General features: G+C 68.0%; 112 protein-coding genes (1 of these 112 cut by a window edge). 44 read left to right on the top strand and 68 right to left on the bottom strand.

Going from position 1 to position 113701, the window contains the following annotated elements:
- Positions 1 to 277: the 3' portion of a TetR/AcrR family transcriptional regulator gene (locus ACAM49_RS01240; RefSeq protein ID WP_369633569.1), read on the top strand. The gene continues 287 nt to the left of window position 1, outside the view; 277 of the gene's 564 nt are visible here — the last part of the coding sequence; its start codon lies off the left edge, out of view; it ends in the stop codon at positions 275 to 277.
- A 6-nt stretch (positions 278 to 283) separates the two neighbouring features.
- Here ACAM49_RS01240 and ACAM49_RS01235 read toward each other — a convergent pair whose 3' ends face one another.
- The 4 genes from ACAM49_RS01235 to ACAM49_RS01220 form a co-directional block, all read right to left on the bottom strand.
- The gene (locus tag ACAM49_RS01235; RefSeq protein WP_369633568.1) at positions 284 to 1348 is read right to left on the bottom strand and encodes a methionine synthase; all 1065 of its coding nucleotides are present in this window, start codon (positions 1346 to 1348) and stop codon (positions 284 to 286) included.
- Between the two features lie 244 nt (positions 1349 to 1592).
- A complete protein-coding gene (locus ACAM49_RS01230; RefSeq protein ID WP_369633567.1) occupies positions 1593 to 1988 on the bottom strand; it encodes a hypothetical protein in 396 nt (131 codons plus the stop codon).
- A gap of 89 nt (positions 1989 to 2077) precedes the next feature.
- Complete coding sequence (mnmA, locus tag ACAM49_RS01225) at positions 2078 to 3199, bottom strand: tRNA 2-thiouridine(34) synthase MnmA (RefSeq protein WP_369633566.1); 1122 nt, start codon at positions 3197 to 3199, stop codon at positions 2078 to 2080.
- Positions 3200 to 4420 (bottom strand): cysteine desulfurase family protein, encoded by a 1221-nt coding sequence (locus tag ACAM49_RS01220; protein ID WP_369633565.1) that lies wholly within the window; start codon positions 4418 to 4420, stop codon positions 3200 to 3202.
- A gap of 325 nt (positions 4421 to 4745) precedes the next feature.
- On the opposite strand from ACAM49_RS01220, the gene ACAM49_RS01215 reads away from it, so the two are divergent.
- Complete coding sequence (locus tag ACAM49_RS01215) at positions 4746 to 5030, top strand: sigma factor-like helix-turn-helix DNA-binding protein (RefSeq protein ID WP_369633564.1); 285 nt, start codon at positions 4746 to 4748, stop codon at positions 5028 to 5030.
- On the opposite strand, the gene ACAM49_RS01210 is transcribed toward ACAM49_RS01215, so the two are convergent.
- On the bottom strand, positions 5023 to 5658 hold the full coding sequence (locus tag ACAM49_RS01210) for a class F sortase (protein ID WP_369633563.1): 636 nt from the start codon (positions 5656 to 5658) through the stop codon (positions 5023 to 5025). The genes ACAM49_RS01215 and ACAM49_RS01210 overlap by 8 nt on opposite strands.
- Positions 5655 to 6608, bottom strand: a complete 954-nt coding sequence (locus ACAM49_RS01205) for a hypothetical protein (RefSeq protein WP_369633562.1) — start codon at positions 6606 to 6608, stop codon at positions 5655 to 5657. Before ACAM49_RS01205 ends, ACAM49_RS01210 begins: the two co-directional genes overlap by 4 nt.
- 198 nt (positions 6609 to 6806) lie before the next feature.
- On the opposite strand from ACAM49_RS01205, the gene ACAM49_RS01200 reads away from it, so the two are divergent.
- A complete protein-coding gene (locus ACAM49_RS01200) occupies positions 6807 to 7223 on the top strand; it encodes a DUF6153 family protein (RefSeq protein ID WP_369633561.1) in 417 nt (138 codons plus the stop codon).
- Between the two features lie 46 nt (positions 7224 to 7269).
- Positions 7270 to 8820, top strand: a complete 1551-nt coding sequence (locus ACAM49_RS01195; RefSeq protein ID WP_369633560.1) for a multicopper oxidase family protein — start codon at positions 7270 to 7272, stop codon at positions 8818 to 8820.
- On the opposite strand, the gene ACAM49_RS01190 is transcribed toward ACAM49_RS01195, so the two are convergent.
- The 8 genes from ACAM49_RS01190 to ACAM49_RS01155 form a co-directional block, all read right to left on the bottom strand.
- Positions 8808 to 9752 carry a lysophospholipid acyltransferase family protein gene (locus ACAM49_RS01190; RefSeq protein WP_369633559.1) on the bottom strand — a complete coding sequence of 315 codons (945 nt, stop codon included), beginning with the start codon at positions 9750 to 9752 and terminating at the stop codon, positions 8808 to 8810. The genes ACAM49_RS01195 and ACAM49_RS01190 overlap by 13 nt on opposite strands.
- 18 nt (positions 9753 to 9770) lie before the next feature.
- A complete protein-coding gene (locus ACAM49_RS01185) occupies positions 9771 to 10619 on the bottom strand; it encodes a GNAT family N-acetyltransferase (protein ID WP_369633558.1) in 849 nt (282 codons plus the stop codon).
- A gap of 277 nt (positions 10620 to 10896) precedes the next feature.
- The gene (locus ACAM49_RS01180) at positions 10897 to 11934 is read right to left on the bottom strand and encodes an S-adenosylmethionine:tRNA ribosyltransferase-isomerase (RefSeq protein ID WP_369633557.1); all 1038 of its coding nucleotides are present in this window, start codon (positions 11932 to 11934) and stop codon (positions 10897 to 10899) included.
- Complete coding sequence (locus tag ACAM49_RS01175; RefSeq protein ID WP_369633556.1) at positions 11931 to 12620, bottom strand: SDR family NAD(P)-dependent oxidoreductase; 690 nt, start codon at positions 12618 to 12620, stop codon at positions 11931 to 11933. The genes ACAM49_RS01180 and ACAM49_RS01175 overlap by 4 nt, the downstream gene beginning before the upstream one ends.
- 70 nt (positions 12621 to 12690) lie before the next feature.
- Complete coding sequence (locus tag ACAM49_RS01170; RefSeq protein ID WP_369633555.1) at positions 12691 to 13452, bottom strand: ABC transporter permease; 762 nt, start codon at positions 13450 to 13452, stop codon at positions 12691 to 12693.
- Complete coding sequence (locus tag ACAM49_RS01165; protein WP_369633554.1) at positions 13449 to 14465, bottom strand: ATP-binding cassette domain-containing protein; 1017 nt, start codon at positions 14463 to 14465, stop codon at positions 13449 to 13451. Before ACAM49_RS01165 ends, ACAM49_RS01170 begins: the two co-directional genes overlap by 4 nt.
- A 73-nt stretch (positions 14466 to 14538) precedes the next feature.
- Positions 14539 to 15147 (bottom strand): PadR family transcriptional regulator, encoded by a 609-nt coding sequence (locus ACAM49_RS01160; RefSeq protein ID WP_369633553.1) that lies wholly within the window; start codon positions 15145 to 15147, stop codon positions 14539 to 14541.
- Positions 15148 to 15225: 78 nt separating this feature from the next.
- The gene (locus ACAM49_RS01155) at positions 15226 to 16521 is read right to left on the bottom strand and encodes an NAD(P)/FAD-dependent oxidoreductase (RefSeq protein ID WP_369633552.1); all 1296 of its coding nucleotides are present in this window, start codon (positions 16519 to 16521) and stop codon (positions 15226 to 15228) included.
- Between the two features lie 113 nt (positions 16522 to 16634).
- On the opposite strand from ACAM49_RS01155, the gene ACAM49_RS01150 reads away from it, so the two are divergent.
- Together ACAM49_RS01150 and ACAM49_RS01145 are read left to right on the top strand one after the other, a co-directional pair.
- Positions 16635 to 17495: a LysR family transcriptional regulator gene (locus ACAM49_RS01150; protein ID WP_369633578.1), complete on the top strand. Its 861-nt coding sequence runs from the start codon at positions 16635 to 16637 to the stop codon at positions 17493 to 17495.
- Between the two features lie 67 nt (positions 17496 to 17562).
- Positions 17563 to 17997, top strand: a complete 435-nt coding sequence (locus ACAM49_RS01145) for a DUF1707 domain-containing protein (protein WP_369633551.1) — start codon at positions 17563 to 17565, stop codon at positions 17995 to 17997.
- 25 nt (positions 17998 to 18022) lie between these two features.
- On the opposite strand, the gene ACAM49_RS01140 is transcribed toward ACAM49_RS01145, so the two are convergent.
- From ACAM49_RS01140 to ACAM49_RS01125, 4 genes are all read right to left on the bottom strand, one after another.
- Positions 18023 to 18964, bottom strand: coding sequence for an aminoglycoside phosphotransferase family protein (locus ACAM49_RS01140; RefSeq protein WP_369633550.1), 942 nt, complete (start codon positions 18962 to 18964; stop codon positions 18023 to 18025).
- Positions 18964 to 19542, bottom strand: coding sequence for a hypothetical protein (locus tag ACAM49_RS01135; protein WP_369633549.1), 579 nt, complete (start codon positions 19540 to 19542; stop codon positions 18964 to 18966). Before ACAM49_RS01135 ends, ACAM49_RS01140 begins: the two co-directional genes overlap by 1 nt.
- A 108-nt stretch (positions 19543 to 19650) precedes the next feature.
- Complete coding sequence (locus tag ACAM49_RS01130; protein ID WP_369633548.1) at positions 19651 to 20610, bottom strand: electron transfer flavoprotein subunit alpha/FixB family protein; 960 nt, start codon at positions 20608 to 20610, stop codon at positions 19651 to 19653.
- A 36-nt stretch (positions 20611 to 20646) separates the two neighbouring features.
- Positions 20647 to 21432 carry an electron transfer flavoprotein subunit beta/FixA family protein gene (locus ACAM49_RS01125; RefSeq protein ID WP_040811281.1) on the bottom strand — a complete coding sequence of 262 codons (786 nt, stop codon included), beginning with the start codon at positions 21430 to 21432 and terminating at the stop codon, positions 20647 to 20649.
- Between the two features lie 190 nt (positions 21433 to 21622).
- Here ACAM49_RS01125 and ACAM49_RS01120 point away from each other — a divergent pair, with 190 nt between their 5' ends.
- The 4 genes from ACAM49_RS01120 (at position 21623) to ACAM49_RS01105 (ending at position 26345) form a co-directional block, all read left to right on the top strand.
- The gene (locus ACAM49_RS01120; protein WP_369633547.1) at positions 21623 to 22405 is read left to right on the top strand and encodes a class I SAM-dependent methyltransferase; all 783 of its coding nucleotides are present in this window, start codon (positions 21623 to 21625) and stop codon (positions 22403 to 22405) included.
- Complete coding sequence (locus tag ACAM49_RS01115; RefSeq protein ID WP_369633546.1) at positions 22402 to 23934, top strand: 1,4-alpha-glucan branching protein domain-containing protein; 1533 nt, start codon at positions 22402 to 22404, stop codon at positions 23932 to 23934. Before ACAM49_RS01120 ends, ACAM49_RS01115 begins: the two co-directional genes overlap by 4 nt.
- Positions 23931 to 25193, top strand: a complete 1263-nt coding sequence (locus ACAM49_RS01110) for a glycosyltransferase family 4 protein (protein WP_369633545.1) — start codon at positions 23931 to 23933, stop codon at positions 25191 to 25193. Before ACAM49_RS01115 ends, ACAM49_RS01110 begins: the two co-directional genes overlap by 4 nt.
- Positions 25194 to 25448: 255 nt before the next feature.
- Positions 25449 to 26345, top strand: coding sequence for a hypothetical protein (locus ACAM49_RS01105; protein WP_369633544.1), 897 nt, complete (start codon positions 25449 to 25451; stop codon positions 26343 to 26345).
- Between the two features lie 31 nt (positions 26346 to 26376).
- On the opposite strand, the gene ACAM49_RS01100 is transcribed toward ACAM49_RS01105, so the two are convergent.
- The 3 genes from ACAM49_RS01100 to ACAM49_RS01090 all read right to left on the bottom strand — a co-directional run bounded on the left by ACAM49_RS01100 (position 26377) and on the right by ACAM49_RS01090 (position 28171).
- Complete coding sequence (locus ACAM49_RS01100; RefSeq protein WP_369633543.1) at positions 26377 to 26751, bottom strand: cupin domain-containing protein; 375 nt, start codon at positions 26749 to 26751, stop codon at positions 26377 to 26379.
- A gap of 106 nt (positions 26752 to 26857) precedes the next feature.
- The gene (locus ACAM49_RS01095; RefSeq protein ID WP_369633542.1) at positions 26858 to 27400 is read right to left on the bottom strand and encodes a DUF1697 domain-containing protein; all 543 of its coding nucleotides are present in this window, start codon (positions 27398 to 27400) and stop codon (positions 26858 to 26860) included.
- 33 nt (positions 27401 to 27433) lie between these two features.
- Entirely contained in the window at positions 27434 to 28171 is a 738-nt protein-coding gene (locus tag ACAM49_RS01090; protein WP_040811289.1) for an acyltransferase, read from the bottom strand.
- Positions 28172 to 28320: 149 nt separating this feature from the next.
- Between ACAM49_RS01090 and ACAM49_RS01085 the strand changes: the two genes are divergently transcribed.
- From ACAM49_RS01085 to ACAM49_RS01075, 3 genes are all read left to right on the top strand, one after another.
- The gene (locus ACAM49_RS01085) at positions 28321 to 29658 is read left to right on the top strand and encodes a PQQ-binding-like beta-propeller repeat protein (protein ID WP_369633541.1); all 1338 of its coding nucleotides are present in this window, start codon (positions 28321 to 28323) and stop codon (positions 29656 to 29658) included.
- Positions 29659 to 29755: 97 nt separating this feature from the next.
- The gene (locus ACAM49_RS01080; protein ID WP_369633540.1) at positions 29756 to 30193 is read left to right on the top strand and encodes a DUF1048 domain-containing protein; all 438 of its coding nucleotides are present in this window, start codon (positions 29756 to 29758) and stop codon (positions 30191 to 30193) included.
- Between the two features lie 22 nt (positions 30194 to 30215).
- Entirely contained in the window at positions 30216 to 31016 is an 801-nt protein-coding gene (locus tag ACAM49_RS01075) for a MerR family transcriptional regulator (protein ID WP_369633539.1), read from the top strand.
- A 14-nt stretch (positions 31017 to 31030) separates the two neighbouring features.
- Here ACAM49_RS01075 and ACAM49_RS01070 read toward each other — a convergent pair whose 3' ends face one another.
- Positions 31031 to 31462, bottom strand: coding sequence for a hypothetical protein (locus ACAM49_RS01070; RefSeq protein WP_369633538.1), 432 nt, complete (start codon positions 31460 to 31462; stop codon positions 31031 to 31033).
- A 68-nt stretch (positions 31463 to 31530) separates the two neighbouring features.
- On the opposite strand from ACAM49_RS01070, the gene ACAM49_RS01065 reads away from it, so the two are divergent.
- On the top strand, positions 31531 to 32013 hold the full coding sequence (locus ACAM49_RS01065) for a MarR family winged helix-turn-helix transcriptional regulator (protein WP_369633537.1): 483 nt from the start codon (positions 31531 to 31533) through the stop codon (positions 32011 to 32013).
- Positions 32014 to 32040: 27 nt separating this feature from the next.
- Here the strand turns inward: ACAM49_RS01065 and ACAM49_RS01060 are convergent, their stop codons facing one another.
- A complete protein-coding gene (locus tag ACAM49_RS01060) occupies positions 32041 to 32475 on the bottom strand; it encodes a MarR family winged helix-turn-helix transcriptional regulator (RefSeq protein WP_369633577.1) in 435 nt (144 codons plus the stop codon).
- Positions 32476 to 32586: 111 nt separating this feature from the next.
- Between ACAM49_RS01060 and ACAM49_RS01055 the strand changes: the two genes are divergently transcribed.
- The 3 genes from ACAM49_RS01055 (at position 32587) to ACAM49_RS01045 (ending at position 34446) form a co-directional block, all read left to right on the top strand.
- Positions 32587 to 32985 carry a PPOX class F420-dependent oxidoreductase gene (locus ACAM49_RS01055; protein ID WP_369633536.1) on the top strand — a complete coding sequence of 133 codons (399 nt, stop codon included), beginning with the start codon at positions 32587 to 32589 and terminating at the stop codon, positions 32983 to 32985.
- Between the two features lie 152 nt (positions 32986 to 33137).
- Positions 33138 to 34007, top strand: a complete 870-nt coding sequence (locus ACAM49_RS01050) for an FAD-binding oxidoreductase (protein ID WP_369633535.1) — start codon at positions 33138 to 33140, stop codon at positions 34005 to 34007.
- Between the two features lie 79 nt (positions 34008 to 34086).
- On the top strand, positions 34087 to 34446 hold the full coding sequence (locus tag ACAM49_RS01045; protein WP_369633534.1) for a hypothetical protein: 360 nt from the start codon (positions 34087 to 34089) through the stop codon (positions 34444 to 34446).
- 11 nt (positions 34447 to 34457) lie between these two features.
- Here the strand turns inward: ACAM49_RS01045 and ACAM49_RS01040 are convergent, their stop codons facing one another.
- From ACAM49_RS01040 to ctaD, 10 genes are all read right to left on the bottom strand, one after another.
- On the bottom strand, positions 34458 to 35621 hold the full coding sequence (locus ACAM49_RS01040; RefSeq protein WP_369633533.1) for a class I SAM-dependent methyltransferase: 1164 nt from the start codon (positions 35619 to 35621) through the stop codon (positions 34458 to 34460).
- Between the two features lie 19 nt (positions 35622 to 35640).
- Positions 35641 to 36618 (bottom strand): class I SAM-dependent methyltransferase, encoded by a 978-nt coding sequence (locus ACAM49_RS01035; protein ID WP_369633532.1) that lies wholly within the window; start codon positions 36616 to 36618, stop codon positions 35641 to 35643.
- Between the two features lie 47 nt (positions 36619 to 36665).
- The gene (locus ACAM49_RS01030; protein ID WP_369633531.1) at positions 36666 to 37433 is read right to left on the bottom strand and encodes an enoyl-CoA hydratase-related protein; all 768 of its coding nucleotides are present in this window, start codon (positions 37431 to 37433) and stop codon (positions 36666 to 36668) included.
- Between the two features lie 34 nt (positions 37434 to 37467).
- Positions 37468 to 38241 (bottom strand): NUDIX hydrolase, encoded by a 774-nt coding sequence (locus ACAM49_RS01025; RefSeq protein ID WP_369633576.1) that lies wholly within the window; start codon positions 38239 to 38241, stop codon positions 37468 to 37470.
- 117 nt (positions 38242 to 38358) lie between these two features.
- Positions 38359 to 38805 (bottom strand): MoaF N-terminal domain-containing protein, encoded by a 447-nt coding sequence (locus ACAM49_RS01020; RefSeq protein WP_369633530.1) that lies wholly within the window; start codon positions 38803 to 38805, stop codon positions 38359 to 38361.
- An 85-nt stretch (positions 38806 to 38890) separates the two neighbouring features.
- Positions 38891 to 39724 carry an ABC transporter ATP-binding protein gene (locus tag ACAM49_RS01015; protein WP_369633529.1) on the bottom strand — a complete coding sequence of 278 codons (834 nt, stop codon included), beginning with the start codon at positions 39722 to 39724 and terminating at the stop codon, positions 38891 to 38893.
- Between the two features lie 371 nt (positions 39725 to 40095).
- Positions 40096 to 40839, bottom strand: coding sequence for an aminoacyl-tRNA hydrolase (locus ACAM49_RS01010; protein WP_369633528.1), 744 nt, complete (start codon positions 40837 to 40839; stop codon positions 40096 to 40098).
- A gap of 14 nt (positions 40840 to 40853) precedes the next feature.
- Positions 40854 to 41327 carry a protease inhibitor I42 family protein gene (locus tag ACAM49_RS01005; protein WP_369633527.1) on the bottom strand — a complete coding sequence of 158 codons (474 nt, stop codon included), beginning with the start codon at positions 41325 to 41327 and terminating at the stop codon, positions 40854 to 40856.
- Positions 41328 to 41406: 79 nt separating this feature from the next.
- On the bottom strand, positions 41407 to 42636 hold the full coding sequence (gene serB / locus ACAM49_RS01000) for a phosphoserine phosphatase SerB (RefSeq protein WP_369633526.1): 1230 nt from the start codon (positions 42634 to 42636) through the stop codon (positions 41407 to 41409).
- Between the two features lie 118 nt (positions 42637 to 42754).
- Positions 42755 to 44491, bottom strand: coding sequence for a cytochrome c oxidase subunit I (ctaD, locus tag ACAM49_RS00995; protein ID WP_369633525.1), 1737 nt, complete (start codon positions 44489 to 44491; stop codon positions 42755 to 42757).
- A 179-nt stretch (positions 44492 to 44670) separates the two neighbouring features.
- Here ctaD and ACAM49_RS00990 point away from each other — a divergent pair, with 179 nt between their 5' ends.
- Entirely contained in the window at positions 44671 to 45771 is a 1101-nt protein-coding gene (locus tag ACAM49_RS00990) for an ABC transporter substrate-binding protein (protein ID WP_369633524.1), read from the top strand.
- Between the two features lie 7 nt (positions 45772 to 45778).
- Here the strand turns inward: ACAM49_RS00990 and ACAM49_RS00985 are convergent, their stop codons facing one another.
- The 3 genes from ACAM49_RS00985 to mgtE form a co-directional block, all read right to left on the bottom strand.
- On the bottom strand, positions 45779 to 46606 hold the full coding sequence (locus ACAM49_RS00985; protein WP_369633523.1) for a DUF6585 family protein: 828 nt from the start codon (positions 46604 to 46606) through the stop codon (positions 45779 to 45781).
- Between the two features lie 102 nt (positions 46607 to 46708).
- Positions 46709 to 47671 carry a class 1b ribonucleoside-diphosphate reductase subunit beta gene (gene nrdF, locus ACAM49_RS00980; protein WP_369633522.1) on the bottom strand — a complete coding sequence of 321 codons (963 nt, stop codon included), beginning with the start codon at positions 47669 to 47671 and terminating at the stop codon, positions 46709 to 46711.
- A 244-nt stretch (positions 47672 to 47915) separates the two neighbouring features.
- Positions 47916 to 49325: a magnesium transporter gene (mgtE, locus tag ACAM49_RS00975; protein WP_369633521.1), complete on the bottom strand. Its 1410-nt coding sequence runs from the start codon at positions 49323 to 49325 to the stop codon at positions 47916 to 47918.
- A gap of 433 nt (positions 49326 to 49758) precedes the next feature.
- On the opposite strand from mgtE, the gene ACAM49_RS00970 reads away from it, so the two are divergent.
- Together ACAM49_RS00970 and ACAM49_RS00965 are read left to right on the top strand one after the other, a co-directional pair.
- Complete coding sequence (locus ACAM49_RS00970) at positions 49759 to 50427, top strand: response regulator transcription factor (protein ID WP_369633520.1); 669 nt, start codon at positions 49759 to 49761, stop codon at positions 50425 to 50427.
- Positions 50424 to 51722: a sensor histidine kinase gene (locus tag ACAM49_RS00965; protein ID WP_369633519.1), complete on the top strand. Its 1299-nt coding sequence runs from the start codon at positions 50424 to 50426 to the stop codon at positions 51720 to 51722. The genes ACAM49_RS00970 and ACAM49_RS00965 overlap by 4 nt, the downstream gene beginning before the upstream one ends.
- Here ACAM49_RS00965 and ACAM49_RS00960 read toward each other — a convergent pair.
- A complete protein-coding gene (locus tag ACAM49_RS00960; protein ID WP_369633518.1) occupies positions 51694 to 52944 on the bottom strand; it encodes an MFS transporter in 1251 nt (416 codons plus the stop codon). The two genes, ACAM49_RS00965 and ACAM49_RS00960, sit on opposite strands and share 29 nt — an antisense overlap.
- Before the next feature lie 58 nt (positions 52945 to 53002).
- Between ACAM49_RS00960 and ACAM49_RS00955 the strand changes: the two genes are divergently transcribed.
- Complete coding sequence (locus tag ACAM49_RS00955) at positions 53003 to 53665, top strand: histidine phosphatase family protein (RefSeq protein ID WP_369633517.1); 663 nt, start codon at positions 53003 to 53005, stop codon at positions 53663 to 53665.
- A gap of 3 nt (positions 53666 to 53668) precedes the next feature.
- On the opposite strand, the gene ACAM49_RS00950 is transcribed toward ACAM49_RS00955, so the two are convergent.
- A complete protein-coding gene (locus tag ACAM49_RS00950) occupies positions 53669 to 54331 on the bottom strand; it encodes a DJ-1/PfpI family protein (RefSeq protein ID WP_369633516.1) in 663 nt (220 codons plus the stop codon).
- Between the two features lie 195 nt (positions 54332 to 54526).
- Between ACAM49_RS00950 and ACAM49_RS00945 the strand changes: the two genes are divergently transcribed.
- Positions 54527 to 55801 carry a PucR family transcriptional regulator gene (locus tag ACAM49_RS00945; RefSeq protein WP_369633515.1) on the top strand — a complete coding sequence of 425 codons (1275 nt, stop codon included), beginning with the start codon at positions 54527 to 54529 and terminating at the stop codon, positions 55799 to 55801.
- Between the two features lie 4 nt (positions 55802 to 55805).
- Here the strand turns inward: ACAM49_RS00945 and ACAM49_RS00940 are convergent, their stop codons facing one another.
- Positions 55806 to 57017, bottom strand: a complete 1212-nt coding sequence (locus ACAM49_RS00940) for a lipase family protein (RefSeq protein ID WP_369633514.1) — start codon at positions 57015 to 57017, stop codon at positions 55806 to 55808.
- Positions 57018 to 57273: 256 nt separating this feature from the next.
- Between ACAM49_RS00940 and ACAM49_RS00935 the strand changes: the two genes are divergently transcribed.
- A complete protein-coding gene (locus ACAM49_RS00935) occupies positions 57274 to 57516 on the top strand; it encodes a hypothetical protein (protein ID WP_369633513.1) in 243 nt (80 codons plus the stop codon).
- A 35-nt stretch (positions 57517 to 57551) separates the two neighbouring features.
- Here the strand turns inward: ACAM49_RS00935 and ACAM49_RS00930 are convergent, their stop codons facing one another.
- Positions 57552 to 58544, bottom strand: a complete 993-nt coding sequence (locus tag ACAM49_RS00930; RefSeq protein ID WP_369633512.1) for an alpha/beta hydrolase — start codon at positions 58542 to 58544, stop codon at positions 57552 to 57554.
- 504 nt (positions 58545 to 59048) lie between these two features.
- Between ACAM49_RS00930 and ACAM49_RS00925 the strand changes: the two genes are divergently transcribed.
- On the top strand, positions 59049 to 59894 hold the full coding sequence (locus tag ACAM49_RS00925; RefSeq protein WP_369633575.1) for an EamA family transporter: 846 nt from the start codon (positions 59049 to 59051) through the stop codon (positions 59892 to 59894).
- An 85-nt stretch (positions 59895 to 59979) separates the two neighbouring features.
- Positions 59980 to 60495 (top strand): hypothetical protein, encoded by a 516-nt coding sequence (locus ACAM49_RS00920; protein WP_369633511.1) that lies wholly within the window; start codon positions 59980 to 59982, stop codon positions 60493 to 60495.
- Positions 60496 to 60581: 86 nt separating this feature from the next.
- Here the strand turns inward: ACAM49_RS00920 and ACAM49_RS00915 are convergent, their stop codons facing one another.
- From ACAM49_RS00915 to ACAM49_RS00890, 6 genes are all read right to left on the bottom strand, one after another.
- On the bottom strand, positions 60582 to 61547 hold the full coding sequence (locus tag ACAM49_RS00915) for a DUF2332 domain-containing protein (RefSeq protein WP_369633510.1): 966 nt from the start codon (positions 61545 to 61547) through the stop codon (positions 60582 to 60584).
- Positions 61548 to 61646: 99 nt separating this feature from the next.
- Complete coding sequence (nrdE, locus tag ACAM49_RS00910) at positions 61647 to 63728, bottom strand: class 1b ribonucleoside-diphosphate reductase subunit alpha (RefSeq protein ID WP_369633574.1); 2082 nt, start codon at positions 63726 to 63728, stop codon at positions 61647 to 61649.
- Positions 63729 to 63790: 62 nt separating this feature from the next.
- Positions 63791 to 64261: a class Ib ribonucleoside-diphosphate reductase assembly flavoprotein NrdI gene (gene nrdI, locus ACAM49_RS00905; RefSeq protein ID WP_369633509.1), complete on the bottom strand. Its 471-nt coding sequence runs from the start codon at positions 64259 to 64261 to the stop codon at positions 63791 to 63793.
- Between the two features lie 43 nt (positions 64262 to 64304).
- Positions 64305 to 64544 (bottom strand): redoxin NrdH, encoded by a 240-nt coding sequence (locus tag ACAM49_RS00900; protein WP_369633508.1) that lies wholly within the window; start codon positions 64542 to 64544, stop codon positions 64305 to 64307.
- A gap of 449 nt (positions 64545 to 64993) precedes the next feature.
- On the bottom strand, positions 64994 to 65917 hold the full coding sequence (locus ACAM49_RS00895) for a G1 family glutamic endopeptidase (RefSeq protein WP_369633507.1): 924 nt from the start codon (positions 65915 to 65917) through the stop codon (positions 64994 to 64996).
- A gap of 119 nt (positions 65918 to 66036) precedes the next feature.
- Positions 66037 to 66603 (bottom strand): NAD(P)H-dependent oxidoreductase, encoded by a 567-nt coding sequence (locus tag ACAM49_RS00890; protein ID WP_369633506.1) that lies wholly within the window; start codon positions 66601 to 66603, stop codon positions 66037 to 66039.
- A 241-nt stretch (positions 66604 to 66844) separates the two neighbouring features.
- Here ACAM49_RS00890 and ACAM49_RS00885 point away from each other — a divergent pair, with 241 nt between their 5' ends.
- From ACAM49_RS00885 to ACAM49_RS00875, 3 genes are all read left to right on the top strand, one after another.
- Positions 66845 to 67423, top strand: a complete 579-nt coding sequence (locus tag ACAM49_RS00885; protein ID WP_369633573.1) for a TetR/AcrR family transcriptional regulator — start codon at positions 66845 to 66847, stop codon at positions 67421 to 67423.
- A 20-nt stretch (positions 67424 to 67443) separates the two neighbouring features.
- A complete protein-coding gene (gene nadE, locus ACAM49_RS00880) occupies positions 67444 to 68280 on the top strand; it encodes an ammonia-dependent NAD(+) synthetase (protein WP_369633505.1) in 837 nt (278 codons plus the stop codon).
- A 108-nt stretch (positions 68281 to 68388) separates the two neighbouring features.
- Positions 68389 to 69162 carry a phosphotransferase gene (locus ACAM49_RS00875; protein WP_369633504.1) on the top strand — a complete coding sequence of 258 codons (774 nt, stop codon included), beginning with the start codon at positions 68389 to 68391 and terminating at the stop codon, positions 69160 to 69162.
- 9 nt (positions 69163 to 69171) lie between these two features.
- Here ACAM49_RS00875 and ACAM49_RS00870 read toward each other — a convergent pair whose 3' ends face one another.
- The 3 genes from ACAM49_RS00870 to moaA all read right to left on the bottom strand — a co-directional run bounded on the left by ACAM49_RS00870 (position 69172) and on the right by moaA (position 70948).
- Positions 69172 to 69582 (bottom strand): DUF1003 domain-containing protein, encoded by a 411-nt coding sequence (locus ACAM49_RS00870; RefSeq protein ID WP_369633503.1) that lies wholly within the window; start codon positions 69580 to 69582, stop codon positions 69172 to 69174.
- A 72-nt stretch (positions 69583 to 69654) separates the two neighbouring features.
- Positions 69655 to 69897 (bottom strand): MoaD/ThiS family protein, encoded by a 243-nt coding sequence (locus tag ACAM49_RS00865; RefSeq protein ID WP_369633502.1) that lies wholly within the window; start codon positions 69895 to 69897, stop codon positions 69655 to 69657.
- Positions 69890 to 70948: a GTP 3',8-cyclase MoaA gene (gene moaA, locus ACAM49_RS00860; RefSeq protein ID WP_040811366.1), complete on the bottom strand. Its 1059-nt coding sequence runs from the start codon at positions 70946 to 70948 to the stop codon at positions 69890 to 69892. Before moaA ends, ACAM49_RS00865 begins: the two co-directional genes overlap by 8 nt.
- A 107-nt stretch (positions 70949 to 71055) precedes the next feature.
- On the opposite strand from moaA, the gene glp reads away from it, so the two are divergent.
- Genes glp through ACAM49_RS00845 form a run of 3 tightly spaced genes read left to right on the top strand, consistent with a single transcriptional unit; the run spans position 71056 to position 73702 of the window.
- Entirely contained in the window at positions 71056 to 72261 is a 1206-nt protein-coding gene (glp, locus tag ACAM49_RS00855) for a gephyrin-like molybdotransferase Glp (protein ID WP_369633501.1), read from the top strand.
- Between the two features lie 12 nt (positions 72262 to 72273).
- The gene (moaCB, locus tag ACAM49_RS00850; protein ID WP_369633500.1) at positions 72274 to 73290 is read left to right on the top strand and encodes a bifunctional molybdenum cofactor biosynthesis protein MoaC/MoaB; all 1017 of its coding nucleotides are present in this window, start codon (positions 72274 to 72276) and stop codon (positions 73288 to 73290) included.
- Positions 73283 to 73702 (top strand): molybdenum cofactor biosynthesis protein MoaE, encoded by a 420-nt coding sequence (locus ACAM49_RS00845; protein ID WP_369633499.1) that lies wholly within the window; start codon positions 73283 to 73285, stop codon positions 73700 to 73702. Before moaCB ends, ACAM49_RS00845 begins: the two co-directional genes overlap by 8 nt.
- Before the next feature lie 72 nt (positions 73703 to 73774).
- Here the strand turns inward: ACAM49_RS00845 and ACAM49_RS00840 are convergent, their stop codons facing one another.
- Complete coding sequence (locus ACAM49_RS00840) at positions 73775 to 75163, bottom strand: uracil-xanthine permease family protein (protein WP_369633498.1); 1389 nt, start codon at positions 75161 to 75163, stop codon at positions 73775 to 73777.
- Between the two features lie 157 nt (positions 75164 to 75320).
- Here ACAM49_RS00840 and pucL point away from each other — a divergent pair, with 157 nt between their 5' ends.
- Positions 75321 to 76241 (top strand): factor-independent urate hydroxylase, encoded by a 921-nt coding sequence (pucL, locus tag ACAM49_RS00835; protein ID WP_369633497.1) that lies wholly within the window; start codon positions 75321 to 75323, stop codon positions 76239 to 76241.
- On the opposite strand, the gene ACAM49_RS00830 is transcribed toward pucL, so the two are convergent.
- The gene (locus ACAM49_RS00830; protein WP_369633496.1) at positions 76223 to 77923 is read right to left on the bottom strand and encodes a helix-turn-helix domain-containing protein; all 1701 of its coding nucleotides are present in this window, start codon (positions 77921 to 77923) and stop codon (positions 76223 to 76225) included. The two genes, pucL and ACAM49_RS00830, sit on opposite strands and share 19 nt — an antisense overlap.
- 74 nt (positions 77924 to 77997) lie before the next feature.
- Between ACAM49_RS00830 and ACAM49_RS00825 the strand changes: the two genes are divergently transcribed.
- The 3 genes from ACAM49_RS00825 (at position 77998) to ACAM49_RS00815 (ending at position 83329) form a co-directional block, all read left to right on the top strand.
- Positions 77998 to 79074: a GTP-binding protein gene (locus tag ACAM49_RS00825; protein WP_369633495.1), complete on the top strand. Its 1077-nt coding sequence runs from the start codon at positions 77998 to 78000 to the stop codon at positions 79072 to 79074.
- Positions 79075 to 79678: 604 nt separating this feature from the next.
- On the top strand, positions 79679 to 80092 hold the full coding sequence (locus ACAM49_RS00820) for a nuclear transport factor 2 family protein (RefSeq protein WP_369633494.1): 414 nt from the start codon (positions 79679 to 79681) through the stop codon (positions 80090 to 80092).
- Between the two features lie 57 nt (positions 80093 to 80149).
- Positions 80150 to 83329, top strand: a complete 3180-nt coding sequence (locus ACAM49_RS00815; RefSeq protein ID WP_369633493.1) for a carboxyl transferase domain-containing protein — start codon at positions 80150 to 80152, stop codon at positions 83327 to 83329.
- Here the strand turns inward: ACAM49_RS00815 and ACAM49_RS00810 are convergent.
- From ACAM49_RS00810 to ACAM49_RS00785, 6 genes are all read right to left on the bottom strand, one after another.
- Entirely contained in the window at positions 83321 to 84883 is a 1563-nt protein-coding gene (locus ACAM49_RS00810; protein ID WP_369633492.1) for a flavin-containing monooxygenase, read from the bottom strand. The two genes, ACAM49_RS00815 and ACAM49_RS00810, sit on opposite strands and share 9 nt — an antisense overlap.
- A 149-nt stretch (positions 84884 to 85032) precedes the next feature.
- A complete protein-coding gene (locus ACAM49_RS00805) occupies positions 85033 to 86061 on the bottom strand; it encodes a sulfate/molybdate ABC transporter ATP-binding protein (RefSeq protein ID WP_369633491.1) in 1029 nt (342 codons plus the stop codon).
- The gene (gene cysW / locus ACAM49_RS00800; RefSeq protein WP_369633490.1) at positions 86058 to 86867 is read right to left on the bottom strand and encodes a sulfate ABC transporter permease subunit CysW; all 810 of its coding nucleotides are present in this window, start codon (positions 86865 to 86867) and stop codon (positions 86058 to 86060) included. Before cysW ends, ACAM49_RS00805 begins: the two co-directional genes overlap by 4 nt.
- On the bottom strand, positions 86868 to 87665 hold the full coding sequence (gene cysT / locus ACAM49_RS00795) for a sulfate ABC transporter permease subunit CysT (RefSeq protein WP_369633572.1): 798 nt from the start codon (positions 87663 to 87665) through the stop codon (positions 86868 to 86870).
- A gap of 137 nt (positions 87666 to 87802) precedes the next feature.
- Positions 87803 to 88840 carry a sulfate ABC transporter substrate-binding protein gene (locus ACAM49_RS00790; RefSeq protein ID WP_369633489.1) on the bottom strand — a complete coding sequence of 346 codons (1038 nt, stop codon included), beginning with the start codon at positions 88838 to 88840 and terminating at the stop codon, positions 87803 to 87805.
- Positions 88841 to 89029: 189 nt separating this feature from the next.
- Positions 89030 to 89119, bottom strand: coding sequence for an Ms4533A family Cys-rich leader peptide (locus tag ACAM49_RS00785; protein ID WP_310736047.1), 90 nt, complete (start codon positions 89117 to 89119; stop codon positions 89030 to 89032).
- 167 nt (positions 89120 to 89286) lie between these two features.
- Between ACAM49_RS00785 and ACAM49_RS00780 the strand changes: the two genes are divergently transcribed.
- Complete coding sequence (locus ACAM49_RS00780) at positions 89287 to 90330, top strand: M48 family metallopeptidase (protein WP_369633488.1); 1044 nt, start codon at positions 89287 to 89289, stop codon at positions 90328 to 90330.
- Here the strand turns inward: ACAM49_RS00780 and ACAM49_RS00775 are convergent.
- Positions 90327 to 90584, bottom strand: a complete 258-nt coding sequence (locus ACAM49_RS00775; protein ID WP_326311866.1) for a hypothetical protein — start codon at positions 90582 to 90584, stop codon at positions 90327 to 90329. The two genes, ACAM49_RS00780 and ACAM49_RS00775, sit on opposite strands and share 4 nt — an antisense overlap.
- 128 nt (positions 90585 to 90712) lie before the next feature.
- The gene (locus ACAM49_RS00770; RefSeq protein WP_369633487.1) at positions 90713 to 90949 is read right to left on the bottom strand and encodes a hypothetical protein; all 237 of its coding nucleotides are present in this window, start codon (positions 90947 to 90949) and stop codon (positions 90713 to 90715) included.
- Between the two features lie 200 nt (positions 90950 to 91149).
- Between ACAM49_RS00770 and ACAM49_RS00765 the strand changes: the two genes are divergently transcribed.
- The gene (locus ACAM49_RS00765) at positions 91150 to 93084 is read left to right on the top strand and encodes a glycoside hydrolase family 15 protein (RefSeq protein WP_369633571.1); all 1935 of its coding nucleotides are present in this window, start codon (positions 91150 to 91152) and stop codon (positions 93082 to 93084) included.
- A gap of 48 nt (positions 93085 to 93132) precedes the next feature.
- Here ACAM49_RS00765 and ACAM49_RS00760 read toward each other — a convergent pair whose 3' ends face one another.
- From ACAM49_RS00760 to lepA, 3 genes are all read right to left on the bottom strand, one after another.
- Positions 93133 to 94947: a hypothetical protein gene (locus ACAM49_RS00760; RefSeq protein ID WP_369633486.1), complete on the bottom strand. Its 1815-nt coding sequence runs from the start codon at positions 94945 to 94947 to the stop codon at positions 93133 to 93135.
- On the bottom strand, positions 94944 to 97202 hold the full coding sequence (locus tag ACAM49_RS00755; RefSeq protein WP_369633485.1) for a hypothetical protein: 2259 nt from the start codon (positions 97200 to 97202) through the stop codon (positions 94944 to 94946). Before ACAM49_RS00755 ends, ACAM49_RS00760 begins: the two co-directional genes overlap by 4 nt.
- Positions 97203 to 97546: 344 nt before the next feature.
- Positions 97547 to 99394, bottom strand: a complete 1848-nt coding sequence (lepA, locus tag ACAM49_RS00750; RefSeq protein ID WP_369633484.1) for a translation elongation factor 4 — start codon at positions 99392 to 99394, stop codon at positions 97547 to 97549.
- Positions 99395 to 99550: 156 nt separating this feature from the next.
- On the opposite strand from lepA, the gene ACAM49_RS00745 reads away from it, so the two are divergent.
- The 5 genes from ACAM49_RS00745 to ACAM49_RS00725 all read left to right on the top strand — a co-directional run bounded on the left by ACAM49_RS00745 (position 99551) and on the right by ACAM49_RS00725 (position 105698).
- On the top strand, positions 99551 to 100132 hold the full coding sequence (locus tag ACAM49_RS00745; protein ID WP_369633483.1) for a type II toxin-antitoxin system PemK/MazF family toxin: 582 nt from the start codon (positions 99551 to 99553) through the stop codon (positions 100130 to 100132).
- A 93-nt stretch (positions 100133 to 100225) separates the two neighbouring features.
- Positions 100226 to 101710 (top strand): serine/threonine-protein kinase, encoded by a 1485-nt coding sequence (locus tag ACAM49_RS00740; protein WP_369633482.1) that lies wholly within the window; start codon positions 100226 to 100228, stop codon positions 101708 to 101710.
- The gene (locus ACAM49_RS00735) at positions 101697 to 102941 is read left to right on the top strand and encodes a hypothetical protein (RefSeq protein WP_369633481.1); all 1245 of its coding nucleotides are present in this window, start codon (positions 101697 to 101699) and stop codon (positions 102939 to 102941) included. The genes ACAM49_RS00740 and ACAM49_RS00735 overlap by 14 nt, the downstream gene beginning before the upstream one ends.
- 7 nt (positions 102942 to 102948) lie before the next feature.
- Entirely contained in the window at positions 102949 to 104418 is a 1470-nt protein-coding gene (locus ACAM49_RS00730; protein WP_369633480.1) for a serine/threonine-protein kinase, read from the top strand.
- On the top strand, positions 104418 to 105698 hold the full coding sequence (locus tag ACAM49_RS00725) for a hypothetical protein (protein ID WP_369633479.1): 1281 nt from the start codon (positions 104418 to 104420) through the stop codon (positions 105696 to 105698). The genes ACAM49_RS00730 and ACAM49_RS00725 overlap by 1 nt, the downstream gene beginning before the upstream one ends.
- A gap of 15 nt (positions 105699 to 105713) precedes the next feature.
- Here ACAM49_RS00725 and ACAM49_RS00720 read toward each other — a convergent pair whose 3' ends face one another.
- The 4 genes from ACAM49_RS00720 to ACAM49_RS00705 form a co-directional block, all read right to left on the bottom strand.
- On the bottom strand, positions 105714 to 106493 hold the full coding sequence (locus tag ACAM49_RS00720; protein WP_369633478.1) for an aquaporin: 780 nt from the start codon (positions 106491 to 106493) through the stop codon (positions 105714 to 105716).
- Positions 106494 to 106570: 77 nt separating this feature from the next.
- On the bottom strand, positions 106571 to 107413 hold the full coding sequence (locus tag ACAM49_RS00715; protein WP_369633477.1) for a transglutaminase domain-containing protein: 843 nt from the start codon (positions 107411 to 107413) through the stop codon (positions 106571 to 106573).
- The gene (locus ACAM49_RS00710; RefSeq protein ID WP_369633476.1) at positions 107410 to 108381 is read right to left on the bottom strand and encodes an alpha-E domain-containing protein; all 972 of its coding nucleotides are present in this window, start codon (positions 108379 to 108381) and stop codon (positions 107410 to 107412) included. Before ACAM49_RS00710 ends, ACAM49_RS00715 begins: the two co-directional genes overlap by 4 nt.
- 66 nt (positions 108382 to 108447) lie before the next feature.
- On the bottom strand, positions 108448 to 110010 hold the full coding sequence (locus ACAM49_RS00705; protein ID WP_369633475.1) for a circularly permuted type 2 ATP-grasp protein: 1563 nt from the start codon (positions 110008 to 110010) through the stop codon (positions 108448 to 108450).
- A gap of 228 nt (positions 110011 to 110238) precedes the next feature.
- Here ACAM49_RS00705 and rpsT point away from each other — a divergent pair, with 228 nt between their 5' ends.
- Together rpsT and ACAM49_RS00695 are read left to right on the top strand one after the other, a co-directional pair.
- Entirely contained in the window at positions 110239 to 110502 is a 264-nt protein-coding gene (gene rpsT / locus ACAM49_RS00700) for a 30S ribosomal protein S20 (RefSeq protein ID WP_033086444.1), read from the top strand.
- A 170-nt stretch (positions 110503 to 110672) separates the two neighbouring features.
- Positions 110673 to 111419 (top strand): LGFP repeat-containing protein, encoded by a 747-nt coding sequence (locus ACAM49_RS00695; RefSeq protein ID WP_369633474.1) that lies wholly within the window; start codon positions 110673 to 110675, stop codon positions 111417 to 111419.
- A gap of 50 nt (positions 111420 to 111469) precedes the next feature.
- On the opposite strand, the gene holA is transcribed toward ACAM49_RS00695, so the two are convergent.
- Together holA and ACAM49_RS00685 are read right to left on the bottom strand one after the other, a co-directional pair.
- Entirely contained in the window at positions 111470 to 112444 is a 975-nt protein-coding gene (gene holA, locus ACAM49_RS00690; protein ID WP_369633473.1) for a DNA polymerase III subunit delta, read from the bottom strand.
- 9 nt (positions 112445 to 112453) lie between these two features.
- On the bottom strand, positions 112454 to 113701 hold a 1248-nt coding region (locus tag ACAM49_RS00685; protein ID WP_369633472.1), incomplete at its 5' end, for a ComEC/Rec2 family competence protein.

Here is a 113701-nt window from a genome sequence, read left to right as displayed (position 1 = left end):
CCTGGGCAAGGACATGATCCGGTTCTGGCACGAAAACCAGCCCGCGTTCCGGGATCTCGGATTCGGCACCAGCCTGCGCTACCAGTTCCGCGTGCTGGCCGATCTCATGGCCGAGCCGAGCCGCGAGCCGATCACCGTCTTCCATGCCCGGCAGGCGCTGCTGGCCATCAGCTGGAGCCTGTCGATGATGGGCGATCTGGAACTGTCCGATGACGAGAGCAATGCGGCGTCGGTCGCCATCGCGATGGACATCCTCGCGCGGATGCCATCTCGCTGAGAGAGCTCACCCGAAGGTGAGCGACTCCGGATCCTCCGCGTAGGCGCGCGCGGTCTCGGCGGCCAGGTTCAGTGCGCGCCGAGCCCAGGGCAGTGGAGCTCCGGCCAGCCCGCAGGCCGGGGAGACCAGGATCTGCTCGGCGAGCAGCCGGCGGCGGAAGCCGAGACGATCGATCAGTCGCACACCGGGTTCGGCGATATCGCGCCAGGTGGTCGGCGGCGCGGGGACGGCGGACGAGGATGCGGGCGGCGTGGTGGGCACCAGGCCGAGCACCAGATGCTTTCCGCCGTCCAGCAATTCGCCGATGCGGTCCAGATCGGAGGTGCCGATGGTGGCCATGTCGAAGCCGACGGCGGCCGCCGCGCTCTTGCGCAGAAACCCGAGCGCGGGCTTGTCGGCGCAGGTGTGCACGATCACCGGCACCGATTGGCTCCCGACCACCGTGTCCAGCACGTGCAGCGCCTCGGGTTCGGGCATGGCGCGCACGGTGTTCAGCACGCTCACCCCCTTCAACGTCCCGTCCAGCACCGCCGTCAGCTGCGGCTCGTCGATCTGCAGCACGACCTGCGCGCCCAGCCGCTTCCCCACCTCGGCGACATGTTTGGCCACCCCCTCGGCCAGCGATTCCGAAAGATCCCGCAGCGCACCGGAATCCGTGAGCACCCGATGCCCACCCGGCAACTCCACCTCCGCCGCCACCGACAGCGGCCCGGCCACCTGCACCTTCACCGAATGCCCCACCCCCGCGAAACCACCGGTTTCCCAAGCCTCTTCGAGCGCATCCAGATCCGTCCGCAACAGATCCCGCGCCCGCCGCGACACCGCCCCCGGCCGCGCCGCCAGCCGATACCCCCGCACCGTCCCGTCGAACCGCATATCCACCAGCAGCGGCGAAACCCGCCCGACCATATCCGCGCCGACACCCCGTCCCGGCAACTCCACCAGATGCGGCAGCTGCCCCAACTCCCCCACCACGGTCGCCGCCGCTTCCCGTGCGTCGGTGCCCGGCCACGACCCCACCCCGGTCGCGACTCCACCGCGCAGCACGGCCGCGCCCGACTCTCCAGTCATCCCAGCCTCAGTCATCCCAGCCCCGATTCATCCGGCCGTGCGCTCAAAAATCACAGTCCAGCACCAAATTCGCGCCCGCGTGGCCGGCCATTCGACCGAAAACCCGCCACTCCCCGACGTGAGCCGATGTCGAATACCGCCACCGGCCGCGGCCACGCCGCAGCGTGGGGGGCGGAACGGTCTGCCGCGCCGGGCGAGTCGTCCCCCCGGCGCTTGGTCCGCGCGGCCGCGCGATCGGATGCCGTCACTCCTCGGCATCGTCGCGATCGGCCCGGCCGGGCGAATTCGCGTACCAGTCCCAGGCTGTCGCGTTGACGAACCAGTCCCAGGTTTTCCCCGCGCGGTCGGTCGCCTCGGCGGGCACGCCGGTGCCGGTCGTGATCCGGGTGCCGCGTTCGGTGTAGGGCGCGACCGCGACGACCACGCGCTTGCGGCCCGAAGCGTCGGTGCCGCGCGCGACAGCCGGTCCGGTGGCCGCGTCGTGCGGACCCTCCGGACCCGGTTGTGCTTCGCCCGGCTGGAATTCGCCGGTATCGGTGCGGGCGGGCTGGATCGGCTGTTCGGCGCCGCGGGCGCCCCATTTGCCGAGCCGGGCCTTGCCGGGCGCGCGTCGCGGTCGCAGGCTCGCCGGTTGCGGCATTCCGGTGCGCCACACTACGCGGCCCCGCAGGATCGGCCGGATCTGTTGTCCCCTATATGACTTCGCGTCTCCGCGCGAATGACGGCTGCTCACCGGGCGCTATCCGAGACCAGTTCGCTTGCGTACGAATGTAATTCGCGTTCGGTGCCGGAGATCGTTCCACTGCCGAGCACCTCGTCGCCCGCCTCGTCGGGGCGGTAGAGCACCACGGCCTGGCCGCGGGCCACGCCGGTCAGCGGCTCGCGCAGCCGCACCACCAGACCGCCGTCGACCGCCTCGGCGACCGCGGGGGCGGTGCCGCCGTGGGCGCGCACCTGGGCGATGCATTCGACCGGGCCGGAAGGGGTTTCGCCGGAAGTCCAGATGGCGCGGTCGGCGAGCACCGTCCACACCTCGAGGTCCTTGGCCGACCCGACGTGGACATTGCCCGTCTCCGGGTCGATATCGGTCACGTAGCGCGGCTTGCCGTCGGCGGCCGGGCCGGGCAGGCCCAGACCCTTGCGCTGGCCGATCGTGAACCCGTGCACGCCTTCGTGATCGGCGAGCTTGGTGCCGTCGGCGTCGAGCACCGCGCCCGGCCGGATGCCGATCTTCGCGCCCAGGAACGCCTGGGTGTCACCGGAGGGGATGAAGCAGATGTCGTGGCTGTCGGGCTTGTTGGCCACGGCCAGCCCGCGCGCGGCCGCCTCCTCGCGGATCTGCGGCTTGGGGGTGTCGCCGACCGGGAACATGGCGCGCGAAAGCTGTTCGGCGGTAAGCACGGCCAGCACGTAGGACTGGTCCTTGTCCGCGTCCACGGCCCGGCGCAGCACGCCGTCCTCGAGGCGCGCGTAATGCCCGGTGACCACGGCGTCGAAGCCCAGCGCCACCGCGCGGTCGGCCAGCGCCGAGAACTTGATCTTCTCGTTGCAGCGCAGGCACGGGTTGGGGGTCTCACCGGCGGCGTACGCGGCGACGAAGTCGTCGATCACGTCCTCCTTGAACCGGTCGGCGAAATCCCAGACGTAGAACGGGATTCCGAGCACGTCGGCGGCCCGGCGGGCATCGCCGGAGTCCTCCTTCGAGCAGCAGCCCCGCGATCCCGTGCGTAGCGTGCCCGGGTTCGCCGACAGCGCCAGGTGCACGCCGACCACCTCGTGTCCGGCGTCCACGGCGCGGGCGGCCGCCACGGCGGAATCCACGCCACCACTCATCGCGGCAAGTACTCGCATCTAGAAGCCTCCCTTCGCTCCGGCCAGTCCGGCCGCCTTCGCCCGCTCCACCACCTGCGGCAGCGCGGCCAGCAGGGCATCGATATCGGCGTCGGTCGAATTGTGTCCCAATGTGAATCGCAACGATCCGCGCGCCAGCGCCGGTTCCACACCCATGGCCAGCAGCACATGGGAGGGTCCGGCCACGCCGGCATTGCACGCGGATCCGGTCGAGCATTCGATCCCGGCGGCGTCGAGCAGCATGAGCAGCGAATCGCCCTCGCAGCCGGGGAACGTGAAGTGGGCATTGCCCGGCAGGCGCAGCTCGCCGGTCGCGCCGTTGAGCACCGCGTCCGGCACGGCGGCGCGCACGCCGTCGATGAGCCGATCCCGCAGCCGCTCCAATTCCAGTGTGCGCACGGTCAGTCCGGCGACGGTCTCGCGGATCGCGGCCGCCAGCCCGGCCGCCGCGGGCACATCCGAGGTGCCCGAGCGCAGGTCACGCTCGTGCCCGCCGCCGTGCAGCAGCGGCACCGCGGGCACCGTCCGGCCCAGCAGCAGTACGCCCGCGCCGTGCGGTCCGCCGACCTTGTGCCCCGCGAACGAGGCCGCGGCCAGCCCGCTGCGCGCGAAATCGATGGGCAGCTGCGCCGCCGCCTGCACCGCGTCGGAGTGCATGGGCACGTCGAATTCCTGTGCCACCGCGGCCAATTCCTCGATCGGCTGGATGGTGCCGACCTCGTTATTGGCCCACATGACGCTGACCAGCGCCGTCTCCTCGGCGAACTCGGCCAGCGCGGCACGCAAGGTCCGCGGCGAGACGATGCCCTGGGCATCGCACTCCAGCCACGTGATCCGCGCGCCCTCGTGCTGCTCGAGCCACTCCACGGTGTCGAGCACCGCGTGATGTTCCACCGAGCTCACCAGAATCCGGTTCCGCTTCGGATCGGCGTCGCGCCGCGCCCAGTAGATCCCCTTGACGGCCAGATTGTCGCTCTCGGTCCCGCCCGAGGTGAAGATCACCTCCGAGGGCCGCGCCCCCAGCCCCGCCGCGATCGACTCCCGAGCCTCCTCCAGCAGCCGCCGCGCTGCCCGCCCCGACCCGTGCAACGACGACGCGTTCCCCGTGGTCCCCAGCGCAGCGCACATCGCCTCGACAGCGACCGGGAACATGGGTGTAGTGGCCGCGTGATCGAGGTAGACCGTCTGGGCACCGACCGGACCCGGGAAAGCCGACTTCATGACCGTCCAAGGATAGCCGCCACGGTCGAGACGATATTCCCGCCATCCCCGCACCAGCAATCCGGGGAGGCGCCTCCAGGCCCGAGTCTCCACCCTCCGCCTCCGCTCCCGGCGGCGTCACCGGCCGCCGAACCCGCGACACATCCCCTCGCCGATAACCACGAACCCCCGCTCAATCGGGTTCGCCTGTGACGCGGCTCATGCAGGTGGGCGAGGTCTATCCATTTCCTAACCAATGACTATCCGCTGGTGAAATGTTCTTTTCTTAGGCTGGATACAGACGGATTTCGCGGCGACGATTCGCCGACTGCTTTCAGGAGCCCCCATGACCGGACAATGCGGACCACCGCGTTCGGCGGCCATACGCGGATCCGGCTCGAGCGACATACTCGGTGTGCTGAGCCCGGTTCACCACACCGTGTTGTACCTGCGAATCGGAATGGGCTGGACGGTCGAGCGCACCGCGGAGGCCATGGGCATCGCGCCCGAGGCCATCCGCGTCATGCAGCATCGCGCGCTCACCAGACTTCGCGAGCAACTGTCCCAGCGTCCGACCGGCGCGGCAGGTCGTTCAGCCGGGTCCGGTCGGTTCGATCACCGCGCTAGGTGACCGAGTCGAGGGAGGAGTAGACCACCACGTTGGATTCGTAGCTCTTGGCGGCCTGGTCGAAATTGCCTCCGCAGGTGACGATTTGGAGGGTGGCGCCGCCGCGGGGGCCGAAGACCAGTTGGTCGGGGAATTGGGATTTGAGGTACATACGGACGTCGGTGACCTTGAAGTGGGCGGTTTTGCCGTCGGCGCGGGTGACGTCGATGAGGTCGCCGGGCTTGGACTTCTTGAGGTTGAAGAAGACGCCTTCGCCCTTGTAGGAGTCGACGTGGCCGAGGATGACGGCCGAGCCCTGTTCGCCCGGGGCGGGGCCCTTTTGGTACCAGCCCGCCTGCTGGTAGTCGGCTGGGACCTGGACCGTTCCGTCGGCGTTGAGGCCGACGGAGATCAGGGAGCCCTGCGCCTTGATCGCGGGGAAGGAGAAGGAGACCGGGGTGGATCGGGTGATCGCGGCCGCGGTCTGCACCGTCGGGACGGTCGCGGGGGCGGTGGTGGTCGCGGCCTTCGGGCTGTCCGAGGACGAGCAGCCCGCGACCAGGGGTGCGGCGACCGCGAGCACCGCGGCCAGCGCGCCGAACAGGGTGCGCCGGATTCGCAAGGTGCCCACGGTGTTTCGAGCAGCGGTCACTTGGCGCTCACCGCGTTCGCCATGCCGCCCGCGCCGGTTTCCGGTGCGCCCTTGGGGATTACGTAGCCGCCGGCCGGGACCTGATCGGTGACCGCGATGCCGCCGAGGATGCCGGTGGTCGCGCCGACCGGAATCGCCATGCTCTGCACCACATCCGCACCGGCCGCCCCGGCTCCCGCGACCACCAGGTCGACGCCGCCCAGGCCACCGCCCTGCACAGTGCCGCCGATATTGGTGTTGCCGCCGACCTGGACACCGCCGTTGGCATTGCCGCCGATGTTGGTATTACCGCCGATCTGCACGCCACCATTGGCATCCCCGCCGATGTTGGTGTTCCCGCCTACCTGCACACCACCATTGGCATTGCCGCCGGTCTGCACGCCGCCGCCGACCTGCACGCCGCCATTGGCGTCACCGCCGATATTCGTGTTGCCGCCGATCTGCACGCCACCGTTGGCATCCCCGCCGACGTTCGTGTTCCCGCCGACCTGCACGCCACCGTTCGCATTGCCGCCGACATTCGTGTTGCCGCCCACCTGCACACCGCCATTGGCGTCACCGCCGACATTGGTGTTCCCGCCGACCTGCACACCACCGTTGGCATCCCCACCAACGTTGGAGTTCCCGCCGACCTGCACACCGCCATTGGCATTGCCGCCGGCCTGCGTACCGCCGCCGACCTGCACGCCGCCGCCCACCTGCGCGCCGCCGTTCGCATTGCCGCCCGGTGCGGTGGTCGGCACCTGGGGCGTCGCCCCGCCGCCGACGCCGACCTGCGTATCGACGCCGATCTTCACACCACCGGGACCGATGCCGACCTCGACGCCAACACCGGCGTCGGCGCCCGGTGCGGGGGTCGTGGTCGTGGTGGGATCCGCGGCGGCCGACGACGCGCAGAGAGCAACGGCGGCCGCGGCGAGCGCGGCAGCCGTGAATGTCCTTGCCGACATTGTGAGTTCGCTTCCAGAAGATGTTGTTGTCGCTCTTCCCGTCGAATGGACCGACCGGTGTGTTACCCCTAATTCCGGACGCCGGTCAGACGGCGAAATCCCCTAATGCGCCCCCACCGCCGCGCGCCAAGTCACCCACCCAACCGGCCCGGAGCGTGACGCAGGATACCCCGTGGGGGTTCCGGTAGAGTGGGGTTCGTGGCTGCTCAGCGCGCATCGCGACGAGCCTCCGGATTGGTCCGGTGGCTCGGGGTGCTGGCGCTGTTGGCCGGTATCGCGGCCATGCATGCCGGGGTGTTCTCCGTCGTCTCGCACGAGATGGGCGTCGCGCACGCGATGGGCGACGGCCCGGCGAGCGTGATGGCGGTTGCCCATCACGACGGTGCCGCACCGCACTCCGACGAGCAGCCCGCACCGATCCACGTGAGCCATTCATGCGAGGCGTTCACCCTCGCCGCCACCGCGTTCGCGATCGGCCTGGTGCTGCTCGGCTGGATCAGCCGCCCGGCGGACGACGATCGTCCACTGCTCCCCCGCACCCGCCGCGAACACCGGGAACGCCCGCCGCCGTGGACGGTCCCCTCCCTCTCGCAACTGTCGATTCTCCGCATCTGATGACCTCGCGCGCCCGCGATTCGTTCATCAACCAAGGAGATTTCGCATGCCCTCGAACGGTTTTCCCACCCTCGCGCCGATGAACCGGCGCGGCTTCTTCGCCCTCGGCACCGGCCTGGCCGCGGCCGCCGCCCTCGCCGCGTGCGGCAAGAACGCACCGAGCGCACCCGCGCTCGTGCGACCCGATTCCGATGCGGTCCGCAATGCCGAGAACGCCCGCCGCGTGGCGGGCGCGGCCACCCGCGAGGTCGCGTTGCGCGCCGAACCCGCCACCATTGACCTCGGCGGCATCCAGGTGAACACCTGGGCCTACGGCGGCGCGCTGCCGGGCAAGGAGATCCGGCTCGCCAAAGGTGAAGTGCTGCGCGCGGATCTGACCAACGCCCTGCCCGCGCCGACGACCACGCACTGGCACGGGCTCGCGCTGCGAAACGACATGGACGGCGCGCCCGACGTGACCCAACCCGCGGTCGCGCCGGGCGGCACCTTCCGCTACGAGTTCACGGTGCCCGACGCCGGAACCTACTTCTTCCACCCGCACGTCGGGGTGCAACTCGATCGCGGCCTGTACGCGCCGCTGATCGTGGAGGATCCGGCCGACGGCAAGGACTACGACCTGGAAGCCGTTGTGGTGCTCGATGACTGGCTCGACGGCGTCAACGGCCGCGATCCGGATCAGGAGCTGCGCAAGCTCCAGGAGCAGGGCATGGCCGGAATGGACATGGGCGGCATGGACCACGGCGGCATGAATCACGGTGGCGGCATGGGTATGTCGAGCGATCCCGACGCGCCGCTCGGCTCCGACACCGGCGATGTGAAGGACTACCCGTACTACCTGGTCAACGGCCGGATCGGCACGGACCCGGTCACTTTCACCGGCCGCCCGGGCCAGCGGATGCGCCTGCGCATCATCAATGCCGCCTCCGACACCGCCTTCCGGGTGGCCGTCGGCGAGCACCGGCTGCGCGTCACGCACAGCGACGGCTACCCGGTGCAGCCCGCCACCACCGACAGCCTGCTGCTCGGCATGGGCGAACGCTTCGACGCCATCATCGATCTCGCGGACGGCGTCTTCCCACTGGTCGCCTCCGCCGAAGGCAAGACCGGTCAGGCCTTCGCGCTGATCCGGACCGGCGGCGGCACCGCCCCGGCCGCCGATATCCGCCCGGCCGAACTGTCTTCGCCGCCGCTGACCGGCGACCGACTGATCGCCGCCGAAGCCGTGCGACTACCCGCGCGCAAGCCCGACCGCGTCCTGGACGCGATCCTCGGGATGGGCAAGGGCAAATACGTCTGGACCATCAACGGCAAGGCCTACCCCGACCACGACATGCTGAATGTGTCTCAGGGCGAACGGATTCGGCTCCGCTTCGTCAACAACACCATGATGTTCCACCCGATGCATCTGCACGGCCACACCTACCAGGTGGTGACCCCCGCGGGCACGGGCCCGCGCAAGGACACCTCCCTGGTGCTGCCCATGCAGACCGTCGAGGTCGACTTCGACGCGAACAATCCGGGTCAGTGGATGATCCACTGCCACAACGCCTATCACGGCGAGGCCGGGATGATGAGCATCCTGTCCTACATGCGCTGAGCGACCTCCGGCCGCTCTTCGACGGCCTGCCGCACCGCGCCCGTGCCGATCGCCTCGAGATTCTCGCTCCCGTGGATCACGTCGGTGAAGGCACGGGCCACGGTGTCGTCCTCGAGCGCCCGCTCGCAGCGGCGCGCCAGCTCGAAGCGGTCGGTGTCCGGCAATTCCAAAGGCTGCAAGGTGATTTCGGCGACGACCCCCTTGGAGCGCAGCACGCGCCGCATGGAGTCGCCCAGCGAGTCGACGCCGACGAAACCGGGCACCGTGGACAGCTCGCCGTCATGACCCAGGTAGCGCAGGCGGATCGGCTGCACCGGAGCCTCGGCGTCGATGGCGGCCTGGAACAGGGCCGGGCGCAGCGTGCCGTGGGCGCGGCCGCACCAGGTGGTGCCCTCCGGGAAGAAGGTGACCCGGTCACCGGCGCGCAGCCGGTCGGCCATGGTCGCGATGACGCCCGGAAGCGCCCGCAGCCGTTCGCGTTCGATGGGAATCACGCGCACCCGCTTGGCGACCTCGCCGAGCATGGGCCAGTCGATCAGGTCGGCGCGCGCCACGAAACCCATGGGGTCGACGGCGGTGAGCGCGACGATATCGGTCCAGCCGATGTGCCGGGCCGCGATCAGCACGCCGCCGTCGGCGGGTACCTCACCGCGGTTGTCGATGATGCGGACGCGAATTCCGCAGCAGGCCAGCAGGGTTCGCGCATAGCGGCGCTGCAGGGCGGCACGGCGGCTGCGCGGGGTGGCGAAGTGCGCGAGCGGGAAGCTCAGCAGGACACCGGCGATACCGGCGATCCGGGCCGCCACCCGCAGCGTGCCCGCCTCCGCTTCAGCATCGACACACGAAGGGCCGCAAGGGCTGTGGGGCATCCACGCGTGCGCGGTGGCCTCGGCGGGCGGACAGGACAGGGAACCGGTCTCAGGGGCGAGCAAGGCTGGCATCATGGGGCATCACCGGGCATCCAGGCTGTTGGCCGCGCCCTGCAGGCGCTCCAGGTAGCGGGTGTTGATGGTCGAGAGTCCGAGCAGCGCGACGAAATCGGCCACCGCGAACTCCGGATCGTGGGCGGGCTCGCCGCAGATCTCCGCGCCCAGGCGCAGGTAGCCGTTGAGCAGCGGGGGCAGCTTCGGGCGGGCCGGGGCGTCCAGCTCGTCGAGGGTGCGGCCGTCCACGACGACCGGGTTGTACGGGCGCACATGGCGTTCCGCGTCCAGCGCGTGCTTGCGCAGGAGCAGGTCGCGAACACCGCGCACGTTCACGCCCAGCTCGTCCTCCGGGTTCATCCGCATGGGCACCGACACGCAGCCCATCACCCAGTCGTATCCGGTGAGCTGGATGTAGTGCAGGATGCCCGCCCACATGAGCGTCAGCACCGAGCCGTTGCGGTGATCGGGCACCACGCAGGCGCGGCCCATCTCCACGATCCGATTCCCGGTGGGATCCAGTGCGGCCAAATCGAATTCGGTGGCGGAGTAGTAGCCGCCCGCCGCGGCGACCTGGTCCGGGGGCAGCATGCGGTAGCAGCCGACGAACTGATCGGTGAGCTCGTCGCGCACCAGCAGGTGATCGCAGTGGTCGTCGAACCGGTCGGCGTCCAGGCCGGTGCCATTGTCGGGAATGGTGAATCCCGGCTCGTTCGCGAACACCTGGTAGCGCAGGCGCTGTGCGGCCTCGCGATGCTCGGCATCGGAGGAGACGACCAAGGAGTATTGGGACCGCCCGGTGGTGCGGGGCGCTTCCGGAGCGGGCTTCGACGCGGCTGCTAGCAGGCTGGAATTCGACGCTGCCATGGTGGTCATAGGCTTGATCAAGCCAGTCCCAGACTGCGCTGGAGCGACAGCCGCATTACCTGTCGATGCCAGTCCGGTGAACGCGACGCAGACCGCACCCGGAGTTCATCCGAACGCCTTCAAACGTTCTCTACCAGGACAAACGCTCGTATTCTGCCGGGGTACCGGCGGGTAACGAACCCGGGGACGACCCCGCCGACGGACCGGGCGAGCGCCCCGCAACAAGCGGAAGAGGCAAGCGTACGCCCCCGATCCGAGCCCCGCACCGGCGGGCCCGGATCGCTGTTCATCCCCGGAACAGCAGCGCCGAATCCCCGAATTCGTGCCACAGATAACCGGACTCGATGGCCACCCGATACACCTCCCGCACCACGTCCGCCCCCGCCACCGACTCCAGCAGATGCAGATGCGAAGCCCCCGGCGCATGCCAGCCGGTGATCAGCCCGTCCACCACCCGCGCCGCCCGCGTCCCGTCCAGCACCAGATCCGTCCATCCGGCCGCCGCCCGCACCAGACCATCTGTGCCCGTGGCGGTTTCGAGCGCCCGCGTCACCGTGGTCCCCACGGCCACCACCCGTCCGCCCTCGGCGTGCGTCGCATTGACCAGTCTTGCCGTCATCTCCGGCACAGAGAACCGCTCCGGACTCGGCGGCTCCCCGCCTTCCGGCGAGGAAACCCCCGTGTGCAGCGTGATCGGCGCGAGGCCCACTCCGCCCGCCACCAGCTCGGTCACCAGTTCCGTTGTGAACGGCCTTCCGGCACTAGGCATTTCGGCGCTGCCCGGCTCGCGCCCGAAGACGGTCCGATAGTAGGAGGAGGACCATCGCTCGGTCACGTAGGAATACGAGATCGGACGGCCGTACCGGGCGAGCAGTTCGGGCACGTCGATATCCGCGACCTCCGCGACCCACAACCGGTAGGCCCCGGGCAGCCAGGGTGCGTGCAGGATCGCGGTGTGGCCGCCCGGAAGCCGCACGCGCGCACCGAAATCCACCGCGGGACCATGCCAGGGCACGCCCGAGGGATCCCGCAGTTCGACCGCCCAGCCGCCCTCGTCGAGGCTGGTCGAGAAGTGCAGGACGGCGGCCTCGCCGCCGTACTCCGCGTCGACGGCCGCGTCGATCATGGCGGAGTTGTTGACCACCACCAGGTCTCCCGGACGCAGGAATGACGGCAGTTCGCGGAATCGAGCGTGGGTCAGCGTGCCGCCGTCGGCCACCATGAGGCGCACTTCGTCCCGGGCCAGGCCGCGAGCCTCCGGCGGACTGGTCGCGGACAGGTGGTCGGGGAGGGTGAAGGTGATCGGGTCCAAGGAGATCGTCATGACGACACCGACAGCTCGGAGGCGATGTAGCGGCCGCTGGGCGGACGGGTATCCAGCAGGTGGAGCAGGGCGGGGACAACGGTTTCCGGTTCGGGACGGTCGGAGATGTCCTCGCCGGGGAAGGCGGCCTGATGCATTTCGGTGCGCATATCGCCGGGGTCGAAGCTGTAGATACGCAGCGACGGGTTCTCGGCGGCGAGGACATTGGTGAGCTGGTCCAGGGCCGCCTTCGAGGCGCCGTAGCCGCCCCAGCCCTCGTATCCGCCGATCGCGGCATCGGAGCTGACACTCACGGCGACCCCGTCCGCGGCGCGCAGCGCGGGCAATGTGAGCTGCAGGATCGCCAGCGGCGCAATCACATTGGTGGTGAAGACGGCGGCCAGCTCGTCGAGCGGATACCGCTCCAGCGCGGGCAGCGGGCTCGGGCCGAGGGCGCTGGCATTGTTGAGCACCAGGTCCAATCCACCCTCGCCCACCGCCGCCGCGATCCGCTCCCGGACCGCTGGATCCGCGACATCTCCCGCGATGGCTGTGGCGCGGGTCGCGGACCGGACTGTCTCCAGCCGATCCGCACCCCGCGCCACAAGGATCAATTCCCAATCTCGCTCGGCGAGCGCGAGCGCGACCGCTCGGCCGAAGCCCGCCGACGCCCCGGTGATCAGGGCTCGTTTGCTGTTTTCAGGCATACCGCCATCGTGAAACCTGAACTTCACTCGAGGTCAATGAGTTTCTCCCGGAGCGAATCCGGAATCCGACTCAGGCGTTCTCCCGGGCGAAGCTGCGGGCCGCGATCACGACCAGCACCACCGACACCGCCAGCGTCACCACGGTCCCGATGTAGACCTCGTTCGCCCCGAAGTCCCCGCGGAACAGCGCGCGGGCCGCATCCACGGTGTGCGAGAACGGATTCGCCTTGCCGATGTTCTGCAGCCACTTCGGCCCGACCGTCAGCGGCAGCAGAATGCCCGACAGCAGCATGATCGGCACCGAGACCGAGTTCAGCAGCGAGGCGAGCGTGTCCTCCGACCGCGCCCACAGCCCCAGCGCGTACGACGCGGCGGCCAGTCCACCGCCCATGACGGCGATCAGCAGCAGCGACAGCACCAGTCCCAGCGGATTCGGCCGCAGCCCGAAGGCCGCCGTGGCCACGCCGACCAGCACCAGCGCCTGCACGACCAGCACCGTCATATCCTTGAGCACCCGGCCCAGCAGCAGCGCGCCGCGCGGGGCGGGCGTAACCCGTTGCCGCTCCACGACTCCGGCCCGCAGTTCGGCCACGATGCCGAAACCGACGAACAACGCACCGAACAGGCCGGTCTGGATGACCAGCGCCGGGGTGAGGATCTTCCACGGGTCGGCCCCCGGCCCCAGCGAGGGCGCGATGCCCTTCACCAGCGGACCGAACAGCACCAGGTAGATGATCGGCTGCATCAGCCCGATGATCACCCACACCGGGTTGCGCAGATTGGCGCGCAGCTGCGACCAGTAGATCAATCCGGTATCGCGCAGGAATGTCATGACCGGTCTCCTTCCCGGAGCGAACGCCCGGTGAGCGTGAGGAATACGTCGTCGAGGCTGGGCCGCTTGACGGTGAGCGAACCGGGCGTGATGCCCTTGTCGCCGAGCGCCGCCAGCAGCGGAACCACCGCGGCGTCACCGTGTTCCACGGTCAAATGCACGAGACTCGTTCCGGTACGCCCGCTCTCGTCGGTACGCAGCTTGGACCGCAGCTCCAGCACCTCGGACGCGATCTCCAGAGCCAGATCCGCACTGGCGGAATCGATTTCGAGGCTGATCACATCACCGGAGATGCGTCGCTTGAGCTCGTCCGGGGTGCCCTCGGCGACGATCGTGCCGTGATCCATCACCAGGATGCGGTCGCACAGCGCGTCGGCCTCCTCCAGGTAGTGGGTGGTGAGCACGACCGTGGTGCCCTCGTCCCGCAGCCGCCGGATGTGATCCCACAGGTTGGCGCGACTCTGCGGATCCAGCCCGGTGGTGGGTTCGTCGAGGTAGATGAGGGTCGGGTGATGCACCAGCCCGAGCGCGATATCCACCCGCCGGCGCTGCCCGCCGGAGAGCTGCCCGCACTTGCGCCGCTCCAGCCCGTCGAACTCCAGCGCCTTGGCCAGCTCCGCGGCATTGCGCTTGGCCTCGGCCTTGGACACCCCGAAAAGCCGCGCCTGCAATACCAATTCGTCCTCGACCAGCTCGAGTTCATTGGTCGATCCGCCCTGCGGCACGTATCCGATGCGGGAGCGCACGGTCCGCGCCTGGGTCCGCAGGTCCGCGCCGACCACGGTGGCCTCGCCCGCGGTGGGCGAGAGCAGGGTCGAGATCATCCGCAGGGTGGTGGTCTTGCCCGCCCCGTTGGGGCCGAGCAGACCGATGATCTCCCCGTAGTGCACGTCGAAGTCGATACCGGTAACCGCTTGCACGTCACCGGTTTTGGTCTTGAATGTCCGGGCCAGCCCACGAACCCGGATCACCGGATCGGTGGGTTCACCACGGACGGGTGATGTCGTTTCCACCCCACCACGGTAGAAACGACACACCCGCTTAGTCAAGCTTGATTATTAAACGTTGATTGCACGCCCATGCGGCTTACCGGACCGGCGGCGGACCTCCCCAGGTGTCCGACCACACATCCAATTCGCCGCTCTCGATCCGCGCCAGCGTCCGGCGCGACCACTCCAGATCCGCCCGAATGTGGTCCGACGTCAACCGGATCCCATCCGCCGCGTGATGCGGGATCGTGTCCCGCGGATCGCCGCTCCCCGCCAGAATCCGCTGTTCCTCGCGGTCGTAGCGGACCAGATCCGACTCGAACTTCAGAATCCGGGCCCGCAGCGCGGCGATCACCTCATCGCGGGGCGCGGAAGGAAACAGCGCCACCGGCGCGACATACGGATGCTTCGGCGAATCCGTGTCGTACAGCGCCTCGCGCAGCATCTCCCCGAACTGCTTCTCCCCCTCGGCCGTCAGCCGATACGTCGTCCGCTCCGGCCGCGCCCGCTCCTGACCGACCCCCTCGACCGAGATGAGCCCGTCGCGCTGCAACGTCTTCAACGCGCCGTACACCGACCCGGGCTTCACATTCGCCCAGTCATCGGCCTGCCAGGACAACAATTCGCGCCGGACGTCGTAGCCGTGCACGGGTTGCAGCATGCGCACCACCGCCAGCACGAGCAATCGGGTTGTAGGGACAGCCATAGTCGCAGATTAATCCTGTCCCACAACGCCAACGAGCCGCCCGGGTCGATGCCGGGCGGCTCGTTCGGATCAGGATGGTCAGGCCGCTGCGCGCGGCTGCTCCAGAACCTTTGGCGCGCGGTCCTTCTCGACCTCGTTGAAGCCGGGGCGGCCGCTGCCGATGAAGGCGATCAGCCAGGAGGCGACCGCGGCGAAGCGGTTGCGGAAGCCGACCAGGTAGAACAGGTGGACAGCCAGCCAGGTGACCCAGGCCAGGAAGCCGGTGAACTTCACCTTGTCATTGATCTTGGTGACGGCGCTGAAGCGGTTGATCACCGCCATCGAACCCTTGTCCCAGTACTTGAACGGGGTGGCCGCGGGCTTCTTGCCGCGGATCATGTCGGCGACGTGGCGGCCCTCCTGCATGGCGACCGGCGACTGGCCGGGGTAGCCGTTGAGGAAGGTCATGTCGCCGATGGCGTAGATGTCCGCGTGGCCGCCGACGGTGCAGTCCGGATTGATGAGAAGCCGTCCGGCGCGGTCGGTCTCGCAGCCGGTCGCCTCGGCCAGCACCTGCGCGAAGCCGCCGGCCTGCACGCCCGCCGACCACACCACGGTCTCGGCGGCGATGCCGCGCTCCACGCCGTCCTTGCTCTTGACGGTGACCTTGCCGGCCTCGATATCGGTCACGAAGGTGTCGACCAGGACCTCGATGCCGCTCTTCTCCAGCGACTGCTTCGAATATTCGGAGAGCCGACCGCCGAAGGGCGGCAGCACGACACCCGCGCCCTCGACGAGAGTGACCGTATCCTCCAGGTGGAAGTATCTTTTCGCGAGTTCCTTCAGCTGGCCCGCGACCTCGACGCCGGTCGCGCCCGCACCGACCACCACGAAGCTGAGCAGGCGGCGGCGGGTCTCCGGGTCGGCGGTCTTGGCCTGCTCGAAGACGCGGGTGATCTGCGCGCGCAGGGCGCGGGCATCGTCGATGGTCTTGAGCGAGAAGGTCTTGTCCGCGAAATCGTCACGGCCGAAGTAGGACTGGCTGGCGCCGGTGGCGGCGATGAGCTTGCCGTACCGAATCTTGCGCGGGCCCTCGGGGGTTTCGTAGGTGAGGATCGCGTTGGGAGCGTCGATCGCGGTCACCTTGCCCAGGCGCGCTTCGCCGTTCTTGTGCTTGCGGAGGATGTTCTGAATCGGAGGAGCGATCTCGTCGGAGGCCAGCACACCCGTCGCTACCTGGTAGAGCAACGGCTGGAAAAGATGCTCGGGGGTACCCGAGATGAGGACGTAGCGAACTCCCGACTTGTTCAGCTGCTTCGCGGCGGCCAGCCCGCCGAAGCCCGATCCGACGATGACGACATCGGCGGTTTCGATATCCGCCTCCAGGTTGTACATGACTGCTCCCTTCTGTCATGACTAACCGTGATTCGGAACGCGGTTGTTCCAGGGGTCAGGGCGCATAATCAAGATGACTCTTATCTACGTTGATCATGAATTGGAGAGATGCCGTGGAGCTGCGCCAACTGGCCTACTTCGTGGCGGTCTGCGAGGAGCTGAGCTTCAGCCGGGCCGCGAGCCGCTGTTTCATCTCGCAGTCGGCCATCAGCCACCAGATCGCCAGGCTGGAACGCGACCTTGGCGTGAACCTCTTCGAACGCTCGACAAGATCGGTCGTACCCACCGACGCGACCACTCGGCTACTTCCCCTTGCGAAGCAAATGCTGAGCCTGGAATCCGCCATTCGCGCAGCTGTGCGGGCCTCCGGCCCGCGTATTCGCCTGGCGGCCAATATGAGCTTCGCAACAAGATCGCTGTCCGCCATCGCCGGAGCACGCGAGGCGCATCCCGGCGCGGAGATCGAATTCGTCATCAAGCCCTTCCGCCAGCGCATTCAGGCGGTGGCCGACGGGGACTGTGATCTTGCTCTCATCCGGGGCAGCGTGGACCAGCCCGGGCTGAGCGTGCAGCAGCTCTGGGTCGAGGATCCGGTCATCGCCACCTCCACCTCGCACCCGCTCGTGCAGCGCGGCGGGGATGTCACGCTCGCGGAATTGGGGGCGTATCCGCTGCTGCTGCCGCCGGAGTCGGAACAGGTGCTGCTGCACAATGTGGTGCGCGCGGCCTTCGCCGATCTGCCCACCGGTCCGGTCTTCGGGCCGCCGATCCCGCCCGACCACACCGCCACCATGGAGCTCATCAACCGGCCCGACGCGTGGACGATCCTCTACGCCGACACCCAGATCGAGGGCATCGCCACCCTGCACCTGACGGGTCACCCGCTGCGCATCCCGGTCTCCGCGGTCACCCGCAGCGAGGGTCGCCCCTCGCCCATCGTCACCACACTGCTGGCGGCGCTGCACTCCTCATGAATAAATTCGTCTGAGTCACTGCGCAATTGGCCGGGCGCGACGCCGCTCGCCGTCCTACGCTGGGTGCGTGGGGCAGGAGAGCATGCGCGCTTCCGACAAGGACCGCGAGCAGATCGTCGACAGGTTACGGGTCGCGATGGACGAGGGGCGGATCTCGCTCCACGAATTCGATTCCCGGTTGCAGCAGGTGTATTCGGCCAAGACCTACGGCGAACTCAGCCCGATCCTGTCCGACCTACCCGTGCAACGGGTTCCGGGTCGCGCCGCCAAGACCGATCCCGGCAGCGTCCCGGTCTGGGTCAAAATCATGTGGACGCCCTGGGTTTTCGTGAACCTGCTGGTCCTGGTGATCTGGTTCGCCACCGGCATGGGCACCTTCTGGCCGATCTGGGTGGAAGCGCCGTGGGGCATCGCCCTGCTCATCCCCACCACCATCGGCATCCTGGTGCAGCGCGACTCGAACCGCCGCCGCGCCGAACGCGAACAGTTCCGGCCGCAATAGCTTTCGAGCCGCGCACAGGCTCTGATCAGGCCAGCGCCGTCGTGACCGCGAGATGCAGCCGCAGATCCTCGGGCTCCTCGTCCTCGACGGCCCACACGATCTCCTCCATCGACCGCATGAACGCCCACGCCTGCGCCCGCTCGACCGGGACCTCCAGCGCAGCGGCGGTCCGCTCGACCACTGCCCGCGCGTGCTCCGGCGTCGGATCACTCTGCACCTGGATCATCACCAGGAATCCGGCATCGAACGCGGCCTCACCCAGATACGCCTTCGGGTCGATGAGCAGCCACGGCTCTCGCTCCGCCGCAACAATATTGCCGAGGTGCGTATCTCGATTGACCACCAGCAACGGCCCTTCCGGCTCCGTGAGCTGGGCGCACCTTTCGGCAGCGCGATCCAGCAGCCGGGTCGAAATCACCTCGGCGACTTCGGCCTCCGGCTTCCCGAACATGCCCTCCCACTCGTCGACCATCCCGGCGGCCGTCGGCAGCGCCGGGAATCCGGCGGGCACCGCGACCGGCTCGCGCCGCAGCCGCCGATACAACCGGCACGCCTGCTCGACCTTCCCGATGTTCTCCGGCCGCCCCTCGAGGCTCGGGAATCCGGGCTGGTACAGCAATTCGGTGCCGGGCCGCGCCCATTCCAGCAGCATCGCCCCACTCGCGGAATCGAACTCGTACAGCCGCACGGCCCCGTCCCCGCCATAGCAATACAGCCCCGTCGGCTCCCCGACGTTCTCCTCGTCGACCACCGGCACCTTCAAGACCGCCACCGACCCATCCGCCCGTCGCACCGGCGCGACCCACGAATGCGTTCCCCCGCCGAAGCTCTCCCCGACTATCTCCAATTCCCACCCGGCACAAAGCCGTTCGACCAGCCCCGGCAGGTCGGCCAGCCACTTCGGCCCTCGCTCCCCGAAAGCGGTCGCGATGGTCTCCTCGACATTGCTCGGCAGTGAGATCGACATCAGTCCAGCTTGCCACCGACGCCTTGCTCGGCAACTCCGGCAGCCACCTCGTCGCCCGGCTCCACAGCTGATTCCCCCTCGGGTTCCGGGGCGGCGGGCGGTGCCGGTTCGGGCACCGGGGTTTCGTGCACGGTGCGCCAGAGGTGGGTCCGCCCGTCCGTCACCAGTACGGCCGTCACCGTGCGCCTGCCGGTTTTCACAGCGCCGATGCGGTTCTCAGCGACGAAGCGGACCACGATGAGCTGCCCGCTCCGGGCGATCTCCGCGATATCGGAGACCTCGATCTCCACTCCCGCCAGCGCATTTCGCGCCGACCACATCCCCGCCAGGAACGTCTCCCGATCCACCGCCTGACCGGTGGTCACCACCGAGGTGAACTGCTCGTCCAATGCCCCCGAGATCCGGTCGAACACCTTCGGCAGCGCATCCGACCCGAGCCACTCGGCCAGATCGAAATGCAATGCCTCGATGACATCCTTCAGCTCGACGCCCTCCGAACGGACCTCGTCCGCCTCGTCAGCCCGCCGGGATGCGGGCGCCTCGGCCCGCCCCCGCCGAGGATCGAATCGCCCACGCACGGGGCAAGCGTGCCCGACCCGGCGGCGGCTGTCCATATATGCAAATGTCCCCCGGCCGTTTCCGGCCGGGGGACACTCGAATTGTCTTTCACCGCAAGGGCGAAACCCTTAGCCCTTGTGAGCCTTCACGGCCTCGGTGAGCTGCGGGGCGACATTGAACAGGTCGCCGACGATGCCGTAGTCCGAGATCTCGAAGATCGGGGCCTCTTCGTCCTTGTTGACGGCCACGATGGTCTTCGAGGTCTGCATGCCGGCGCGGTGCTGGATCGCGCCGGAGATGCCCAGGGCGATGTACAGCTGCGGGGAGACCGTCTTACCGGTCTGACCGACCTGGAACTGGCCCGGGTAGTAGCCCGAGTCGACGGCGGCACGCGAGGCGCCGACCGCGGCACCGAGGGCGTCGGCCAGCGGCTCGACGACCTTGCCGAAGTTGTCGGCCGAGCCGACACCGCGGCCACCCGAGACCACGATGGAGGCCTCGGTCAGCTCCGGACGGTCGCCGCCCACGATCGGCTCACGCGAGACGACCTTGGTGACGCCCTCTTCCTGCGCGGGCAGGTCGACGACGACCTTCTCGCCGGCGCCGGCCTGCGGGGCCGCCTCGACGGCGCCCGGACGCACCGAGATGACCGGGACATCGCCGGTGGCCTTGGCATCCACGGTGAACGCGCCACCGAAGATGGAGTGCTGCACCGAGCCGTCACCGTTCACGGCGATGGCGTCGATGAGCAGGCCGGAACCGATGCGGGCGGCCAGGCGACCCGACACCTCCTTGCCCTCCGCGGTGGCGGCGACCAGGATCGCGGCCGGGGCGGCGGACTCGGACAGGCCGGCGAGGACGTCGACCTTCGGGGTCACCAGGAAGCCCTCGGCGTCGTCACCCTCGGCGACGTAGATCTTCTCGGCGCCGGCGGCGGCGAGCGCCTCGGCCAGCTTGTCGGCGGTGCCGGGGGCGGCGACCACGACGGCGGCCGGGGTGCCCAGCGCGCGGGCGGCGGTGAGGAGTTCGGTGGTGACCTTCTTGGGCGCACCCTCAGCGTGCTCCACGAGCACGAGTACTTCTGCCATTGTTCTTTCTCCTGAAGTTCGTTCGGCTCGGGGGACTTAGATGATCTTCTGACCGACGAGGTAGGTGGCGATCTGGTTGCCGCCCTCGCCTTCGTCGACGATCTTCTCGCCCGCCGTGCGCGCCGGCTTCGGGGTCACACCGGTCACCTGGGTGCCGGCGTTCGCAACGCCCACGGTCTCCGGGTCGACGCCCAGATCCGCCAGGGTGAAGGTCTGAACTTCCTTCTTCTTGGCGGCCATGATGCCCTTGAAGGACGGGAAGCGCGGCTCGTTGATCTTCTCGGTGACCGAGACGATGGCCGGCAGGGAGGCCTCGAGCTTGAAGACGCCCTCGTCGGTCTCGCGCTCGCCGGCGATGCGGTCGCCGTCGACGGTCAGCTTGCGCAGGTGGGTCAGCTGCGGCAGGCCCAGGTACTCGGCGATGATCGCCGGAACGGCGCCGGCGCGACCGTCGGTGGCCTCGTTGCCCGCGATGACCAGCTCGATGCCCTCGATCTGGCCGAGAGCCGCGGCCAGGATGTAGGCGGTCTGCACGGCGTCGGAGCCGTGGATGGCCGGGTCGTTGATGTGGATGGCCTTGTCCGCGCCCATGGAGAGGGCCTTGCGGATGGCCTCGGTGGCCCGGTCCGGACCGGCGGCCAGCACGGTGACCTCGCCGCCCTGCGCCTCCTTGATCAACAGCGCCTCCTCGACGGCGCGCTCGTTGATCTCATCGAGGATGGCGTCGGCGGCCTCGCGGTCGAGGGTGTAGTCCCCGCTGGTGAGCTTGCGCTCGGACCAGGTATCGGGAACCTGCTTGATCAGTACGACGATGTTCGGCATGGGTCTTCGTCGACCTCCTGTTCTGGTGGCACTGGGGTGGCGGTCGCACGAGTTCGTCACGTACGTCCACAAGTAGCTCGTTCGGGAGATTACCCTACGTTAAGTTACTCGTGGGTAACTTACGGTGTGAGTTTCTGCATCGGTTGATCCGGTCGCGGGTGTGATATGTGCAACCGCTAACGTCGGAGCGGTGAGCGACGCCGTGACACCTGTTGAAAACCCCACCGATCCCCTGCCTTTGACCGGTGAGCGGACCGTGCCCGGCATCGCCGAGGAGAACTACTGGTTCCGGCGGCACGAGATCGCCTATGTGCGGATGCTCGAGCAGTGCCGAGGCAAGGTCGTGCTGGAGGCCGGCAGCGGAGAAGGCTACGGGGCCAACATGATCGCGGACGTCGCGGCGCAGGTCACGGGCCTGGACTACGACGAAAGCGCGGTCGCGCACGTGCGGGCCAAGTACCCGCGGGTGGAGATGGTGCAGGGCAATCTCGCCGATCTGCCGCTGGCCGACGACTCGGTCGACATCGTGGTGAACTTCCAAGTGATCGAGCACCTTTGGGATCAGGCGCAGTTCCTGCGCGAATGCCTGCGGGTGCTGCGGCCCGGCGGCAAGCTGCTGATCTCGACGCCGAACCGGATCACCTTCTCGCCGGGGCGCGATACGCCGCTCAACCCTTTCCATACGCGTGAGCTGAATGCGGCGGAGATGACCGAGCTGCTCGTCGAGGCGGGTTTCACGGTCGAGCTGATGGCGGGCATCTTCCACGGGCCCGAACTGGTGGCGCTGGACGAGAAGTGGGGCGGGTCGATCATCGACGCGCAGATCGAGCGGGCGCTCGCGGGTGAGCCGTGGCCGGCGGATCTCGCGGCGGATGTGGCCGCGGTGCGCATCGAGGACTTCGAACTGCTGGCCGATTCCGAGCGCGATATCGATGCCAGTTTGGATCTGGTCGCCATCGCGGTGAAGCCGTGAGCGAGAACGTTTCCCAGGTACCGGGGCAGTTCACCCTGGTGCTGCACTCGCATCTGCCGTGGCTGGCGCATCACGGGCGGTGGCCGGTCGGCGAGGAGTGGCTCTACCAGTCGTGGGCGGCGTCGTATCTGCCCGTGGCGAAGGTGTTGAGAACCCTTGCGGCCGAGGGGCGTTCGCATCTGATCAGCCTGGGGATCACGCCGGTGCTGGCGGCGCAGCTGGACGACCCGCACTGCCTGAAGGGCATGCATCACTGGCTGGGCAACTGGCGGCTGCGCGCGGACGAGGCGTCCATGGCGGGCAATACGGCGCTCGGCGGTCACGAACATCGGCTCGCATCAGCGGCTTTGGCGGATTTCGAGACGCGGTGGCGGCACGGGGCCTCGCCGGTGTGGCGGGAACTCATCGACGCCGAGGCCATCGAACTGCTGGGCGGGCCGCTGTCGCATCCGTTCCAGCCGCTGCTGGATCCGCGGCTGCGGGAATACGAGCTGGTCGAGGGACTGGCCGACGCGCAGGCGCGGTGGGGGCACACGCCCGCGGGGATCTGGGCTCCCGAATGCGGATTCACGCCGGGGATGGAGCGGACCTACGACAAGGTCGGCATCTCGCATTTCATGGTCGACGGTCCGGCGCTGCGCGGCGACACCACGCTCGGGCGTCCGGTCTGGGATTCGGATGTGGTGGCCTTCGGGCGCGATCTCGCCGTGAGCTACCGCGTGTGGTCGCCGAAATCCGGGTATCCCGGGCAGCCCTACTACCGTGATTTCCATCACTATGATCACGCCACCGGGCTGAAACCGGCGCGCGTCACAGGCAAGACCGTCGCCGGCGCGGACAAGGCCCCTTACGATCCGGAACTCGCGGCCGCGGCCGTCGAGAAGGACGTCGCGGATTTCGTGGCGACCGTGCGGGAACGGTTGATCTCCGAGTCCGAGCGCATCGGCCGCCCGGCGCTGGTGGTGGCCGCGTTCGACACCGAATTGTTCGGGCACTGGTGGCACGAGGGCCCGCAGTGGCTCGAACAGGTGCTGCGCGCGCTGCCCGAGGCCGGGGTCACCGTCGGCACCCTCGCCGACGCCCGGGCCCGCGGCTACGTGGGCGAACGCGTCGAATTGGCCGACTCCTCGTGGGGTTCGGGCAAGGACTGGCGGGTGTGGGCCGGGGACCAGGTCGCCGATCTGGTGCAGCTCAATGCCGAGGTGGTGCGGCTGGCGCTGGACACCCTCGACAAGATGCGCGTCGACGCCAGCGGGCTGCGCGACCGGGTCGCCGATCAGCTGCTGCGGGAGGCGATTCTCGCCGTCTCCAGCGACTGGGCGTTCATGGTGTCGAAGGATTCCGCGGCCGGATACGCGCGCGACCGCGCCCATGAACACGCACACGCCGTGCGCGAGATCGCCGCGGCGGTGGCCGCCGGGCAACTCGCCAAAGCGGGGCAGTTGGCGGCAGGATGGGTGGCGGCCGACGGACTCTTCCCCGCGCTCGACGCGCGCAGGCTCGGCCCCGCTTCAGAAGGACCCGCATGAAGATCTTGATGGTGTCGTGGGAGTACCCACCCGTCGTAGTCGGTGGGCTGGGCCGCCACGTCCATCACCTGGCCGTCGAACTGGCCGCGGCCGGGCACGAAGTCGTCGTGCTGGCGCGCCGGCCGATGGGCACCGACGCCACCACCCACCCGACCCACTCGTTCATCGAGGAGGGCGTGCTGGTGGTGGCGGTCGCCGAGGACCCGCCCGCCTTCGACTTCGGCGAGGACATGCTGGCCTGGACACTGGCCATGGGACACGCCATGGTGCGGGCGGGCATTGCTTTGAACAAGCCGGGGATCGGCGAGGGCTGGACTCCGGACGTGGTGCACGCGCACGACTGGCTGGTCGCGCATCCGGCCATCACGCTGGCCGAGTATTACGACGTGCCTTTGGTTTCCACCATTCACGCCACCGAGGCCGGGCGGCACAGCGGCTGGGTCTCCGGACGCGTGAACCGGCAGGTGCATTCGGTCGAGTGGTGGCTGGCGCACGAATCCGACGCGCTGATCACGTGTTCGGAGTCGATGAAGGACGAGGTGCACCGGCTCTACGGGGCCGAGCGCGTCCCGATGACGGTGATCCGCAATGGAATCGACGTGGGCGCGTGGACCTTCCGCGAACGCGCTCCGCGCTCCGGGCCGCCGCGACTGCTGTATGTCGGCCGTCTCGAATACGAGAAGGGCATCCAGGACGCGATCGCCGCGCTGCCGCGCATCCGCAAGGCGCATCCGGGCACCACGCTGACCGTCGCCGGTATCGGCACCCAATTCGATTGGCTGCGTGAGCGGGCCCGCGTCCACCGGGTGGCACGCGCGGTCAACTTCGTCGGCAAGCTCGACCACACCGACCTGCTCGGCTGGCTGCACAGCGCCGACGCGATCGTGCTGCCCAGCCGCTACGAGCCCTTCGGCATCGTCGCGCTGGAAGCGGCGGCCGCGGGTACACCGCTGGTGACCTCCACCGCGGGCGGCCTGGGCGATCTGGTCACCGACGGCGTCACCGGCGCGTCCTTCGAACCGGCCGACGTGAATGGTGTTGCGGAAGCGGTCATCTCGGTCCTCGACGATTCGGCCGCGGCCCAGGACCGCGCCTGGTCGGCACGCGAACGGCTCACCGCCGACTTCGCCTGGGACGTCGTCGCCCAGGAGACCGCCCTGGTCTACCAGTCCGCCAAGCGCCGTGTCCGCACCCCGCTGGGCCGTCCGGTCATCACCGAACGTCCACTGCCGGAACGGGATCCGAACCAGCCGTACTGAGCGACCCGCCGGGTCCGCAGGATTCGCGAGGGACATCCATTTGCCCTGAATTGGAACATGTTCTAACCATGGGTGGGTGACCCGTGTACAGCGAGGTGATTCCGGCGTTGCGGAACGCCTACTACTGGAACGAGATCCGAACCAGCCCTAGTGAATCGCGCCCAGGACCCGCCGACCCGGACGATGAATCGGGCGAGTTCGGACCTGCTCGCCCGGTCCGCACATATTTTCGATTCATGGTCATACCGTCAGCACGTGGTCAGTTCGAAGCACGAGGCGATGCATCGGCTCTTCCAGAGCCATCCCGAGGTATTCGAGCGCGCCTTTACCGCGCTGAATCTCCCATTTCCCAAACCCCTTTCGGTCGCCTTGCTGCCGAACGACCTGACCGAGATCGAGCCCTTGGAACGACGTGTGGACACGCTACTGCGCGTCGACACCGACGAGGGACCGTTCCTCTTGTTGGTGGAGGCTCAAGGCCGCGACGACAAACGGAAGCCGAGCTCGTGGGCCTACTACCTTGCGCACGTGTATGCGAAATATGATCTGCATCCGGTCCTGCTGGTCGTCTGTCAAGACACCGCGACCGCATCCTGGGCGGCAGGGCCGCTTCGCATCGGCCCGCGCCAGTGGACCAGCCTTGTCGTACATCCTCTGGTCTTGGGCCCGCACAACGTCGCTCCGCTGACTGATGTGGGTGATGCTGTCAACGACATCCCGCTGACCACTCTCTCCGCCATCACTCACGCCAACGATGCGAATATCGGTGACATACTGAAGACGCTTGCCACCGCATTACAGAAGATCGACGAGGACGACGCCCTGATCTTCGCTGAACTCACCGAACTCGGACTGGGCAAGAGCCCGGCTGGCAACCTCTGGAGACAGTTGATGACCGTGGACCTCTCATTCTTCCGCTCCGAAACATCCCAACGCCTCCGTGCCCAAGGCCGCAACGAAGGGCTCGCAGAGGGACGTACCGAAGGGCTCGCCCAGGCTGTTCTTCACACTCTCGAACGCCGCGGAATCGCAGTATCCGGCGACGCACGCACACGGATCATGTCCTGTGCAGAACCCGAGCGTCTACTGAACTGGCTGGACGTGGCCACGACCGCCGCCGAGGTTGACGAGCTCTTTCGAGACGAGTCGTAGCCGTCTACACGGCACTGTAGCCGTGTAGACGTCAGTTGAAGTCGCAGCCCGGATTCGAGGCGTCTTCAGACAGCGGACTGCCCGCGGGCAGGACATAGAGCACATCGAGAATCTGCGCCTCAGTCCCCAGATTCCGCTCTATATGCACGTTCCCGGTCCCAGCCCGCTCCACGAAAAACGTTCCCGCGCCACCGGTTTGATCGATAGCACAGTCCGCCCCGTAATGGCTGATCTCCCCCTGCCGCACATACGCGTACAACGTCCCGTCATGGAAATGCCACCCCGTGGAACCGCCCGGCGCGACGGTGATTTCCCGCAAAATGTAATCCATCCCGCCAATCGTGGTGCGCGACAGAATCACCGCGCTCACCCCATCCGACGGTGTCGCATGAGCGGTCACGCCCATCGACCCCACCAACGCGACGGACGCCAAACCGGTCAATACAGCTCGAACTCCGAGAGTCACCGATCCACGGTATCCCTCGGCATCCGAGCCCGCAGCGTGAAATGAGTTAAGCGTCCAGCTTTTTGAGGGCTTTTTGGACGGTTAGGAAGGTGCGGGTGGTGATGTCTTTGCCCAGGGTTTTTTCGATTACCTGCATGAAGTTGGTGGTGCTGGGGTTGGTGTTGTCGATTACCGAGAGGAGGGCGGCGGACTCGGGGTCGAAGCGGAGGATTTTGACAGTGTTGGTGTCGTCCTCGGGGAAGACTGGGAGAGTTTCGGGGGCTTCGCGGACGAAGGTGACCGTCAGGTAGGTCTCGCGGCAGTGGGTTAGGCCTGCGAAGGGGTCGGAGTCGACCAAGGCTTGGAGTTGGGCTCGGGTGCGGATGAGGGTGCCGCCGGGGATGCCCAGTTCGGTGTTCAGGGCCTTTTGGATTTTGGATTCCAGGGCGGGGACGTTCGTGGCCTTGGCTTGGAAGGTTACGTTGCCGCTGGAGAGGAGGGTCGAGACCTTTTCGAAGCCCAGGTTCTCGAAGACGCCGCGGAGTTTTTCGTTGCGCATGTTGGGGTTGCTGGGCATGATCCCGCGCAGGAAGGCGGCGTAGCTGTGCATGGCCGTAGAACCTACCTGCGCGGGGGGACGAAATCAGGAGGCGGTGACGCCGTTTTTCTTGCGTTCGATGTCGGCGAGGGCCTCGAGGTGGGCGGCGCGCTTCTCGGCGGCGGAATCCCAGGCGTCCTTGCGGTTCTTGACGACCTTGGCGGGGGCGCCGACGGCGATGGAGTAGTCGGGGATATTGCCCTTGACCACGGCGTGGGCGCCGAGGACGCAACCGCGGCCGACCAGGGTGGAGCGCAGCACGGTCACCTTGGCGGCGATCCAGGTGTCGGGGCCGATGCGGACCGGCGACTTGACGATGCCCTGGTCCTTGATGGGCATATTGATGTCGTCGGTGACATGGTCGAAGTCGCAGATGTAGCACCAGTCGGCGACCAGGGTGGATTCGCCGATCTCGATATCGAGGTAGGTGTTGACGACATTGTCCTTGCCGAACACCACCTTGTCGCCGATGCGCAGCGAACCCTCGTGGCAGCGAATGGCGTTGCCGTCGCCGATGTGCACCCAGCGGCCGATCTCCAGCCGGCCCAATTCGGGGGTGGCGTGGATTTCGACATTGCGGCCCAGGAACACCATGCCGCGCAACACCACATGCGGGTTGGCCAGCTTGAACTTGGCCAGCCGGTAATAGCGCACCAGATACCAGGGTGTGTACGCGCGATTGGCGAGCACCCACTTGAGCGAGGCGGGCGTGAGGAAACGGGCCTGCTCCGGATCCCGGCGGCGCGAACCCCGCCAACGCGAGCGCAACGGTGCGCCCCACATGCTCGTCACGAACTTGCTCCCTGTGTTCACCGGACGTTTCAACGAGGGTATCCGCCCCCTCGAATGGGCGTGAAAGTAGGCTGTCCCCCGGCTGTAGCGGCCCGACGCGAATCCTCAGACTTCCGTACTGGCAGAAGGGACACCAGCAGGTGCGAAACGGCAGGCGGCAGACCGGACGTGACCGACGCGCGCACACCGGGGTGAAGGTGCTGGCGGCCGCGGCGGCCGGGCTCTTCACGCTGACCGCGTGTTCGTACGGCAGCACCAAGGTCGACGATATCGGCGTCGGCCCCGGCAAGGGCTGGCCGCTGGCCTTCCGCGACGCGCACAACAGCGGATCGACCCCGGTGACCGGTTCGCGCAAGCTGGCGCTGAATTGGTCACGGCCCGTGGGCAGCCCGATCGCGCAGCCGGTCATGGTCGGCGCCGACGGGCAGCTGTATGTCACCACCCGCACCGCCGGGTGCAATCTCGCGTCGTTCCAGATGCCGACCGGCCGCAAGCGCTTCTGCAATGTGATGGGCCCCAGCGCCATCGACGGCGGCTCCGCGGTCGACGGCAGCGGGAACGTGTACGTCGGCGACGACGGCGCGGTGAACTCCTACAACAATCTCGGCCAGCCGCGCTTTCGCACGCCCGCCGCCGGGACTCCGGTGTCGCTGCAGTTCACCAGTGACGGGAATGTCCTGTCCGTCACGCAATCCGGGCAGATCGACGTGCTCAGCCGTCAGACCGGCGACCGCCAGGTGCCCACCTTCCAGCTGCTCGGCGAACCCGATTTCCTCGCCAACGCGTCGTTGAACCGCCCGCCGGACGGGCAGGGCCTCGACGACTGCGCGACCGGCGGCCCGCAGTGCCCGGTCGCGAATGTGTCGGCGGTGGACCAGAAGTCGGGACGCTTCTACGCGACGCTGTGGAAGCCGGGCGACGGTGACGCCGCGCTGGTCGCGCTCACCTACGACGGCAAGGCGGTCCGCGTCGACTGGGACGCGAAGATGCTCACCGAGGGCAGCGCCACCAGCCCGGCGCTCTCGGCGGACGGGGACACCGTCTACGTCGGCGACAACACCAACCGGCTGATCGCGGTGGATGCCGCCACGGGTAAGACCAAATGGACGCAGGACCTGGGTTTCCCGGCGCGCGGCGGCATCTCCATCAGTGAGGGCCTGCTCATTCCCGCCGGGGACGAGGGGCATCTGCTCGCCCTGCGCGACAAGGGCGATCACGCCGAGATCGCCTGGGAGCGCAAGGATCTGGAGTTGCGCGGGCGGCCCGTGCAGGCCGCCGGCCAGACCGGGTACACGGTCGCGCCGATCGGCGACAAGCTGACGCTGGTCACCTTCGACACCCATTCCGGCGCGACGGTGCAGTCCAACGACCTGCCGGGCGCGGAGGGCACCACGGTCGGCACCGCGGTGGGCGCCGAGGGCGAGGTCGTCGTCACCACCCGCATCGGCGAACTGTTCGTCTTCAAACCGGAGAAGTAGCGCCGAATTCCGCCTTGACCTTGACGCAAGGTCAACCCTCATCCTGAGGTCGGGAGCCCCCGGACCGGCCGGAACGGCTTCAGGATGGAGACGGATCATGACGACGTTGCTCACGAAGATCGTCGGCGACCTCGGTGACAAGCGCCGGTGGCGGGACAACCGGGCGCACGTCAAAGCGCTTCCCGCGCATTACCGTTCGACGGTCGAGGCGCTGGAGCGGTACCTGACGCACCTCGGCGGGGTCACGCTGGGTGAGATCGAGGCGGGACTCCCGATGGAGATGCTCGAGGATCTCACGGGCCTGTTCGAACAGGCCGCGATGAACGGCAACCCGCCCGTGCGCGGGGTGATCGGCGCGGATCCGGTGGAGTTCGCCGAGACCTTCCTGCGGAACCACACCGGCGGCCAGTGGATCAGCCGCGCGCACGATCCCGAGCTCGGCGCGCTCGAGCGCGAGTTCCACCGGGAGGTCGATCGCGGGATCGCCAAGGAGCGCAAGCGCCTGACCGAATCCGTCGCCCGCGCCGAACGGTAGGAATCCGAGGCAGTCTGGAACCATGCTCACCATCAGCCGATTGGCGGCGTACGCGGGCGTGACCGTGCGGGCGGTGCGCCACTACCACCGGATCGGGTTGCTGCCCGAGCCCGCGCGCGACCGGTCCGGCTACCGGATCTACGACGCCGCCGCGGTGCTGCGCTTGATCCGGATCCACGCCCTCGCCTCGGCCGGTGTGCCCCTGGCGCGCGTGCAGGAACTGCTCGACGCGGGTCCGGAGGAATTCACCACGGGGGTCCGCGCCATCGACAAGGACCTGCGCGCCGAGATCCGGCGCTTGCAGGAAAGCCGGGAGCGCCTCGCGAAACTCGCCGCGGGAGAACATCTGGCGCTGCCGCAGAGCGTCGTGGACTACCTCGATCGGGTGCGCAGCCTCGGCGTGGGCGAACGGTATCTCGAGTTGGAGCGGGACGGCTGGATCATGCTCGCCGCGCAGGTGCCGGATCTGGTGGACGCCGTGATCGCCCAGAAGCACGAGGACTTGAACAATCCGGACATGGTGCGGCTCTACGGATTACTGGATACTGCGCTCGACTGGACGATCGACGACCCGCGGATCGCCGAGCTCGCGGACATCGTGGAACGCATGATGGCTTGCGCGATCAGAGACGGAGAGGTGGATATCGACAACCCCGGCGGTGAGTTCGCGAGCAGGCTCGACGATCATTTCGTCGACATGCTGGACACCGCCATGGTCGAGGCATCACCGGTCGCCGCGCGGCTCATGGAGATCATGGCGGAACGGGGCTGGAAGGGCTGGACCCGAATCGAGCGGATACCCGACGACCTGCTCGAATCATGAAGCAGCCCTGAGGATTACCGCGAGGCCGACGCGAACGCGTCGACCTTCGCGGCGACGCGCTGCAGCAGGTCCATCAGGGTGCGGTATTCGTCGTCGCTGAGGCCCTCGATGGAGGCGTTGCGCAGCACCTGGATGCGCTCGAAGAGGTTCGCGTGCACGGCGAGGCCCTGCGGGGTGATCGCGTACGCGCCGGTGTCACCGAGGGCGACCCAGCCGCGATCGAGCAGTACGCCGAGATACGGTGCGGCCGTGGGGTCTTGGGCGTTCAGGAACGGGGACAACGCCACGTCCAGGGCATCGGCGTCGAGCGGCCCGCCCGAGAGGGTGTGCAGGATCTGCCAGTGGCGGCGCAGCAGGCCCTCGGTGGCCAGAATCGCGGCGAAGTGCTCCTCCAGGGTCTTGTCGATGTGCTTGAGCCAGTAGCCGAACGGCTTCGGGGTGGTCATGATGGTCTCCAAACAGTTGTACTTTTACATTTGAATGTACTTTAGCAAGTAATTGTAAGATGGCAAGTGTGAAGGACATCGACCCCGCGAAGGACGGCGACCCCGCGATCGTCGCCATCGAGCGCGCCATGGTGGCCATCCGGCGCAGCCAAAGTCGCCGCGCCCTCAATAGATTCGCGGCCCGCGCGGGTGGCCCGACCGTCGATCCGACGCTGTTCGGCGTCCTCGACGCGATCGAGGCCCGCGACGGCGAGGCCACCGTCGGCGAGGTCGCCACCGCCCTGGGCGTCGATCAGCCGCGCGCCAGCCGCCTGGTGGCGCGCGCGGTCGCCGACGGACTACTGGAACGCCGCGCCGATCAGCACGACGCGCGGCGCATCCAACTGCATCTCACCCCCACCGCGCGCACGGCCCTGAACCGCGCGCACGCCAACCGTCAGGCCATCTTCGCCGAGACGACGGCCGACTGGCCCGACCGCGAGCGCGCCGAATTCGCCCGGCTCCTCACCAGATTCGTCACCGACTTCGAGGCCATCACCGGAAATCCGTAGGGCTCAGCCGGGACGCACCACACCGAGTCAGTCGGGACGCACCGCATCCAGGGCGGTGGCCGCGCGTTCGAGCATGGCGATCAGCGCCTCCCGCTCCGCGTCGGTGAACTCCGCGGCCAGCGCGCGCTCCACCGGCACCGCCCGCCGGTCGGCGGCATGCATGACCTTGCGGCCCTCGTCGGTGAGCCGCGTCTCCAGCACATTGCGATGCCAGGCATGCGGCGTGCGCTCGATGAACCCGCGCTCACGCAGATTGCTGAGCACCGTGTTCATGGTCGGCGGCGTGACGCCGCATCGCCGGGCCAGCTCCGCAGCGGAAATCCCCGGATTCTCACTGAGCACGTACAGCGCCGCGTACTGCGGGATGGTCACCCCCGCGGGCTTGAGCGCCGCGTTCTTCGCGCCCATCAGCGCCTGTTCGGCACGCTTGATGAAGGTCCCCAGCCGCTCTTCGACAGGCATCGACGTCACCCCGGGATGATAACCCATCCATTCATTCGAACCTTGACGATCATTAGAGCTCTAATCTATCTTCGCTCTCGCACCTTACGACCGCCGGCCCGAAAGGCACCCATGTCCCACCCGGTCATCCCCGACAAGTACGCCGACCTGCTGACCCGCCCCCTGTTCGCACACATGGCCACCCTCAATCCCGACGGCACCCCGCAGGTCACCCCGATCTGGCAAATCTGGGACGGCGAGTTCCTGCGCTTCACCACCACGACCACCCGCGCCAAGCACCGCAACACTTCTCGCGATCCGCACGTCGCAGTCAGCATCAACGACCCCGACTCGCCATACCGGTATCTCGAGATCCGCGGAGTCATCGAGCGCATCGACGCCGATCCCGAGGGCGAGTTCTTCGACGTCCTCGCCCGGCGCTACAACCTGCCGTACCAGAAGCCGGTCGGCGATCACCCGGACCGGGTCATCCTCGTCATGCGCCCCACCCACGCCACCTACCAGGGCTGACCGGTCAAATCCGACCATACAACGCACAGTTCATGATTGCCAGTCTAGAAGATAATCACTTCATGTGCCTATATTGAACGTGGGTCGACCGACCCCGACGTCCGACCGCACCGCGGATTCGGCGTTCGGTTCAACGAGGAAAAGGCACTGGCATGCATGACCTTTCAGATCTGCGCACCGCGGTACGCGGCCGCGTCACCCTGGCCGGGGACGACGGTTTCGACGCCGCTCGGCAGCCATGGAATCGCGCGGTCGATCAGCGGGCGGCCGCGGTGGTCGAGGTCGCCGACGCATGGGACGCGGCGGCGCTCGTGGCCTTCGCCCGGGACCGGGGGCTGACGGTGTCGGCCCAGCCGAGCGGGCACGGCGCGACCGGCGATGTGGACGGGGTGATCCTGGTGCGCACCGCGGCGCTCACCGGGATGCGGATCGATCCCGAATCCTGGTCGGTTCGGGTCTGGGCCGGGACGCAATGGGGTGAAGTGTGCACGGGCGCACAAGATTACGATCTGCTGCCGGTGACCGGCAGTTCCCCGGTGGTGAGCGTGGTCGGATACACCCTGGGCGGCGGGTTGAGCTGGTTCGCGCGCCGATTCGGCTGGGCCGCCGACCATGTCACCGCCTTCGACGTGATCACCGCCGACGCCATGCCCGCCCGGGTGACCGCCGCGACCGATCCGGACCTGTTCTGGGCCTTGCGCGGCGGCGGTGGCGACTTCGCCTTGGTGACGGCCATGGAGTTCGACCTGCAGCCCGCGCCGGCACTCTTCGGCGGCCGCATGCTCTGGACCGGCGACAAGATCGCCGACGCCCTCGCGGTCTTCCGCGAGATCACCAGCGACGCGCCGGAAGAACTCACCGTGTGGCTGACCCTGCTGCAACTCCCCGGCGCCCCCGCGCCCATGGTCGCTATCGACCACACCTACCTCGGCTCGGCCGCCGCGGCCCGGGAGCTGATGAGCCCGGCCGAACGCCTCGGCCCGCCGATCTTCGACGGCCGCGGCCCCCCTGCGCGCCGGTGACCTGCCCGCCATCACCGCCGAGCCGACCGATCCGGGCCCGCGCCAGGGTCGCGCCGAGCTGCTACCCGATTTCGACGAGGTGGCCGCGAAATTCCTGGCCGCCGAACCGATCCCGCCCTTGCTCAGCATCCAGCTGCGGCACCTGGGCGGCGCACTCGCGCGGCCCTCCGACACCCCGCACGGACCGATCACCGAACCGTATCTGCTCTACACGGTCGGGCTCCCCCTCAGCGCCGAGTTGTCCGAGGCGATCTCGGACAAGCAGCAGTCCCTGGCGAACGGCCTGAATGCGACGGGCCGCAAGCCCTTCGGCTTCCTGACACCCTCCGAAGGCCCGGCCCACGTCTTCTCCCCCGCCGCCCTGGACCGCCTGCGCCACCTCAAGCGCACCCGCGACCCCGAGGGCGTCTTCCGCGCCAACTTCCCGGTCCTGGGCTGAATATCGCGGTCTTACGGGGTTGCGCAGAGGAAAACCGTTGCGGTGCGGCCGATTCGGGTGATGACGAGCGTATGCGGCTGGGAGCCGGTGGGTTTGATGCGTTTGCGGAGGAGGTCGGGGTCGATGTCCACGCCGCGGGTGAGGATCTCGAGGGGGCCGCAGTCGCGGCGGTGGAGTTCGGCGCGCAGCGGCTTCTCGCGGAATTCCATGCGGTCGAGGATGCGGAAGCCGCGCACGCCCTCGGGGACCTGGTCGCCGGTGAGGTAGGCGATGCGGGGATCCAGTTGCCACAGGCCGTGTTTCGCGGCGTAGTGGCGGACCAGACCGGCGCGCACCACGGCGCCGTCCGGGTCGATGATCCACTCCCCCGGCTCACGCTCGGGGATGTCGTCGGGGTCGGCGTCGGTCAGGGTCCACGGGTCAGCGGTCGAGGAGAGCACCGTGGCGCGGCGGGTGACATCGGTCTGCGCCAAACCCGCCGACCACAGGCAGGCCTCGCGTACCGCGCCGTCCAGCGAGACGACCTCGATCTCGCCCGGCCAGGCGAGCTTGTCGAAATCCAGTCCGGGAGCGCACTTCACGGCGAGATCGCGGCCGGAGTACGCCGCGAGCAGATCCGGTAGCGGCGGTTGCAGTTTGGCGGGGTCGTGGGTGCGGCGGCCGTCGGCGCGGCGCGCCGGATCGGCGATCACCACCTCGGCGGTGCTGCAGGGGACGAGCGCATCCGCCTTGGCCAGCACCACATTTCGCGCCGCGGCGAGATTCCGGGCGGCCATGTCCAGTCGGACGATATCGAGATCGCTGCCGATCACGGCCGGGCACACCGGGGCCAGGGCCGCCAATTCCGCACCGACGGAACAGGTCACGTCGTGGACGGTGCGACCGGCCAGGCGTTGGGCGCGATGGCGGGCAACCGCCGTGGGAGTCGCCTGCTGCAGGGCGTCGTCGGTGAACAGCCACTCCTCCCCGCCGTCCAGCTTGGCCGACGCGCGGCGACGCAGCCGGACCGTCTCGACGAGGGCGGGCGTGTGGTCGCCGAACGTACGACGAAGTCGCTCCAGGTCTTTGAGGAGCGAGGCGGGGGTGAGCGCGAAATCGCCTACCTCGGCCAGGGCGGCCGTGCCGGCCGGACTGGCGAGATAGGCGATGTCGTCGCGAGAGAAGGCGTAGCCCACGGGGATTCGTGGAGTCTGCCTACTTGGCGGCGGCGCCGGGCTTCACGCCGGTGATCATGGCGTTGTAGAAGAACTGGCGGGGCACCACGTGGCGCAGCACCTTCTCGTCGAGGGCGGAGAAGGCGAGCCAGGCCTTGTACTGGGCCATGCGGTAGCGCCAGGTCAGCTTCTCCTCGGGGACGGCGGCCTCGAAGGTGCGCACCGGCCAGCCCCACAGGGCGGCGGCGAATTCCTCGGTCTTGGCCAGCACGTCGACGGCGCCCGCGCTGCGCGCCATGCGCTCGAGATCGGACGGGTCGAAGGTGTGCAGGTCCACCACGGCCTCGAGGGCGGCGGCGCGGGAGGACTCGTCCAGTTCGGACTGCGGACGCCGCCAGTCGCTGAGGAACGGCAGCTTGGTGACGTTGGTGGTGATCTTCCAGGTGACCTGGCCGAGCTTGCGGGCGTACAGGTTGCCGATGGTGGTGGGCTCACCGGCGAACACGAACCGGCCGCCCGGCTTGAGCACGCGCAGGCACTCCTTGAGCGCCAGCTCCACATCCGGGATGTGGTGCAGCACGGCGTGGCCGACCACCAGATCGAAGGTGTCGTCCTCGTAGGGGATGGTCTCGGCGTCGGCGACGCGGCCGTCCACGTCCAGACCGAGGTTCTGGCCGTTGCGGGTGGCGACCTTGACCATGCCCGGGGACAGGTCGGTGACCGAGCCGCGCTTGGCCACGCCCGCCTGCATCAGGTTCAGCAGGAAGAAGCCGGTGCCGCAACCCAGTTCGAGGGCACGGTCGTAGGGCACTTCCGCGCTCGGGGCGACGGCGTCGAAACGACCGCGCGCGTATTCGATGCAGCGCTCGTCGTAGGAGATCGACCACTTCTCGTCGTAGGTCTCGGCTTCCCAGTCGTGGTACAGGACCTGGGCCAGCTTGTTGTCGCTATACGCGGCCTGGACCTCGGCCTCGGTGGCGTGCGGGTTCGGCGCGGGGTCTTCAGGACCAACTGTCATGCAGGGCAGCCTAATGAATACCCCGGTGAACGGTGTTATCGGGCCGCTTAACGGCCGGTGAACCGGGCCGCATCCGGACCGTCGACCAAATAAGAACGTGTTCCAACCTGCTGATCTTCGGTGCCGAACAGCTCGGCCCACTCGCGGCGGGCGCGATCGTGACCGTGCGTACCGGCCTCGAAGACCCGCTTCGCGGCGGCCAGCGCGAGGCGCGGTCCGTCGGTGAACTGCTTGGCCCAGCGCAGGGCGGCGGCGAAGACATCGTCGGGCGCGACGACCTCGTCGACGAGGCCGAGGGCGGCGGCCTCCTTGGGGTCGACGAAGCGGCCGCTGTAGACCAGATCCTTGGCGTGCGAGGGCCCGATGAGCAGGCTCAGGCGGCGGATTCCGGCCAGCGGAATCAGGCCCGCCTTGATCTGCGGCAGGCCGAGTTTCACGTTGTCGCCGATGATGCGGCGGTCGGCGGCCAGGGCCAGTTCCAGCCCGGCGCCCAGGGCGTAGCCGCTGATCGCCGCGACGGTCGGCTGCGGCAGGCGGGACAGGCTGTTCAGCGCCGACTGGAAGTCGGCGGCCATGGCCTGCGCCTGCTCGGGGGTGAGCCGGGCCAGCTCGGCCATTTCGTCACCCGCGGAGAAGATGCGCTCGTCGCCGTAGACGACCACGGCCGAAATGCCCGGGTCCGCCGCGATCTCCTCGGCGGCGGCGGACACTTCCAACGCCACCTGGAGATCGATCAAGTTCATCGGCGGGCGCGCGATCCGCAGGACGGCAATGCCGTCCGCCACGCCACGGTCCACGGTCACGAATTCGGCCACAGCCGATCACCCTACTTCGGGCGCGCGGTACCGATCACTCCGGTCGCTGCGAACCCCGGATGCGCGAGTTGTCCGGCAGCTCCGCGAAGTACCGGTCGGCATGCGGGAAGGCCAGCGCCGGCCCGCCGCCCGACGGATCGTAGACCGGCATGATCGGTTCGATGGTCCGCTCGGCGGCGAGAATCTCGGCGGTGGAGGCGAATTCGTTCAGCGCCGCGAGCTGGGTCCAGGTCGGCGGCAGCAGCACATCGAGACCCTCGTGCCAGCGCGCGATGGCCTCGGCCGGGGTGCACCAGGTGACCACCTCGGCCTCGGAGGTCGCGCCGTCGGCCAGCTGGCCCTCGGGCAGCACCGCGACGAAGAAGCGGGTGTCGTAGCGCCGCGGCTCGATCACCGGGGTGATCCAGTTGTCCCAGGGGCGCAGCAGATCCGCGCGCAGCACCAGGTTCTCGCGGGTGAGGAATTCGGCGAAGGACAGCTCGCGGCGCTCCAGTTGCCCACGCGCCTCGGCGTAGACCGAGGTGTCGCTGACGACGGTGTCGGCGGTCGGGCCAGCCAGCAGCACGCCGCACTCCTCGAACGTCTCACGCACCGCCGCGCACACCAGCGCCTGCGCCCGGCCCGCGTCGATGCCGAATCGCTCGCCCCACCAAGCCGGTTCGGGCCCGGCCCAGTCCAGCGCGATCGACGCGTCGGAGGGATCCACCCCGCCGCCGGGGAAGACGGTCATGCCGGCCGCGAAGGCCATGCCGCCGACTCGACGCTGCAGGAACACCTCGGGCCCGCGCGCACCGTCGCGCACCAGCATGACCGTGGAAGCGTCCTTGACGGGCGCGGCCGCGGGCTGGGAGTCGGGCTGGGCTATTGCTTCGCTCACAATCGGACCATAACTGTTGCCTCGGCTAAGCGATACCACCGGTTCCGATCAGTCCGTCAAATGGACTGAACCGACCCGGGTTTCGATCACGGGCTGGCCGGAGCCGTCGCGGCGGGTCCAGGTGCCCTCGACCCGGCCGGTCCGATAGTCCTGCACCTGGCTGACCACCGCGCCGGTGTCGTCGGTCCAGGTAACCAGGAAGATGCCCGCCTCGATGGCCTCGACCGCGACCGGGGTGCTGGTCCGCCGTCCGGTGTCCGCGGCGGTGTAGGTGACGGTGCGCCCGTCGGTGGAGAACGTGATCGTCCCGCCCGAGCCGGCGTCATAGCTGAGCTGCACCGTCTTGCCGTTCAGGTCCGCCGGGACGGCCGCCTTGCCGAGCGTTTCCGCGGCGTGGGAGTTCGAAACCCGCTGGGCCGCCGGTGGATCGGCGACGCATGCGGTCGCGGCGAGGGCGACGGCGATGATCGCGATCGCACCAATGCTCCGGGACACGCCCCGCTCCCTCCGTACACGGCAGTTGCGGACAGTTTGCCCATAGCTCGGGCCGGATGCAATCGCAGCGCGCCGGAGGACTTTTTCAGCGGTTGCGGTGGCGACCGAAACGCTGACTGCGCCTGGCGAAGTAGCGGCCGTCGATGCGGTCCAGCTGAATCGATTGGCGGAAGGCCTCACTCAGGTTTTCAGAGGTCAGCACGTCGGTGAGCAGTCCCTGCGCCACCACGGCGCCCTCGTTGAGCAGCATGCCGTGGGTGAATCCGGGCGGGATCTCCTCCACGTGGTGGGTGACCAGCACGGTCGCGGGCGCGTCCGGATCGGCGGCCAGATCGCCGAGCCGCTCCACCAGTTCCTCGCGCCCGCCCAGATCGAGTCCGGCGGCCGGTTCGTCGAGCAGCAGCAGTTCGGGATCGGTCATGAGCGCGCGGGCGATGAGCACCCGCTTGCGCTCCCCCTCCGACAATGTCCCGTATGTCCGATCGGAAAGGTGTTCGGCGCCCAGGCTTTCCAAAATATCGACCGCCCGGTCTGTATCCATATCGTCGTAGCGCTCCCGCCAGCGCCCCATCACCGCGTATCCGGCGGACACCACCAGGTCGGCGACCTTCTCATCCAGCGGCACCCGGCTGGCGACGGCCGCCGAGGAGATGCCGATGCGCGGGCGTAGTTCATTGATGTCGGTCCGGCCCAGCGTCTCGCCGAGCAGGTTGGCGACACCCGAGGTCGGATGCATCTCGGCGGCGGCCATCCGCAGCAGGGAGGTCTTGCCGGCCCCGTTGGGGCCCAGCACCACCCAGCGTTCGTCCAATTCCACCTGCCAGGTGACCGGACCGACGAGAGTATGTCCGGAACGTCGGACGGTGACGTCGCTGAAATCGATGAGCAGATCGGGATCCGGTTGCGGCACGCCGTCCATCTTGGACCACCGCCCCGGACGATCGTCAACGTGGTGGGTAAACGCGGTGCGTGTCCTCCCCCGAAGTGCGGTAGCGATAAGCGATTTCGTGTGCGCGCGTATCGAATTCCGATAGTTCGCGCTCGGGCCCCCGCAGTCCGCGATCACGGGCGTCGTCCCGCGTCGACCGGAACATGCGTGCCAGAATCAGTGCCGCCGGGACCGAGAGCACCGTCCACACGATGAGAACAACCAACAGTGTTGTCATTTCGTGGTTTCCTTCCGCGGAAACTCGTGAAATCGATCCTTGCCCACCTACTGCGCCAAGTCGATACGCACTGCCCATATAGGCCAGCGCGACGACCGTTCGGTTCGCTAGTGCGACACCCGAACTAATGCACCGCGATCACCGTCATCGACCCCGGGGCCACCTCCGTGAAACCGGCATCGCGCACCGCCACCGCGCTACCCTCGGCCACGCGTTGTCGCAGGTCCGCCCAGCGGCCGGGATCGGCCTCCGCAACGGTGCACCGGAACCCTCGCGCGGCCCAGGCCTGTGCCCGCCGCACGGGCAGCGCACCCGCCAGCAACATGCTTGCGTGCCCTACCTGTGCCGCGGCCTTGCCAACAGTCATACCCAATTCCGCGTTCACCCATAGCACCGGAAATTCCGGATCGATTTCGATCGGGTCGTCCGACGGCAGTTCGGTGCCGCTGATCTGAAGCTTCTTGATCCGCGGATCGATATCGCCGACCGGCCCGGGCACCAGCGCTCGCGCCTGCGCGCCCGCGAATTCGACTGTCACGCCGTCGACTTCCTGCGCGGTCAGCCACTGCGCGCCGCGGGCCCGGCGCGCGACCTTGCGAATCCGGGAGCGCTTCCAGGTGAGATAGCGCTCCTCCCATTCACCGCCCGGACCGACCCGTTCGTCCAGGCACAGCGCCACCACCGACGAGGCGGCCGCGGCCAGCAGCGCGCTGCGCGCGGGCGGCTCGTCCTTCGGAATGTGCAGCACCATCTGCATGGCTTGCACCAGAGCGGGATCCGCGGGATCGCCCCCGCCGCCGTAGCCCCGCGCCAGTTCCGCGTGTCTCGCCGCGAATCCGGCATCGATGGTGGATTCGATGCTGGACAACACAACTCCTCGAACTAGTGAACCGTCAGGTTCAAGGTGAAACGTTTGGCGGGCTCGATTCCTTGCTCCCAGGCCCGCTTGTATTCGAGAACGAGCCGGGTGGCGCCCGAGCCGACCGCCACGAAGTTCAGGACGGACTTGCCGCCCACACCGACCCTGCCGTCCGGATTGGGATCCTGCTCGTACTCGGGTGAGCCGTTCTGCTTCACGATGGCCTGGTCCAGACTGCCCAGCACCCAGGCGTATCCGGTGGTCGGGTTGGCGTCCAGGGTGACGATCAGGCCCTGCCCGGCGGCCAGCGTGAGGTCCTTGCCGTCGGAGTCCGCCCCGACCGAAAGGGCCGGATGCGCGTCCGAGGTGGCCTGCACCGCGGTGGTGATCGCGACGCTGGTGGCCGACACCAGTTGCGCCTCATTCGGATTGGAATGGCCGCAGGCGCTGACCGCCAGTCCGGCCAGCAACACCATCAGCGGCAGACGCACGCGCACGGATTCTCCTTCGGATCGTGGCCGGATCGCTCCCCTGTCCGGGAACGATGTGCCGACCACGGTACCGACGGCGGGTCGACTACGAGGGCAACGGCACGCGACGGATGCCGCCGTCGCGGGCGTCGGCGGCCTCGACCTCGTCGCGGGTGACGCCCAGGATGAACAGCACCGCGTCCAGGAACGGATGCGAGAGCGCGGCATCGGCGACCTCGCGCAGCGCCGGCTTGGCATTGAACGCGATGCCCAGCCCGGCGGCATTGAGCATGTCGATATCGTTCGCGCCGTCACCGACCGCGACGGTCTGCTCCATGGCGACGCCGGTCTCGGCCGCGAAGCGGCGCAGCGCAACGGCTTTCGCGGCCCGGTCCACGATCTCGCCGACGACCGCGCCGGTCAGCTTGCCGTCGCGGATCTCAAGGGTGTTGGCCTGTACGAAGTCCAGTTCCAGCTCGTGGGCCAGGGGTTCGATGACCTGGCGGAAGCCGCCGGAGACGACGCCGCAGCGGAAACCCAGGCGGCGCAGGGTGCGAATGGTGGTGCGGGCGCCGGGGGTGAGTTCGATGCGCTCGGCGACCTCGTCGATGACCGAGGCGTCCAGTCCGGCCAGGGTGGCCACGCGCTGGCGCAGCGATTCGGAGAAGTCGAGTTCGCCGCGCATGGCGGCCTCGGTGACCTTGCGGACCTCGTCCTCGACCCCGGCGTGCGCGGCCAGCATCTCGATGACCTCGCCCTGGATCAGGGTGGAGTCCACGTCGAACACGATGAGCCGCTTGGCCCGTCGCGCCAGGCCCGCGCGCTCGACGGCCACGTCCACGCTCTCTTTGGCGGCGACGGCCGAGAGCGCGGTGCGCAGCTCGGTCTCGGCGTCGGCATCGCTCGACGGCACGGTGACCATGAGTTCCAGACCGGTCACCGGGTAGTCCGCGATGCCGCGAATGGAGTCGATGTTCACCCGCTGCGCGGCCAATTTGCGCGCGATGGCGCTGAAAGCCCGTGCGGTGACCGGCGAGCCGAGCACCACGACCGCGTGGGTCGAGAGCTTCGCGCCCGAGACCGCGCTCGCGCCGATCTCCACGTCGACATCCATGCCGATCGAGGCCATGGCGTCCTCGAGCTGATCCTGCAGCGCCTCGGGATCGCTGGGACACGACACCAGCACGCCGAGGGTGAGCCGTCCCCGGATGACGACCTGTTCCACGTCCAGCAGGCTGACCCCGTTATTGGCCAGCGCGGCGAGAAGTACCGACGTGACGCCCGGCTTGTCGGGTCCGGTGACCGTGACCAGAACCGTCGTGTCAGACGAACTCAATCGATAACTCCCATCTCGCTGAACGCATCGTCCATGCCTGCGATGCGCTGCTCATTCTGTCAGAACGACAATGGCGGCCGTCTTTCGACGGCCGCCATTGCCAGGTAGATCACGCGTGCTAGCCGGAAACCTTCTCCAGCTCGGCCACGTGGTGGGACTTGGAGCCCCAGCCGACGTGGGCCTCGGCGCGCATGCGCTCGACCATGTGCGGGTAGTGCAGCTCGAACGCCGGACGCTCCGAACGGATGCGCGGCAGCTCGTAGAAGTTGTGCCGCGGCGGCGGGCACGAGGTGGCCCACTCCAGCGAGTTGCCGTAGCCCCACGGGTCATCCACGGTCACGACCTCGCCGTAGCGGTAGGACTTGAAGACGTTCCAGATGAACGGCAGCATCGACGAACCCAGGATGAAGGCACCGATCGTGGAGATGGTGTTCAGGGTGGTGAAGCCGTCGCTCGGCAGGTAGTCGGCGTAGCGGCGCGGCATACCCATGTTGCCCAGCCAGTGCTGCACCAGGAACGTGGTGTGGAAGCCGACGAAGGTGGCCCAGAAGTGCCACTTGCCCAGACGCTCGTCCATCATGCGGCCCGTCATCTTCGGGAACCAGAAGTAGATGCCCGCGAAGGTGGCGAACACGATGGTGCCGAAGAGCACGTAGTGGAAGTGCGCCACCACGAAGTAGGTGTCGGACACGTGGAAGTCGATCGGCGGGGCGGCCAGGATGACGCCCGACAGACCACCGAAGAGGAAGGTCACCAGGAAGCCGACCGACCAGAGCATCGGGGTCTCGAAGGTGAGCTGACCGCGCCACATGGTGCCGATCCAGTTGAAGAACTTCACACCGGTCGGGACCGCGATGAGGAAGGTCATGAACGAGAAGTACGGCAGCAGCACGGCGCCGGTCGCGTACATGTGGTGCGCCCACACCGCGATCGAGAGGGCCGCGATGCCGAGCGTCGCGTAGACCAGGGTGGTGTAGCCGAAGATCGGCTTGCGGCTGAAGACCGGGAAGATCTCCGAGACGATGCCGAAGAACGGCAGCGCGATGATGTACACCTCGGGATGGCCGAAGTACCAGAACAGGTGCTGGTAGAGCAGGACACCGCCATTGGCCGGGTCGTAGATGTGGCCGCCCAGGTGGCGGTCGTAGGCCAGGCCGAACAGCGCCGCGGTCAGCAGCGGGAAGGCCAGCAGCACCAGCACCGAGGTGACGGCGATGTTCCAGGTGAAGATCGGCATCCGGAACATGGTCATGCCCGGGCAGCGCAGGCAGACCACGGTGGTGAGCATGTTGACGCCACCGAGGATGGTGCCCAGACCCGAGACGGCCAGACCCAGGATCCACAGGTCGGCGCCGACGCCCGGCGAGTGCACGATGTCCGAGAGCGGGGCGTAGGCGGTCCAACCGAAGTCGGCCGCGCCGCCGGGGGTGATGAAGCCCGCGGTCGCCATGGTGCCGCCGAACAGGTACAGCCAGTAGCTGAACGCGTTCAGACGCGGGAAGGCGACGTCAGGGGCGCCGATCTGCAGCGGCAGGATGATGTTGGCGAAGCCGAACACGATCGCGGTCGCGTAGAACAGCAGCATGATCGTGCCGTGCATGGTGAACAGCTGGTTGAACTGCTCGGGCGAGAGGAACTGCATACCCGGGCGGGCCAGCTCGGCGCGCATGAGCAGCGCCATGATGCCGCCCACGAGGAAGAAGGACATCGCCGTCACCAGGTACATGACGCCGAGAACCTTCGGGTCCGTCGTGGTGACCATCTTGTAGATGAACGAACCCTTCGGACCCGTCCTTTGCGGATAGGGCCGAGCCGCCTCCACAAGGCTGGCCGGCCGCGGTTCTACGGCTGTCACGAAACCTCCACAGGTATGCCATCGTTCGTACGCTGCTTCCGGCGTCCGGTTCGGCTTATGACGAACGACGGTTGGCTTGCGCTGTGAGAGATCGTAAACCGTGTTCCGACGGCGCTCGCCACGGGTCCTACTCTGTGTCGTAATTGGGAGTCGCGGGGCACGGCTGTAGGCTGCCCCGCATGCCGGTGCGCGAGTCCGCTTCCACCCGAAACACGTTCGCCTCCACCTTTTCCCCTTTGCGCCATTTGCGCAGTGTGGGATTGGTCTCGGCCGCGACGCTCTTGACGGTGGGCCTAGCCGCGGGGTGTGCCAAGACCGATGACAACTCGGCGAACATCGTCCGCACGACCACCAATATCGCGGGCGCGGGCGTCGTCGGCATCGAGCGCGACACCTCCAAGGCCTGCCCGCTGCCGAGCAACCCGGATTCCACTTCCGGGACAAAGACTGTCAATCACGCCGCCGGCACCTCGGAGGTGCCCGCCGACCCCAAGCGCATCGTGGTGCTGTCCACCGCCGCGCTGGACGCCACCTGCGCGCTGGGTCTGTGGGAGCGCGTGGTCGGCGCGACCACCCTCGCCGGACCGGTTCCGCAGCCCGGGTACCTCGGCACCGGCGTGGTCACGATTCCCACGGTCGGCCTGAACGACAATCCCGATCCCGCGAAAATCGCGGAGCTGAAACCGGATCTGATCATCGGCCCCGCCGCCGACGGCAACCGCTACGACGCTCTGAAGGCCATCGCCCCCACCGTCCTGGTCGGCGACGAGAACGGCTGGCAGGCCACCTTCACCGGCTTCGCCGAGGCCATGGACCGCAAGACCGCGGCCGCCAAGGCCCTCGACGACTACCGCACCGCCGCCAAGGACGCGGGCATAGCCGCCAACTCCTCCCTCACCCAGGCGTCGGTAATCCGCTTCGACCCCAACAACATTCAGGTCCAGGGCGGCAACACCTTCGCCGCCCAGGTCCTCGGCGACGCCGGCGTCCAACGCCCGGCCCCCCAACGCGGCGACTCCTTCGTGGTGACAAGCCTGTCCACCCAATCCGACCGCAACAAGCTCGAGGGCGACCTCATCTTCCTCATGTTCAACGGCCCCGACGGCCTGAAGTACGGCAAGTCCGTAATGAACAGCGACGACTGGAAAAAACTCGGCGCGGTAAGCGACCGCCGAGAATTCGCCGTAGACGACACCATCTGGCACGGCAGCGGCATAACCGCCGCCCGAGCCCTCCTCGACGACATGCGCCTCAACCTCAACGGCTACGTCTCCGACTGACGGCAAATCACCCTGCGGCAGTGGGATTGTGGACCTGCCGCAGGTGCTCGAACAAGGTCCGGAACACGAAGAAGTTCGGGATCTCCTTGATCGCCTTGGCACGCAGGTTGACCGGTCCCCGGCCGGAACGGATCTTGACGGCGCCATCGGCGATCGTCATGTCCTTCACCTCACCCCAGGCCGCGCTGTTCATGCTGGTCCCGATTTCGGTGGCGGAGATCCAGAAGGGCCCGAACTCCGCCTTCTCCCCCGCCCGCAGCCGCGCCATCACCATCGGCGCCTGTGCGTTCACGATCGCCTGCTGGATCTCCGGCCCCCACTGCTGCACACCGCTGAAGGTGTGGTCGATGACCACGGGCACCAGCTGTCCGGGCAGGGTGAAGGTATAGGTGTAGCTGGTCCCGGTCTCCACGCCATTGCTGGTGTGCCGCACCAGATTCTGGAGCACGCTGACCGTCTCGTACCGGAGTCCGACCGCCCGATCGCGGAATCCGATCACCAGGCCGCGCTCGCGCAACTCCAGCCGCCCGCCCGCGAGCTTCCGGTTGTACCACCATCCGCGCAGAGAGGTTCCGGACGCGATGATGAACGCGAATACCGCGAACATCCCGAAGAATCCGCCCCAGTGCCTCGTGCCGGAGTGCGCACCGGTCACCCCGCTGATGACCGCCGCGAGCACCAGCCCGCCGAAGATGACCCACGCCCAGACGCCCGAGCCCGGCTTGTTCCCGACCGGATACACCGATCGCACCGCTCCCAGGTCCTCGCGCTGCGCGGTCTCCTCGATCCGCCGCGAAATCTCCTGATCTTCCCCGGGCACAACAGTTTCAGCCATCGGATCCCCCTCGCGTTCAAGACCGTTTTCGTCGGCGAATGCTACCGGAGAAAAAGGAACGGCCCCGGGCGGATTCGCTCGGGGCCGTCGTCTATGAGGGGGTCAGAATTCCCAGTCTTCGTCTTCGGTGTTGACGGCCTTGCCGATTACGTAGCTGGAACCCGAGCCGGAGAAGAAGTCGTGGTTCTCGTCGGCGTTGGGGGAGAGGGCCGAGAGGATGGCGGGGTTCACGTCGCACTCGTCCTTGGGGAACAGGCCCTCGTAGCCGAGGTTCATGAGGGCCTTGTTGGCGTTGTAGCGGAGGAACTTTTTGACGTCTTCGGTGAGGCCGACCTCGTCGTAGAGGTCTTGGGTGTATTCGACCTCGTTTTCGTAGAGCTCGAAGAGGAGCTCGAAGGTGTAGGACTTGAGGTCGTCGCGTTCGGCTTCGGAGAGGCGCTCGAGGCCCTTCTGGTACTTGTAGCCGATGTAGTAGCCGTGCACGGCCTCGTCGCGAATGATCAGGCGGATCATGTCGGCGGTGTTGGTGAGCTTGGCCCGCGAGGACCAGTGCATGGGCAGGTAGAAGCCGGAGTAGAAGAGGAAGGACTCGAGCAGGGTGGAGGCGACCTTGCGCTTGAGCGGGTCCTCGCCGTTGTAGTACTCGAGCACGATCTCGGCCTTGCGCTGCAGGTTCCGGTTCTCCTCGGACCAGCGGAAGGCCTCGTCGATCTCGCGGGTGGAGCACAGGGTCGAGAAGATCGAGCTGTAGCTCTTGGCGTGCACCGACTCCATGAACGCGATATTGGTCAGCACCGCCTCCTCGTGCGGGGTGATCGCGTCCGGGATCAGGCTGACCGCGCCGACCGTGCCCTGGATGGTGTCGAGCAGGGTGAGACCGGTGAAGACCCGCATGGTGAGTTGCTTCTCATTGGCGGTCAACGTGTTCCAGGACGGGATGTCATTGGAGACCGGGACCTTCTCCGGCAACCAGAAGTTGCCGGTGAGCCGATCCCAGACCTCGGAATCCTTCTCGTCCTGCACGCGGTTCCAGTTGATCGCGGTTACTCGATCGATCAGCTTCACGCCCGTTCACACACCCTTCTCAGCTCACCGGACCCTGCGGAGTCTCATTGCCCTGAACACTACTACTGGTAGGTGACATCCTCGTGCAGCACAAGAAGTTGTGTCTTCACGTGTCTTCGCGTTGTCCTGGGAGAACGCCGAAGGGATGTGGGCAAGCACGCCGCCGACTGGAGAAAATTACAGCGGTGCAATCCGTCACAGCGAGCCGGGGTGCACGCGTGTCGCGCACACCCCGGTTTGCCGATCAGATGCCGAGGACGAGCTTCGCGGTCGTGAAGTAGATGATCAGACCGGTCGCGTCGACCAGCGTGGTCACCATGGGCGCGGAGATGACCGCGGGATCGATGCGCAGCTTCTTCGCCATCAGCGGCATGGTGCCGCCGATGGTCGCCGCCCAGCCGCAGATGACGATCAGCGCGATGCCCACCACCACAGCGATTTTCGCGCCGACGAACAGCGAGCCGATCACCATGCCGACCACGGCCAGCATGCAGCCGAGCAGCAAGCCGACCCGGCATTCGCGCCAGATCACCTTGAACAGATCCGAGACCCGCACCTCGCCGACCGCGAGCGCGCGCACACAGGTCGTCGCCGCCTGCGCGCCCACATTGCCGCCGGAGCCGATGAGCAGCGGAATGAACAGCGCCAGATGCGCGGCCTGTTCCAGGGTCGGCTCGAAGAAGTTGGTGACCGTGACCGTCAGCGTGGCCGCGACCAGCAGGAGCAGCAGCCACAGCGCCCGGTAGCGCGCCAGCTGGAACACGCCCGCGGCCATGTAGTGCCCCTGCCAGGGGGCGGTGCCCGCCTGCCGCGCCATGTCCTCGGAGTCGGCGGCCTCGATGACCTCGACCGCGTCGTCGATGGTGAGCAGCCCGACCAGTCGGTCCTCGCTGTCCACCACCGGCAGGTTGATCAGGTTGGCGCCCTGCATGAGTCGCGCCGCCTTCTCCGCCGAATCGGTGGCGCGCACCGAGACCGGTTCGGCCGCAACCAATTCCGCGATCATGGCATCCGGCGAGGAGAGCACGAGATCGCGCAGTTCGACCACGCCGATCAGGCGGCGGCCCGCATCGACCACCGGCAGCGTGTAGACCGTCTCGGCGTTCGAGCCCTTCGCGCGCACCGTCTGCAGAGCCTGCGCGACGGGCAGATTCCGCGGCAGCGCAACGACTTCCGGCGTCATGTAGAAACCGACCGACCCCTCCGGATAACCGAGCAGGGTGGCGGTCATGCGGCGCTCGTGCGGGCTGAGCCCGGCCAACACCTTCTTGGCGACCTTGGCCGGAGCCTCGCGCAGCATGCGCGCGCGGTCGTCGGGATCCATCTCCTCGACCAGTGCCCGGAAGCTGTGATCACGCAGTCCGCTCAGAATGCGCTGCTGGTCGACAGGTTCGAGTTCCTCGAACACATCCAGCGCGCGGTCCTTGTCGAGCAGCCGGAAGGCCATGACCGCGGTGACGGAGTCCATGCGGGCCAGCTCATCGGCGATGACGTGGGGCGCGTGCTCGTCGAGCCAGCGCATGGCGGGGGTGAGGTGATGGCAGTCGACGATGTCGCGAAGCGAATCCCCTTGGGCGATGTCGCGCAGCGAATTCCCTTCGGCGCGGGGCACGTCGAGTACAGGGGCGACGGGGGGCAGATCTGTCTGCGTCATGGCGGGACCTCGGCCGGATGGCGAGTAAAGAGGCGGATGGATACACAGGGATCACACCGCGGGCATCGTCCCACCGCCGCCACGAAGACCTATCGACGGAACAAAAGGGCGATGCCACGCGGCCTTCGACTGGGAGGTTCACCACGCATGGACCTCACCCCCTCCGAAAGCCGCCGTCGACAGAACAACCTCATACAGCATACATAGGGTGCCCTAATCGTGCTTGACCTGGCTGGTACTAACCGGTACTTACCTGTGGCTTGTAGGTGACACCTGCGCTAATGCACTCGACCGGGTAGTCCGATCCGTGAGAAAGTCGATCAGGCCCGGTGAACGGGACCGTTTGCCGCCGAATCATTTTTCGATCATTTCCGGCTCAGCCGCACGCCACAGCCGTTGGGCAGTCGTCCGGAATGCCCTACTCTCTGCCTCTGTGCGTGTTTTGGTGCTAGAGGACGATCACCATCTCTGCCGTGAGGTAACCGATGGGTTGCGCTCGGCCGGGTTCGCCGTCGACCACGCCCAGAGCATCGCCGACGCGGACTTCAAGATCTCCATCAATCGTTACGACTGCCTGGTGGTCGACCGCGGCCTGCCCGACGGCGACGGCCTGGACCTGGTCTCCGGCGCCCGCAGCGCCGGGCACACGGTGCCCGCGCTCATGCTCACCGGCCGCGACGGCCTCGACGACCGGCTGGCCGGATTCGAGTCCGGCGCGGACGATTACCTCACCAAGCCATTCGCGCTGCCGGAGCTGGTGATGCGGGTGCGCGCGCTGTGCCGCCGCCGCGAACAGCCCACCGCCTCGCGAATCGTGGTGGCGGACATCGATATCGACCTCATGCGCCGCCGGGTCACCCGCGGCGGGGTGATGCTCATGCTCACCCCGAAGGAGTTCGCGGTCCTCGAGCTCATGGCCACCCGGCGCGGCAGCGTGGTCACCCGCACCGATCTCATCGAATGCTGCTGGGACGAAATGGCCGAGCCCGCTTCGAATGTGGTGGACGCGGTGGTCGCCAAGCTGCGGCGCAAGCTCGGGGAGCCGAATGTGATCGAGACCGTGCGCGGGACGGGATTCCTGATCGCCGGCGGGATCTCGTGAGCGCGCACCGTTCCCCCGCCGTGGCCCGGCTGCGGCGGGCCAGCTGGATCATGACCGCGCTGGTCACCGTGATCACCGCGGCCGCCGTGCTGATCTTCGGTTTCGTGGCCGCCACCATCGACGCGCACGCGCGCGAAACCCGGGCGAACGATCAGGTCGAGCGGGTGTCGGGCGGGCTGGCGCGCGCCATCCAGCACGATGACAAGCAGGTGCTGGACCTGTCGACCGTCATCGACGACGAACTGGCCAAGGGCTCGGTGGCGGTCGTGGTGGCGGTGCGCAAACCGGGTGAGCCGTGGAAACAGGCCCACACCTATCAGCGCTCGTTCATGCCCGACGACGCCCAGATCGCCACGCTCGCAACGCAGATCGAGGATCACGCGGACGGGTTGATCTATCAGGGCAACCGGTACACCGGCACCGATATCACCGGCCGCGCGGTGACGGTGGCGGGCACCCCGGTGTTCTGGAACGACTGGGACAATATCGTCGTCATCCTGGCCGGGACCGAGTCCATGGCCGATGCCGGGCAGCATCGAAGCCTGGTGTGGGAGTTGCTGATCGGCGGCATCCTGCTGGTACTGCTGTCCGCGGCCGCGACCTATCTGCTGTCCAGCCGCAGCCAGCGCCAGGCGCTGCGCCTGCTCGACGAGCACGAGCAGTTCCTGGGTGACGCGGCGCACGAATTGCGCACGCCGCTCACCACTTTGAAGCTGCTCACCGAATCCAAGCCCAAGCCCGACGAGGTGCAGCAGACCCTCGCCGAGGCGCGCCGCCTCGCGGATCGCATGGCGCGCTTGGTGACCGGGCTGCTGGCCCGCGCGCGCATGCAGTCCGGCATCGCCGAACCCGAGCGGACCATGCTGCGACTGGACCAGCTCGCCGAGGCGGTGGCCGAGGAGGCCGGAGACCCGCGCATCGTCGTCACCGCGCATCCGAGCGTGGTGGTCGGCGATCCACAGCTGCTCGGCCTGGCGATCCGAAACATGTTGGAGAACGGCCTGACCCACGGCGCGGTCAATCGCGCCGCGCCCGTCGAGGTGCACGTCGCGGAAGGCCGCGTCAGCATCCGCGACCACGGCCCGGGCGTCGATCCGGTCATGTCCGCCAGCCCCTTCAACCGCGGCGCCGCCGGGCGCACCGGCCGCAACGGCATCGGCCTCGCGCTGGTCGCCTGGGTCGCCGAGGCCCACGGCGGCAACGCCTCCATCGAACCCGCGGCCGGGGGCGGCACCATCGCCACGCTGTGGCTGCCGCCCGCCGACATCACGACAGGGGTGCCTGCCGGCCGGTGAGCGGCCCCCACACTCCGATCAGCGCGACCATCACCAGCAGCGCGACGGTGATGATGGTGAACACCGTGCCCGGACCGCGATGGTCCAGCAGCGGCAACAGCAGGAACGGCTGAATCGCCGTGGACAGCTTGGACAGCGAGTAGGTCGCCCCCGAGGCTGTGCCGCGCACGCTGGTCGGGAACGACTCCGGCAGATAGGTGTGAATGGCGTCGGAGAACACATTGCTGGCCAGGGTGAACAACCCGCCCGACAACAGGATCAGGGGCACCGCGGTGGCGAACCCGAAGACCAGCCCGAACACCGCCATCAGCGCGGCGCTCGCCATCACCAGGTATTTCCGTTCGACGCGCTCGATCAGCGGAATGGCCAGCAGCGAGCCGAGCGGATAGCCGAGATAGGTGATCGCGAGGTACCCCAGCGAGTTCACGACGGTGAATCCCTTGTGCTGCAACACCAGAACGGCCAGCGTCCCGAAACCGTAGTAACCGAACACCTGCAGGATCATCACCGCGGAGAACAGCGCGGTGCGCCCGCGGAAGGGCTTGCGCAGAATCTCGGTGAACGGCACCCGCTCCCGGGTCCGCCCGGCCTCCCAGTGCGGCGACTCCGGCATGTGGCGGCGCGCCACGAACACCAGTCCCGCGCCGAGACCGCCGAGCACGAACAGCCAGCGCCAGCCGTCGATGCCGAACGGGTGCAATGGAACCAGCCAGCGCGCGAGGAAGCCGACGGACGGGACGGCCAGGAAGCCGATCGTGTAGGCGGTGGCGATCATGCGGCCCCGCACCCGTGCGGGCATGGTCTCGGAGAGATAGGTGTCGGAGACCGTCATCTCCGCGCCGATGCCCAAGCCGGCCAGCGCCCGGGTCGCCATCAGGAACCAGACGTTCGGGCTGAACGCGCCGAGCAGCGTAAAGCCCGCGTACAGGCCGATGTTCACCATGAACATGCGGCGGCGGCCGAAGACGTCGGAGAGCCGCCCGATCACCAGCGCGCCCAGGAACTGGCCCGCGAACGCCGAGGCGAGAATGCCGCTGAGCTGATAGGTGGACAGGTGCAGTTGCTGCTTGAGGACACCGGTGACGGTGCCCGCCAGGAACAGTTCGTACAGGTCGAAGAACAATCCCATGCCCACCAGGGCGACCAGCTTGTAGTGCACCGGGCCCAGTGGCTGTTCGTCCAGCCGTAGATCGCGTGGCGCGCGAGTCGCGAAGTCGGTCATCGGACACACATAGCACTTTCGCCGTACAGCGAGCCATGTTTGCGCTCACCATGGAGAGGTGGATGTCGTGGGGCCCGGGCTCGAATCGTTGACGATGGTGCGGCACGGGGAGAGTACGGTCAATGCCGCCGGTTATCCCGGGGCGGCGGAATTCAGCAGCGGCACAAGGGATGCCGATGTGCCGTTGACGGAGAAGGGGGCCGGGCAGGCGGCCGCGGCGGGGAAGCGGCTGGCCGAGATCACGCCGGGGTTCGATCTGGTGTTGTGCTCGCCGTATGTCCGCACTCGGGAGACGGCGCGGATCGCGCTCGAGTCGATGGATGCGCCTTCGCCGTGGTTCGATGAGCGGCTGCGGGATCGGGAGAACGGAATTCTGTTCGGGCTCACCAGGTCCGGGATCATGCTGCGGTATCCGCGGGAGTATCGGGAGTTGGGGAGGCTCGGCGGGTTCTATTATCGGCCGCCCGGTGGGGAGTCGTGGCCGGATGTGGCATTGCGGCTGCGGGCGGTGCTGCGGGAAATGCACGGGCACGTACTGGTTTTCACGCACGATATCGCGATCGTGTTGACCCGCTATCTCTTCGGGGAGCTGGGGGAGGCGGAGTTGAGCGCGCAGACCACGGCGCAGGTGCGCAATGCGTCGCTAACCCGCTGGGAGCGAATGGACTCCGGCGATGCGATGCGGCTGACCGCCTACAACGACGCCTCGCACCTGGACTAGACGCTACTTCGGCTTGGTCGGATCCACCGAGCCCAAGGCCCATTCCGCGCCGTCGGGCCAGTCGGTGCCGCGCGGCGGTTCCGGATCGTATTGGATGCCGCGGCGGACCCAGCGGGCGCGCTCGTCACCGGCGAGGCGCTGCACGAGGTACAGGGCCATATCGGTGCCCGCGGAGACGCCAGACGAGGTGACGATGTCGCCGGAGTCGACGTAGCGGGCGTCGGGGCGCACCTGGATGGTCGGGTCGAGTTCGGCGAGCACGTCCAGCGAGCGCCAGTGGGTGGTGGCCGGGCGGTCCTTCAGCAGCCCGGCGGCGGCCAGGACCAGCGAGCCGGTGCACACGCTGGTGATCAGCGGCACCCGATCGCGTTGGGCCCGAACCCAATCCAGGATCTCCCGGTCGTGCACCATCGGCCGGGTGCCCTGTCCACCGGGGAATACAAGAACATCCATGGCGGGCGCGGACTCGAACGAGTGGTCCGGTGTCACTTTCAGGCCCTTGGCACAGTGCACGATCGCACCCGTGTGCGAGAAGGTGAACACCTCCCAGCCGTCCTCGGGCACCGTGCGCGTCCAGAACGCCAGCACTTCCCAGGGCCCGGCGAAGTCGAGTTCCTCGACGCCGTCGAACAACAGAATCCCGATCCTGCGCGTCGCTTCGGCCATGCCTCGATACTTCCATCCGGCAACGATCGAGTGTCATGCGGGGCCCGCCTGGCACATGTGAGAAGTCACAAGTTCGCCGGACGGGCATTACTGTGCTTCACAGGAGGAATCGAACCGGCCGCTCGAATATGCGGTATGCGTTAGCGTTTCAGGTCCCGGAAGGGGCCGCCACCCCGGGGGTCGAAGGGAGCACGGATGTCCGTGGAGATTCCGGCCCGGGCTGGGCTCACCGTGTCCGGCAGTCCGATATCGTCGCCGCTCAAGGATGTGCGCGGGCTCGCCCAGCACATGGTCGGGCATTTCGTCGAGACTGTCGCGCCGTGCGGGACGCTGCCCGGGGACGCGATTCACGGCGACGTCACCGCCATCACCCGGATCTGCCTGGAACTGGCGGTCGGCATGCTGGACGGGCGCGATATCCCGGAGAAGACCAAGCGCCTGGAGGAGGCCGCCGCGCAGTGGGCGCGGGAGGGCATCCCGATCGACACCATCCACCACGCCATCCACGAGGGCTTCAAGATCGGCTCCGAACTGGTGATGGCCAATGCCATGTCGCGGCACCTGCGCCAGGAGACCGCCGACGGGGACGCGACGCTGGTGATCGCGGCCGCCGACATGGACAACATCATGGACGGCGCGAAACTGGTCGTGGAGCTGCTGGACCGGATGACCTCCGCGGTCTCGATGGCGTATGTGCGGGAACTGCGGTCGGTGGTGAGCGAACACCACACCGCGGTGCACACCTTGACCTCCGCGCTGCTGGGCGGGCACAGCACCTCGACCATGGCGCGCGAATGCGGCATCGAGATCGCCGAGACGTATCACGTGCTGGCGCTGGCCATTCCGGAGCATCCGGAGGAGCACTCCCCCACCGTGGACGGCGCGGTGGTGGCGCGGCGCAAGCTGCGGCGGGTGCAGGCCGAGCTGGCCACGCGCTATCCGGACAAGGTGCTGTCGCTGTTGAGCGTGGACGGCGGGACACTGCTGGTCCCGGCGACCGAGCTGGCCGACGAGCAACTCGACGAGCTGGTCGAACAGCTGTCCCGGGCCGCCCGGGTGCCGATCACGGCGACCATGGTTTCCGCTACGCCACAACAGATTCCGGACGCCGCCGATCAGGCGCACGAACTGCTCGACATCGTGCACCGACTACGGCTGGTGCGCGGACTGTTCCGATTCGACGAACTCGCCCTGGAATACCAGCTGACCAGACCCGGCCCGGGCCGCGATCACCTCGGCTCGCTGCTGGACCCGCTCGACGAGCACACCGAACTGCTGGAAACCCTGCAATCGCACATCAGCAACAACCTCAACCGCCAGCGCACCGCGCGAATGCTGCACGTGCACACCAATACCGTCGACTATCGCCTGAAACGGATCGGACAGCTGACGGGTTTCGACCCGACCCAGGCGTCAGGGCTGTGGTACCTGCGGTCCGCGCTGGTGGCGCGGACCTATCAGGCCGGGTAGAGCGTCAGCAGTTGGTGGGGGCGGGGTCGCCGCGGAAACGGGCGTCGAGCCAGTTCAGGGCGGCGGGAAGCCCGAGGACGGCGGCGGTGAGGTGATCGGGGACCGGTTCCTGCTCGGACCAGACCTGCGTGCCCGCCGCGCAGTAGCGGTGGATGGTGTCGACGATCGCATCGACAGGGATCAAGCCGTCGATCGGTGAATGCCATTCGAAGACAGGCATGTTCGGAACACCCTGGAAGAGTTCGAGGCTGTTCTCCTCGACCACCGAGCGGGCGGTCACGTCGCCGGTCATGACCGTCGTCTTGGCGATATCGAGCGCGCCCTGCCCCGCGCCCGCGGTCAGGATGTCATTGGTGCAGCTGTTGAGCAGCTTGTCGCGGATCGCCAGGCCGCGGTCGTTGAGCTGATCGGTGAGCGGAAACCGGTCAGGGTACTCGCGTTCCAGGCCCAGACCCGCCGCGAGGGCCAGACCGAAGACCGGATGCCGGTTCAGGCCCAGGGTTTCCAGCATGGAGACCAGGTTCATCGGGACGCCGCCCATGGCCGCACCCGCGATGCGCAGGTCGGGGGCGTACGACGCGGCCAGCGCGGCCGCCCAGGCCGTGGCCATGCCGCCGCCCGAATACCCGGTCATGGCGACCGGGCTGTGCTCGACCTGCAGCGCGGACACGTGCTGCGCCGCGCGAATGCCGTCGAGGGTGATCTGCCCGCCGAGTTTGGCCGCACCGTAGGCGAATCGGGGGCCGAGGTGATCGGGCAGGGCCACGGTCCAGCCGCGCTGCAACAGGATGTTCCAGCCCGGGGCCTCGCGGACCTGGAGGTTGGGGTCGGTGGTGTAGAGCACCCGGGACACCGCGCACTGCGCGCCCAGGCCGTTGATGATCTGCTGCAGCGACAGCAGCGGGGCGTCCGGGCGGCGATTGCGCGGGGACAGCACGGTGGTGGTGGCCGCGATCGGCTTGCCCTCGGAGCTGGTGGAGCGGAACTTGATCAGCGTGATGTCGGTATCGGGGAAGATGGCCAGCGCGGGCATGGCGCGCACGCCCAGCACATCACCGGGCCGGTGATCGGCGATATCGGCGGGGGCGGCGTAGAACGGGTCCGGATCCGGGGTGGGTAGCAGGGGTTGCGCGGCCGCGGAACCCGATGCGACGAGCCCGGAGGCGATCGTGAACAGCAGAGCGCCGATGACCGCGATCGGCACGCGTATCCTCATGCCGGGCAGCGTAGGAATGTACGCGCGGGCGGTCGAGAGGGACACGCCAACCTTCCGAACAGTCACAATCGCCGCGCGGGCCGATTGTGAGCGGTGGCAGGTGGCAGATCATTTGGGGCACAGTCGTTTCTGTTCCACCGAGTAACAACTAAACTCGGCCGGCGCTTGTGACATATCCAAGCGCGATTCGTAACACCTTCTCAGCCAGGATATTCCGGTTACCTTCGGTCACAGAGACACTACTGAGGAGTAGCACATGACCGGCATCACCGAAGGCAAGGTCTTGTTCGACAGTGCGGGGGAGGCACTCACGCACCGGGTCACGGTGTACCTCGGCGGGCCGGAGGACGGGGCCGAACTCACCATGGAATACGCGGCCACCTGGAAAGAGGCGTCCGATTTCACGGTGGCGGCGGTGCATGCCGGACTGGCCGTGACGGTCGACGGGCGAATTCGGCCCGGATTGCGCCGACTACCCCGCTATGGGTTCCGGCATTGAAATAGCCTGACCCACAACCGATTCGGGCGGCTCGTTCACCGCCCGAAAGCAGTCGCGAGAGTATCCCAGGCCGGGCCCAGCTGGGCCGAGAAGTCCTCCCAGGCGTGAATGCCGGTCGGCTCGTAGTGCACGGTGGCGGGAATTCGCAAGTCGCTCAATCGTTTCGCGAAGGTCTCGGTGCAGATCCGGGCACCGGCCTCCAATGCCACACCGCCGCCCGCGGTTTGCATGGCGGCCATCCTGTCGGGCGCTCGCAGCACCTCGGTCAGATCGAGCATTCCCGGGACACCAGTGGCGGCCGAGAGATAGATGACCGTGCCGCGCAAGGCTTCCGCACCCAGCGTGCTGTCGTGGGTCACCCAGTCGAAGGTGCCCAGCGGTCCCCACATCTTCACCACATTGCCGCCGCGTGAGGCCACCGTGAGCGCGGTGACCGCGCTGCCGGGGCCGTCGATGGTGGAATAGCAGCCGCTCAATCCGGCCACGGCCCGGTAGAAGCCGGGGTGGCGGTGGGCCAGCATCATCGCGCCCTGCGCGCCCATGGAGACGCCCGCGATCGCGCGGCGGCCGTCCGAATGCAGATACGGCTCGATGGCGCCGGGCAATTCGCCGGTGAGGAAGGTTTCCCAGCGGTTCCAGCCCAGAGCGGTGTCGGGGCGCTGCCAGTCGGTGTACATGCTGCCGGTGGCACCGGCGGGGAACACCACATCGACCGGTTTGTCGGCGAAGAAGTCGGCGGCGTGGCCCTTGGTGAGCCAGTCCGATACGCCCTCGGCGTCGACGCCGTCGAGGAGGTAGAGGGTCGGGCGGGGTCCGTCACCGGAGCCGTGCAGCACATCGAGGGTGACGGTGCGGCCCATGGCCTCCGACTCGACCTCCACCCGCTCCCAGCGCGGCCCGATGCGATCGGCATTGATGACGCTCGTGCGCAATGCGTTTCGGTCCGCCGCCGCGGTCACCGGCAGGCTCGCGACAATCAGCAGCGCGGCCGCCACTACCGCCGTACGCCATATTCTGCTGTCCGACAAAGTAACTCCTGAGGCCGGGCGTGATATCCGAAGAACCCACCGAGCGGCTGCGAGGTTATCCGCTCGGTGGGTGGTCTTCATTCAACAGTGATGAAAGAGCAGGCAGTCCTCGAATTGCGGGGGCAGGCGAGGACTCGGACTCACCTCCAAAACGCGTGTCCCAGTGCGGTTTCCGATTCCGAAATTGACCGCGCATTCTTTTCGGTCCAATACCGTGTTTCGATCCAATCTCGGAACCATCACGAGCGTAGCCAGCGACGGGCGTCATCCGGCAGGGCGAGAAGCACCTTCTGGAGAGTTCACAATGACGGCCGACCTAAGCGTGGGATTGACCACAGCCTCGCCCGCCCACGGCCCGTTCCCCTCGTCGTCAATCCCCCGAAACGTGCCATCAACCAAGCGTTTTCATCCCGACAATCCCGTTGACCAGCACATTGCCGACCGACTAGGTTGGCAGCGAAGAGTTTGGTCTAGACCAACCGAGAGGATGCGCGCGTGCAGTCGATGGGATACCTGGCCCTGGCGATCTCCGTCTTCATGCACGCCGGCTGGAATGTCGCCCTCGGCTGGATCCGCCGCAGCGACCGCCCGGTCTCCTCCACCGCCGACATGCTCATCGCGGGCGGCCTGCTCTTCCTCCCGATCGCGGTGGCCACCTGGCATTTCGAGCTCCACGCCCTCCCCTTCGCCGCCGCCTCGATCTGCTTCAGCACCCTCTACTTCGCGCTGCTCGAAAGGGCCTACGCCACGGCCCCGGTCGGCGAGGTCTACCCCATCGTCCGAGGCAGCTCCCCCGTCCTGGTCATCACCGCCTCGGCCATCCTCGGCACCACCATCGGCTGGACCCGCTGGCTGGGCGTCGCCTTCATCACCTCCGGCGTCCTGATGATCGCCCTCTCCCGCGCCCGACCCTCGGCTCCGGGCATCACCGGCGGCCGCCGCTCGGTTTTGTGGGGGCTCACAATCGGCATGTGCGTCGCCAGCTACACCATGTTCGACGGCGTCGGAGTCCAACACGCCTCCCCCATCGCCTACTTGATCACCGTCATGGGCGGCTCCGGCCTGGTCCTCAAAATCCGCGACCTCGCCCGAGGCACCCCCAACACCTTCACCCTCCGCTCTCTGCCTTTGACCGCCGCGGGCGGCACCGCCATGCTCGGAGCCTTCGGCCTCACCCTGGTGGCCATGACCCAACTCCCCCTCGCCGTCGTGGCCAGCGTCCGCGAATCCAGCATCGTCATCGGGGCATTGATGAGCAGACTGCTTCTTAACGAACGGATTTCGCGGCAGGGTGCTTGTGGAATAGCGAGTGTGCTCACTGGGACGATCGTAATTGGGTTGCCTGCGTGAGGAATTCGGCTGGCGCTTTCTCAAATAGATTGCAATATAGGACAATTCGGGTCCCAGGGTATTAATGCATCGGTAGAATGATGGCATGACCAGCGGTGAAGGTGTTTCCGGCAGCACGATCGCAGACGCGATCGCAATGCTCGCTGCCGCCACCGACATCCTGCTCACCAATTCTCTCGGCGGATTCACCGATACCGAATTCGTCGCTCAAATGCAGGAATTCGAGGCCGCCAAGCGTCGCCTGGCCGCGGTCGACCACCGCTTCGTCGGCGAAGTCCGCACCCGCAACCTGCCGGAGAAGGCGGGCTGGAAGAACCACACCGGCAAATACCTGCAGCAGGTCCTGCGCCTCGGGCATGCCGAGGCCGGTGCCCGCGTGAACGCCGCCCTCTCAAACCCCGCAGGTGAACGACCGTCACCACGCCGGGGAGCTGAAAGCGGCTGCCCTCACCGGGATTCGGCAACGGGCCCGGAAGCGCCCGGCGGTCCGGTGCGGGTTACGTCCCTAACTCCCGTGGCAGCCCCACCAATGGTGGGGCCCGTGGGTTGCTTCCGACCCAACTGCTCGTGCCTTACTGGCGTGCGCAAAGCGTCGTTGTAAGTGTTGTTCCCCGGGCCGCTGCGCGCCCGAGCCGCGAGGAGGCTGGAACCGCCACCGAGGTCCCCAACCCAGCCACCTCCCCTCTTCTAGCTCTTCCCGAACCAATCGAGCGTCTGCCCATGCGGCCGCGAAAAGGCCACCGGCTCACCGTTCGATGCGAGCACGAGATGGACGTCGGCGGGACCGGGTGGAGTCTCCAGCCCGCGGAAATCCACCACTCCCGGACTCTCATTGGTGATCCAGTCACAACCGAGGCTGCGCATCATCTCGGGAACGGCCTGGCGGTCGGAGCGCGAAAGGTACAGCAGGACAGCGCTACCGAAGACTATGACGGGAATGTCCGGGGGTGCCTCCAGGATGAAGGCGGGGAGGCCGGTCAGGAGATCGCCGCGGAGCAAGCGGGGTGGGTCCTTGCGGGCGATTTCGGCGGCGTTGTGCAGGCGCTCCAAGCGATTTCGCTGTTCTGGCCAGACCAGGGACTCGAGCCAGCGGACGTCCTCGGGGTTGGACACGTCGAGGGGGTTGAGGTCGATGCCTGCGCGGTAGACGACATTCGGCAGTTCGGTGGGCAGGGGTGGGTTGCCGGTGGTCGCACAGTCGAGGACGACGGTCGACCGGCCGTCGTGAGGGTCGAGGATCGGGCCGTCGTCGTAGCGGTAGCTGTAGCGGTCGGGATAGAGGCACAGTCCGGCGGAGGTGCCGAATTCGATGAGTGCCACCGGGTTCGGGCCGTATTTCGCGAGCAGCGGCAGCAGGGCCGCGGTTCGCCCGACCTCGTTGGTCTGGGTTCGGCGGGTCATGGCGACCTCGTGCACGTCGGCCCAGTTGGTGATCAGGAAGTCCTTGAACTCCTCGAACGGACCGGGCGTCACGCCGAGGAACCGGGCCGCACCCAGGATCAGATTCGGCTGGCGCTTGTAGACAGGCAGGGTGTCGATCAAGGCGAGAAGTTCCGCGTCCCCGGCGATTCCGAGTGCCCAGGCTTCGTAGCACGGTGAATACCCTCGCACCTCGCGTTCGGCGAAGTTGCGGTAGCGGTCGGCGGTTTCCATGGCGGCTCCCGGCATAGGTGTCGACGAGAGAGTATCCGTATCGACGAGAAAGGGCGCCCGCGGCGGGTAGCCGGGGACGCCCTCAATCGATACCACTCGTCAGAGCATGCAGCTCACGCAGCCCTCGACTTCGGTTCCCTCCAAAGCCATCTGGCGGATGCGGATGTAGTACAGCGTCTTGATGCCCTTGCGCCAGGCGTAGATCTGGGCGCGGTTGACGTCGCGGGTGGTGGCGCTGTCCTTGAAGAACAGGGTCAGCGACAGGCCCTGGTCGACGTGCTGGGTGGCCGCCGCGTAGGTGTCGATGACCTTCTCGTAGCCGATGTCGTAGGCGTCTTCGAAGTATTCGAGATTCTCGTTGGTCAGGTAGGGGGCCGGGTAGTAGACGCGGCCGATCTTGCCTTCCTTGCGGATCTCGATCTTGGAGGCGATCGGGTGGATCGAGCTGGTGGAGTGGTTGATGTAGGAGATCGAACCGGTCGGCGGCACGGCCTGCAAGTTCTGGTTGTAGATGCCGTGCTTCATGACCAGGGCCTTGAGCTCGCGCCAGTCGTCCTGGGTGGGGATGTGGACGTTCGCCTTGGCGAAGAGCTCGCGCACCCGCTCGGTCTTGGGCTCCCACACCTGCTCGGTGTACTTGTCGAAGAACTCGCCCGAGGCGTACTTCGACTCGGGGAAGCCGCCGAAGTAGGAACCACGCTCCTGCGCGATCAGATTCGAGGCGCGGATCGCGTGGTAGGCGATCGTGTAGAAGTAGATGTTGGTGAAGTCCACACCCTCTTCGGAGCCGTAGTGGACGTGCTCACGCGCCAGGTAGCCGTGCAGGTTCATCTGGCCCAGGCCGATGGCGTGGGACTCGTTGTTGCCCTGCTCGATCGAGGGCACCGAGTAGATGTGGGTCTGATCCGACACCGCGGTCAGGGCGCGGATCGAGGTCTCGACCGTCTTGCCCAGATCCGGCGAGTCCATGGTCTTGGCGATATTGAGCGAACCCAGGTTGCACGAGATGTCCTTGCCTACCTTGGCGTAGGACAGATCGTCGTTGAACTCCGAGGCGGTGGAGACCTGCAGGATCTCCGAGCACAGGTTGGAGTGGGTGATCTTGCCCGCGATCGGGTTGGCCCGGTTCACGGTGTCCTCGTACATGATGTACGGGTAGCCCGACTCGAACTGCAGCTCGGCGAGGGTCTGGAAGAACTCGCGAGCCTTGATCTTGGACTTGCGAATCCGCTTGTCGTCGACCATCTCGTAGTACTTCTCGGTCACGTTGATGTCGGCGAACGGCACGCCGTAGATGCGCTCCACGTCGTACGGCGAGAACAGGTACATGTCCTCGTTCTTCTTCGCCAGCTCGAAGGTGATGTCCGGGATCACCACACCCAGCGACAGCGTCTTGATGCGGATCTTCTCGTCCGCGTTCTCGCGCTTGGTGTCCAGGAAGCGGTAGATGTCGGGGTGGTGCGCGTGCAGGTACACCGCGCCCGCGCCCTGACGCGCGCCCAGCTGGTTGGCGTAGGAGAACGAGTCCTCCAGCAGCTTCATGATCGGGATGACGCCCGAGGACTGGTTCTCGATCTTCTTGATCGGCGCGCCGTGCTCACGAATATTGCTGAGCAGCAAGGCCACACCGCCGCCGCGCTTGGACAGCTGCAGGGCGGAGTTGATGGAGCGTCCGATGGACTCCATGTTGTCCTCGATGCGCAGCAGGAAGCACGAGACCGGCTCGCCGCGCTGCTTCTTGCCCGAATTGAGGAATGTGGGGGTGGCCGGCTGGAAGCGGCCGTCCATGATCTCGTCGACCAGTTCCGACGCCAGCTTCTCGTCACCGGCGGCCAGGGTCAGCGACACCATGCACACGCGGTCCTCGAAGCGCTCCAGGTAGCGCTTGCCGTCGAAGGTCTTGAGCGTGTACGAGGTGTAGTACTTGAACGCGCCGAGGAAGGTCGGGAACCGGAACTTCTTGGCGTACGCCTGCTGGAACAGGCCCTTGATGAAGGCGGGCTGGTACTGGTCGAGAACCTCGGTCTCGTAGTAGTTCTCGCGAACCAGGTAGTCCAGCTTCTCTTCCAGGTTGTGGAAGAACACCGTGTTCTGGTTGACGTGCTGCAGGAAGTACTGGTGCGCGGCCTCGCGATCCTTGTCGAACTGGATCTCGCCGTTGGGGCCGTACAGGTTCAGCATCGCGTTGAGGGCGTGGTAGTCCAGGCCCTCGGTGGTCGCGGAGTCGCCGCTGACGGGACGCTCTACGCGGGCAGTCTTTCCGACCGGTGCTGTTGTCGTTGCCAAAACAAGTCCAATCCCTCTCGGACGCGCGCGACGTCCTCGGCAGTTCCCATGAGTTCGAAGCGATACAGGTACGGGACCCCTGCCTTGCGTGAGATCACTTCTCCCGCATAGCAGTACGTATCGCCGAAGTTCGTGTTGCCGCTCGCGATCACGCCGCGCAGCAGTGCGCGGTTGTGCGGATCGTTGAGGAACTTGGCCACCTGACGGGGGACGAATTCCTTGTCGGATCGCTGTCCACCCAAAACGTGCCGACCTCCCCCGTAGGTGGGGACGATCAGCACGTAGGGATCCTCGACGCGAAGCGAGTCGGCGGTATGAAGCGGTATGCGAACGGCGGGGAGATCCAGCCGCTCGACGAAGCGGTGCGTGTTCTCCGAAGCGCTCGAGAAGTAGACCAGATTCGGTGTCCCACCGGAGATCTCGGCCATCTTCCCTCCTTTCGATTCGGACGAACCCGCAGGAGGTGGCGGGTTATGCCACCGCGACCGCGTCGGCCAGAGACTTGATGCGGTCCGGGCGGAAGCCGGACCAGTGCTCGTCACCGGCGACGACGACGGGGGCCTGCAGGTAGCCCAGGGCCATGACGTAATCGCGGGCTTCGGGGTTCTCGGAGATGTCGATGACGCTGTAGTCGACACCGGCCTTGTCGAGGGCGCGGTAGGTCGCGTTGCACTGGACACAAGCGGGCTTGGTGTAAACGGTGATGGTCATTGAATCCCCTTCTCCTTGCCTTCGGTCCGTCGGCAGTGCACGGCTCAAACAAGATCCACGTAGTAAGTGCGCAAACCCCTGGAAGCGGAACCGAAGCCCCAGCTCACTCGGTGAACTTCGAGGTGTTCGCCTAGTGGCCTTCCAGCTCCCAAGACACTACACCTAGTGGCCGACAGATTCATACAACACGACATGTTGCGACTCACAAAGGTGAAATTCCGGTGCCGTAAGTACCTGGACACTCGATTCGCAACTCGACACGACTGCGACGCACATCACAATTTGGACCTACAGTTCATTTCCAGCAAACACACCATCACCGCTGATCAACAGGCTTCTCACGAGTCACAGCAGGCTCGAGCGACCACCCGGTTTGCCGGGCCGCCGAACCCTGCCCCCAATTCCCGGGGCCCCGGTCGGCTCGGCGTGTCGCGGCGTGTACCAGCCGTCTAGCCGATCGTGAACGACGCGCCGTCGACCGGACCGGGCGCCAGCAATCTATTGGTGGCCGGAATGCCGTAGACCTGAGCGTCGTAGTCCGACAGCGGGCGGCCGTCGATGCTGATCTCGGTGAAGGTGATCGGCTCGAAGCCCGGCAGCGCCGCGTCGAGGTGACCCTCCACCACGATCTCGGCCGTCCGGGCGGGCACGGTCGAGGGCGCGACCGTGGTGCGCGTCCAGTGCGCGGTGCGGTTCTCCAGCGTCATGGTGTAGTTCGCGCCGTCCCAGGTGACCGCGGAATGCATGGTGTCGCCGGGGTGGACCTCGACGTCGTCGTAGCTCACCGGCGGGTCCGGATAGCCCTCCCACCACCCGTCCACTTCCTTGTCCGGCATACAGAAGCCACGGGCCATGCCGAGCGCGCAGAGCCCGTTCGCCGCCGCCCCCAGGGCATTCGAGACCTTGGCCCCCGCGTTCATGACCGTCCCGGCCAGCCGCGGATCGGCGTAGGCCACGCCCGCGGCGAGGGTCTCGATCTGCAGCCCGGGCAGCGCCGCGTACACGGCCGCGTCACTGGCGCACAGAGATTCGACGCCGGTCTGCATGAGCGGCAGCGCGACCTGGCCGTTGAGGCCCTGCGCGCCGTTCAGGCCGACCCACGGCACCACGCGCTGCAACACGCCGGGATCGAGGCAGTCGATCTCCGGCTGCACCCAGGTGGCACTGACCTCCCGGAAGTCGCCGCGCACCACGTACCCGGCCCAGTTGCCCAGGTAGAGGCGGACATTGGAGGCACTCGACCCGGAGACATCGGAGAGGCTCACCTCGGCCGCCGCGTCGGCCGCGTTCACCACCACCGAGGCGGCGGAGACGGCCAGGGTGACCGCCATGAAACAACGGCTCCACGCAGAGTTGCCCGTTGATTGCTCCATGGCTCGACGGTAGTCCCGAAGGGGCCGGAAATGCGGCAGGCCACGGCTGAAAAGCCGTGGCCTTGCGCTGAATTCAGCGAGTGATCGCTGGGGTTTGTCGCGCGTTCGCGCGAGCTCTTTTACACGTTGGCGCGAGCGGCGGCCGTCTCGGCCAGCAGGCGCACGGTGGCGGCCAGCTGGGTGAGGGCCTCGGCGTCGTCGGCCGGGTGGGTCTCGACGAAACGGGAACCGATGGTGCCGAAGTGCAGCGACGCCTCCTTGACCACGTTCGCACCGGCCACGCCCAGCGCCTTGACGGCGTCGTCGTGCGACCACTTGGCGGCGTTCGCGGAGATCGAGGCCGAGATGACCGCGGCCGGACGGTCCTTGAGCGCGCCCGCGCCGTAGGGACGGGAGGCCCAGTCGATGCCGTTCTTCAGCACGGCCGGCAGGGTGCCGTTGTATTCGGGGGTGACGAAGAGGACGGCGTCGGAGGCGGCGACGGCGTCACGCAGCGCCTGCGCGGCGGCCGGGACCTTGCCCTCGGCGTCGATGTCCTCGTTGTAGAACGGGATGTCCCCGAGGCCCTCGTAGATGGCCAGCTCCACGCCCTCCGGAGCGGTCTTGACGGCGGCCTCGGCCAGGCGGCGGTTGATCGACGCGGCGCGGAGGCTGCCGACCAGGACGAGAATGCGGGTCTGCGACATGATGATCACTCCAGTGGGTTACTGATTCAGCGGTGGAACTTTCGATAGACTGTAACCGGACCCCAGTCCGCTTACATTCCCGGGTAGGAGCACAACGGCTGTGACACGCGACACCCCCCGCGACACCCCCTCGAGGCCACGCGACACCTCGAAGAGCGACGCCGTCGACCTGCCCAACATCTCCCTGTCCATCGAGCCCATCGGCAACCAGCAGCCGCCGCCGCATTCGGTGCCGCTGCTCATGCCCGGCAGCTCGCACGAGCGCAGCGACGCCGCCCGCAACCGGCAGCTGCTGCTCGACGCCGCCGAGACGCTGGTGCGCGAGCAGGGCGCGGACGCGGTCACCATGGACGCGGTCGCCAAGCTCGCGGGCGTGGGCAAGGGTACGGTGTTCCGCCGCTTCGGCAACCGGGCGGGGCTCATGCTGGCGCTGCTGGACCAGTCCGATCAGAAGCTGCAGTGGGCCTACATGTTCGGGCCGCCGCCGCTGGGGCCGGGCGGGCCGCCGGTGGAGCGGCTGATCGCCTTCGGCCGCGCGCGGCTGGCGCTGGTGGAGGTCGAGGGCGACGTCCGCCGCAATGCCGCCATCGGCGGGCAGTACTCGGGCCCGCCCTACAACGTCGCGAAAACCCATGTGTCGCTGCTACTCCGGCAGGCCGGGGCGCCCGGAGACATCTCGCTGACCGCCGACACGCTGCTGGCCACGCTCGACGCCGCGCTGGTGCTGCATCAGATCCGCGCGCTGGGTTACACGCTGGAGCAGGTGGGCGACCACTGGGCGATGCTGGTCCGGCAGGTGACCGCCCCGGCCCCCGAATAGCCGCCAAGTACAGTGTGGCCATGGGGAACCTGCGCGAAGAGATCATCGCCGAATTGGGCGTGCTGCCGACCATCGAACCGAAAACCGAAGTGCGGCGGCGCATCGACTTCCTCAAGGACTATCTGCGCTCCACGCCCGCCAAGGGCTTCGTGCTCGGCATCAGCGGCGGTCAGGACTCCACCCTCACCGGTCGCCTGTGCCAGCTGGCCGCCGAGGAACTGCGCGCCGAGGGCCACGACGCCACCTTCGTGGCCGTCCGTCTCCCCTACGGCGTGCAGTTCGACGAGGAGGACGCGCAGATCGCCCTGCGGTTCATCCAGCCCGACCGCTCCGTCGTGGTGAACGTCAAGCCCAGCGCCGACGCGGCCGCGGGCGAGGCCGCCACCGGCATCCTCGAACTGCATCAGGAACCGCAGCTGCGAGACTTCGTGCGCGGCAATATCAAAGCCCGCGAGCGCATGGTCCTGCAGTACGCCATCGCCGGACAGCTCAACCACCTCGTCGTCGGCACCGACCACGCCGCCGAGGCGGTCACCGGCTTCTTCACCAAGTTCGGCGACGGCGGCGTGGACATCACCCCGCTGACCGGTCTCACCAAGCGCCAGGGCGCGGCCCTGCTCCAGGAACTCGGCGCACCCCCGAGCGTCTGGCAGAAGGTCCCCACCGCCGACCTCGAAGACGACCGCCCCTCGCTCCCCGACGAGGAAGCCTTGGGCCTGAAGTACTCCCAGATCGACGACTACCTCGAGGGCAAGCCGGTCTCCCCCGAGGTCGCCGAGAAGCTCGAGACCATCTTCCGCAACACCCGCCACAAGCGAACCGTCCCGGTGACCCCGCTCGACACCTGGTGGAAGTAGGCCCGGCCGCGGTCAGAACGGCCCGCCATACCGGCTCACAGCCGGTAGACGCCGAGTGGACGCGAAAAGCGTTTGCTGTCGCCGTGTCCCGGTTTCTACGGTCGAGGCGTGAACTTCGACGGCGATAACGGATGGGACAGTGTGGCCACCCTGGTGGACGGCTGGGTGGAGCGACGGCCGCGGCGGCCGGAGATCGAGGCCCAGCTGCTGCGGGAGACCCGACTGCTGCCCTGGCTCGCACCGCGACTCCCGCTGCCCGTGCCGGTTCCGGTGGTGGTCACCGAAGCACCGCTGGTCGTCCGGCACACGGTGATTCCCGGGGAGCCGATAGACGACTACACGCCGGAGGACGGCGTCGCGATCGGGCGCTTCCTGCGCACGCTGCACGACACCCCGCCGGACGAGGCGATACGGCTGGGGTTGCCCGGGGCCGACCACACCCACCGCGAACGGGCCTGGGCCGACACCCGTTGCCGCCGAGAAGTCCTTCCGCTGCTTCCGGATTCGCTGACGGCGGGCGCGGTCGCGCTGCTCGATGCGATCCTGGCGGCTCCCGCCGATACCGTGGTCCACGCCGACCTCGGCCCCGACCACGTGCTGGCGGAGAACGGACGGGTGAGCGGCATCATCGACTTCGGCGACGCCCACCTCGGTGATCCGGCCATCGATTTCGCGTGGGCCCTGTTCGGTACGCCCGCCGAATTCGCGGACGCGGCAGCCCAGACCTACGGGGTCACAACGGAACTGCGCGCCCGGGCGGAGAACTGGCATCTGCTCGGACCCTGGTTCGAGGTTTTGCGCGGGCTGGATACCGACGATCCCGAGATGACGCGCGGCGGCGTGACCGGAGTGGTCGAGCGACTCCGTGCGGCCGGGCGATAGCCGTCCGCGTCAGCTCTTCTTCTGATCCGGCTCTTCGATGAGGCGGCGGTGGAGTTCGGCCGTCATGGCGTGAATCGCCCGCGTCAGTTCGGTGTTCGTCTTGAGTTCGAGCTCTTGTTCCTGGAAGTCGTGGTCGGCCTTGGCCTGCTGGAAGTCGGCCTGGCGGTTCTGGCCGATCATGACGAAGGTGGACAGGAAGATGGCCTCGAGGGAGACCGCGAGAGTCAGTGTCGGCCAGGGGTTCTTCTCGATGAAGATCATCCACAGGGCGAAGCCGACCGCGTGGATGTAGACGAAGTTCATCGAGCCCGCGAACTTGGTGATCCAGTCCGCTACGCGGAGCTGCATGCTCTGCGCGCGTTCCTGCTGCACCTGGATGAGGGCGGGGTGGCCGGGATTGGGGTCCGGAGGTTGCGTCACCGGCGAATGTTAGCGCCGGGCAGCGAGATTCAGCCGCAATCGGCGCAGAGATTCAGCGGTAATCCGCGCCGGTCAGCCGCCCGCGAAGGGCGGGAGGACGTCCACGCGCGGAGACAGGGTCGCGGTGGCGTCGCGGGTTAGTTCGTCGCCGATCAGGTAGGCGCAGACCTTGAGCATCGGGTCGAGCTTGGGGCCGTAGGCGGCGGAGAGGGTGGTGCGCAGGTCGCCGACGGTGGCCCCGGACGGGAGGTCCAGGGTCTCCTTTTCTTTGCCGACCGCGTCCGCGATCGCGGCGAAATAGCGGACCTCAACCACCGATGGCTCCCATCGTTCGTTCGGGCGGGACGAAGCCGGCGGCGTCGATGCCGTGCCCGGCCGATTTGTTCCACATGGCGCCGCGCCAGAGTCCGGCGATATCGGCGTCGGTCGCGCCGGAGCGCAGGGCGGCGCGAATGTCGTACTCCTGATCGCTGAACAGGCAGGACCGGATCCGGCCGTCGGCGGTCAGGCGGGTGCGGTCGCAGTCGCCGCAGAACTGGCGGGTCACCGAGGCGATGATGCCGACGGTGCCCGGGCCGCCGTCGACCTGCCAGCGTTCGGCGGGGGCGGAGGGATCCTCGCGGCCCACCTCGGTGAGGCTGAACCGCTTGCCGAGCACCTCGAGTAGTTCCTCGGCGGTGATCATGTTGGCGCGCGCCCACTCGTGGTCGGCGTCGAGCGGCATCTCCTCGATGAAGCGCAGTTCCGCGCCCTCGTCCAGGCACCACTGCAGCAGATCGGCTGCGCCGTCCAGGGTTTCGCGCATGAGCACGGCATTCACCTTGAGCGGGGTGAGCCCGGCCGCGATGGCGGCGCGGATTCCGGCAAGCACCGAGTCCAAGCGGTCCCGACGGGTCAGGCGGTGGAAGCCGTCGCGGTCGACGGTGTCGAGCGAGACATTGATACGGCTCAGCCCGGCCTCGGCCAGCTTGCGCGCCCGATGCTCGAGCCCGACGCCATTGCTGGTCATGGCCAGCGGCGTATCCGGCAACGCGGCATGGCACCCGGCGATGATCTGTTCGAGATCGCGGCGCATGAGCGGTTCGCCGCCGGTGAAGCGCACCTCGTGGACGCCGAGTTCGCGCACCGCGAGGGTGACCAGGCGGACGATCTCGTCGGTGGAGAGCAGCTCATCGGCCGGAATGGCCGGCAGCCCTTCCTCGGGCATGCAGTACGTACAGCGCAGCGAACACTTCTCGGTGATGGACACCCGCAGATCCCGCGCGACCCGGCCGAACCGATCCAGCAGGAACGGCGTGTCCGGGCGTCCGTCCATCGCGGGCCGCCCGGTACGCACAGCGGGCATCCCCATCGCGACCACGGTCATTCGACCATTATTGCCGGGTACGCAAGTCTTTGTAGATTCGCACGAGCCGACCGGGTCGGACGGCCGGTCACCGATCGGAGGATTCGCCCGCGTATAGGCTCACCAGCATGAGTTCCCGGCACGCGCTCGCCCCGGCCAGACCAGTCGACGACCACCGCCGGCGCATCGAGGATGCGCTGCGGCCGCTGGCCGACCGCGTCGCCGAGACGGTGCCGATGGATCAGGCGCTGGGCAGGCGGCTGGCCGTGGATGTGTATTCGCCCCTGGACCTGCCGGTCTTCCGGAATTCGGCGATGGACGGGTACGCGGTGGCGGCCGAATCGGTGGCCGTCGTGCCCGCCACGCTGCCGCTGCTCGGCGTGGTGGCGGCCGGAAACACCGAGGCGGTGACGCTGCCCCAGGGCGCGGCCGTGAAGGTGATGACCGGTGCGCCGGTGCCGCCGGGCGCGGACTGCGTGGTGCCGGTGGAGCACACCGAATCCGACGGCGTCACGGTGACGATCCGAACCAGCAGGGCGAGCGGCGATTTCGTGCGCGAGCCGGGCACCGATGTCAAGGCCGGACAGCTGCTGGCCGCCGCGGGCACGCTGCTGCGGCCCCGGCACATCGCGGCGCTGGCCGCGGTCGGGCTGGGTGAGCTGTCGGTGCTGCGCCGGGTGCGCGCCGCGGTCCTCACCACCGGTGACGAATTGCGGCCCGCCGGAGCGACGCTGCTGCCCGGGCAGATCTTCAACTCCAATGGCATCGCGCTGGCCGCGGCGCTGGCCGACAACGGCGTCGAGGTGGTGTCGGTCGCGCATTCCACCGACGATCACGCCGAGTTCCGGCTCCGGCTGGCCGAGGCGGTCGCGCAGGCCGATGTGGTCTTCACCTCCGGCGGCGTCTCCATGGGCGACTTCGAGGTGGTGAAGGAGGTGCTGGGCGCGCAGGGCGGCGAATTCGGCTCGGTCGCAATGCAACCCGGCGGGCCGCAGGGCCTGACCACGGTCGAGGGCGTGCCGGTGCTGAGCTTCCCGGGCAATCCGGTGAGCACCATGGTGTCCTTCGAGGTCTTCGCGCGTCCCGTGCTGCGGGAGTTGGCCGGGCTGCCCGCCCTGCCGATTTCCGAACTGCCGCTGCTGGATTCGGTCCGCTCCCCCGCCGGGAAGCGGCAGTTCCTGCGCGGCAAGCTGACCGAGGACGGGGTCACGCTGGTGTCGGGTCAGGGCTCGCATCTGATCGCGTCCATGGCCCAGGCCGATGTGCTCATCGATATTCCGGCCGCGGCCACCGAGGTGCCCGCGGGCACGATCGTCGCCGTCCGGCCCCTGTGAAAGGCTGTTGTGATGAGTGAGTTGTCGCATGTCGACCGTGAGGGTCGCGCCCGCATGGTCGATGTGAGCGCGAAGGCCGACACCGCCCGCATCGCGGTCGCCGCGGGCGAACTGCGGACCACCCCCGAGGTCATCCGCCTGGTCCGGGCCGACGATATGCCCAAGGCCGATGTGCTGAGCACCGCCCGCATCGCCGGGATCAATGGCGCGAAGAAGACCTCCGAGCTGATTCCGCTGTGCCATCAGCTGGCATTGTCGTCGGTGAACGTGTCGTTCGGATTCACCGAGGACGCCATCACCATCGAGGCGACGGCGAAGACCAAGGGGCCGACCGGCGTCGAGATGGAGGCGTTGACGGCGGTCGCGGTCGCGGGGCTCACGCTGCACGACATGGTGAAGGCGGTGGACCCGGCGGCCACGCTGAACGGGGTGCGGCTGGTCACCAAAGAGGGTGGTAAGCACGGACATTGGGTGCGGCCCGAGGCTGAGCAGCAGAAGCACGACCACACGAAGCACGAAACCCCCGCTGCCGCACCGGCTTCCCGCGCGGGCGAGGGCCGTACGGCCGCGGTCGTGGTGGCCTCGACCGGCGCCGCCGCGGGCACCCGCACCGACACCACCGGCCCGGTCCTCGCGAAATGGCTTGCCGAGCAGGGTTTCTCGGTGCGCGGCCCGCTGGTCTTCGCCGACGCCGATATCTCCTTCGGCCTCTCCGACGCCCTGGCGAGCGAGCCCGATCTGGTGATCAGCACCGGCGGCACCGGGGCCTCCCCCACCGACGCCACGCCGGAAGCCACGCTCGCCCTTATCGATCGGGAGCTGCCCGGCGTCGCCGACGCCATCCGCCAGGCGGGCACCGCGAAGTTCCCCCTCGCCGCGCTGAGCCGCGGCGTGGCGGGCCTGGCCGGGCGCACCGTGATCGTCAATCTGCCCGGTTCGCCGGGCGGGGTGAAGGACGGCATCGCCGTGCTCACCCCGATTCTCGAACATCTGCTGGCCCAGGTGGCCGGAGGAGGCAACCATGAGTGAGCTGCTGGCCCGCATCAGCGAGCAACCCCTGGATCCGGCCGAGGTGGAGAAGGCCGTCAGCGGCCCCGAACACGGCGGCGTCGTGGTCTTCACCGGCAAGGTACGCGATCACGATGGCGGCCAAGCGGTTTCGGCGCTGGAGTACTCCGCGCACCCGCAGGCCGAACAGTTCCTGCGCAAGGTGTGCGAGGAGGTCGCGGCATCCTCGGGCCTGCCGGTCGCGGCGGTCCACCGCATCGGCTCGCTGACCATCGGCGACCTCGCCATCGTCGTGGCCGTCGCCGCGCCCCACCGTGCCGAGGCCTTCCAGACCTGCGCCGAACTGGTGGACCGCATCAAGCACGAGGTCCCCATCTGGAAGCGTCAGATGTTCGCCGACGGACTCTCCGAATGGGTCAACGCCTGCGGGTGATACCGCGGGCAAACCGAAGCCGTGGACCCGTACGGAATCCACGGCTTCGGCTTCCCCGATGAGGAGGGGGGATCAGGTGGCGGCGACCGCGTCCGGTGTGTCCGGCTCCGGGGCGGCCGGAGTCACTGTGCTGGCAGCGGGAGTCACTGCGCCGCGGGCGTATTCGCCGAGTTTGGTGTGGTTGAACACCAGGTTGAGGGTGAAGGCCGTGATGGCGGCGAGGCTGATGCCGCTATTGAGGATGATCTGGGCCGAGGACGGGAACTTCTCGAACATGCCCTTGGTCAGCACCGGCACCAGGCCGACGCCGATCGAGACGGCGATGATGCTGAGGTTCACGCGGTCGGAGAGGTCGGCCTTGCGCAGGGTGTCGACGCCGATGACCGCGATGGTGGCGAACAGCACCAGGCCGACGCCGCCGACCACCGGCTGGGGCACGGCCGCGACCAGGGCGCCGAAGCGCGGCACCAGGCCCAGCAGCACCAGGATCGCGCCGCTCACCGCCGTCACGTAGCGGCTGAACACGCGGGTGTTGGCGAGCGCGCCGACATTCTGGTTGAAGATGGTGTCCGCGAACGAGTTCAGCACCCCGGCCAGGACCGCGGAGAGCCCGTCGCCGATGAGGCCGCGCGCCAGATCGCCACGGCTGACCGGCTTTCCGGTGATCTCGCCGATGGCCAGCATGCTGGCGGTGGACTCGGCGAAGATGACGGCCATGGCGATGGTCATGGCCACCACCGCGGTCACCGGGAAATGCGGTGCGCCGAAATGGAACGGGTGCGGCACGCCGAGCCAGGATGCCTTCGAGACGCCGTCGAGCTTGATCAGACCCATGGGGATCGCGATGACGATGCCGACGATGAGCGCGATCAGCACACCCAGCTGCGACCACACGCCCCGTCCGAGCACCGTGCACACCAGGGCCACCACCAAAACCGCTGCGGCCAGCGCGATCCGGGAGGGCGAAGCGAACGTCGCCGCCTTGGGGTCACTGCCGACGACCAGGCCGCCCGCCACCCCGATCAGCGAGATACCGACCACGGTCAGCACGGTCCCACTGACCAGCGGCGGGAAGAACCGCACCAGCGAGGCGAACGGCCACGCCAGCGCGATGCCGATGACGCCGCCCAGCAGCAGCGATCCATACATCGCCTGGATCCCGTAGTCCTTGGTGATCAGGATCATCGGGCTCATGGCCACGAAGGTCGCGCCGGTGATGATCGGCAACCGCGCGCCCGCGAACTTCCCCAGCCCGAGGCTCTGCACCATGGTGATGATGCCCGCCACCAGCAGGTCCGCGCTGATCAGCAGGGCCACGGTGGACTTGTCCAGGCCCGCGGCCGCGCCGAATACCAAGGGCACCGTGACGCATCCGGTGTACATGATCAGCACGTGCTGGATGCCGAACACCAGCAGCCGATGCCACGGCAGCCGGGTATCGACGGGATGAGGCGAAGTCATCGGCCCTGTCTTCCTTCCGGGTCAGTTGCTGGTCAGGCTAAGCGGCCGTTTCGGCGCGAGGCTTTGTCCGATGTGCCCAAACGTCGCCGGATTCCGGTGCGGCGTTTTGTCTCCGAAACCAGCCGGCGCCGCGCCGCCGATGCGCCACAGTGATGCCATGACTGAATCCACCGGCCGGATCGTGCTCGGCCCGCACCAGTACGGGAAGGCCGAGAACCGAGTGGTGCGCATCTACCGCGATACCGCCCGGCACGAGATTCGCGATCTCAATGTCTCCTCGTGCCTGCGCGGCGGATTCGACGAGGCGCATACGGTCGGTGATCAGGGCGCGGTGCTGCCGACGGATTCGCAGAAGCAGACCATCTACACCTACGCCAAGAGCCACGGCGACGGGAGCATCGAGGACTACGGGCTGGCGCTGGCCCGGCACTTCGTCGCCGACATCGCGCCGGTGGATTCGGCGCGCATCGAGATCGAAGAGTATGGCTGGCAGCGGGTTCCGGTGCGCGGCAGCGAGCACGACCACACCTGGACGCGGATCGGGCCGGAGGTGCGGATCGCGGCGATCACCGTCGAGGGCGACGGCGCGGACCGCCGGGAGTGGGTGATCGGCGGCGTCAAGGATCTGGTGATCCTCAAATCCACCGGATCGGAGTTCGCGGGCTTCCTGACCGACCCGTTCACCGTGCTCGAACCCGCCTACGACCGCATCCTGGCCACCAGCCTGATCGCCCGCTGGCGCTTCGCCACCCCGCCCGCGGATTGGGACGCCGCCTACCACGGGATTCGGGCCGCCATGGTCGAGACCTTCGCGACGCTGCACTCGAAAGCCTTGCAGCAGACGCTGTTCGAGATGGGCCGGGCCGCGCTGGAGGCATACCCGTGCCTGGCCGAGGTCCGGCTGGCCGCTCCCAACAAACACCACTTCTCCTATGACATAGAGCGATTCGGCGTCCCCAACAAGGGTGAGGTCTTCCACGCCGACGACCGCCCCTACGGCCTGATCCACGCCAGCGTGCTGCGCGAGGGCGCGCCCGATGCCGGAATCGCCTGGGACCCTTACACCGGAGCGGTCTGATCCACCGTCCGCCCCTGCTCCAAGGTCCGCACCGCCAGGTACAGGTCCAGCCGATCGTCGAGCCGCCCCAGATCGCGCCCGGTGAGCTCCTCGATCCGGCCGATCCGATAGCGAACGGTATTGAGGTGCAGATGCATTCGATCCGCAGCTTGCCGCCAGGAGCCCTCGCAGCCGAGGAACACCGCCAGTGTCTCGAGCAGTCCGGCCCGGTGCCGCCGGTCGTACTCGAGCACCGGCCCCAGCACCCGCTCGGCGAAACGCCGCTGCAGTCCACCGGGCACGGCGGTGAGCAGGCCGACGGCCGAATCGATATCGGCCACCCGCAGGCTCACGGGTGCGGTATCGTCCCGCGCCGCGGTGGAGGCGGCCGCCGCCGCACCGATCGCGCCCGCGAGCGACTCGTCCCGCTGTCGGGCGCTCACCCCGATGGCGAGCCGGATTTCGGTGAGCCCGGCGGCGATTCGCCCGAAGCGCCGGTTCACCTCGGCGGCGATCCCGTCCTGGGTGCCCACGGTCACGCCGATCAGCCGCCCCTCGCGATCTATCGAGGTGGCCAGGTCCGGCAGCACGTCGTGCAGGGCGGACCGCACCGCCATCAGCCCGGCGATGGAGTCCGCCCAGCCCGAAACCCGGTGCGGGGCAACGACGTCGAGCTCGGCGGCGGGCGCGCCCGCCCGATCGATGGCACCCGCTATACCGCCGGTCAAGGCGCGGCGCTGCGGCGCGTCGGGAGTGGCCGCCGTCCCCGCTCCGCCCACGGCATGGGCGCCGTGCCGAGGGGCGCCCTCGGCGGCGTGGATCTCACAGACCAGCGCGACCTCGGAGGTGCCGGGCCGTTCGGCGAACGGCGTCGGGAAGCGGTCGGCCAGTTCCCAATCCAGGTGGCGCCGGTCGGAGCGGCGCTGGCGATACAGTTCGGCGACGGCGGCCAGGTCCGCGCCGAAGGGGTCGAGTTCCGGGACCGAGGGGCGGATCACCAGGTACCAGGCGGTGATTCGATCGCCCGCGCCGACCTGGAGCACTCGCATGGCGCCGGTGGTCACGGCGGGCAGGCGGGGCGCGGTCAGGGCGGTGGCGATGATCCGGTCGATCTCGTCCTCCGCCAGGTCGGCGGTCCCGGCGACGACCGTGCCGGTCGCGGTCAGCAGCCAGGCCGAAACCTGCTGTTCCGCAGCGAAATCCGCGAGCAGCGTCTCGATATCGGCCCCGGCGGCGACCGCGGCCAGCAGCCGGCGCTGCCGGTCGGCGCGGGATTGCACACGCCGCCAGCGCACCTCGGCGGCCTGCTCGGCCAGGTATTCGATGATCCGGCTGAACGGGACGCTCTGCGGGGCGGACAGCAGCGGCAGGCCGTGGCGTTCGCAGGCGAGCACCACGTCATCGGGGACGTGGCCGTGCAGGGCCTGCCCGGCCACCACACCGGCGACACCCGCGCCCGCCAGCAAGCCCACGTAGCGGTCGGAGTCGGCGGCCTCCTGCCGCCACACCAAACCCGTGCACACCAGCGCGCCCGCTGTCACGAAGGGGCGTGGATCGGGCATATCCGTCGCGCAGACCCTGGAGACCGGGCGATCCAGCTCCCCGGCGTCTCCGTGCAGCAACCGCATGCGCAATTGCGGCGCATCGAGTAGATCCCGCACCCGCACGGCGCACCTCCCGTGGTCGGTCGAATAGTCCGTCACGGTAGAACCGGGTTATTTCCACATGGTTTCAACCATGCTGCCGCGACCTCACGCGGATAAGTAAGGTGGTCGCCGTGAGTCGGCGCATTCCTGTCCTGATCGTGGCCGGATTCCTCGGTGCCGGGAAGACGACCCTGCTCAACCGTCTGCTGCGCACCCGGAACACGCGGATCGGGGTGGTGGTCAACGACTTCGGGGCCGTCAATATCGATGCCATGCTGGTCGCGGGTCAGGTCGACGCGATGGTGTCGCTCGGCAACGGGTGCGTGTGCTGCGCCGTGGATGTGAGCGAACTGGACGACCTGTTCGATCGGCTGGCGCATCCGAAGCAGAAGATCGACGTCATCGTGGTAGAGGCCAGCGGGCTGGCCGAGCCGCGCAATCTGATTCGCATGGTCGTGAACAGCGACAATCCGCGCATTCGCTACGGCGGGCTGGTCGAGGTGGTCGATGCCGAGCACTTCCGCGACAGCCGGGCGCTGCATCCGGAGCTCGGGACGCATCTGCGCATGGCGGATCTGGTGGTGCTGAACAAGTCCGATCGGGTGGAACCCGCCGCGCTGGAACGGCTGCGCGCCGAGATCGCCGAGTCGGTGGGCCAGGTGCCGGTGTATCCGACCAGCCACGGGCGGATCGATCCGGGATTGTTGTTCGATGAGCCGAATCGGGAGGCGCACGCGCCGCGCGTCGGTGACCAGCTCAGCTTCGACGAGCTACTGCTGGACGACGACCACGAGCATGAGCATTGCGATGGCGACTGCCACGACCATCGGCATCTGCACGACGCCTACGACAGTGTCTCGTTCACTTCCGAGACCGACCTGAATCCGCGCGAACTCATTGCGCTACTGGAGGACCCGCCCGTCGGCCTGTTCCGCGCCAAGGGCGTGCTCGCCTTCGCTGTCGCCGACGACCCGCGAAAATTCCTCCTGCACATGGTCGGCCGCCACATCACCATCGAGCCCACTCAGTGGTCCCGTCACGAGCCCCGGGTCAGCAGTCTGGTCCTGATCGGCTCCGGCCTCGACCGCGACCTGGTCCTCGACCGGCTCGAGGCCACCGTCCACAGCTCCGACGAGCTTCTCGACGACCACGCCCTGCTCCCCCTCTGGCGTTATGTCGCTGACGACGCGCTTGTCGGCGAGGGCTGATTCGGCCTCGAACTCCGCGCGCAGTTCCGCCACCTCGGCGGCCAGCTCATCGCGCATCTGTTCGCGCTCGAGCAGCGCGGCCCGCATGGTCTCGACGCTCTCGTTCATGGCGGCCAACCGCTGATCCGCGCCCTTGAGCTGCCACTCCACCACATCCCGGCGGCCCACCTCCGCGCTCGCGTAGCGCACCCACCCGACCACGTAGTCGACCCACTCCTGCTGCTTGGGCACGTCCTTGGGCGAATCGAACCCCTTGCGCTGCGCGGCCTTGGTGGACAGCACCAGTTCCGACCGCTTGCCCCGCCCCGGCGAATTCATCTCCGCCAGCGTCAACTTCCCCGCACTGGTCACCACCGCCATGAACCGGTACTTCCCGGCCAGATGCATGCGTAGCTCGGCATTGCCGCGCCCGTCGGAATCCATGGCACCCAACCACGGCCCCTCCGCCGCCTCGATGATCGCCGCCAGAATCTCCAACTGCCCCACACCGCGCCGCAACCGCGCCGCGGCCGTCCGCAGCGCCCCGGGCGTGGCCGTCATCTGATCCCAATGCATGCCCCGAACATATCCCCACCGCCCCGCACCGCCGTGATTGACTGGCCGAGTGACCGCGCTACCGGATCATCCGAACATCGAACTCGCCGTCCGCTATCACGAGGCAGTCGCCGCCGGAGCCACCGGTGATGACCTCGCCCGCTTCTTCCATCCTGATGCCGTCCACCACGAGCTACCGAACGCCCTGCTGCCGAACGGGGCCACCCGGAATCTCGCCGAGATCCTCGACGCCGCCGAGCGCGGACAGCAGGTGATTCGGGAGCAGCACTTCGATATTCACAATGCCGTCGCCACCGGTGATCAGGTGGCGTTGGAGGTCACCTGGACCGGGGTGCTGGCGATCCCACTAGGCGCGCTGGCGGCGGGGGACGAGATGCGGGCGGAGATCGCCACATTTCTGACCATTCGGGACGGAGTGATTCTGTCCCAGCGCAATTACGACTGCTACGTCACGAAGTTCTGACCTAGGCGAATGATTCGCTCCTTACGCCCGGGGTGATCCGTGCCATAGCCTGGCGGCGTGCGAGTAGTGGTTGCGAATCGTGGTGAGGTCGCGGTCCGGGTGGTGCGGACGGCGCGGGAGCTCGGGTACGAGACGGCGGTGCTGCATACCGCGGAGGATTACGGGAGTTTGGCGGTGCGGCTCGCGGACGCGGCATATGTGCTGCCGGGCAATGGGGCGGCGGGGTATCTGGATGTGGCGTCGGTGGCCATCGCCGCGGGCGCCTGCGGGCCGGGCGCATTGGTGCATCCCGGGTATGGGTTCCTCAGTGAGAGCGCGGAATTCGCGACTGCTTGCGCGGACGCCGGGCTGACGTTCGTCGGGCCGTCGCCGGAGGTGCTGCGGATCTTCGGGGACAAGGTCGCGGCGCGCGAGGCCGCCGAGCGGGCGGGCGCGACGGTGCTGCCCGCGACCAAGGCGGGGGTCTCGGCGGATGAGATCGCGGCGTTCCTCGCCGATCATCCGACCGGGGTGATGGTGAAGGCCGCGGCCGGGGGCGGTGGTCGCGGCATGCGGACCGTCTTCGAGGCGGCGCAGGTGGCGGAGGTGGTCGAGCGGTGCCGGGCCGAGGCGCTGGCCGGGTTCGGGGATGACACCGTCTACGCCGAGGCGCTGGTGACGCGGGCGCGGCACATCGAGGTGCAGGTGGTCGCCGACGGCGTGAGCGCGATGGCACTGGGCGATCGCGATTGCAGTGTGCAGCGGCGGCGGCAGAAGCTCATCGAGGTCGCGCCCACTCCGGATCTGGCCGCGGGCGTGCGGGATCGGGTGCAGCGGGAGGCGGTGCTGATCGCCGAGGCCGTCGGCTGCCGGGGAGTCATCACCGTGGAGTTCCTGGTCGACGGCACGGATGTGTGGTTCCTGGAAGTGAATCCGCGACTGCAGGTGGAACACACGGTGACCGAGGCGGTCACCGGGGTGGATCTGGTCGCGTTGCAGCTGGCCTTGGCACAGGGCAGGTCGTTGGCGGAGCTGGAGCTGCCCAAGAGCGAGCCGCGCGGTTACGCCGTCCAAGCGCGCGTGAATGCCGAACTGCTCGCGGCCGACGGCTCGGTGCTGCCGAGCACGGGGGTGATCGATCGGTTCGACGCGCCGACCGGGATGGGCGTCCGCGTCGATACCGCCGCACAGGTGGGCATGCGGCAGGGGGTGCGGTTCGATTCACTGCTGGCGAAGATCATCGCGCACGCACCCTCGTATCCGGCTGCGTTGCAACGGTGTTCGGACGCACTGGCGGAGACCGTCATCGGCGGGGTCGACACCAACCTGCACCTGCTGCGGGCCGTGCTGACCGAATTGAGCGACGGCACGCCCGTGACCACCGATTGGTTCGAAGACCATCTGGACGAGTTGCGGACGCGGGCAGAGGGTTTCGAGGATCCGGCCCCGCCCCAGCCGCTCGAGCATGCCGCCGCCCCGGCACTGGAGTTGACGGAAGTCGAACAGGCCCTGCGCTCCCCCATGGGCGCCACGGTCGTCTCCCTGGCCGAGCCCGGCAGTGTCCTCGCCGCCGGTGCCGAGGTCGCGGTGCTGGAGGCCATGAAGATGCAGCACGTGCTGCGCGCGACGGAGCCGCTGCGGGTGCTGCGGCACGCGGTCGTACCCGGGGACGTGGTCGATCCGCACGCGGTGCTGGTCACCTGGGCGGCCGCGGATCACGACGGCGCTGCCGCGGAATCGACCGTGGTGGACCTGGATTCGGTGCGCGCCGACCTCGCCGAGGTGCGGGCGCGGCACGAGACCACCCTGGACGCTCAGCGCGCGGCGGCGGTCGGCAAGCGGCATCGGCTCGGGCGGCGCACGGCCCGCGAGAACATCGCCGACCTCGTGGATCCCGACAGCTTCGTAGAGTACGGCGCGCTGGCGGTCGCCGCGCAGCGCAGTCGCCGCAGCCTCGAGGACCTGATCGCCAACACCCCCGCCGACGGCCTGATCGCGGGCGTCGCGACCATCAACGCCGATCGCTTCGGCCCGGACCGTACCCGCGCCCTGGTCATGTCCTACGACTACATGGTGCTGGCCGGAACCCAGGGCATGCGCAATCACGCCAAGACCGACCGCATGCTGGAACTGGCTCGCGAGCAACGGCTTCCGGTGGTGTTCTTCACCGAGGGCGGCGGCGGACGGCCCGGCGACACCGACCACGGCGGCATCTCCGGGCTCGATGTCACCACCTTCCGCGCCATGGGCGCGTTGTCGGGCAAGGTGCCGCTGATCGGCATCGTCTCCGGCCGCTGCTTCGCCGGAAACGCCGCGCTGCTGGGCATGTGCGACATCGTGATCGCCACCCCGGACGCCAATATCGGCATGGGCGGACCGGCCATGATCGAGGGCGGCGGGCTCGGCGTGTACGCGCCGGAGGACATCGGGCCCGTCGAGGTGCAGCGGCGCAATGGCGTGATCCACGTGGTCGCCGCCGACGAGGCCGAGGCGGTGGCGGTCGCCCGCCGGTACCTGTCGTACTTCCAAGGCGCGGAAACGGATTGGGAGGCCCCGGACCCGCGGCTGGCCCGGCACGTGGTGCCCGAGAACCGGCTGCACGCCTTCGACATTCGCGCCGCCATCGAGTCGATCGTCGATGTGGGGTCGTTCCTGGAACTGCGCCGCGACTGGGGCGTCGGCGTCGTCACCGGCCTGGTCCGGATCGAGGGCCGCCCCTTCGGCCTGATCGCCAATGACTGCCACCACCTCGGCGGCGCGATCGACGCACCGGCCGCCGACAAGCTCTCGGCCTTCCTCCAACTCTGCGGCGCGCACGGCCTGCCCATCGTGTCCCTCTGTGACACACCGGGTTTCATGGTCGGCCCCGAGGCCGAGGAGCACGCCACCGTCACCAAGTTCAGCCGCCTGTTCATCGACGCCGCCGCCCTCGAGGTCCCCTTCGGCACCGTCATCCTCCGCAAGGGCTACGGCCTGGGCGCACAGGCCATGGCGGCGGGCTCCTTCCGCGCACCCCGCTTCGTGATCGCCTGGCCCACAGGCGAAATCGGCGGCATGGGCCTGGAAGGCGCGGTGCGACTGGGCTTCGCGAAGGAACTGGCCGCCATCGAGGACCCGACCCAGCGCCAGGCCGCCTTCGACGCCCTGGTCAAGGCGGCCTACGACGCCGGTAAAGCCCTCACGGCCGCAACGGTTCTCGAACTCGACGACGTCATCGACCCGGCCGACACCCGCCGCTGGATCCGAACCCTACGCTGACCTGCCTCGATACTTCCGGTAGAACGCATACGCCATGGTGAGCGCCGCGACTCCCCCGAGGGAACGACCGGCGCTCACGTACCGGCGGCGACGCGCCCCGCGCGCCCGGACTTGCAGCCGCTCCTCGGTGAGGTCCGCGTAGCGGCTGGGCAGGAATGTATCGAAGTACTCGGACACGAAATTGTCGGTGCGCCGCACCGGCAATCCCATGTCCCGCATGAGTTCATCGATGTGATGGGTCAGATACGGACCGAGGTAGTACCCTTCCGGCCGCGCGGGCATGACCTCGCCCAGCCACTTCCCGACCCGTGTGATCTCGGCGTGCATATCGTCGACCTTCGGCAGTGCGAGCTCGCCCAGGAAGTGCTGGGACAGCCAGTGCGCCGAGATCTCCGCGCTCAGCTGGCACGCATCAGAGGAGCCGTAGCCGATGAAGCCGAGTCGCGGCAGCGTCGGCGGCAGGATATGCCGGTAGAGCTGGAACCGGCCTTCGACCCGGACGGTCTTCTCGAGTTCGGGCGCAAGGAATTCCAGCTCCTGCCGCCACCCGGTCGCGAAGATGACGACGTCAGCGTCGAGCCGCTTACCGCCCGCCAGTTCGACCGCGGTGCCGCCGGGGAACGCCGCGATGGTGTCGCGCCGCATGGTGATTCGCCCGCGCCGGGCCATCTGAAAGAACTCGTCGCTGACGCCGAGGTTCTCGATTCCGGACGGCAGTGGCGCGTCGGGCTTCATGGCCCTCGGCGAGCGCAGCAGAAATCGCAGGTACGCCGACATTGCGCGCCAATACCGGTCGGTCAGCTTCTGGCCCGGCCCGTGCAGGAACCGTTCGATGCGGCTCTGCCGGTGATACCGGAAGAACGATTCGGTGAAGCGGTTCAACATGATCCGATCCGAGGGCGTTCCGCCCGGCAGGAACCGCGGCAGCATGGGATGCGCCTTGCGGAACACCAGCGTGCACTCGCGCGCGTGCTCTCCCGCGAACGCGGCGCAGTCCAGCGCCGACTTCCCGGCCCCGACCACGATCACCCGGCGGCCCTTGACCAGTGACGGATCGATGGCCTGGCTGGAATGCAGCAGTACTCCCCCGAACTCGCTGCCGCCCTCGATATCCGGGATCCGCGGCGTGGAGAACACCCCCGCGCAGACCACCACGAAGTCGAAGCGCAGATCCCGCACCCCGTCCGGGCCGACGACCTTCAGCTCGAAGCCGTCGGCCACCTCGGACACCCGGATCACCTCGGTGGACAACCGCAGGTACGCCGCGAGCCCGAAGCGCTCCACATACGACGCGAGGTACTCGCGCACCTGCGCGGCGCTCGGGAACACATCGGCCGACTCCGGATACGGATGATCGGAGTACGCGTAGGTGTCCCGGGAGTTGTTGGTGCGCAACCCCGGATACGTGCGCGCCTCGATCCAGACGCCGCCCGCCGCGTCCTCCTTGTCGAAGACGACGACCTCGAATCCGTCGTCCCGCATGACCTTCGCGGTCACCAGCCCGGCAATTCCCGCGCCGATGATGCCGACGCGCTTTCCACCCGCACTCGTCACGTCCGTTTTTCCCCTCTGGACCTGCACGTTTCGGGCCACACGCTACGGCAGCGCGAGGCCCGACGTACACGGCTCAGAGCGACTCGCCAAATGGCGATCAGTATGGGCGTGTCGTGATTTCCAGCCGAAATCGCCTAAACGAGACGAACTTACGACTGCTCGACCAGGCTCGCGACCGGCTCGGCCTGAACCGGCAGCTCCGGGATGCGGGTGGCGCGGGCATACACGGTCTCACCCTCGGCCAGGTGCAGCGCCTCGGCGTCGCCGCGGGTCACCTGCGCCGTGAACAGATCACCGGTGGCCGCGTTGCGCAGCTCCACGCGAACCTCGAAGCCCAGGTGCACAACCCGCTCCACCGTCGCCCGGGTGACGCCCGCGGACTGCGCGGTGCCCTCGTGCGCGGCCAGCGCCATGCTCGGATCCCGCCCGACGCGAATATCGTGCGGCCGCACCAGATGCCCGTTCAGCTTGGCCACCGCGCCCAGGAACGACATGACGAATTCGTTGGCGGGCCGGTCGTACACGTCCTCCGGGCTGCCGATCTGCTCGATGCGCCCCTTGTTCATGACCGCGATCCGGTCGGCCACATCGAGGGCCTCCTCCTGGTCGTGGGTGACCAGGACGGTGGTGACGTGCACCTCCTCGTGCAGCCGGCGCAGCCAGGTGCGCAGGTCCGCACGGACTTTCGCGTCCAGCGCGCCGAACGGCTCGTCCAGCAGCAGCACCTGCGGGTCCACCGCGAGCGCGCGGGCCAGCGCCATGCGCTGGCGCTGACCGCCGGAAAGCTGTGCGGGATACCGGTGCTGGAAGCCGTCCAGGCCGACGATCTCGAGCAGGTCGTCGACCTTCTTCTTGATCTCGCCCTTGGGCCGCTTGCGGATCTTGAGCCCGAAGGCCACATTGTCGCGCACGGTCATGTGCTTGAACGCGGCGTAATGCTGGAACACGAAGCCGATATCGCGCTTCTGCGGCGGCACATTGGTGACGTCGCGCCCGGCGATGGTGACCAGGCCGTTGTCCAGGTTCTCCAGGCCCGCGATCGAGCGCAGCAGCGTCGACTTGCCCGATCCGGACGGCCCCAGCAGCGCGGTCAGCTCGCCCGACGGGATGTCGAGGCTGACGTTGTCGAGAGCGGCGAAGGTGCCGTAGCGCTTGTTCGCGTTGTTCACGGTGATCATTTGGCAGTGCCCCGCTTGCGTTCGAGGAGGGTCATGACGATGAGGACAACGAGGGCGATGCCCATGAGCAGGGTCGCCGCGCAGTACGCGCCGAAGGTGTTGTGGTCGTTGACGTATCGGCCGTTCACCAGCAGCGTCAGCGTCTGGGACTTGCCGGGCAGGCCGGTGGACACCATGATCACCGCGCCGAATTCACCGAGCGCGCGGGCCACGGTGAGCACGATGCCGTAGGTCAGGCCCCAACGGATGGCCGGCAGCGTGATGCGCCAGAACGTCTGCCAGCCCGAGGCGCCCAGGGTGGCCGCGGCCTGCTCCTGATCGTCGCCGATCTCGTGCAGCACCGGCTCCACCTCGCGCACCACGAACGGCAGCGTCACGAAGATGGTCGCGATGACCATGCCCGGCAGATTGAAGATGACCTTCAACCCGTGGCTCTCCAGCCCGCCGAACCAGCCGTTGGCGCCCCACAGCAGGATCAGCGAAACACCAACCACCACCGGCGAAGTCGCCATCGGCAGGTCCACCACGGCCTGCAGCAGGTTGCGGCCGGGGAACCGCCCGCGCACCAGGGCCAGCGCGATGATCACGCCGAAGATGACGTTCACCGGCACCGTGATGGCCACGATCGTCAGCGTCAGGTTGAACGCCGACACCGCGGCGGGAGTCGAGATCGAGTCGATGAACGCGCCGACGCCGTTTTCGAAGGTGCGCCACAGGATGATGCCCAGCGGCACCACCAGCAGCACGAACAGATACGACAGCGCCACCGTGCGCAGCGAAATCTTGGTCCAGAAGCCGAGTCTCATCTACGCCTCCCTTTCCTTGCGCGCCAAGCGGTCCGCCGTGACCCGCAGCACGAACAGGGTGACCAGCGAGATGGTCAGCAGCGCCACGGAAACCGCGGCGGCGTTCACCGGGCGGTCCACCTCGATCTGCTGCTGGATGTACTGCGAGGCCATCTGCGTCTTCTTCGGGATGCCGCCGCCGATCAGCACCACCGACCCGTACTCGCCGATGGCGCGGGCGAAGGCCAGGCCCGAACCGCTCACGATGGCCGGGGCCAGCGTCGGCAGCACGATGGTCCGGAAGGTGGTCCAGTTGTCCGCGCCCAGCGACGCGGCCGCCTGCTCCACATCCCGGTCGGCCTCGATCAGCACCGGCTGCACCGAGCGCACCACGAACGGCAGCGTCACGAACGCCAGCGCCACCACCAGACCGGGCTGGGTGGCATTGAGGTGGATATCGAACGGCGACTGTGGCCCGTAGAGGGCCAGCAGCACGATGGAGGCCACGATGGTGGGCAGCGCGAAGGGCAGGTCGATGAGACCGTTCACGAAGCCCTTGCCCGGGAACTCGTCCCGCACCAGCACCCAGGCGATGAGCGTGCCCATCACCACATTGATCAGCGTCACGACGACCGACACCAGGGCGGTCACCTTCAACGCGTCCAGCGCGGCGGGCGCGGTGACCGCGTCCCAGAAGCCGGACCAGCCGTCGTCGAAGGACTTGACGGTCAGCGCGGCCAGCGGCAGCAGCACGATGATGCTGAGCCACAGCACCGAGGTGCCGATGCCGAGCGGACCGACCGAGCCGCTCACCTTCAGCCAGGACCGGAACCCGCCCCGACGCGCGGGCCGGGGCGGGTTGTCGTCTAGCGAAACGCCGGGGTCGCGCACGACCCCGGCGTTCGAACTGCTGTCACTCACGGTTTCGAGTATCGCTTGTGTCGCAGGTCACTCGACTACTTGGTGGCCTTGTCGTAGATCTGGGCGACGGAACCGGTGTTCGGGGTGAACAGTTCCTTGTCGACGGCCTTCCAGCCACCCAGGTCCGCGATGGTGTACAGCTTCTGCGGGGTCGGGAAGCTCTTGGCGTTGTCGGCGGCCACCTTCGGGTCGACCGGACGGAAGCCGGCCTCGGCGAACGCCTTCTGCGCGTCGGCGGTGTACAGGAAGTCGCGGAACGCGGTGGCCTGCTTGAGGTTCTTGGCGTTCTTCAGCACCGCGACCGGGTTGTCGATCCGGAAGGTGGTGTCGGGCACGACGTGCTCGATCGGATCGCCCTTGGACTCGGAGAAGATGGCCTCGTTCTCGTAGCTGAGCAGCACGTCACCGGTGCCCTGCAGGAAGGTGTCGGTGGCCTCGCGACCCGACTTGGGCTGCACGTGCACGTGGCCGATCAGCTGGCTCAGGTAGTCCAGACCGGCTTGGGCGTTCTTGCCGCCCTCGCTCTTGGCGGCGTAGGGGGCCAGCAGGTTCCACTTGGCCGAACCCGAGCTGAACGGGTTGGGGGTGACCACCTCGATACCCGGCTTGAGCAGGTCGTCCCAGTTCTTGATGCCCTTCGGGTTGCCCTTGCGGACCGCGATGACGACCACCGAGCCGAACGGGACGCCCTTGTTGGCGTCGGCGTTCCAGCTCGCGTCCACCTGACCGGAGTCCACCAGGCGGGTGATGTCGGGCTCGACGGAGAAGCTCACGAAGTCGGCCTCGGCGCCGTCCTTGACCTTGCGGGACTGGTCACCGGAGGGGCCGTAGGAGGCCTGGAACTGCACGCCCTTGCCGGCGTCGGTCTTGTTGAAGACCGGGGTCACCTTGTCGTAGGCGGCCTTGGCCACCGAGTAGGCGTACAGGTTGACGGTGCCGCCGCCGCTCGCGGCCGGGCCGGCGTCCTTGGTGTCGCTGGCGCCGCCGCTGCACGCGGTGAGCACGGTGGCCGCGACCGCGGTGAGTGCGACGGCGAAGGTAGATCGGCGGGAGAGACGGATATTGCGGGACATCGGCGTGGACCTTTCGAGCGAACCGCCGGGGGACCTTGTTGGCCGGCGGAGATGACGTACTGCCGTAGACCCGTCGCGAGCACAGTCGTGACGGTGGCGCTCGGCCCGAAGGCCGCCGGGGACGGACACGAACTGCGAAAAGAATGCGCGCCAAGTCTACTCAGACGTGCAGCAGTGCCCTATCGGCCGTCAGCGACAGTGAATGTCGGCAACCGCGAGGCAGCCCACAGCGATCAACGCCAATTCATGGCGGACCCGGGGCAGAACACTCGACGACACGCGGCGACTTTAGCAGAGCTCCACGTCAGGCCGCTAATCCCGGGCAGGGGTTGGAATCGGCTCGAGCGCAACCCTGGCCGGAAACCCGGGCGCGGCTCCGGCGAGAATTCGGCAGACTGGTCCCTGCGGCCGCCGCCGCGCCTGCCGAACCACACGGGGGAAAATCCATGACCACACCCGCTCGACTCCGCCGGGAATTCCCCGGCATCTCCACCCGCGCCTGGGAGCATCCCGCCGACCGCACCGCACTGGTCGGTCTGCGGCAGCTCAGCGGCTTCGACACCCTGCTGCGCACGCTCTCGGGGCTGCTGCAGGAACGCCAGCACCGGCTCATGTACCTGGCGACCGCGGTGCGGGTGGACGAGCGGCAGTTCAAGAACATTCACCAGCTGCGCGAGGACGCGGTGCGGATCCTGGACGCGGACCGCACGCCGGAGATGTTCGTGCTGCAGCAGCCCGAGGCCAATGCCTTCACCATCGGCATGGACCGGCCCTTCATCGTGCTCACCACCGGGCTGCTGGATCTGCTCGATCCCGAGGAGCTGCGGTTCGTGGTCGGCCACGAGCTCGGGCACGCGCTGTCCGGGCACGCGGTCTACCGGACCATGCTCATGCATCTCATGCGGATCGCCGACAGCATCGGCTGGATGCCGGTGGGCGGCTGGGCCGTTCGCGCCATCATCGCGGCGCTGATGGAGTGGAGCCGCAAGTCCGAACTCTCCGGCGACCGGGCCGGACTGCTGGTCGGCCAGGACGTCGAGGCGTCGGTGCGGGTCCACATGAAACTGGCCGGCGGCTCGCGCGTGGACCAGATGAGCCACGCCTCGTTCCTGGAACAGGCCGACGCCTACGACCGCGCGGGCGACCTGCGCGACGGCGTGCTCAAACTGCTGAACCTGGAACTGCAGACCCACCCGTTCTCGGTGCTGCGGGCGGCGGAACTGCGGCGCTGGATCGCCAGCGGCGACTACGACCGCATGCTCGACGGCCAGTACCCGCGCCGCGATCAGGACAAGAACGCCCGCATCTCCGAGGAGATCAAGCACGCGGCGCGGTCGTACAAGCAGAACTTCGAACAGTCCGAAGACCCCCTGATCCGCACCGTGCGCAACCTGGGCCGAGATTTCGGCGAAACGGTCGGCACGGTGGGTCAGGAAGTCAGCGAAACGCTCTCGAAGCTGGGGAAGAAAATCCGCGGATCAGACGACTAGTCTTCGGCGTCGACGACCGGCGGGGTCTCGAAGATGTCGAGGAGCCACTCTTCGGTGGCGCTCTCGGCGTCTTCCTCGTCGGGGCGGATGCGGTTGCTCAATTTGACGCCCAGACCGAGCAGCTGGGCGGCCTTCACCATCTCGATGGCCTCGTCGGGGCCGCAGTAGTGGGTGGCGATCAGACGGGGCTCGTCGTCGAAGTCCTCTTCGGACAACAGGGTCTCCACTTCCAGACCTTCATCGGTTGTTGACATGGGTCTGCACAGTACGCGGAGAATTCGCCGCAGCGGTACCGAAAGCCGCTCAGCGAGTGAACAACCAGGCGACGACTACGAGAACAAGAAGTGCGATCAGGGCAAGCTGGACACGAGAGCGGGGCATCTCAGGCGGCTTCCTTCCGCATGGGTCGCGGCGACGTGGCGGGAATCGCGGCCTCGCGGGCGGCGACGCGGTCGCGGCCGGCAATGCGCAGCACCATCCGCAGCACCCGGTCGAGCACGTAGGCGATGGCCAGGCAGACCGGGATCATGGCCGCCAGCACCACCGCGAACTGGGGCACGAAGGGCAGACCAGCCACCCACAGTTCGACGCCGTCCCACCATCCTGCGATCGCATGCACGCCCCCAGCCTATGCCGACGTAGCGGTGGTGGACGATTCGGGCTATCCGGGCCGATCATGTCTAGATGGAGTCGTACGACGAACCGGAATCCCCGGACCGGCCGCTCGGCAGCGAGCTCGGCGTCATGCCCGCCGCCGATTTCAATGATCCATCCCAGGTGGACGCCCCGCGCGACCCGCTGTTGCCCTCGGACCCCTCGATGTCCGACAACTTCTTGCCCAGCGCCACCGGTGGTATGCATCACTCGGTGTTTCCCCCCATCGACGACTACGCCTTCCTCTCCGACTGCGAGACCAACTGCCTCATCGCCCGAAACGGGTCGGTGGAGTGGATGTGCATCCCGCGTCCGGACTCCCCCAGCATCTTCGGAGCCATGCTGGACCGCAGCGCCGGGCATTTCCGCATCGGCCCCTACGGCCGCAATGTGCCCGCCGCGCGCCGGTACCTGCCCGGCGGGCTGATCGTGGAGACCACCTGGCAGACCGAGACGGGCTGGCTCATCGTGCGCGACGCCCTGGTCCTGGGCCCGTGGCACAACAACCGGTCCCGCAGCCGCACCCACAAGCGCACCCCGATGGACTGGGATGCCGAGCACATTCTGCTGCGCACGGTGAAGTGCGTGAACGGCGTGGTCGAGCTGGAGATGAGCTGCGAGCCCGCCTTCGACTACCACCGCGGCCCGGCCACCTGGACCTACACCGGCGACGTGTACGAACAGGCCAGTGCCAGTTGCGATATCGAGGGCTGCCCGACGCTGACCCTCAATACCAATCTGCGGCTGGGCCTGGAGGGCCGCGAGGCGCGCGCCCGCACCCGCATGAAGGAGGGCGACGAGGTCTTCGTCGCGCTGTCCTGGTCGGATCTGCCGCCGCCGCGCACCTTCGCCGAGGCGGCCGAGAAGATGTGGCAGACCACCGAGTGCTGGCGGCAGTGGATCACCTTGGGGCGCTTCCCCGATCACCCGTGGCGCGGATATCTGCAGCGCAGCGCCTTGACATTGAAGGGCCTCACCTACGCGCCCACCGGCGCGCTGCTGGCCGCGGCCACCACCTCGCTGCCGGAAACCCCTGGCGGCGAACGCAACTGGGATTACCGCTACACCTGGGTGCGCGACTCCACCTTCGCGCTGTGGGGCCTCTACACCCTCGGCCTGGATCGCGAGGCCGACGACTTCTTCGCCTTCCTGCACGATGTCGCCACCGACGGCAACGGGACTCCCGTTCCGCTGCAAGTGCTCTACGGCATCGGCGGCGAACGCGAGATCACCGAATCCGAGCTCACCCACCTCTACGGCTACGACGGCGCCCAGCCGGTGCGCATCGGCAACGGCGCCTACAACCAGGAGCAGCACGATATCTGGGGCACCATCCTGGATTCGGTCTACCTGCACGTGAAGTCGCGCCAGCAGGTGCCGGAGACCTTGTGGCCCTTGCTGGAACGGCAGGTGCAGGCGGCGATCGAGAACTGGCGCAACCCGGATCGCGGCATCTGGGAGGTGCGCGGCGAGCCGCAGCACTTCACCTCGTCCAAGGTCATGTGCTGGGTGGCGCTGGACCGCGGCGCGAAACTGGCCGAGCTGCACGGGGAACTCGACTACGCCAAGAAGTGGCATGACATCGCCGACGAGATCCGCGCCGACATCCTCGACAACGGCGTCAACTCCGAGGGCGTGTTCACCCAGAGCTACGGCAGCAACACCCTGGATGCCTCACTGTTGCTGGTGGTGCTGACCCGCTTCCTGCCGCCCACCGATCACCGGGTGCGGGCGACGGTGCTGGCCATCGCCGACGACCTCACCGAGAACGGTCTGGTGCTGCGCTACCGCACCGACACCACCGATGACGGCCTGATGGGCGAGGAGGGCTCGTTCACCATCTGCTCGTTCTGGCTGGTGTCGGCGCTGGTGGAAATCGGTGAGCTGCAACGCGGCCGGCAGCTGTGCGAACGGCTGCTCGGGTACGCCAGCCCGCTCAAGTTGTACGCGGAGGAGATCGACTCGCGGACCGGACGGCATCTGGGCAACTTCCCGCAGGCGTTCACCCACCTGGCGTTGATCAATGCCGTCACGCACGTGATCAGGGCCGAGGAATCGCGCAATGCGGGCACGTTCCACCCGGCCCACCCGGGTCGCTGAAAGAGACACGACGAAAAGGAAATCGGCCGCTCGCGCGGCCGATTTCTTTCAGTACGAGGGGTTTTCGCCGATCGTGTCGGCGTGCTCGCGGATCTCGCGCAATCGCACCAGTGAGCGTTCGATCTCGGTGAGCCGCGCCTCGCGGCCCGCCCCCGAATGCACGGTCGCCGCCTCCTCGGCGGCGCGCAGCGAGGCGTCCACCGAACGCAGTGTGGCCGAGGCGATCTCGGTGAAGTGATCGCGCAGGCTGCGCTGCACCGCCCGCAGGCGATAGCGGGACTCCTTGCTCACCTGGAAGATCACATCGTCCATGAGCCGGGCCACCGCGACCTTGGCCTCGGCCTGACGGCGCTGGCGGCGGGCCCGGTAGTCGTCCCATACGGCATGCAGACCCAGCAGCACGGCCGCGCCGACGGAGTACCGGTTCACCAGCGACATGTGCAGCAGGCTGGTGATCAGGCCGACCATGAGCAGGCCGCCGTAGGAGCCGCGCAGGGCGGTCAGGATCTGCTGGGTGACACCGTGTTTGGCGCTGTCCAGCTTGTCCAGCGCGGCGACGGGTTCCAGCACCGCACCGACGTCACCGGGATTGTCGAGCTTGAGATCCGGTGTGGGAATACCGCTTTCGGGGAATTTCGCCGCCACCTGCTCGGCCAGTTCCACCGAGCGGTAGTGGGCGATGACGAAGTTCTCCTCGACCGCCTCGCAGATCTTGGCGTCCAGGTCGGCGCCGAAGTCGGCCCAGCCCTTGGCCGGATCGCCCTTCATGATCTCGGTCTCGGCGTCGCGGATGAGGCTGCGCAGCCGGTGCCGCAGATCGTGCTCGGTGTCGGCCATCAGCTCGCCCGCGCCGTCGGCGAGGGTCACCTGCCAGTTGGCGGTGCGCTGACGCAGCTGCTCGGCCTCCTCGCGGGTGCGGCGCAGCTGTTCGGTGATGACGGTGAGGCGGCGCGGATCCCGCAGCGTCTCGGCCTCACTGCGCAGTACCAGCGCGAGATGGTCGGTGATGAGCCGGATATCGCGCACCGCGGCCTCCACGGCCACCGCGTCGGCGCGGCCCAGCACATGCGAGCGCAGGTGGTCGAGCAGTTGCGGCACACCGGATTCCAGATCCAGCTGCTGATCCCCGGCCTGGGCGGCGCGCCCGTGCAGCCGGGCCGAGGCCGGGGCGACGGCGAAGGCCAGCCCGGCGTCGTCGAGCAGCTTGCGGTCGTGCTGCTGCACCTCCGGCCACTGCGGATACTGGTCGATCTTGTTGAGCACGCAGATCACCGTCGGGCACACCTGGTGGATGCGCTGCAGCTGCTCGATCTGGGCCGGGGTGAACGGGGCCCGCGCGTCGGCGACGTAGAGCACCGCGTCCGCGGCGGCGATGAGCGACCAGGTGGCCGGGGTGTCGCCGGGCGAGCCGGGCGCGTCCAGCACCACGAAGCCCTCCGCCAGCAAGGGACTGGGCTGCGAGAACTCGGCGCGGATCACCTCACCGGAGGCCAATTCCGCCAGTGCCGCACGCGGATCCACGGCGGTGCGCTTGGCGGTGCCGCCCGGACCCATCGAGACCAGCGTGGCACCGGCCTGCGGTCCGTACTCGGCGATCACCGGCACGCCCGGACGGCCCTCGGTGGCGCTCACCTCGGCCCCGACCAGGCTGTTGACCAGCGTGCTCATACCGCTCTTGGACTCGCCGACCACGACCAGCCGCACCCGGGGATCGGTCAGCCGCGCCCGGGCGATGCCGAGGCGACCGGACAGATCGACCCGGCCGGAGGCGTGGGTCAGTTCGAGCAGGCGATCGACCAGCTCGACCAGCGGGCCCAGCGCATCGGGATTCTTCACCGCAACCTGATGATCGGCGGCGCTCACAGCAGCAGCATGTGATCGCCCGGATCCTGCATCGGGGAGTGGTGGGCATCGGTGAACGTCGAATCGGGCACCAGACCGGTATACAGGCCCGAATCATGAACCAGCACACCGGAATCGTGCAGACCGAGCGCGTGCGCGCCGGTGTCGGCCACGATCGGCTGCGGGTGGGCGCCCGAATCGAATTGGTCCGCAATGGGTTTGACCGGTGTCTGCACCTCGACGTGCGGCGGCGTGGTGAGCGGATGCACGGTCGGGACCGGGGTCTGAGTGGTCGGCGCGGGCGCGACCGACACCGTGGGCTGGTGCGTGGTCGCATCCGGCACGGTCGGCACCGTCGTCGGGACGGACACGTCCGGGGTCGGGTGGGCCGGAGTGGTGACGGTCGGCTGATGGGTCGGCAGGGTGTCGTCGCTCGGCACGGTGACCGGAGTCGTTGTGCCGCCGTGGGTTCCGGTGTCGTCGCCGGGCTTCGCGGGCTTGGTGGTGACGTCGTCCTTGCCGGTGACCGGCGGGGTGACGGGCGTCGTCAGCGCGGTGCTGCCCGGCTTGGTGATATCGGTGTCCAGGCCGGGGATCTTGGTCGGGATGGTGGGCGCGGTGGTGAGGCCGGGCACCGGATCGATCTTGGCCGGGGTGCTCACGTGCGGCGCGGGCGTCGGCGCGGGGGTGACCGGCACGGACTTGTCCGCCACGGTGGTCGGATGGTGGGGCGCGGTCGGCTCACCGCTGGCCAGCACCGGCTGCTTGCCGTGGTCGAACAGGGCGGGCGCGACCGCGGCGGGCGCGGTCAGCGGCGACGGGCCGGCGTGGGTCGAGAGCAGGTTCGCGATCGGCTGGCTGGCGGCGTCGGGCTGGATGGTGGTCTGCAGCGGCGTGACCGTCACCGGCTGGGCCACGGCCACGGGGGCGACCGCGACGGGCGCGACCGGGGCGACAGCCACCGGGGCCACGGGGGCGACCGGCGCGGGCGCGGCGACCGGCGCGGGAGTGAACGCCACCGGTGCGGGCGACGCCGCCGGCGCCGGAGTGCCGAGCGACAGCGGAGCGGGCTGCGCGGCAGCCGGGCTCGGCGCACCCAGCGCGCCGACCGGCGCGGTGGACGAGGCGATCGGCGAACTCGCCCCCGGCAGCGTCGGATTCGCACCGGGCAGCGTCGGATTCGCGCCCGGCGCAGTCGAATTCGCGCCCGGCAGAGTCGGCGCGCCCGACGTGTTCTGTCCCGAGCCGGACGAATTGAACGGCGTGCCCATGTTGTTGGGCGTCGAGGCGCCCGGCAGGCTGGGCTGGCCGCCGTTATTGGGCAGCGAGGTGTTCGCGGGAATGTGCGAAATACCCTGTCCCAGTTGCTGACCGAAGGCGTCGAGCTGATGCCCGACCTGGCCGACACCCACGTCGACCTTCAGATTCGAGTGGAACCACGCGCCGTCCAGGCCGATGTGCGCGTCGACGGACCAATCGGTGCCGATGAACAGGCCGGTGCCCTGACCGCCCGCGCCCACGCCGTCGAACGCTCCGGAGTGATCCGCCACGCCGTGGTTGGGCGCTACGGGGTTGGGCGTGGCGTGCGCGCCGGTCATATCTGGCAGGTGGAAGCCGTTGGACGCGCCGGGTAGCTGGAAACCGTTGGCGGCGCCGGGTAGGTGGAAGCCGCCGGTGCCGTCGAGGCCGGGCAGGCCGAGGCTCGGCTGCTGCTGGTCGGCGGACGGCAGGTGGGGCTCCGCCGGCGTCTCACCGGCGGGCTGGGTGTTCTCCTCGAGCGGCAGACCGAATCCGGGGTGCGGGCCGTAGGTGGGCAGACCGGTGGCGCCGGTCCCGGCATCGGGCAGGCCGAGGCCGTGGAAGCCGGTGTTCGAGTTGTCGGGCTGCGGGATCGAGTCGAACGACATCGGGAGGAAACCGGCGTCGGTGCCGCGATGGACCTCGTCGAGGTGCGCGAAGGGCGAGTGGTTGACCGGCGAGACGGGGGCCGGACCGTGGTGCGGGGGAATCGAGTCCGGGGTCAGATCCGGGAAGGTGACGGTCGGGCTGGGCGTCTCGGGCTTCGGGTCGTTGACCTCGGACCAGCCCACATTCTTGGAGTCGTGATCGATGGCGGGGGTGCCGCCGCGGTTGCCGCCCGCGGCGATCAGCGCGCCGCCGGTCACGTACGCGCCCGCCCTGGCCACGCGCGCGACACCGTTGGCAATGTTGTAGGCGGCGTCCCCGCCGTTGTCATCGGCGTCGGAGGCGTCGTCGAAGGGCAGATCACGCGTCATCTGGGCTCCGCTCTCAGGGCTCCGGCGACCCGCCACACGGAGGCCGCCGGACCAAACTCGTTTCACACCCTATTTCCGGATAACCGGTCTGTCACATCCACCAGGTCGGCAGCGGTGTGCACAGCGGTGCGTCACATAGCTTGTCACCCTGCATACCTGGACGGAAGCCCCATTTTCCGCCTGCATACCGAACCTCACGCCTGACCGGCGAAGGAGAATTTCCGAACTCTAAACGCACTCGTGCCCCGCTGTCGATAGACAGCGGGGCACTGTCCTACCCCATCAAGCACCGTGCCCCGCTGCCAGCAGGCAGCGGGGCACGGAAATTTTCGAGAGCTGGGCTCTTACTTCTTCTTGTCCGAGGGGGCCTCGGTGCTCAGCGCCGCCACGAAAGCTTCCTGCGGCACTTCGACGCGGCCGATCGTCTTCATGCGCTTCTTGCCTTCCTTCTGCTTCTCGAGCAGCTTGCGCTTACGGCTGATGTCACCGCCGTAGCACTTGGCGAGCACGTCCTTGCGGATCGCCCGAATGTTCTCGCGCGCAATCACCTTCGAGCCGATGGCGGCCTGGATCGGCACCTCGAACTGCTGGCGCGGGATGAGCTCGCGCAGCTTGGTGGTCATCTTGTGGCCGTAGGCCTGGGCGGCGTCCTTGTGCACGATGGCCGAGAACGCGTCGACCGCCTCGCCCTGCAGCAGGATGTCCACCTTGACCAGCGCGGACTGCTGCTCGCCCGCCTCCTCGTAGTCGAGCGAGGCGTAGCCGCGGGTGCGCGACTTCAGCGAGTCGAAGAAGTCGAAGATGATCTCCGCCATCGGCAGCGTGTAGCGCATCTCGACGCGGGTCTCCGACAGGTAGTCCATGCCGAGCAACTCGCCGCGGCGGGACTGACACAGCTCCATGATGGTGCCGACGAATTCGCTCGGCGCGATCACGGTGCAGCGGGTGATCGGCTCGTAGATCTCGCGCACCTTGCCCTCGGGCCAGTACGACGGGTTGGTGACGACGTGCTCGGTGCCGTCCTCCATGACCACGCGGTAGATCACGTTGGGCGCGGTCGAGATCAGATCGAGCCCGAACTCGCGCTCGAGCCGCTCGCGGGTGATCTCCATGTGCAGCAGGCCCAGGAAGCCGCAGCGGAATCCGAAGCCCAGCGCGACGGAGGTTTCCGGCACGTAGGTCAGCGCGGCGTCGTTGAGCTGCAGCTTGTCCAGCGCGTCACGCAGGTTCGGGTAGTCCGAGCCGTCGACCGGGTAGAGGCCGGAGTAGACCATGGGCCGCGGCTCGCGGTAGCCGGTCAGCGCCTCGGTCGCGCCGTCGCGCTGCGAGGTGATGGTGTCACCGACCTTGGACTGGCGCACGTCCTTCACACCGGTGATGAGGTAGCCCACCTCGCCGACGCCCAGCCCCTGGGTGGGCTTGGGTTCGGGTGACACGATGCCGATTTCGAGCAGTTCGTGCGTCGCGCCGGTGGACATCATCTTGATCTTCTGGCGCGGGGTGAGCTTGCCGTCCACCACACGCACATAGGTCACGACGCCGCGGTAGGTGTCGTAGACCGAGTCGAAGATCATGGCGCGGGCGGGGGCGTCGGCCTCGCCGACCGGCGGCGGCACCACGCGCACGGCCTCGTTGAGCAGCTCGGCCACACCGACGCCGGTCTTGCCGGACACCCGCAGCACGTCCTCGGGCTCGCAGCCCACGATGTGGGCGAGCTCGGCGGCGTAGCGGTCCGGGTCGGCGGCCGGCAGGTCGATCTTGTTCAGGACCGGAATGATGGTCAGGTCCTTGTCCATGGCCAGGTACAGGTTGGCCAGGGTCTGCGCCTCGATGCCCTGCGCGGCGTCGACCAGCAGGATCGCGCCCTCACACGCCTCGAGCGCACGCGACACCTCGTAGGTGAAGTCGACGTGGCCGGGGGTGTCGATCAGGTGCAGGACGTAGTCCTCACCGTCGACGCTCCAGGGCAGCCGCACGTTCTGGGCCTTGATGGTGATGCCGCGTTCACGCTCGATATCCATGCGGTCCAGGTACTGGGCGCGCATGGCGCGCTCCTCGACCACACCGGTGAGTTGCAGCATGCGGTCGGCCAGGGTCGATTTCCCGTGGTCGATGTGCGCGATGATGCAGAAGTTCCTGATCCGGCTCGGATCGGTGAACGTCTTGTCGGCGAAGCTGCTAATCGGAGTCACTCCTCGGCATGGCGAAACAGCGGCATGTCAACCAGCAAGTCTACGGTGCTGGACCGGATGTCCTCGCCCGGGCGTTCCCCAGGCGCGAACGACCCATCGCCGCAGGCGAATCCGGTGCGGATGAGATTCCGCCGGTCCGCCGTTAGGCTGCCGGACATGGCTGGCAGGTGGAACGCTCTGGGGAAGCAGTTGGGGATCGTGGCCAAAGAGCAGGGAACCCAGCTCGTGACCAATCAAGCCCCGAAATTGATCGGCAAGGTGCGGCAGTCCACGATGTGGGACCGCGCCCTCCGCGCCATGGGCACACCCCGCCAGGGCCCCGGCGTCTCCGTCCGCCCCACCTCCTCCGCAGGCGTCCCCTCCCGAGAACGCGCCCGCCAAATCGTCTACAGCCCCCAACTCGACGGCCGCGCCGATCCGGGCGAAATCGTCTGGACCTGGGTCCCCTACGAGGAAGACCCCAACAACGGCAAGGACCGCCCGGTCCTCGTCGTCGGCCGCGACGGCAAAACCCTCCTCGGCCTGATGCTCTCCTCCAACGCCGACCACGCCCACCACGACAACTGGGTCGGCATCGGCTCCGGCCCCTGGGACAACGCAGGCCGCGACAGCTGGGTCCGCCTCGACCGCGTCCTCGACGTCCCCGAAATGGGTATCCGCCGCGAGGGCGCAATCCTCCCCCGCAAAACCTTCGACAAGGTAGCCCACCGCCTCTGCGCCGAATACCACTGGCACTGAGACGAAGCCGCGTCACCCGGGTCCCGTCGGACGTTTATTCAACGACAATCCGAAGCCTTGACGGCCCGGCGCCCACACCCCAGACTCGGGCCGGTGCGGGCGGGAGAAGTGTTCGCGGGCTATCGGATCGACCGCAAGCTCGGCGCCGGAGGGATGGGTTCGGTTTTCCTGGCCCAACATCCGCGCCTGCCACGCCAGGTCGCACTGAAGGTTCTTGCGGAGAGCGCGAATTCGGACGACGAGTTTCGGGCCCGATTTCTGCGGGAGGCCGAGCTGGCCGCGCGACTCGCCCACCCGAACGTCGTGGGAATCCTCGACCGTGGCGTGTTCGAGGACTCGCTGTGGATCGCCATGCAGTTCATCGATGGGAGCGACGCCGCACAACTGCTCAGGACCGCGCCCTCCGGCTTGCCGCCGGAGCGCGCGGTCCACATCGTCGTCGAGGCGGCGCGGGGGCTCGACGCCGCCCATGCCGCCGGACTACTGCACCGCGATGTGAAGCCGGCGAACCTGCTGGTGGCGCCAGGAGCCGAGGGCCGGGATCGGGTCCTGGTCACCGACTTCGGGATCGCCCGGGCAATGGGTGAGAGCACCACGCTGACGGCGGCTGGTGACGTGCTCGCGACCATCGCCTACGCCGCCCCCGAACAGCTCCGGGGCGAAACGCTGGACCCTCGCACCGATGTGTACGCGCTCGGCGCCACTCTGCACCAATTGCTCACCGGCACAACGCCTTTTCCGCGGTCGACTGCCGCGGCGGTAATGCACGCCCATCTGACCGAGCCGCCACCCCGGCCGAATGAGGTCAATCCCGCGGTGCCGCCGCGGTTCGACGCGGTGATCGCCCGCGCCATGGCCAAACATCCCGAGGAGCGCTATCGGAGCTGTGGGGACCTGGCCGCCGCGGCAGCGGCCGCGTTGCGCGGCGAAGCGGTCCGCGGCACGTCTCGGTTCAGCGGTCGCCGCCGACGCCTTGTGGTGGCGGCCGCGGCTTTCCTGGTCCCGGCGCTGGCGGTCGGCCCCATCTACGGTCTCCGCTCACCGGATTCGGCCCCGGGCGGCGCCGCTGCCCCTACCGACTCCGCCATTGCCGACGACGGTTCGGGCCCGTGGGGCGTGGCCGGGTTCATGGTGGCCGCCTTTCCGCGGCTACTCCCGCGGTCCCCACTGAGCAGCAGCGCACAGGGGCTGTGGTGTGAACCAACCTCCGAGAAGCCGTCGGACGCGCTGTGGAACATGGCTCCGTTGGACGTGCGAACCGAGAACTTCCGGCTGACCTGCATCAGCGACGGCGATCCGGTGGAGTTCATGTGGGTCGACTGCCTGACCAGCCGCCTGCCGATGCCCGAGGGCAATGGCCGACTCCTCAACAAGAAGGGCGAACAGGACTGGACCCGGCCCTCCGGTACGGGGCACATCTCCTGGTCCGATACGACCGACGCCTTCGGTCGCGTGGACAGCTCATTGCGGATCACCTTCGACGATCCGGGCCGGAACTTCTGCAAGATCACCGTCTTCGGTCTCGACCTCACGGGACAACAGATGCTCGATACATGGTGGCCCAATGCTCCGCTCTAGTGACCGCCGGATCGGCCCGATGGTCTGCTACCTGATCGTGGCGCTGGTGGCCGCCCTGTTGTCGGGATGCCGCGTTGTCTCCGGAACCGCGACGAACGCCGACATCGATCTGCGTACCTTGGATTTCGGTGAGTTCGGGGCCGACCCGCTGACCGAACCTCCCAACGGCAGCGAGAAGTACGGCCGAATCGTCGAATCCGCACGGATGGCCGAGGCGACGGTTGATGTGCGGGAGATCGATGGTTCGCTGGGGGTACATCTGCCCGCGCTGATACCGAGACCCGGCAACACCGCCGGATATCTGGCAGCGGTGGCCCGTCCCATCCTGACCAAGTACGGAATGCTGGCCGGGTACTCAGTTTTCGGCGACAATTACTGTCACTCGGGTGAATGCCCGGTCATCGGTGTCTCACGATCGGTGCGGCTGACCGTGCTCCGGCTACCGGACGAGGCGGCAGCGCAGCACGCCGCCGCGGAGATCGAGGCCGCCGATTTCGGGGTCAGTCCGGACAATGTTCCGGTCACGTTGCCCAAATATCCTGCGGCCGGTGCGCATTGGCGGCCCGCGCTCCCGACCCTCGGCGTGGTCGTCGCCCAGGGCACATTCGTGATCACGGTCTTCGTGACCCACCCGACCACGGATCTGCCCGCCCTGACAACCCTGGCCACGACGGCGCTGGACATCGAGCTTCCGGTTTTGGACCGGTTTCATCCGACCCCGAAGGCCGATATCGCGAATCTCCCGTTCGACCGCGACGGAATGCTCGCACGGATGGTGCCCACCACGCGCGGAACCTGGCCCACCCCCTACGTCACCGTGCTGGAGGGCAGCGGTGTGGCGGGAGACGGAGCGGCGATCGAGGCGAGCGGAGTGGTGTATGGGCCCACCGGCGCGGGCCATTGGCTCCTCAATGGCGCGAAGAGCCCGGGCGTCGAGGCGGGAGAGGTCGAAGCCATGGCCGTCATCGACCGCCGCTGGCTGATCCGCTTCCGCGACGCCGGGGCCGCGCGGCGCTTCTTCGAATTCGACTCGGTGACCGCCATCCGCCAGACCGAGATGGCCGCGCCCGCGGTACCCGATACGAAATGTCTTCGAAGAGAGGCCATTCCGCCCGTCTACTACTGCGATATGCACTACGGCCGGTACTTCGCGCTGGTGCATTCCACCGACGAGAAGAGCGCCCATCAAATGGCCGCGGCCCAGTACGCCCTGTTGGTGCGGAAGCGGTGAGACCCGAATGCCGACAGTGACTCCCGGCACGACGGTGGCCGGCTACCGCATCGAGCGACGGCTCGGTTCGGGCGGTGCGGGGCAGGTATTTCTCGCGCGCCACCCCCGGCTACCCCGGTACGACGCGCTCAAAATACTGTGGCGCGGAGCCGATCCCGAATTCCGGGCCCGATTCCTGCGTGAGGCCGAACTCGGTGGCCGCCTGGACCATCCGCACGTCGTCGCGATCTACGATTGCGGCACCGATGGCGACATGCTGTGGATAGCTATGCAGTTCATCGATGGATACGACGCCGCGGAGTTGTTGAAGAAGCATCCCGGGGGCCTGCCGCCCGCGCGTGCGGTGGCCATCGTCGAGGGCGCGGCCGAGGGGCTGGACGCGGCGCATCACGCAGGGCTGCTACATCGCGACGTCAAGCCCGCCAATATTCTGATCGAGCCCGGCGGCTCGGGCGTCGATCGCGTGCTGGTCACCGACTTCGGAATCGCCCGGGACACCGCGGAAACGGCCACGCTGACGGTCGCGGGCGCGATGGTGGCCACGCTGGCGTACGCGGCGCCGGAACAGATCGGCGACGGCGCACTGGACCGGCGCACGGATGTGTACGCACTCGGTTGCACTCTCTACCAATTGCTCACGGGCGCAATTCCATTCCCACGCGAGACGGCGGCCGCGGTCATGCATGCGCATCTCACCGCACCTCGCCCGCGTCCACGCAAAGCCAATCGCGCGGTGCAGCGCGGGTTCGACAATGTCATCGCACGGGCCATGGCCATCGATCCGAACCACAGATACGACAGCTGTGGTGAGCTGGCCGCAGCCGCACGGGCAGCCCTGCACGGACGCCCGGTGCTCCCGCCGCCGCGCTCCGGGCGTGGTCGGTCGGCGCGAACGGCCGCCGCGGTGACGACGGTCGCGGTGCTGGCTGCCGCCGCCCTGGCGGTGGTCGGTCCGGGCCGCGCAGTGTTCGATACGGGCGACCACGCCGTGCCGTCGGCTTCGGTGAGCTCGACCGGTGCAGCCGATTCGCCCTGGGGTACGTATGGATTCGTCGTCGCTGCCTTCGCGCACCTGCTGCCCTCGACACCTTCGGCTCGCGGCTACCAGGGCCTGCGATGTAGCGCGGCCAATGCCTCGGACAACGCCGTGGCCCTCGACGTGGCGGTCGATCACCCCCGCCTGTCCTGCTCGGGCGCGGACGACCTGACGGTCAAGGTGACCTGCAACGCGGACCGCACCGCCCGGCCCGCGCTCGATACCGCCGCCGCAGACGGGAACGAAGCCTGGTCGCGCAAGACCGGCACGGGCCACTTGGCGTGGCGAACGATCACCGCCAACGGTCGACCGCGAGGACGGCTGGACGTGCGATTCGACAATCCGGCGCAGAGCTTCTGCGAGTTGCTCGTCCTGGGCACGGCTTCCGGCACCGCATTGCACGACCAGTGGTGGCCGACGGCTCCGATCCAGGAGGACTGATGCACGGCGGCAAGCGAATTCGATCCACCCCGTTGGCGAGGCAGTCATTGCGGTTCGTCATGGCCATCACCGCGGTGGCCGTGCTCGTCGGCGGGTGCGGTGACACGATTCCGGGAAACGCGCGAGTAGCCACGCCCGACCTGAGCACTCTGGATACCGGCAAGCTGCCGACGGAGCCCGCGACGGCGCCGCCCAACGATAACGACACCTACGGACGGGTGCTCGAGTCCGTGCGGATGGCCGAGTACGTACCCAACCCCAAGACCATCGACCCAGACCTCGTCTACGGCGGCTCAGCGCTGCTGCCGACCGCGGGCCGGGCGGCGGCGATGGTGCCCGAACTCTCACTCGAACCGCTGGTCGTCTACGGCATGATCGCCGGGTACAGCGTCGACGGCACCGACGGCGGCCATCACGCCCCGGTGCCGGGCAAGTCGAAGGGCCTGCGCCTCACGGTGTTGCACTTCCGCGACGAGAGCATCGCTCGAACGGCCGCGGGCCAGCTTGATGCGGCTCACGGCAACCGGAACGCGGACACCGTCGCGATTTCGGTGCCCGGCTACGATGGCGCGCACAGTCATTGGCGTCCGCAGGTGCCGGAGCAGGTCTCCACGCTCGCCCACGGGCCGTTCGTCATCGTGACCGACGTCATCGGGCAGACAACGGACGCGGCAGCGCTCACCGCGCTGACCACCGCCGCGCTCTCGGCCCAACTGCCACTGCTGGACTCGTTCACCCCGACCGCGTCCGACAAGCTGTCCACCTTGCCTCTCGACACCGACGGCATGTTGCGCCGACTGCTGCATCCGAGCGCCAAATGGACCTACCCGACCGCTTACGCCGGCGACGTCCCCGGCAATTCGACCTGGTTCGAACGTGCGAACGGCAGCGGCGTCGTCTACGGCGAGCGCGGCACGGGGCATCTCTTCGGTCGCGCACCCAAGTCCGCGGAAGAGCGGCAAAAACCCGCGAATATCGAACTGGCGGCTTTCGTAAACGACTGGTGGCTGCTCCGTTTCGACACCGCGGCCAGCGCCAGGAAGGAGCACGCGCGCGTGAGCGAATACGTGAAGGCTCACGTGACCACGGTGTCGCCACCGGACAGAGTTCCGGATAGCTCCTGCTTCCTGGATCCGAACCTGCCCGATGAAGACCGTGACACGCGCTACTTCTGTTTGGTCCTGGACGGCCGCTACTGGGCGCAGGTGACCGCGCCCGACGAGCGGACGGTCAAGCAACGCGCTGCGGCGCAATACGCGCTGCTGGTGAGGAGCCGATAACCGCTGTCGCAGCGGCTAGCTCACCATGTTGCGGGAGCGGCCGAAGAGCATGCCGTAGACGAGGGAGCCGAGGACGCCGCCGATCAGGGGGAAGACGAGGAAGACCCAGAGTTGGGCGGGGGCGCCGTCTTGGTAGAAGGCGACCGCCAGGCTGCGGGCGGGGTTGACCGAGGTGTTGTCGACCGGGATCGAGATCAGGTGGATCACGGTGAGGGTCAGGCCGATCGAGAGGCCCGCGAGGGGGATGTCGGAGAGTTGGTCGGTGGAGGCGAGGACTACGAAGACCAGCAGGGCGGTGAGGATGACCTCGACGGTGATGGCGGCGGCGAGGCCGTAGCCGTTGACGGTGATCTCGCCGAGGGTGAGTTTGGAGGGGCTGTGGGCGCCCCAACCGTTCGCTCCCAGACCGTCTTTGGCGCGGTCGTAGGAGGGCAGGTTCTTGGCGATGGCGTAGACGACCGCGCCCGCGGCCAGGCCGCCGATGATCTGGGCGAGCCAGTAGGCCGCCGCCACCACGATGTTCACCCGGCCCAGCAGCAGCTGGCCGACGGTGACCGCGGGGTTCACGTGGCAGCCGGAGATCGGGCCGATCGAGTACACCAGGAACAGCAGGGTGAGGCCGAAGGCCAGGGCCACGCCGAGCGCGCCGACCCGGCTGCCCGCCAGCACCGCGGTGCCGACACCGCCGAGCACCAGGACGAAAGTGCCCAGCGCCTCGGCGAATACCTTGCGCACCAGGCTGGGCGGTTGCAGATCGGTGAGATCCTCGGCGACTTCCTGAGCTGTGGGGGACATCGGCTACCTTCCGCTTGCATGGATACCGCACCGACAGAGCAAGCGGCGCGAGCCGACGGTGTCATCCGAACGAACGCTCAGGCCAGGCGGGTTATCTCCACCACGACCTCGAGATCGGTCGAGCCGCTCCCGCTGAAGATACCTTTCAAAGGGGGCACATCCGCGTAATCACGTCCGACACCGACTGATACGTGTTGCTCCGTGACGGGAATGTTGTTGGTCGGGTCGTAGCCCCACCACTGGCCGGTCCAGGCCTCCACCCAGGCGTGCATCTGCCCCGCCACGGTGTCGCCCACCTCGGCGGCGGGGTCGGGATGCAGGTAGCCGGAGACATAGCGGCTGGGAATCCCCATGCCGCGCAACAGCAGCAGGGTCAGGTGCGCGTAGTCCTGGCACACGCCTTGGCGTTCGGCGAACGCCTCCACCGCCGACGTGTGCACAGAGGTGGTCCCGGCCAGGTAGTTCATCTCCCGGTGCACCCATTCCGCCGCGCGGACAACCGCTTTCGCGGGCGGTACGCCGCGGGCCAGCTGTCGCGACACCGGGCCCAGCCGCCGCTCACGCGGGACGTAGGAGGTGGGGTTCAGCAGTTCGTCGAATCGATCGGCGACGGCGTCGTCGCGTAGCTCCTCCCAGGACAGCTCCTCGGCGGGCCCGGCGAAGGGCTCGGTCTCCACCACCGACGCGCTGGTGACCTCCAATTCGGTATGCGGAGCGTGTAGGTCGAAGGCGGTCACCGCCGTTCCCCAGTAGTCGATGTACCGGAAGGACCGGGTGGAGGGCACGGTGTCGACGCGATTGAGAATCACGTTCTGCCGGCTGTCGGCGCGCGGCGTGAGCCGGGCCTCGTTGAACGACCGCATCACCGGCGCGTCGTAGACATATCCGGTGGTATGCACCACCCGCATGCGCCAGCTCATGCCAACTCCTCCACTCGCACGGAGTTGCGGCCGTGCAGACCGGTCCATGCCACCCACGATTCGGCGTGGAAGTACTGCAGCGCCACGGCTTCCCCGACCTCGCGGCAGGTCTGCTGCAGCCACAACAGGCGGCTGGGCAGTTCCTCGAGCAGGTCCGGCGGCGGGATGAACTCCAGTTCGCTGCGCGCCCGCCCCAGCAAGCGGTGCGCCTCGTGCCGCGCCGCGAATCTGCTGTTGGGTCGCTGATCCAATTCCTGCAGGCAGGCCTCGGCGACTCGCAGCGAATGGAACACCGAACGCGGGAAAAGCCGGTCCAGCAGGATGAATTCGGCGATCTGATTGGCATCGAGCACGCCGCGATGGGTGCGCAGATACGGATCGTGGGCTCCGGCCGAACGCAATACCGTCACCCACGCCGGGGAGGACGTGCGATCACCGGCACGTGAATGCAACAGGCGCACAGTCATATCCACGCGTTCGATGGATCTGCCGAGCAACAGGAATCGATATCCGTCATCACGGCTGAGCGTGGAATCGGAGAGCCCGACGAACATGGCGGCCCGGTCGGTGATGTAGTGACAGAATTCGTGCGGCCCCAGCGCCCGCGCCGCCCGTTCGGCGGCCGCCAGACCGTTGTAGGTGGCATTGAGGCACTCCCACATTTCGGTGGAGGTGACTTCTCTTGCGCCCCGGGCATTCTCGCGGGCGCGGCTGATGGAATCGACGATGGACCCGCCGTCGCGGCCGAAGGCCACCACCTCGGTCACCGACCAGACATCCCAATCCTGTTCCGGCTCGGGCGCTTCGATGCCCAATACCCGCAACAGCACCCGGGAGGTCCGATCCGGATCGACCGTCGCGTCCTCGAGTAACTGATGCACGGCCACATCGAGAATGCGCGCCGTGTATTCGGCACGCTCGACATATCGGCCGATCCAGAACAGGGATTCGGCATTGCGCGCCAACATGATCCGACCACCTAACGCTGTAACCACCTGCCGAGCGCCATTGCTGCTGATGTTTCTCGAATATCTCTACTGTTGTTGCTGATTGGTCCGAGTGGCGGAATCCTCCCGGGACTGGTCGCGCTCCGGGGCGATCTGCATTTCGCCGACCAGCTCCGAACCCGATAACTCCCGTTCCGCCACCGAGGTTCTCGGGGAAAGCACCCAGGTGTCCTTGCTGCCGCCGCCCTGGCTGGAATTCACCACCAGCGAGTTCGCCGGCAGCGCCACCCGGGTCAGGCCGCCGGGCAGGACGAAGATGTCGTCGCCGTCATTGACCGCGAAGGGCCGCAGGTCCACATGCCTGGGCGCGAGCCGGCCGTCGATCTTGCTGGGCACCGTGGACAGCTGCACCACCGGCTGCGCGATCCAGCCGCGCGGATTGGCCCGCACCTTGCGCCGCGTCGACTCCAGTTCGCGCTGACTGGCCGCCGGGCCGATCACGATGCCGTAGCCGCCCGAGCCCTCCACCGGTTTGATCACCAGTTCGGCCACCCGGTCGAGCACCTCGTCGCGCTCGGCGGGCTCCCAGCAGCGGTAGGAGTCGACATTGGGCAGGATCGGCTTCTCGCCCAGGTAGTACTCGATGAACGCGGGCACATAGGTATAGATGAGCTTGTCGTCCCCGACCCCGTTGCCGACCGCGTTGGCCAGCACCACCGTGCCCGCGCGGGCCGCGTTCAGAATTCCGGCGATCCCGAGCATGGAATCGGGCCGGAACTGCATGGGATCGAGGAAGGTGTCGTCGATGCGCCGGTAGATGACGTCCACCTGCCGCTCCCCCGCGGTGGTGCGCATGTAGACCACATTGTCGCGGCAGAACAGGTCCCGGCCCTCGACCAGTTCCACGCCCATCTGCCGGGCCAGCAGCGAATGCTCGAAGTAGGCGGAGTTGTAGACGCCGGGGGTGAGCACGACCACGGTCGGGTCGGCCTCGTTGGGCGCGGCGGCGGCGCGGAGCGCGCGCAGCAGATGGCTGGGATAGTCGCCGACCGCGCGCACCCGGTGGGAGGCGAACAGGTCCGGGAAGACCCGCGCCATGGTGCGGCGATTCTCCATGACGTAGGACACACCCGACGGCGAGCGCAGATTGTCTTCCAGCACACGGAAATCCCCGTGCTCGTCGCGCACCAGATCGATCCCGGCCACGTGGATGCGCACCCCGTTGGGCGGCACCAGGCCGGTGGCCTCGCGGTGGAAGTGGTCGCAGGAGGTGACCAGGCGCTTGGGGATCACCCGGTCGCGCAGGATGGTCTGCTCGCCGTAGACGTCGGCGAGGAAGGCCTCCAGCGCGCGCACCCGCTGCTTGATGCCGCGCTCGAGTTTGGTCCACTCCGTAGCGGCTATCACCCGGGGGACCAGGTCCAATGGGAACGGCCGTTCCTGCCCGGACAGCGAGAAGGTGATGCCCTGATCGACGAACGCCCGGTCCAGCGCCTCGGCGCGGGCGGCCAGGTCATCGGCATCGATGGTGGCCAGGGCGTTGAAAATACCGCGGTAGGGCGCGCGGGGACGGCCCGCGTGGTCGAACATCTCGTCATAGGCGCGGTCATAGCGTCCCGGTCGGTAGCCGGCGAATACGCCCGAGGTCATGCAAAAATAGTCCATCACGCAGGGGCAACACGCAGTTGGACCGCGATAAATTTCTGGTTTCGGGCACGTAGCGGACCGGGCCGATTTCATACCTGGGAGCGTTGCCTGGTAACCTCGACGGTCGGTGCTGCAACTGCCCCTCTCGTAGTGCGCGCCCGAAGACTTTGCTCTGCCAAACGACATTGCATCCCGCATACACACCAAACGAAGGAACACGAGGAAACCGGCGTGGCCAACATCAAGTCCCAGATGAAGCGGATCCGCACCAACGAGCTTGCGCGTCAGCGTAACCAGTCGGTGAAGTCCGCGCTGCGCACCTCGATCCGCAAGTTCCGCGAGGCCGCCGCGGCGGGCGAGAAGGACAAGGCGCTCGAGCTGATGCAGTCCGCGAGCAAGAGCCTGGACAAGGCCGCCTCGAAGGGCGTCATCCACGCCAACCAGGCCGCCAACAAGAAGTCGGCCCTGTCGCTGGCTTTCAACAAGCTCGGCTGATTTCTCCCGGGTTACAACCGGATTCATGCTTTACACAGCCGCCGTGGCCACGATGACCACGGCGGCTTTTGTCGTACCCGGAGCGGCGGACTTGCCCTCGGGCGCGGTTGGCAGCAGGATGGCTGCGATACATCGGGGGCTATTCGGAAATCTGCACTGGGAGTGTTCTCTTGGCATCGCTACGTCGTGACAATCGTTCCTGGACCCGGGGCACGCTGGCGCTCAGCGTGGCCGCGGTCGCGCTGACCGCCGGGATGGGGGTGGCCACGGCGCGGCCCATCGGACCGTTCGAGGTGGGCGGGGCGATCGAGGTCGAGTACGACGCGGCGGGCGGGCCGGAGTTCTTCGGCGATCCGACCACGCCGGAGACGGACGCGGCCGGGGGCGGCAAGAAGCAGGACTTCGTCAACAATCTCTCCATCTACTGGACCCCGGCCACCGACGCGCACGCCATCGGCGGCGCGATCCGCGACAAGTGGCGGGGCACCGGTTCGGAGTCGGGCGCGCTGAAATACCCGGTCACCGATGAAGGGCAGACCTCGAAGCCGGGGCGTTTCCAGCACTTCCAGGGCGGGTCGATCTACTGGTCGGTGGGTGCGGGCACGCATGTGATCAGCGGCGTGATCCGCGACAAGTACGCCGCGGCCGGCTGGGAGTCGAGCCCGCTGGGCTTCCCCATCGCCGATGAGAACAAGACCAACAGCACCACCACCCACGAGCAGCTGTTCGAGGGCGGGGCCATCTACTCCACGCAGAAGACCGGCACCCACATCGTGTGGGGCGCGATCCGCGACGAGTGGGTGCGCAATGGCGCGCAGAACGGGCGCTACGGCTACCCGACCGGCGACGAGTACGACTACCAGGGCGGTAAGGCCCAGGACTTCCAGGGCGGCAAGATCGTCTGGAAGCCGGAGTAGCCGGCCCGGCTAGAGCCGACCGGATAGTCGGCTCTATCAGCTGACCAGCTTTACGAGGCGCTCTCGCGCAGGTCCAGAATGCGCGAGAGTGCGTGCTCGAGAGCGTAATTCGCATCCGCGGCCTGGCCCTTGACGTCGGCGTTCAGCGACGCCACCACCTGCAGCGCGGCGCCGATCGACGCGCCGGTCCAGCCGCGCGCCTGACCCTGCGCCTTCTTCACCTTCCACGGCGGCATACCCAGATCCCCGGCCATCTTGAACGGGTCCCCGCGCCCGGCCGACCCGACCCGCGCGATGGTGTGCACCGAATCCGCCAGCGCGTCGGCCAGCAGCACCGCCGGAACCCCGCGGTCGATGGCCCACCGCATGGCCTCCATGGCTGCGGGCCGGTCCCCCGACACCGCCAGATCGGCGACATCGAAGCCGGTCACCTCGGCCTTGCCCGAGTAGTACTGCCGCACCGCCGCGAGATCGACCTTGCCGCCGGTATCGGCCGCCAACTGTGAACTGGCGGCGGCCAATTCCCGCAGATCCGACCCGATCGCCTCGATCATCGCCTGCACCACGTCCGCCGACACCTTGACATTGGCGGCCCGAAACTCATTGCGCACGAATTCGATTCGCTCACCCGCCTTGGTCAGCTTGGCGCAGTTGTGCACCACCGCCCCGAGCTTCTGCAGCGCGGGCGCGAGCGCCTTCGCGCGGCCGCCGCCGGTGTGCAGCACCACCAGCACCACGCCATCCGGCGGCGCGGACGCCGCGTCCTGGATCACCGCCACCGCGTCCTTGCCCGCCTCGGCCGCGGACTCCAGCACGATCACCCGATCCTCGGCGAACAGCGAGGGACTCAGCAGTTCCGCCAATTCCGAGGTGCTCGCATCACCGGCCCGCAACCGGTCCACCGGCAGCGCATCAGGATCGGGCGTCGTCGACCGCGCCTGCGCGGTAATCGCCGCCACCGCCCGCTCGATCAGCAATTCCTCTTCACCGAGCACTAGATGCAATGGCGCAAGTCGCTGATTCACGCCCCGATCCTACGAGCCCACCCCGACAGGCCCGGGTCGCGGGTGCAGGGCGACCAGCAGCAGGCCGCACACCACCGCCGCGACCAGACCGGAGCGCGGGCCGGTCGGGAGGATGAGCGATGCGCCCAGGGCGGCGGCTCGATCGGACACGGTGAGCAGCCACCACAGTGGCGGGGAGGTGCAGTGGAGGGTCAGGGTCGCCAGCGGAGTCGAGGCGCAGGACAGCAGGGCTCCGGTCGCGCCGAGGATGGTGATGGGGGCGATGACCGGTTCGACCAGCATGTTCACTGCTATGGCGAGCAGGCTGAGGTGGCCGGTCATGGCGATTACCAGTGGGGTGGTGACCACGAAGGCGGCCGCCGCGACCGCGAAGGCGTCGGCGGGGATGCGCCACCAGCCGTGGGCGCGAAGCCAATCCGACCAACCCGGGGCGATGACGATCAGGCCCGCGGTGGCCAGGACGGAAAGGGCGAAACCCGCGTCGACGGCGAGGCCCGGGGACCAGGCCAGGAGGGCGATGATCGCGGTGCAGAGGGCGGGTAGGGCCTGTTTGCGGCGGCCGGTGCACAGGGCCAGGAGGGCGACGGCTCCCATGACGGCGGCGCGCAGGACGCTCGGGGACGGGCGGGCCAGAATCACGAACATGACCAGGGCCGCACCTGCGGCCGCCGCGCCCAGCCGGGGGCCGACGGTCAGGGTCCGCATCGAAACCAGTACCGCGCCCAGCAGAATCGTCACGTTCGCACCGCTGACGGCAGTGAGGTGGGTGAGGTCGGTTTCGCGGAAGTTCTCCCGGACGTGTTCGGTGAGGGCCGAGGTGTCGCCGATGACCAGGCCCGGCAGCAGGCCCGCGGCGTCGTCGGACAGGGCCGCGTGGGCGGAGGCGGCGAAATCGCCGCGAACCTGCCCGGCCACGCGCTGCCACCACGGTGGATCGCCCACCGAGGTGGGCGCGCCGTCGGCCCGCAGCACCGCCACCGTCAGGTCGGAGCGCCACGGACGGGCCACGCGCGCACGGAATTCCACGCGCTGACCGGGCAGCAGAGCGTGCCACCCACCGGCCGGAGCCATCACCGTCACCGAGCCTCCGGCCCGAATGATCCTCCCGCCCAGCCGATATTCGACCAACGCGGCCCGCATCATCACCTTCGGACCCCCGAATGACCTGGCGGTCACCCGCTTCGGATCCTCCGCCACCTCCACCACCGCAACCACCCGCTGCCCCGCCCGCACCCCCTGCAACGGATGCGTCTGCAC

It is taken from the genome of Nocardia sp. JMUB6875 (genome assembly GCF_041154655.1).
In the GTDB taxonomy this organism is placed as follows: domain Bacteria; phylum Actinomycetota; class Actinomycetes; order Mycobacteriales; family Mycobacteriaceae; genus Nocardia.
The sequence above is the reverse complement of the archived record's forward strand: the minus strand, read 5'-3'. Positions and strand labels throughout refer to the sequence as shown.

Excerpts from the sequence above, each read along its gene's own strand:
- ACAM49_RS01235 (WP_369633568.1), bottom strand. The coding sequence starts at position 1,348 with ATGACTGGAGAGTCGGGCGCGGCCGTGCTGCGCGGTGGAGTCGCGACC.
- ACAM49_RS01230 (WP_369633567.1), bottom strand. The coding sequence starts at position 1,988 with ATGCCGCAACCGGCGAGCCTGCGACCGCGACGCGCGCCCGGCAAGGCC.
- mnmA (WP_369633566.1), bottom strand. The coding sequence starts at position 3,199 with ATGCGAGTACTTGCCGCGATGAGTGGTGGCGTGGATTCCGCCGTGGCG.
- ACAM49_RS01220 (WP_369633565.1), bottom strand. The coding sequence starts at position 4,420 with ATGAAGTCGGCTTTCCCGGGTCCGGTCGGTGCCCAGACGGTCTACCTC.
- ACAM49_RS01215 (WP_369633564.1), top strand. The coding sequence starts at position 4,746 with ATGACCGGACAATGCGGACCACCGCGTTCGGCGGCCATACGCGGATCC.
- ACAM49_RS01205 (WP_369633562.1), bottom strand. The coding sequence starts at position 6,608 with ATGTCGGCAAGGACATTCACGGCTGCCGCGCTCGCCGCGGCCGCCGTT.
- ACAM49_RS01195 (WP_369633560.1), top strand. The coding sequence starts at position 7,270 with ATGCCCTCGAACGGTTTTCCCACCCTCGCGCCGATGAACCGGCGCGGC.
- ACAM49_RS01185 (WP_369633558.1), bottom strand. The coding sequence starts at position 10,619 with ATGACCACCATGGCAGCGTCGAATTCCAGCCTGCTAGCAGCCGCGTCG.
- ACAM49_RS01180 (WP_369633557.1), bottom strand. The coding sequence starts at position 11,934 with ATGACGATCTCCTTGGACCCGATCACCTTCACCCTCCCCGACCACCTG.
- ACAM49_RS01175 (WP_369633556.1), bottom strand. The coding sequence starts at position 12,620 with ATGCCTGAAAACAGCAAACGAGCCCTGATCACCGGGGCGTCGGCGGGC.
- ACAM49_RS01170 (WP_369633555.1), bottom strand. The coding sequence starts at position 13,452 with ATGACATTCCTGCGCGATACCGGATTGATCTACTGGTCGCAGCTGCGC.
- ACAM49_RS01160 (WP_369633553.1), bottom strand. The coding sequence starts at position 15,147 with ATGGCTGTCCCTACAACCCGATTGCTCGTGCTGGCGGTGGTGCGCATG.
- ACAM49_RS01155 (WP_369633552.1), bottom strand. The coding sequence starts at position 16,521 with ATGTACAACCTGGAGGCGGATATCGAAACCGCCGATGTCGTCATCGTC.
- ACAM49_RS01140 (WP_369633550.1), bottom strand. The coding sequence starts at position 18,964 with ATGTCGATCTCACTGCCGAGCAATGTCGAGGAGACCATCGCGACCGCT.
- ACAM49_RS01130 (WP_369633548.1), bottom strand. The coding sequence starts at position 20,610 with ATGGCAGAAGTACTCGTGCTCGTGGAGCACGCTGAGGGTGCGCCCAAG.
- ACAM49_RS01125 (WP_040811281.1), bottom strand. The coding sequence starts at position 21,432 with ATGCCGAACATCGTCGTACTGATCAAGCAGGTTCCCGATACCTGGTCC.
- ACAM49_RS01110 (WP_369633545.1), top strand. The coding sequence starts at position 23,931 with ATGAAGATCTTGATGGTGTCGTGGGAGTACCCACCCGTCGTAGTCGGT.
- ACAM49_RS01100 (WP_369633543.1), bottom strand. The coding sequence starts at position 26,751 with ATGGGCGTGACCGCTCATGCGACACCGTCGGATGGGGTGAGCGCGGTG.
- ACAM49_RS01095 (WP_369633542.1), bottom strand. The coding sequence starts at position 27,400 with ATGCACAGCTACGCCGCCTTCCTGCGCGGGATCATGCCCAGCAACCCC.
- ACAM49_RS01090 (WP_040811289.1), bottom strand. The coding sequence starts at position 28,171 with ATGTGGGGCGCACCGTTGCGCTCGCGTTGGCGGGGTTCGCGCCGCCGG.
- ACAM49_RS01080 (WP_369633540.1), top strand. The coding sequence starts at position 29,756 with ATGACGACGTTGCTCACGAAGATCGTCGGCGACCTCGGTGACAAGCGC.
- ACAM49_RS01075 (WP_369633539.1), top strand. The coding sequence starts at position 30,216 with ATGCTCACCATCAGCCGATTGGCGGCGTACGCGGGCGTGACCGTGCGG.
- ACAM49_RS01070 (WP_369633538.1), bottom strand. The coding sequence starts at position 31,462 with ATGACCACCCCGAAGCCGTTCGGCTACTGGCTCAAGCACATCGACAAG.
- ACAM49_RS01060 (WP_369633577.1), bottom strand. The coding sequence starts at position 32,475 with ATGCCTGTCGAAGAGCGGCTGGGGACCTTCATCAAGCGTGCCGAACAG.
- ACAM49_RS01055 (WP_369633536.1), top strand. The coding sequence starts at position 32,587 with ATGTCCCACCCGGTCATCCCCGACAAGTACGCCGACCTGCTGACCCGC.
- ACAM49_RS01050 (WP_369633535.1), top strand. The coding sequence starts at position 33,138 with ATGCATGACCTTTCAGATCTGCGCACCGCGGTACGCGGCCGCGTCACC.
- ACAM49_RS01035 (WP_369633532.1), bottom strand. The coding sequence starts at position 36,618 with ATGACAGTTGGTCCTGAAGACCCCGCGCCGAACCCGCACGCCACCGAG.
- ACAM49_RS01025 (WP_369633576.1), bottom strand. The coding sequence starts at position 38,241 with ATGCTGGTGCGCGACGGTGCGCGCGGGCCCGAGGTGTTCCTGCAGCGT.
- ACAM49_RS01015 (WP_369633529.1), bottom strand. The coding sequence starts at position 39,724 with ATGGACGGCGTGCCGCAACCGGATCCCGATCTGCTCATCGATTTCAGC.
- ACAM49_RS00990 (WP_369633524.1), top strand. The coding sequence starts at position 44,671 with ATGCCGGTGCGCGAGTCCGCTTCCACCCGAAACACGTTCGCCTCCACC.
- ACAM49_RS00985 (WP_369633523.1), bottom strand. The coding sequence starts at position 46,606 with ATGGCTGAAACTGTTGTGCCCGGGGAAGATCAGGAGATTTCGCGGCGG.
- mgtE (WP_369633521.1), bottom strand. The coding sequence starts at position 49,325 with ATGACGCAGACAGATCTGCCCCCCGTCGCCCCTGTACTCGACGTGCCC.
- ACAM49_RS00960 (WP_369633518.1), bottom strand. The coding sequence starts at position 52,944 with ATGACCGACTTCGCGACTCGCGCGCCACGCGATCTACGGCTGGACGAA.
- ACAM49_RS00950 (WP_369633516.1), bottom strand. The coding sequence starts at position 54,331 with ATGGCCGAAGCGACGCGCAGGATCGGGATTCTGTTGTTCGACGGCGTC.
- ACAM49_RS00945 (WP_369633515.1), top strand. The coding sequence starts at position 54,527 with ATGTCCGTGGAGATTCCGGCCCGGGCTGGGCTCACCGTGTCCGGCAGT.
- ACAM49_RS00940 (WP_369633514.1), bottom strand. The coding sequence starts at position 57,017 with ATGAGGATACGCGTGCCGATCGCGGTCATCGGCGCTCTGCTGTTCACG.
- ACAM49_RS00935 (WP_369633513.1), top strand. The coding sequence starts at position 57,274 with ATGACCGGCATCACCGAAGGCAAGGTCTTGTTCGACAGTGCGGGGGAG.
- ACAM49_RS00925 (WP_369633575.1), top strand. The coding sequence starts at position 59,049 with ATGGGATACCTGGCCCTGGCGATCTCCGTCTTCATGCACGCCGGCTGG.
- ACAM49_RS00920 (WP_369633511.1), top strand. The coding sequence starts at position 59,980 with ATGACCAGCGGTGAAGGTGTTTCCGGCAGCACGATCGCAGACGCGATC.
- ACAM49_RS00915 (WP_369633510.1), bottom strand. The coding sequence starts at position 61,547 with ATGGAAACCGCCGACCGCTACCGCAACTTCGCCGAACGCGAGGTGCGA.
- nrdE (WP_369633574.1), bottom strand. The coding sequence starts at position 63,728 with ATGCTGAACCTGTACGGCCCCAACGGCGAGATCCAGTTCGACAAGGAT.
- nrdI (WP_369633509.1), bottom strand. The coding sequence starts at position 64,261 with ATGGCCGAGATCTCCGGTGGGACACCGAATCTGGTCTACTTCTCGAGC.
- ACAM49_RS00900 (WP_369633508.1), bottom strand. The coding sequence starts at position 64,544 with ATGACCATCACCGTTTACACCAAGCCCGCTTGTGTCCAGTGCAACGCG.
- ACAM49_RS00895 (WP_369633507.1), bottom strand. The coding sequence starts at position 65,917 with ATGGAGCAATCAACGGGCAACTCTGCGTGGAGCCGTTGTTTCATGGCG.
- ACAM49_RS00890 (WP_369633506.1), bottom strand. The coding sequence starts at position 66,603 with ATGTCGCAGACCCGCATTCTCGTCCTGGTCGGCAGCCTCCGCGCCGCG.
- ACAM49_RS00885 (WP_369633573.1), top strand. The coding sequence starts at position 66,845 with ATGCCCGGCAGCTCGCACGAGCGCAGCGACGCCGCCCGCAACCGGCAG.
- nadE (WP_369633505.1), top strand. The coding sequence starts at position 67,444 with ATGGGGAACCTGCGCGAAGAGATCATCGCCGAATTGGGCGTGCTGCCG.
- moaA (WP_040811366.1), bottom strand. The coding sequence starts at position 70,948 with ATGACCGTGGTCGCGATGGGGATGCCCGCTGTGCGTACCGGGCGGCCC.
- glp (WP_369633501.1), top strand. The coding sequence starts at position 71,056 with ATGAGTTCCCGGCACGCGCTCGCCCCGGCCAGACCAGTCGACGACCAC.
- moaCB (WP_369633500.1), top strand. The coding sequence starts at position 72,274 with ATGAGTGAGTTGTCGCATGTCGACCGTGAGGGTCGCGCCCGCATGGTC.
- ACAM49_RS00845 (WP_369633499.1), top strand. The coding sequence starts at position 73,283 with ATGAGTGAGCTGCTGGCCCGCATCAGCGAGCAACCCCTGGATCCGGCC.
- ACAM49_RS00840 (WP_369633498.1), bottom strand. The coding sequence starts at position 75,163 with ATGACTTCGCCTCATCCCGTCGATACCCGGCTGCCGTGGCATCGGCTG.
- pucL (WP_369633497.1), top strand. The coding sequence starts at position 75,321 with ATGACTGAATCCACCGGCCGGATCGTGCTCGGCCCGCACCAGTACGGG.
- ACAM49_RS00805 (WP_369633491.1), bottom strand. The coding sequence starts at position 86,061 with ATGATCACCGTGAACAACGCGAACAAGCGCTACGGCACCTTCGCCGCT.
- cysW (WP_369633490.1), bottom strand. The coding sequence starts at position 86,867 with ATGAGACTCGGCTTCTGGACCAAGATTTCGCTGCGCACGGTGGCGCTG.
- ACAM49_RS00790 (WP_369633489.1), bottom strand. The coding sequence starts at position 88,840 with ATGTCCCGCAATATCCGTCTCTCCCGCCGATCTACCTTCGCCGTCGCA.
- ACAM49_RS00780 (WP_369633488.1), top strand. The coding sequence starts at position 89,287 with ATGACCACACCCGCTCGACTCCGCCGGGAATTCCCCGGCATCTCCACC.
- ACAM49_RS00775 (WP_326311866.1), bottom strand. The coding sequence starts at position 90,584 with ATGTCAACAACCGATGAAGGTCTGGAAGTGGAGACCCTGTTGTCCGAA.
- ACAM49_RS00765 (WP_369633571.1), top strand. The coding sequence starts at position 91,150 with ATGTCCGACAACTTCTTGCCCAGCGCCACCGGTGGTATGCATCACTCG.
- ACAM49_RS00755 (WP_369633485.1), bottom strand. The coding sequence starts at position 97,202 with ATGACGCGTGATCTGCCCTTCGACGACGCCTCCGACGCCGATGACAAC.
- ACAM49_RS00745 (WP_369633483.1), top strand. The coding sequence starts at position 99,551 with ATGGCTGGCAGGTGGAACGCTCTGGGGAAGCAGTTGGGGATCGTGGCC.
- ACAM49_RS00735 (WP_369633481.1), top strand. The coding sequence starts at position 101,697 with ATGCTCCGCTCTAGTGACCGCCGGATCGGCCCGATGGTCTGCTACCTG.
- ACAM49_RS00730 (WP_369633480.1), top strand. The coding sequence starts at position 102,949 with ATGCCGACAGTGACTCCCGGCACGACGGTGGCCGGCTACCGCATCGAG.
- ACAM49_RS00725 (WP_369633479.1), top strand. The coding sequence starts at position 104,418 with ATGCACGGCGGCAAGCGAATTCGATCCACCCCGTTGGCGAGGCAGTCA.
- ACAM49_RS00720 (WP_369633478.1), bottom strand. The coding sequence starts at position 106,493 with ATGTCCCCCACAGCTCAGGAAGTCGCCGAGGATCTCACCGATCTGCAA.
- ACAM49_RS00715 (WP_369633477.1), bottom strand. The coding sequence starts at position 107,413 with ATGAGCTGGCGCATGCGGGTGGTGCATACCACCGGATATGTCTACGAC.
- ACAM49_RS00710 (WP_369633476.1), bottom strand. The coding sequence starts at position 108,381 with ATGTTGGCGCGCAATGCCGAATCCCTGTTCTGGATCGGCCGATATGTC.
- ACAM49_RS00705 (WP_369633475.1), bottom strand. The coding sequence starts at position 110,010 with ATGACCTCGGGCGTATTCGCCGGCTACCGACCGGGACGCTATGACCGC.